General features: G+C 66.7%; 90 protein-coding genes, 1 pseudogene and 1 riboswitch (2 of these 92 cut by a window edge). Of the genes and pseudogenes, 42 read left to right on the forward strand and 49 right to left on the reverse strand.

Translation table 11 applies throughout. The features are described from left to right. The 7 genes in view from hisF to hisD are tightly spaced (at most 4 nt apart) and all read right to left on the reverse strand, a layout consistent with a single transcriptional unit that may run on beyond the window. Window positions 1-71: the beginning of an imidazole glycerol phosphate synthase subunit HisF gene (gene hisF / locus G6N55_RS04850; RefSeq protein WP_085225573.1), read on the reverse strand. It extends 715 nt beyond the left edge of the window; the window shows 71 of its 786 coding nt (coding positions 1-71); it begins with the start codon at window positions 69-71; its stop codon lies off the left edge, out of view. Window position 72: 1 nt separating this feature from the next. Further along, window positions 73-873: an inositol monophosphatase family protein gene (locus G6N55_RS04855; RefSeq protein WP_085225575.1), complete on the reverse strand. Its 801-nt coding sequence runs from the start codon at window positions 871-873 to the stop codon at window positions 73-75. A 4-nt stretch (window positions 874-877) separates the two neighbouring features. Further along, window positions 878-1,612 carry a bifunctional 1-(5-phosphoribosyl)-5-((5-phosphoribosylamino)methylideneamino)imidazole-4-carboxamide isomerase/phosphoribosylanthranilate isomerase PriA gene (gene priA / locus G6N55_RS04860; protein ID WP_085225577.1) on the reverse strand — a complete coding sequence of 245 codons (735 nt, stop codon included), beginning with the start codon at window positions 1,610-1,612 and terminating at the stop codon, window positions 878-880. Continuing rightward, the gene (gene hisH / locus G6N55_RS04865; protein WP_085225579.1) at window positions 1,613-2,233 is read right to left on the reverse strand and encodes an imidazole glycerol phosphate synthase subunit HisH; all 621 of its coding nucleotides are present in this window, start codon (window positions 2,231-2,233) and stop codon (window positions 1,613-1,615) included. Beyond that, window positions 2,230-2,850 (reverse strand): imidazoleglycerol-phosphate dehydratase HisB, encoded by a 621-nt coding sequence (gene hisB, locus G6N55_RS04870; RefSeq protein ID WP_085225581.1) that lies wholly within the window; start codon window positions 2,848-2,850, stop codon window positions 2,230-2,232. The genes hisH and hisB overlap by 4 nt, the downstream gene beginning before the upstream one ends. Next, window positions 2,847-3,992: a histidinol-phosphate transaminase gene (locus tag G6N55_RS04875; protein ID WP_085225583.1), complete on the reverse strand. Its 1,146-nt coding sequence runs from the start codon at window positions 3,990-3,992 to the stop codon at window positions 2,847-2,849. Before G6N55_RS04875 ends, hisB begins: the two co-directional genes overlap by 4 nt. Then, window positions 3,989-5,305 (reverse strand): histidinol dehydrogenase, encoded by a 1,317-nt coding sequence (gene hisD, locus G6N55_RS04880; protein WP_139827038.1) that lies wholly within the window; start codon window positions 5,303-5,305, stop codon window positions 3,989-3,991. Before hisD ends, G6N55_RS04875 begins: the two co-directional genes overlap by 4 nt. Before the next feature lie 111 nt (window positions 5,306-5,416). Between hisD and G6N55_RS04885 the strand changes: the two genes are divergently transcribed. Next, a complete protein-coding gene (locus G6N55_RS04885; RefSeq protein WP_085225586.1) occupies window positions 5,417-5,827 on the forward strand; it encodes a nitroreductase family deazaflavin-dependent oxidoreductase in 411 nt (136 codons plus the stop codon). Window positions 5,828-5,993: 166 nt separating this feature from the next. Here G6N55_RS04885 and G6N55_RS04890 read toward each other — a convergent pair whose 3' ends face one another. Genes G6N55_RS04890 through nadA form a run of 4 tightly spaced genes read right to left on the reverse strand, consistent with a single transcriptional unit; the run spans window position 5,994 to window position 10,493 of the window. Next, a complete protein-coding gene (locus G6N55_RS04890) occupies window positions 5,994-7,022 on the reverse strand; it encodes an alcohol dehydrogenase catalytic domain-containing protein (protein WP_085225588.1) in 1,029 nt (342 codons plus the stop codon). Window positions 7,023-7,033: 11 nt separating this feature from the next. Next, window positions 7,034-7,888, reverse strand: a complete 855-nt coding sequence (gene nadC / locus G6N55_RS04895) for a carboxylating nicotinate-nucleotide diphosphorylase (RefSeq protein ID WP_085225590.1) — start codon at window positions 7,886-7,888, stop codon at window positions 7,034-7,036. Beyond that, entirely contained in the window at window positions 7,888-9,453 is a 1,566-nt protein-coding gene (locus tag G6N55_RS04900; protein ID WP_139827035.1) for an L-aspartate oxidase, read from the reverse strand. Before G6N55_RS04900 ends, nadC begins: the two co-directional genes overlap by 1 nt. After that, window positions 9,453-10,493, reverse strand: a complete 1,041-nt coding sequence (gene nadA, locus G6N55_RS04905) for a quinolinate synthase NadA (RefSeq protein WP_276073185.1) — start codon at window positions 10,491-10,493, stop codon at window positions 9,453-9,455. Before nadA ends, G6N55_RS04900 begins: the two co-directional genes overlap by 1 nt. A 55-nt stretch (window positions 10,494-10,548) precedes the next feature. Between nadA and G6N55_RS04910 the strand changes: the two genes are divergently transcribed. Together G6N55_RS04910 and G6N55_RS04915 are read left to right on the forward strand one after the other, a co-directional pair. Beyond that, window positions 10,549-11,271, forward strand: coding sequence for an NUDIX hydrolase (locus G6N55_RS04910; RefSeq protein ID WP_085225596.1), 723 nt, complete (start codon window positions 10,549-10,551; stop codon window positions 11,269-11,271). A gap of 113 nt (window positions 11,272-11,384) precedes the next feature. After that, window positions 11,385-12,725: a lipase family protein gene (locus G6N55_RS04915; protein WP_085225698.1), complete on the forward strand. Its 1,341-nt coding sequence runs from the start codon at window positions 11,385-11,387 to the stop codon at window positions 12,723-12,725. Here the strand turns inward: G6N55_RS04915 and G6N55_RS04920 are convergent. From G6N55_RS04920 to bioB, 3 genes are read right to left on the reverse strand one after another with little or no spacing between them, the layout of a single operon-like run. Continuing rightward, complete coding sequence (locus G6N55_RS04920) at window positions 12,720-13,370, reverse strand: DUF2567 domain-containing protein (protein ID WP_085225700.1); 651 nt, start codon at window positions 13,368-13,370, stop codon at window positions 12,720-12,722. The two genes, G6N55_RS04915 and G6N55_RS04920, sit on opposite strands and share 6 nt — an antisense overlap. 11 nt (window positions 13,371-13,381) lie before the next feature. After that, window positions 13,382-13,609 carry a biotin synthase auxiliary protein BsaP gene (gene bsaP, locus G6N55_RS04925; protein ID WP_085225598.1) on the reverse strand — a complete coding sequence of 76 codons (228 nt, stop codon included), beginning with the start codon at window positions 13,607-13,609 and terminating at the stop codon, window positions 13,382-13,384. A 17-nt stretch (window positions 13,610-13,626) separates the two neighbouring features. Then, a complete protein-coding gene (bioB, locus tag G6N55_RS04930) occupies window positions 13,627-14,664 on the reverse strand; it encodes a biotin synthase BioB (protein WP_085225702.1) in 1,038 nt (345 codons plus the stop codon). Window positions 14,665-14,801: 137 nt separating this feature from the next. On the opposite strand from bioB, the gene G6N55_RS04935 reads away from it, so the two are divergent. From G6N55_RS04935 to G6N55_RS04950, 4 genes are all read left to right on the forward strand, one after another. Continuing rightward, complete coding sequence (locus G6N55_RS04935; RefSeq protein ID WP_085225600.1) at window positions 14,802-14,981, forward strand: hypothetical protein; 180 nt, start codon at window positions 14,802-14,804, stop codon at window positions 14,979-14,981. Window positions 14,982-15,083: 102 nt separating this feature from the next. Then, window positions 15,084-16,916, forward strand: coding sequence for a hypothetical protein (locus tag G6N55_RS04940; RefSeq protein WP_085225704.1), 1,833 nt, complete (start codon window positions 15,084-15,086; stop codon window positions 16,914-16,916). A gap of 4 nt (window positions 16,917-16,920) precedes the next feature. Continuing rightward, window positions 16,921-17,283, forward strand: a complete 363-nt coding sequence (locus tag G6N55_RS04945; protein WP_085225602.1) for a hypothetical protein — start codon at window positions 16,921-16,923, stop codon at window positions 17,281-17,283. Beyond that, window positions 17,280-18,626: a hypothetical protein gene (locus tag G6N55_RS04950; protein ID WP_085225604.1), complete on the forward strand. Its 1,347-nt coding sequence runs from the start codon at window positions 17,280-17,282 to the stop codon at window positions 18,624-18,626. Before G6N55_RS04945 ends, G6N55_RS04950 begins: the two co-directional genes overlap by 4 nt. Here the strand turns inward: G6N55_RS04950 and G6N55_RS04955 are convergent. The 5 genes from G6N55_RS04955 to G6N55_RS04975 all read right to left on the reverse strand — a co-directional run bounded on the left by G6N55_RS04955 (window position 18,623) and on the right by G6N55_RS04975 (window position 22,805). Then, complete coding sequence (locus G6N55_RS04955) at window positions 18,623-19,129, reverse strand: 2'-5' RNA ligase family protein (protein ID WP_085225606.1); 507 nt, start codon at window positions 19,127-19,129, stop codon at window positions 18,623-18,625. The genes G6N55_RS04950 and G6N55_RS04955 overlap by 4 nt on opposite strands. Then, window positions 19,129-19,809 carry a dethiobiotin synthase gene (gene bioD / locus G6N55_RS04960; RefSeq protein ID WP_085225608.1) on the reverse strand — a complete coding sequence of 227 codons (681 nt, stop codon included), beginning with the start codon at window positions 19,807-19,809 and terminating at the stop codon, window positions 19,129-19,131. Before bioD ends, G6N55_RS04955 begins: the two co-directional genes overlap by 1 nt. Next, complete coding sequence (locus G6N55_RS04965) at window positions 19,806-20,954, reverse strand: 8-amino-7-oxononanoate synthase (protein ID WP_085225610.1); 1,149 nt, start codon at window positions 20,952-20,954, stop codon at window positions 19,806-19,808. Before G6N55_RS04965 ends, bioD begins: the two co-directional genes overlap by 4 nt. A 120-nt stretch (window positions 20,955-21,074) precedes the next feature. Continuing rightward, window positions 21,075-21,380 carry a hypothetical protein gene (locus tag G6N55_RS04970; protein ID WP_085225612.1) on the reverse strand — a complete coding sequence of 102 codons (306 nt, stop codon included), beginning with the start codon at window positions 21,378-21,380 and terminating at the stop codon, window positions 21,075-21,077. 120 nt (window positions 21,381-21,500) lie between these two features. Next, window positions 21,501-22,805, reverse strand: a complete 1,305-nt coding sequence (locus G6N55_RS04975) for an adenosylmethionine--8-amino-7-oxononanoate transaminase (RefSeq protein WP_085225614.1) — start codon at window positions 22,803-22,805, stop codon at window positions 21,501-21,503. A 62-nt stretch (window positions 22,806-22,867) separates the two neighbouring features. Here G6N55_RS04975 and G6N55_RS04980 point away from each other — a divergent pair, with 62 nt between their 5' ends. The 8 genes and pseudogenes from G6N55_RS04980 to G6N55_RS05015 all read left to right on the forward strand — a co-directional run bounded on the left by G6N55_RS04980 (window position 22,868) and on the right by G6N55_RS05015 (window position 35,073). Then, complete coding sequence (locus G6N55_RS04980; RefSeq protein ID WP_372517627.1) at window positions 22,868-23,362, forward strand: hypothetical protein; 495 nt, start codon at window positions 22,868-22,870, stop codon at window positions 23,360-23,362. A 346-nt stretch (window positions 23,363-23,708) separates the two neighbouring features. Next, window positions 23,709-24,368 (forward strand): annotated as a pseudogene (gene ripD, locus G6N55_RS04985) (NlpC/P60 family peptidoglycan-binding protein RipD); the annotation flags it as partial. A gap of 338 nt (window positions 24,369-24,706) precedes the next feature. After that, complete coding sequence (locus tag G6N55_RS04990; RefSeq protein ID WP_085225617.1) at window positions 24,707-26,875, forward strand: acyltransferase family protein; 2,169 nt, start codon at window positions 24,707-24,709, stop codon at window positions 26,873-26,875. Window positions 26,876-26,960: 85 nt separating this feature from the next. Continuing rightward, window positions 26,961-29,126 (forward strand): glycogen debranching protein GlgX, encoded by a 2,166-nt coding sequence (gene glgX / locus G6N55_RS04995; RefSeq protein WP_197747387.1) that lies wholly within the window; start codon window positions 26,961-26,963, stop codon window positions 29,124-29,126. Between the two features lie 3 nt (window positions 29,127-29,129). Beyond that, window positions 29,130-31,430, forward strand: coding sequence for a malto-oligosyltrehalose synthase (gene treY / locus G6N55_RS05000; protein WP_085225619.1), 2,301 nt, complete (start codon window positions 29,130-29,132; stop codon window positions 31,428-31,430). Further along, complete coding sequence (gene treZ / locus G6N55_RS05005) at window positions 31,423-33,144, forward strand: malto-oligosyltrehalose trehalohydrolase (RefSeq protein WP_085225621.1); 1,722 nt, start codon at window positions 31,423-31,425, stop codon at window positions 33,142-33,144. The genes treY and treZ overlap by 8 nt, the downstream gene beginning before the upstream one ends. Window positions 33,145-33,153: 9 nt before the next feature. Beyond that, window positions 33,154-33,804 (forward strand): class I SAM-dependent methyltransferase, encoded by a 651-nt coding sequence (locus tag G6N55_RS05010; RefSeq protein WP_085225623.1) that lies wholly within the window; start codon window positions 33,154-33,156, stop codon window positions 33,802-33,804. 39 nt (window positions 33,805-33,843) lie between these two features. Continuing rightward, entirely contained in the window at window positions 33,844-35,073 is a 1,230-nt protein-coding gene (locus tag G6N55_RS05015; protein WP_085225625.1) for a serine hydrolase domain-containing protein, read from the forward strand. Window position 35,074: 1 nt separating this feature from the next. Here G6N55_RS05015 and G6N55_RS05020 read toward each other — a convergent pair whose 3' ends face one another. Beyond that, the gene (locus G6N55_RS05020) at window positions 35,075-36,400 is read right to left on the reverse strand and encodes an aminotransferase class I/II-fold pyridoxal phosphate-dependent enzyme (RefSeq protein ID WP_085225627.1); all 1,326 of its coding nucleotides are present in this window, start codon (window positions 36,398-36,400) and stop codon (window positions 35,075-35,077) included. A 10-nt stretch (window positions 36,401-36,410) separates the two neighbouring features. On the opposite strand from G6N55_RS05020, the gene G6N55_RS05025 reads away from it, so the two are divergent. Further along, window positions 36,411-37,079: a pyridoxamine 5'-phosphate oxidase family protein gene (locus G6N55_RS05025; RefSeq protein WP_085225629.1), complete on the forward strand. Its 669-nt coding sequence runs from the start codon at window positions 36,411-36,413 to the stop codon at window positions 37,077-37,079. An 85-nt stretch (window positions 37,080-37,164) separates the two neighbouring features. On the opposite strand, the gene ilvA is transcribed toward G6N55_RS05025, so the two are convergent. The 3 genes from ilvA to G6N55_RS05040 all read right to left on the reverse strand — a co-directional run bounded on the left by ilvA (window position 37,165) and on the right by G6N55_RS05040 (window position 40,888). Continuing rightward, the gene (ilvA, locus tag G6N55_RS05030) at window positions 37,165-38,463 is read right to left on the reverse strand and encodes a threonine ammonia-lyase (protein WP_085225631.1); all 1,299 of its coding nucleotides are present in this window, start codon (window positions 38,461-38,463) and stop codon (window positions 37,165-37,167) included. A gap of 43 nt (window positions 38,464-38,506) precedes the next feature. After that, window positions 38,507-38,944 (reverse strand): nitroreductase family deazaflavin-dependent oxidoreductase, encoded by a 438-nt coding sequence (locus G6N55_RS05035; protein ID WP_085225710.1) that lies wholly within the window; start codon window positions 38,942-38,944, stop codon window positions 38,507-38,509. Window positions 38,945-39,013: 69 nt separating this feature from the next. Further along, complete coding sequence (locus G6N55_RS05040; protein ID WP_139827040.1) at window positions 39,014-40,888, reverse strand: lysophospholipid acyltransferase; 1,875 nt, start codon at window positions 40,886-40,888, stop codon at window positions 39,014-39,016. A 206-nt stretch (window positions 40,889-41,094) separates the two neighbouring features. Between G6N55_RS05040 and G6N55_RS05045 the strand changes: the two genes are divergently transcribed. Then, on the forward strand, window positions 41,095-41,940 hold the full coding sequence (locus G6N55_RS05045; protein ID WP_085225712.1) for a class I SAM-dependent methyltransferase: 846 nt from the start codon (window positions 41,095-41,097) through the stop codon (window positions 41,938-41,940). On the opposite strand, the gene G6N55_RS05050 is transcribed toward G6N55_RS05045, so the two are convergent. Continuing rightward, window positions 41,937-42,338 carry a MerR family transcriptional regulator gene (locus tag G6N55_RS05050; RefSeq protein ID WP_085225635.1) on the reverse strand — a complete coding sequence of 134 codons (402 nt, stop codon included), beginning with the start codon at window positions 42,336-42,338 and terminating at the stop codon, window positions 41,937-41,939. The two genes, G6N55_RS05045 and G6N55_RS05050, sit on opposite strands and share 4 nt — an antisense overlap. A 60-nt stretch (window positions 42,339-42,398) precedes the next feature. Here G6N55_RS05050 and G6N55_RS05055 point away from each other — a divergent pair, with 60 nt between their 5' ends. Beyond that, window positions 42,399-42,833: a PPOX class F420-dependent oxidoreductase gene (locus G6N55_RS05055; RefSeq protein WP_085225636.1), complete on the forward strand. Its 435-nt coding sequence runs from the start codon at window positions 42,399-42,401 to the stop codon at window positions 42,831-42,833. 120 nt (window positions 42,834-42,953) lie between these two features. Here the strand turns inward: G6N55_RS05055 and dnaE are convergent, their stop codons facing one another. Together dnaE and G6N55_RS05065 are read right to left on the reverse strand one after the other, a co-directional pair. Then, window positions 42,954-46,487 (reverse strand): DNA polymerase III subunit alpha, encoded by a 3,534-nt coding sequence (gene dnaE, locus G6N55_RS05060; protein WP_085225638.1) that lies wholly within the window; start codon window positions 46,485-46,487, stop codon window positions 42,954-42,956. A 59-nt stretch (window positions 46,488-46,546) separates the two neighbouring features. After that, window positions 46,547-47,164 carry a TetR/AcrR family transcriptional regulator gene (locus tag G6N55_RS05065; RefSeq protein WP_085225640.1) on the reverse strand — a complete coding sequence of 206 codons (618 nt, stop codon included), beginning with the start codon at window positions 47,162-47,164 and terminating at the stop codon, window positions 46,547-46,549. A gap of 170 nt (window positions 47,165-47,334) precedes the next feature. Between G6N55_RS05065 and G6N55_RS05070 the strand changes: the two genes are divergently transcribed. Then, window positions 47,335-47,646, forward strand: a complete 312-nt coding sequence (locus G6N55_RS05070; RefSeq protein WP_197747388.1) for an EthD domain-containing protein — start codon at window positions 47,335-47,337, stop codon at window positions 47,644-47,646. Window positions 47,647-47,656: 10 nt separating this feature from the next. On the opposite strand, the gene G6N55_RS05075 is transcribed toward G6N55_RS05070, so the two are convergent. The 3 genes from G6N55_RS05075 to G6N55_RS05085 form a co-directional block, all read right to left on the reverse strand. Continuing rightward, entirely contained in the window at window positions 47,657-48,088 is a 432-nt protein-coding gene (locus G6N55_RS05075) for a type II toxin-antitoxin system Rv0910 family toxin (RefSeq protein ID WP_085225644.1), read from the reverse strand. Between the two features lie 126 nt (window positions 48,089-48,214). Further along, window positions 48,215-49,018, reverse strand: coding sequence for an SDR family NAD(P)-dependent oxidoreductase (locus G6N55_RS05080; protein WP_085225646.1), 804 nt, complete (start codon window positions 49,016-49,018; stop codon window positions 48,215-48,217). A gap of 4 nt (window positions 49,019-49,022) precedes the next feature. Further along, the gene (locus G6N55_RS05085) at window positions 49,023-50,042 is read right to left on the reverse strand and encodes an SDR family NAD(P)-dependent oxidoreductase (RefSeq protein WP_085225648.1); all 1,020 of its coding nucleotides are present in this window, start codon (window positions 50,040-50,042) and stop codon (window positions 49,023-49,025) included. 223 nt (window positions 50,043-50,265) lie between these two features. On the opposite strand from G6N55_RS05085, the gene G6N55_RS05090 reads away from it, so the two are divergent. The 3 genes from G6N55_RS05090 to G6N55_RS05100 all read left to right on the forward strand — a co-directional run bounded on the left by G6N55_RS05090 (window position 50,266) and on the right by G6N55_RS05100 (window position 52,206). Then, complete coding sequence (locus G6N55_RS05090; protein WP_085225650.1) at window positions 50,266-50,676, forward strand: group I truncated hemoglobin; 411 nt, start codon at window positions 50,266-50,268, stop codon at window positions 50,674-50,676. Window positions 50,677-50,750: 74 nt separating this feature from the next. Continuing rightward, window positions 50,751-51,398 (forward strand): lysozyme inhibitor LprI family protein, encoded by a 648-nt coding sequence (locus G6N55_RS05095; protein WP_085225652.1) that lies wholly within the window; start codon window positions 50,751-50,753, stop codon window positions 51,396-51,398. 49 nt (window positions 51,399-51,447) lie between these two features. Beyond that, entirely contained in the window at window positions 51,448-52,206 is a 759-nt protein-coding gene (locus G6N55_RS05100) for a class I SAM-dependent methyltransferase (protein WP_085225654.1), read from the forward strand. On the opposite strand, the gene G6N55_RS05105 is transcribed toward G6N55_RS05100, so the two are convergent. Further along, window positions 52,207-53,133, reverse strand: coding sequence for an RluA family pseudouridine synthase (locus G6N55_RS05105; RefSeq protein ID WP_085225656.1), 927 nt, complete (start codon window positions 53,131-53,133; stop codon window positions 52,207-52,209). After that, window positions 53,130-53,786, reverse strand: coding sequence for a signal peptidase II (gene lspA, locus G6N55_RS05110; protein WP_232078924.1), 657 nt, complete (start codon window positions 53,784-53,786; stop codon window positions 53,130-53,132). Before lspA ends, G6N55_RS05105 begins: the two co-directional genes overlap by 4 nt. Window positions 53,787-53,861: 75 nt before the next feature. On the opposite strand from lspA, the gene G6N55_RS05115 reads away from it, so the two are divergent. Next, window positions 53,862-54,788: an asparaginase gene (locus G6N55_RS05115; RefSeq protein WP_085225658.1), complete on the forward strand. Its 927-nt coding sequence runs from the start codon at window positions 53,862-53,864 to the stop codon at window positions 54,786-54,788. Here the strand turns inward: G6N55_RS05115 and G6N55_RS05120 are convergent. Continuing rightward, a complete protein-coding gene (locus G6N55_RS05120) occupies window positions 54,753-56,180 on the reverse strand; it encodes a DNA polymerase IV (RefSeq protein ID WP_085225660.1) in 1,428 nt (475 codons plus the stop codon). The two genes, G6N55_RS05115 and G6N55_RS05120, sit on opposite strands and share 36 nt — an antisense overlap. A gap of 39 nt (window positions 56,181-56,219) precedes the next feature. On the opposite strand from G6N55_RS05120, the gene G6N55_RS05125 reads away from it, so the two are divergent. After that, window positions 56,220-56,792 carry a class I SAM-dependent methyltransferase gene (locus tag G6N55_RS05125; RefSeq protein ID WP_085225662.1) on the forward strand — a complete coding sequence of 191 codons (573 nt, stop codon included), beginning with the start codon at window positions 56,220-56,222 and terminating at the stop codon, window positions 56,790-56,792. 99 nt (window positions 56,793-56,891) lie between these two features. Continuing rightward, window positions 56,892-57,704 carry a class I SAM-dependent methyltransferase gene (locus G6N55_RS05130; RefSeq protein ID WP_085225664.1) on the forward strand — a complete coding sequence of 271 codons (813 nt, stop codon included), beginning with the start codon at window positions 56,892-56,894 and terminating at the stop codon, window positions 57,702-57,704. 54 nt (window positions 57,705-57,758) lie between these two features. Here the strand turns inward: G6N55_RS05130 and ileS are convergent, their stop codons facing one another. From ileS to G6N55_RS05150, 4 genes are all read right to left on the reverse strand, one after another. Beyond that, window positions 57,759-60,890, reverse strand: coding sequence for an isoleucine--tRNA ligase (gene ileS / locus G6N55_RS05135; RefSeq protein WP_085225716.1), 3,132 nt, complete (start codon window positions 60,888-60,890; stop codon window positions 57,759-57,761). 260 nt (window positions 60,891-61,150) lie between these two features. After that, window positions 61,151-61,387, reverse strand: a complete 237-nt coding sequence (locus tag G6N55_RS05140; protein ID WP_085225666.1) for an Rv1535 family protein — start codon at window positions 61,385-61,387, stop codon at window positions 61,151-61,153. A 277-nt stretch (window positions 61,388-61,664) separates the two neighbouring features. After that, a riboswitch (M-box (ykoK) riboswitch) is annotated at window positions 61,665-61,834 on the reverse strand. Window positions 61,835-61,994: 160 nt separating this feature from the next. Further along, window positions 61,995-63,119: an NAD(P)H-dependent flavin oxidoreductase gene (locus G6N55_RS05145; protein ID WP_085225668.1), complete on the reverse strand. Its 1,125-nt coding sequence runs from the start codon at window positions 63,117-63,119 to the stop codon at window positions 61,995-61,997. 35 nt (window positions 63,120-63,154) lie between these two features. Beyond that, window positions 63,155-63,724 carry a carboxymuconolactone decarboxylase family protein gene (locus G6N55_RS05150; protein ID WP_085225670.1) on the reverse strand — a complete coding sequence of 190 codons (570 nt, stop codon included), beginning with the start codon at window positions 63,722-63,724 and terminating at the stop codon, window positions 63,155-63,157. Window positions 63,725-64,042: 318 nt separating this feature from the next. Here G6N55_RS05150 and G6N55_RS05155 point away from each other — a divergent pair, with 318 nt between their 5' ends. Next, window positions 64,043-64,930, forward strand: coding sequence for a glycosyltransferase (locus G6N55_RS05155; RefSeq protein ID WP_085225672.1), 888 nt, complete (start codon window positions 64,043-64,045; stop codon window positions 64,928-64,930). Window positions 64,931-64,946: 16 nt separating this feature from the next. Here G6N55_RS05155 and G6N55_RS05160 read toward each other — a convergent pair whose 3' ends face one another. The 3 genes from G6N55_RS05160 to G6N55_RS05170 are packed head-to-tail and all read right to left on the reverse strand — an operon-like array spanning window position 64,947 to window position 83,157. Then, window positions 64,947-72,611, reverse strand: coding sequence for a non-ribosomal peptide synthetase (locus tag G6N55_RS05160; protein ID WP_085225674.1), 7,665 nt, complete (start codon window positions 72,609-72,611; stop codon window positions 64,947-64,949). Continuing rightward, a complete protein-coding gene (locus G6N55_RS05165) occupies window positions 72,611-82,882 on the reverse strand; it encodes a non-ribosomal peptide synthetase (protein WP_163667170.1) in 10,272 nt (3,423 codons plus the stop codon). The genes G6N55_RS05160 and G6N55_RS05165 overlap by 1 nt, the downstream gene beginning before the upstream one ends. 44 nt (window positions 82,883-82,926) lie before the next feature. Continuing rightward, window positions 82,927-83,157, reverse strand: a complete 231-nt coding sequence (locus G6N55_RS05170) for an MbtH family protein (RefSeq protein WP_085221865.1) — start codon at window positions 83,155-83,157, stop codon at window positions 82,927-82,929. Between the two features lie 1,023 nt (window positions 83,158-84,180). On the opposite strand from G6N55_RS05170, the gene G6N55_RS05175 reads away from it, so the two are divergent. The 6 genes from G6N55_RS05175 (at window position 84,181) to G6N55_RS05200 (ending at window position 93,084) form a co-directional block, all read left to right on the forward strand. Then, window positions 84,181-84,600, forward strand: coding sequence for an MmpS family protein (locus G6N55_RS05175; RefSeq protein ID WP_085221884.1), 420 nt, complete (start codon window positions 84,181-84,183; stop codon window positions 84,598-84,600). Continuing rightward, a complete protein-coding gene (locus tag G6N55_RS05180; RefSeq protein WP_085221864.1) occupies window positions 84,597-87,491 on the forward strand; it encodes an MMPL/RND family transporter in 2,895 nt (964 codons plus the stop codon). Before G6N55_RS05175 ends, G6N55_RS05180 begins: the two co-directional genes overlap by 4 nt. A 7-nt stretch (window positions 87,492-87,498) precedes the next feature. Further along, entirely contained in the window at window positions 87,499-90,435 is a 2,937-nt protein-coding gene (locus G6N55_RS05185; RefSeq protein ID WP_085221863.1) for an MMPL/RND family transporter, read from the forward strand. Between the two features lie 170 nt (window positions 90,436-90,605). Then, entirely contained in the window at window positions 90,606-91,553 is a 948-nt protein-coding gene (locus G6N55_RS05190; protein WP_139826807.1) for an ATP-binding cassette domain-containing protein, read from the forward strand. After that, a complete protein-coding gene (locus G6N55_RS05195; RefSeq protein ID WP_085221862.1) occupies window positions 91,550-92,293 on the forward strand; it encodes an ABC transporter permease in 744 nt (247 codons plus the stop codon). The genes G6N55_RS05190 and G6N55_RS05195 overlap by 4 nt, the downstream gene beginning before the upstream one ends. Further along, window positions 92,290-93,084 (forward strand): ABC transporter permease, encoded by a 795-nt coding sequence (locus G6N55_RS05200; protein ID WP_232078925.1) that lies wholly within the window; start codon window positions 92,290-92,292, stop codon window positions 93,082-93,084. Before G6N55_RS05195 ends, G6N55_RS05200 begins: the two co-directional genes overlap by 4 nt. A gap of 8 nt (window positions 93,085-93,092) precedes the next feature. On the opposite strand, the gene G6N55_RS05205 is transcribed toward G6N55_RS05200, so the two are convergent. From G6N55_RS05205 to G6N55_RS05225, 5 genes are all read right to left on the reverse strand, one after another. After that, window positions 93,093-93,899, reverse strand: coding sequence for a glycosyltransferase family 2 protein (locus tag G6N55_RS05205; protein WP_085221861.1), 807 nt, complete (start codon window positions 93,897-93,899; stop codon window positions 93,093-93,095). Between the two features lie 45 nt (window positions 93,900-93,944). Continuing rightward, window positions 93,945-94,682, reverse strand: coding sequence for an FkbM family methyltransferase (locus G6N55_RS05210; RefSeq protein ID WP_085221860.1), 738 nt, complete (start codon window positions 94,680-94,682; stop codon window positions 93,945-93,947). Between the two features lie 84 nt (window positions 94,683-94,766). Beyond that, window positions 94,767-95,708: a GDP-L-fucose synthase family protein gene (locus G6N55_RS05215; RefSeq protein WP_085221859.1), complete on the reverse strand. Its 942-nt coding sequence runs from the start codon at window positions 95,706-95,708 to the stop codon at window positions 94,767-94,769. A gap of 7 nt (window positions 95,709-95,715) precedes the next feature. Then, a complete protein-coding gene (locus G6N55_RS05220) occupies window positions 95,716-96,705 on the reverse strand; it encodes an NAD-dependent epimerase/dehydratase family protein (RefSeq protein ID WP_085221858.1) in 990 nt (329 codons plus the stop codon). Continuing rightward, on the reverse strand, window positions 96,705-98,042 hold the full coding sequence (locus G6N55_RS05225; RefSeq protein WP_085221857.1) for a nucleotide sugar dehydrogenase: 1,338 nt from the start codon (window positions 98,040-98,042) through the stop codon (window positions 96,705-96,707). Before G6N55_RS05225 ends, G6N55_RS05220 begins: the two co-directional genes overlap by 1 nt. 221 nt (window positions 98,043-98,263) lie before the next feature. On the opposite strand from G6N55_RS05225, the gene G6N55_RS05230 reads away from it, so the two are divergent. Beyond that, the gene (locus G6N55_RS05230; protein WP_139826806.1) at window positions 98,264-99,745 is read left to right on the forward strand and encodes a hypothetical protein; all 1,482 of its coding nucleotides are present in this window, start codon (window positions 98,264-98,266) and stop codon (window positions 99,743-99,745) included. A 12-nt stretch (window positions 99,746-99,757) separates the two neighbouring features. On the opposite strand, the gene G6N55_RS05235 is transcribed toward G6N55_RS05230, so the two are convergent. The 3 genes from G6N55_RS05235 to rfbH are packed head-to-tail and all read right to left on the reverse strand — an operon-like array spanning window position 99,758 to window position 102,650. Next, on the reverse strand, window positions 99,758-100,267 hold the full coding sequence (locus tag G6N55_RS05235; RefSeq protein ID WP_085221856.1) for a GtrA family protein: 510 nt from the start codon (window positions 100,265-100,267) through the stop codon (window positions 99,758-99,760). Next, entirely contained in the window at window positions 100,264-101,280 is a 1,017-nt protein-coding gene (rfbG, locus tag G6N55_RS05240; RefSeq protein WP_085221855.1) for a CDP-glucose 4,6-dehydratase, read from the reverse strand. Before rfbG ends, G6N55_RS05235 begins: the two co-directional genes overlap by 4 nt. A 2-nt stretch (window positions 101,281-101,282) precedes the next feature. Then, complete coding sequence (gene rfbH, locus G6N55_RS05245; protein WP_085221880.1) at window positions 101,283-102,650, reverse strand: lipopolysaccharide biosynthesis protein RfbH; 1,368 nt, start codon at window positions 102,648-102,650, stop codon at window positions 101,283-101,285. 152 nt (window positions 102,651-102,802) lie between these two features. On the opposite strand from rfbH, the gene rfbF reads away from it, so the two are divergent. The 8 genes from rfbF to G6N55_RS05285 all read left to right on the forward strand — a co-directional run bounded on the left by rfbF (window position 102,803) and on the right by G6N55_RS05285 (window position 111,477). Continuing rightward, the gene (gene rfbF / locus G6N55_RS05250) at window positions 102,803-103,579 is read left to right on the forward strand and encodes a glucose-1-phosphate cytidylyltransferase (RefSeq protein ID WP_085221854.1); all 777 of its coding nucleotides are present in this window, start codon (window positions 102,803-102,805) and stop codon (window positions 103,577-103,579) included. After that, complete coding sequence (locus G6N55_RS05255; protein WP_139826805.1) at window positions 103,576-104,508, forward strand: glycosyltransferase family 2 protein; 933 nt, start codon at window positions 103,576-103,578, stop codon at window positions 104,506-104,508. The genes rfbF and G6N55_RS05255 overlap by 4 nt, the downstream gene beginning before the upstream one ends. After that, window positions 104,505-106,328, forward strand: a complete 1,824-nt coding sequence (locus G6N55_RS05260) for a thiamine pyrophosphate-binding protein (RefSeq protein WP_085221852.1) — start codon at window positions 104,505-104,507, stop codon at window positions 106,326-106,328. The genes G6N55_RS05255 and G6N55_RS05260 overlap by 4 nt, the downstream gene beginning before the upstream one ends. A 95-nt stretch (window positions 106,329-106,423) precedes the next feature. Continuing rightward, complete coding sequence (locus G6N55_RS05265) at window positions 106,424-107,224, forward strand: aldolase/citrate lyase family protein (protein ID WP_085221851.1); 801 nt, start codon at window positions 106,424-106,426, stop codon at window positions 107,222-107,224. A gap of 98 nt (window positions 107,225-107,322) precedes the next feature. After that, on the forward strand, window positions 107,323-107,988 hold the full coding sequence (locus G6N55_RS05270; protein WP_085221850.1) for an SDR family NAD(P)-dependent oxidoreductase: 666 nt from the start codon (window positions 107,323-107,325) through the stop codon (window positions 107,986-107,988). Continuing rightward, the gene (locus G6N55_RS05275) at window positions 107,979-109,067 is read left to right on the forward strand and encodes a 3-dehydroquinate synthase (RefSeq protein WP_232078926.1); all 1,089 of its coding nucleotides are present in this window, start codon (window positions 107,979-107,981) and stop codon (window positions 109,065-109,067) included. The genes G6N55_RS05270 and G6N55_RS05275 overlap by 10 nt, the downstream gene beginning before the upstream one ends. Beyond that, window positions 109,039-110,313 (forward strand): FGGY family carbohydrate kinase, encoded by a 1,275-nt coding sequence (locus G6N55_RS05280; protein WP_085221848.1) that lies wholly within the window; start codon window positions 109,039-109,041, stop codon window positions 110,311-110,313. The genes G6N55_RS05275 and G6N55_RS05280 overlap by 29 nt, the downstream gene beginning before the upstream one ends. Before the next feature lie 426 nt (window positions 110,314-110,739). Further along, window positions 110,740-111,477: a methyltransferase domain-containing protein gene (locus tag G6N55_RS05285; RefSeq protein WP_163667175.1), complete on the forward strand. Its 738-nt coding sequence runs from the start codon at window positions 110,740-110,742 to the stop codon at window positions 111,475-111,477. Between the two features lie 24 nt (window positions 111,478-111,501). On the opposite strand, the gene G6N55_RS05290 is transcribed toward G6N55_RS05285, so the two are convergent. Further along, window positions 111,502-112,434 carry an NAD-dependent epimerase/dehydratase family protein gene (locus G6N55_RS05290; protein ID WP_085221846.1) on the reverse strand — a complete coding sequence of 311 codons (933 nt, stop codon included), beginning with the start codon at window positions 112,432-112,434 and terminating at the stop codon, window positions 111,502-111,504. A 9-nt stretch (window positions 112,435-112,443) separates the two neighbouring features. Next, the gene (locus tag G6N55_RS05295) at window positions 112,444-114,516 is read right to left on the reverse strand and encodes an acyltransferase family protein (protein ID WP_232078927.1); all 2,073 of its coding nucleotides are present in this window, start codon (window positions 114,514-114,516) and stop codon (window positions 112,444-112,446) included. 350 nt (window positions 114,517-114,866) lie between these two features. Here G6N55_RS05295 and G6N55_RS05300 point away from each other — a divergent pair, with 350 nt between their 5' ends. After that, a protein-coding gene (locus tag G6N55_RS05300) for a glycosyltransferase (RefSeq protein ID WP_085221844.1) crosses the window boundary here: on the forward strand, window positions 114,867-115,343 show its beginning. 798 nt of this gene lie beyond the right edge of the window; only the first 477 of its 1,275 coding nucleotides appear in the window; its start codon is at window positions 114,867-114,869; its stop codon lies off the right edge, out of view.

Here is a 115,343-nt window from a genome sequence, read left to right on the forward strand (position 1 = left end):
TTGACGACGCGACCGTCGTCGACGTCCAGGCACGGAATCACCCGCACGGCAAGATCGGTTCCCGACTGCATCTCAGTAGTCCTCCGGTCGGCCGGCGCTGCGCACGATCTCGAGCAGCTGCCCGTAGGCGCCGGGGGCCGCGGCCAGCACCGACCGCGACTCGGGTGTCCAGGGTTGGCCGGCGAGGTCGGTGACGGTGCCCCCCGCCGCGCGTACCAGCGCGACTCCCGCTGCGTGATCCCACACGTGGCCACCGAAATGTACTGCGCCGGCTAATATCCCGTCGGCTACATAGGCGAGGTCGATGCCGGTAGACCCATGCATGCGCAGTCGTGAGCACACCGAGCTGAGTCTCTCCAGCACCGCGATCCGATAACGGCCCGGGAACCGGCCCCGGGACTCGGCATCAAACGTGCCGACCCCCATCAGGCAGTCGGCCGGCGCGGTGTCGGCCAACGGCGGCTGCGCGACACCGTCTTTCACGAACGGTCCGTCGGCGATCGCCGTGTAGCGAGTGTCGGTGAACGGTATCCACGTCAGCCCGGCCACCGGCTCGCCGTCGTGCAACAGGCCGAGCAGGATCGCCGCCATCGGCGATCCGGCGGCGTAGTTGAGGGTGCCGTCGATGGGGTCCAGCACCCATACCCACGGCGAATCGACCGGTGTGCCACCGAATTCCTCGCCGTGAACGCCGATTCCGGTCGCCGCTTCCAGCGCGGCGACGACCTGCCGTTCGATCGCGAGGTCTACCTGAGTGGCGAAGTCGTTGCCCTTCTTGCGAACCGCCGAGTCCGCGCGATGGCCGGCCACGAATGGCTCCACCGCCGCGTCGAGGATTGTCGACGCCTCGGCCAGCAGCGCGTTCAGATCCATCGGTCTACTGCCGTACCGCGTCCAGTGCCTGCGGCAGGGTGAACCGCCCGGCGTAGAGCGCCTTGCCCACGATGGCGCCCTCGACGCCGCGGTCGGTGAGAGTCGCGATGGCGCGCAGGTCGTCCAGGCTCGACACGCCGCCCGAGGCGATCACCGGGGCGTCGGTGCGTTCGGCGACGCGGGCCAGCAGGTCGAGATTGGGACCGCCCAGCGTGCCGTCCTTGGTGACATCAGTGACGACGAACCGCGAACACCCTTCGCCGTCAAGGCGTTCCAGCACATCCCACAGGTCGCCACCATCGGTTTCCCAGCCGCGCCCCCGCAGTCGGTGCTCGCCGTCGACGATCTGCACGTCCAGGCCGACGGCGACCTTGTCGCCGTGCTCGGCGATCGCCCGCGCGCACCACTGCGGATTCTCCAGCGCCGCGGTGCCCAGGTTGACCCGGGCGCAGCCGGTGGCCAGCGCGGCGGCCAGCGAATCGTCGTCGCGGATCCCGCCGGAGAGCTCGACGTTCACGTCGAGCTTGCCCACCACCTCGGCGAGCAGCTCGCGGTTGGAGCCGCGGCCGAACGCGGCGTCCAGGTCCACCAGATGGATCCAGTCGGCCCCGTCGCGTTGCCAGTTCAGCGCGGCGTCCAGCGCCGAGCCGTACTCGGTTTCGCTGCCGGCCTTGCCCTGCACCAAACGCACGGCACGACCCTCGACGACGTCGACGGCGGGTAACAAAATCAGTGGCATCTACAGTCCCTCAACCCAGTTGCTCAACACGGCCGCACCGGCGTCCCCACTCTTCTCCGGGTGGAATTGAGTGGCGGCCAGCGGCCCGTCCTCGACCGCCGCCAAAAACGGCACCTGATGGGTGGCCCACGTCAGCACGGCCTCCGGCGACCCCTCCCACCGCTGCGCGGCGTAAGAATGCACGAAGTAAAACCGGGCAGCCGCATCCAGCCCCTTGAAAAGTCCACTGCCCGAACCGGATTGGACGATATTCCAGCCCATGTGCGGGATCACCGGCGCGTCCAGCCGGGTCACGGCTCCGGGCCACTGCCCGCAGCCCACGGTCTCGACCCCGAATTCCACGCCGCGTGCGAACAGGATCTGCATGCCGACGCAGACCCCCAGCACCGGGCGCCCGGCGGCGACCCGCTCGGCGATGATCCGCTCCCCCGCGATCTTGCGCAGGCCGGTCATGCACGCCTCGAAAGCGCCGACACCGGGGACCACCAGCCCGTCGGCCGCTGCCGCCGCACGCGCGTCGGCGGTGACTTCCACCGTCGCGCCGACCCGCTGCAGCGCACGCTGAGCAGACCGTAGATTGCCTGAGCCGTAGTCCAGCACCACGACCGATCGTGTTGTCACAAAACACCTTTGGTAGACGGCACACCCGATACGCGGGGGTCGGGCTCGACGGCCTGGCGTAACGCGCGCGCCACGGCCTTGTACTGCGCCTCGGTGATGTGGTGCGGGTCGCGCCCGTACAGCACCCGCACGTGCAGTGCGATGCGGGCGTTCATCGCCAGCGACTCGAAGACGTGCCGGTTGATCACGGTGTGATAGGGCACGGAGTTTCCGGCAATCGTGGTGTGTTGCAGGTGATCCGGCTCGCCGCTGTGCACACAGTACGGCCGGCCGGATACGTCGACGGCGGCGTGGGCCAGCGTCTCGTCCATCGGGATGAAGGCGTCCCCGAACCGGCGGATGCCCTTCTTGTCACCGAGGGCCTGCCCGAGCGCCTGCCCCAGGGCGATCGCGGTGTCTTCGATGGTGTGGTGCGCTTCGATCTCGACGTCGCCCTTGGTCCGCACGGTCAGGTCGAAGCTGGCGTGACTGCCCAGCGCGTGCAGCATGTGGTCGTAGAACGGCACGCCGGTGTCGACGTCGACCTGTCCGGTGCCGTCGAGGTCGAGCTCGATGACGATGTCGGATTCTTTGGTGCGGCGCTCAATTCGTGCGCGACGAGTCGCAATAGTGGTCACGGGGCTCCTACTGGGCTGGAATTGGCTGGCGCCAGCTCGGTGGCGGCGATCGGGGCGCTCGCCGCGAGGAACGCATCGTTCTCGTCGGCAAGTCCGATGGTGGTGCGCAGGTAGCCGGGAATGCCGACGTCGCGGATCAGCACCCCGGCCTCGAGGTAGCGCTGCCAGGCCGCGGGCGCGTCGGCGAGTTCTCCGAACAGCACGAAGTTCGCGTCGCTGGGGATGACCCGAAAGCCCAAGCGCGTCAAGGCCGTCATGACCCGTTCGCGTTCGGCGATCAGCGTGGCCACACTGCCCAGAGTGTCGTCGGCGTGGCGCAGCGCGGCCCGGGCGGCGGCCTGGGTGACCGACGACAGGTGATAGGGCAACCGGACCAACAGCATCGCGTCGATCAGCGCCGGCGTGGCGACCAGATAGCCGAGCCGGCCGCCGGCGAACGCGAACGCCTTGCTCATCGTGCGGCTGACCACGAGCCGGGTCGGATACTCCTCGATCAGCTCGACCGCGCTGGGCTGCGACGAGAACTCGCCGTACGCCTCGTCCACGATCAGGATGCCCGGCGCCACCTCGAGCAACCGGCGCAGATCCGGCAGCGGAATGCTTTGTCCGGACGGGTTATTCGGGCTGGTGACGAACACCACGTCGGGTTTGTGTTCGACGATCGCGGCGACGGCCGCGTCGACGTCGAGGCTGAAGTCGTCGGCACGCGCGGCCGTCAGCCATTCGGTGCGGGTGCTGTCGGAGATCAGTGGGTGCATCGAGTAGGACGGGACAAACCCGATCGCGCTGCGGCCCGGCCCGCCGAACGCCTGCAGCAGCTGCTGCAGGATCTCGTTGGAACCATTGGCGGCCCAGAGGTTTTCAACGCCGAGCCGGGTGCCGGTTTGCGCTGTGAGGTAACTCGCCAGGTCGGTGCGCAACGCCACCGCGTCGCGGTCGGGGTAGCGGTGCAGGTCCGCCGCGGCTTCCCGCACAGACCGGACGACATCGTCGACCAGCGCCGCACTCGGCGGGTGCGGGTTCTCGTTGGTGTTAAGCCGCACCGGGACCGCCAATTGCGGTGCCCCGTACGGCGATTTGCCACGCAGGTCGTCACGCAGCGGCAGGTCGTCGAGGGTGACCTGCTGCTCGGATGCCGTCATCGTTCGAACCTCCGCCGTACCGCCTCGCCATGTGCGGGCAGGTCTTCGGCTTTCGCGAGTGTGACCACGTGTCCGGAGACGTCTTTGAGGGCCGCCTCGGTGTAGTCCACGACATGGATGCCGCGCAGGAAGGTCTGTACCGACAGGCCGCTGGAGTGCCGGGCGCTGCCCGCGGTCGGCAACACGTGATTGGATCCGGCGCAGTAGTCGCCAAGGCTGACCGGCGACCAGGGGCCGACGAAAATTGCTCCGGCCGAACGTATTCGGCCGGCCACCTGCGGCGCGTCGGCGGTCTGGATCTCGAGGTGTTCGGCGGCGTAGGCGTTGACGACCTTGACGCCGGCGTCCAGGTCGTCGACCAGAATGATCGCGGATTGCGGGCCACTGAGCGCGGTGGTCACCCGTTCGCGGTGGACCGTGGTCTGCAGCTGGGCCGCGACTTCGGTCTCGGTGGCCGCGGCCAGGTCCTCGCTCGCGGTCACCAGCACGCTGCCGGCCATCTCGTCGTGTTCGGCCTGGCTGATCAGGTCGGCGGCCACGTGCGCCGGGTCGGCGGTGTGGTCGGCGAGGATCGCGATCTCGGTCGGCCCGGCCTCGGCGTCGATGCCCACCAGCGAGCGACACAGCCGCTTGGCGGCGGTGACGTAGACATTGCCGGGTCCGGTGATCAGGTCGACCGGCGCGAGCTCTGAGCCGTCGGTGTCGACGCCGCCGTAGGCCAGCAATGCCACCGCCTGCGCGCCGCCGACGGCCCAGACCTCGTCGACGCCGAGCAGCGCGGCCGCGGCCAGGATCGTCGGATGCGGCAGGCCGTCGAAGCGGGCCTGCGGCGGGCTGGTCACCACCAGCGACTCCACCCCCGCAGCCTGCGCGGGCACGACGTTCATCACGACGCTGGACGGATACACCGCGTTGCCGCCGGGTACATACAGGCCGACGCGCTCGACGGGTACCCACCGCTCGGTGACCGTCGCACCCGGCCCGAGCACCGTGGTGGTGTCGGTGCGGCGCTGATCGGCGTGCACCGCGCGGGTCCGCTCGATCATCACCTGCAACGCGTTGCGGACGTCGGCGTCCAGACCGTCCAGCGCGGCCCGCAACGCGGCCTCGGATACGCGGACCGCCGCGGGACGTACGCCGTCGAACGATGCTCCGTACTCCAGCGCCGCCTCGGCCCCGCGCTCGGCGACGGCCTGGACGATCGGGCGCACGTTTGACAACACCGTCTCCACATCGGCCCCGCCGCGCGGCAACGACGCCCGCAGCCGAGCAGCCGTCAGCTCGGCGCCCCGCAGGTCGATGCGGGCCAGCACGGATGGGGATGTGGCAGTCACAGCGTCCATTGTCCCAGAGGAACTCAAATCAATATCCGACCGGTACAGTGCGCGTAATCAGGCAACAGACGTTCCGCAAAGGGAGCCGGCATGTCCACAAAGGATCACCCGAACAACGCCCCGGGCATCCCGATGGTGTATCCGACGTGGTTCGAGAACTTCCAGGTCAAATACCTCAACCGGGCGCTGAAGCCGGTCGCGCGGTTCCTGCCCGGAACCGGCACTATCGAGCACCGCGGCCGCACGTCGGGTAAGCCGTACAAAACCATCGTGACCGCCTACCGCAACGGCAACGTGCTGGCGATCGCGCTGGGCCACGGCAAGACCGACTGGGTGAAGAACGTGCTGGCCGCTGGGCAGGCTGACCTGCACTTTGCGCGCAAGGTCGTGCACATCACCAACCCCCGGATTCTGCCCGCCGGGTCCGACGGCACCGGCCTGCCCGCTCTGGTCCGCCTGCAGTTGCGCCGCATGGCGGTGTTGGTCAGCGATATCGCCTGACGCCCTGCCGCGTTGAGTGTGCACTCAGGGCGGTGAGTGCGCGCTGACGGCTTTCGGTGTGCGCCAGCGGCGGGATGCCCCGGCGTGTCGCGCCCCTGGACGCGCACTCAAAGTCCAACACGCACACTCAAGAGCGAAGACGCGAAGACGAAGACGCGAATCCGGGCTAGGCCCTGGTGAAAACCGTCTTGCCGGTCATCGTCGGCCACACCGACGGCGCTTCCGACCAGGGCACCACCCGGTCGACGGCCGGTGACAGGTCGCATCCGCCGGCCAGCAGTTCGAGCACCGCAGGGATGGCCGACCGGGCGTTGACCCGGCCGGTGACAAACCTCACCCCCCGGGTGTACATCGGCAGCAGCGGCATCTCGACGATCGGCTGGTAGTAGATCCCGGTGTCGGTGCACACCCCGTCCGGCCAGGTCGCCCGCAGCGTGGCGGCCAGCAGCGACGGGTCGGCGGAGGTGTGCACGGTGACCGGATACGGCTCCCAGGACTTATCCGGCTTGACCCGATCGTGCACCACCGCGCCGAGCTTTTCGGCGGCCGCCAGCCGGCGCACGTCGTGGTCGACGTAGTCGACGCGAGCTCCCAGCGCGGCCGCGAAGGCCGCGGCATACAGCCCGATCGACAGCTTGCCGATCACCAGCACGCGGCGGTCGGCCGGATCGAGCGCGGCCAGCTCGGACGCATACGGCCCGACCGCCCGCCAGCCGTCGGGAATGTTGTCCGACAGCGAGGCAATGGCATTGGGCTGCACGCCATCCGGGACGGGGACCAGCATCGCGTCGGCGTAGGGCACCAACACCTCGTCGGACATGAATCCCCCGCCGTTCAGACCGGCGAGCGGGCCCAGACCGTACATCGCCATCAACGGCACCGAGCCGCACGAGCCGGTCACGCCGCGACGGCAGTGCGAGCAGTTACCGCAGCTGATCTGGAACGGCACCACCACCCAGTCGCCCGGCCGGACGCCGACGACGGCGTCGCCGACGGCCACGACCTCGGCCAGCCCCTCATGCCCGACGGCGTATCCGGGCGGCAGCGGGGCCTGACCCGCCGCGACCGCGATGTCGAGATCGCAGCAGGCCACCACCAGGGGCCTGACCACCGCTTGTTCCGGTGCGGTGATTTCCGGCTCGGGCACGTCACGCCACCCGTACCGCCCGGCTTCCTCGAAGGTCAGCTGCCGCATCTGGGCCGGACCTACATGTCCAGGCCGATATCGAGTACGCGCACCGAGTGGGTCAGCGCGCCGACGGCCAGGTAGTCCACGCCGGTACCGGCATATTCCGCCGCGGTCTGAAGGCTGAGCCCGCCCGACGACTCCAGCAGCACGGCCGGTGCCCGGGAGTCACGACGCTGCACGGCGATCTGCGTCTGCCACACCGGGAAATTGTCCAACAGGATCAGCTCCGGCTTCTCCGGCAGTACCTCGTCGAGTTGCTCGAGCGAGTCGACTTCGACCTCGCACGGCAGATCGGGTGCGGCCTCTCGCACCGCCCGTAGCGCTTCGACGACCGATCCCGCGGCCGCGACATGGTTGTCCTTGATCAAAGCGGCGTCGCCCAGGCCGAGGCGGTGGTTGACGCCGCCGCCGATCCGCACCGCATACTTCTGCAGGGCCCGCAGCCCGGGCAGCGTCTTGCGGGTGTCGCGGACCTGGGCCTTGGTGCCGCTCACCGCGTCCACCCAGGCCGCCGTCGCGGTGGCGATCCCCGACAGATGGCAGATCAGGTTCAGCATCGTCCGCTCGGCGGTCAACAGCCCGCGGTTCTCCGCGCGCACCGTCAGGACCGGCTGGCCGGGCTCCACGCGGGCACCATCCTCGACGCGGTCGAGCACCTGATAACCATCGGCACCGAGCACCTCGTCGAGCACCAGCAGCCCGACGTCCAATCCGGCGATCACGCCCGCCTCCCGGGGCACCATCGCGGCCGTCGCCTCGCCGGCGGGCACCGTCGCGAGCGTGGTGATGTCGGGCCCGTAGCGCAGGTCCTCGTCCAGACCACGGCGAACGATGTCTTGGGCGGCGGCGAGTTCGGCGTCGGACAACGTCATCAGGACACCGCCGCCAAGTCTTCGGCGTACACCGTGTCGGCGGACCGGACCATGATGCTGCGCGCCTTCTCCGGTGCGGCTGCCGGGTAATCCGCCCGGTGGTGACAGCCGCGGCTTTCGTCGCGGGCCAACGCCGCGGCGGCCACCGCGCGGGCGGTCAGTGTCAACGCGACGTCCTCGAAATCGCGACGCCCCTCGACGGTGCGAATCCGCGCCCGCGACAGCGTCTCGGCGAGACGCTGCAGCCCCGCGGCATCGCGTACCACCGACGCGTCGCGGGTCATCGCGGTCTGCAGTTCGCGGCGCTTCGACGCGGTGTGGGCGATCGGCTCGGGCGTGGTCGCGAGCACCCTGCCCACCGCCAGCGCATGCGTCGCCGCGGCCTTGCCGGCGCGGCCACCCACCACCAGGCCTTCCAGCAAGCTGTTGGACGCCAAGCGATTCGCGCCGTGCATCCCGGTGCGGGCCACCTCGCCCGCGGCGAACAGCCCGGGCAGCTCGGTCTGACCGTGCACGTCGGTCACCACGCCGCCGCAGCTGTAGTGCGCGCCCGGAACAACCGGAATGGGTTGCCGCACCGGGTCGACGCCGGCGGCCCGGCATGAGGCGGTGACGTTGGGGAAGCGGGCCTCGAAGCCCTCGATGCCGCGCGCGTCCAGGAAGACGCATTCGTCACCGGTAGCCCTCAGCCGCGCGTCGATGGCTCCCGCCACGACATCGCGGGGCGCCAGGTCGCCCATCGGGTGAACGCCCGCGGTGACCGAATTGCCTTGCCGGTCAATCAATACCGCGCCCTCGCCACGGATGGCCTCGGTGATCAGCGGCCGCCGGCCGCCGGCTTGGCCGCCGAACAGCATGGTGGGGTGGAACTGGATGAACTCGAGATCGCTGACCGGGACACCGGCCCACAGCGCCAAAGCGATTCCGTCGCCGGTGGATCCGTCCGGGTTGGTGGTCGCGCTGTAGAGATGTCCGACGCCGCCGGAGGCCAGGATCACCGAAGGCGCACTGACGATGCCGACGCCGTCGGGATTGCCCACGGCCACCCCGGTCACCGCCGCACCGTCGTGCAGCACGCGCAGCGCCACGTGGCTGCTGCGAATGTCCAGCGTCCGGGCGGCGTGGTCGAGCGCGCGCTGCACCTCGGCACCGGTGGCGTCACCGCCGGCGTGCACGATGCGCCGCCGCGAATGCCCGCCCTCGCGGGTCAACGCCCACTCGCCCGGCACCGATTCGTCGAATCGCGCGCCGTCGGAAACTAATTCGCTGACCGCGCGATAGCCGTCGGCGACGATCGAGTACACCGCACCGGGGTCGCACATGCCGGCGCCCGCGGCCAGGGTGTCGTTGACGTGAGCCTCGACGGAGTCGTCGTTGTCCGGCAGCACCACCGCGATTCCGCCCTGCGCATAGTGCGTTGCGGTGACCGCGTGGGTTTCCTCGGCCTTGCTCAGCACGACGACGTTGCGTCCGGCACGATGGGCCGCCAGCGCGGCGGCCAATCCCCCGACGCCCGTGCCGATAACGACGACGTCGGCGCTATCGGTCCAAGCGGGACGGGTCATCATTCGCCGCCGCCCGGCTGGCCGATCTCGATCATGCGTTGCACGCTGCGCCGGCCTGCCGCCGCGACTTCCGGATCGACGTGAACCTCGTCCGCGCCCTCCACCACGCAGCGCAGCAGCGCCGCGGGGGTGATCATCTTCATGTATTTGCAGGACGCGCGGTCGTTCACCGCTTGGAAGTCGACTTCCGGTGCGGCCCTGCGCAATTGGTGCAGCATGCCGACCTCGGTGGCGACCAGGACCTTGCGTGCGCGCGTCTCGTGTGCCGCGTCGAGCATGCCGCCGGTGGAAAGGATCTTCACCCGCTCGGCCGGGAAGGCCCCCTCGCCGGCGAGATACAACGCCGAAGTGGCGCAACCGCATTCGGGATGCACATACAGCTCGGCATCGGGATTGGCGCGGGCCTGCTCGGTGAGCTCGTCGCCGTTGATCCCGGCGTGCACGTGGCATTCACCGGCCCACACGTGGATGTTTTTGCGGCCCGTCACCCGGCGGACGTGGGCGCCGAGGAATTGGTCCGGGCAGAACAGCACCTCGCGGTCGGGGTCGATCGACTCGACCACGTCGACCGCATTGGACGAGGTGCAGCAGATGTCGGTGAGCGCCTTCACGGCGGCCGTGGTGTTGACGTAGGAGACGACGACGGCGCCGGGGTGCTCGTCCTTCCAGGCGCGCAGCTCGTCGGGAGTGATCGAATCGGCCAGCGAGCAACCGGCCCGCTGATCCGGGATCAGCACGGTCTTCTCGGGGCTCAGAATCTTGGCGGTCTCGGCCATGAAGTGCACGCCGCAGAACACGATGGTGTCCTCCGGCGCCTCGGCGGCGATCCGCGACAGCGCCAGCGAGTCTCCGACGTGGTCGGCGACGTCCTGGATGGCGGGCAGCTGGTAGTTGTGTGCGAGCACAGTGGCGCCGCGCAACTTCGCCAGACGGCGAATCTCGTTGGCCCACTGCTCATCACCGTCGACGCCGCCGTAACCGGTCGGGGAATTGGTGATGCTGGCGATCATGTCTTCGGCGAGCGTGTCCGTGCGATTCATGACCGTCACGGCGTCTCCTTTCGACTTAGGAGGTTTTCGACTTATAATCGAAAACATGCCCAATGGTAGCACCGCCCACGAAGTGCTTGCGGTCGTGTTCCAGGTTCGGCAGGACACCGAGCAGGTTAAGGGAGCTGCCCGAAAGGGAAAACCACAGCTTAACGTGCTGTTATGGGAGCGTGCGCGCGATCCGCAACGCGGCTCGTGGTCACTGCCGGGCGGTCGGCTGCGCAACGACGAGGACATGACCACGTCCGTGCGTCGCCAGCTGGCCGAGAAGGTGGATTTGCAGGAGCTGGCCCACCTCGAGCAGCTCGCCGTGTTCTCCGATCCGGGCCGGGTTCCGGGCGCGCGGGTGATCGCGTCGACCTTCCTGGGTCTGGTGCCCTCCCCCGCTACCCCGGAGCTGCCGCCGGACACCCGGTGGCACCCGGTCAGCGATCTGCCGCCGATGGCGTTCGACCACGGCCCGATGGTCACGCACGCGCACACCCGGCTGATCGCCAAGATGTCCTATACCAATATCGGATTTGCCTTGGCACCAAGGGAATTCGCACTTTCCATGCTGCGCGACATCTATAGCGCGACGCTGGGCCATCCAGTGGACGCGACAAATCTGCAACGGGTGCTGGCCCGGCGCGGCGTGATCACGCAGACCGGCACCATCGCGCAGTCGGGTCGCAGCGGCGGGCGACCGGCCGCGTTGTACCACTTCACCGACGCCGCGCTGCGGGTCACCGACGAGTTCGCCGCGCTTCGGCCGCCCGGCCAGCCTTGATCTGTGTCACTACCCGCAGGTGAGCGAGAAATAGCTCACAGCCTGGCCATTACATTTTGGTTACCGGTTGTTCATGCGCGAAAATGCCCGATGGCCCAGAAGGGATTGGCGAATTGGTTGAACTCGGCAATTTGGCAGGCACCGACGGTGCGGAATGGATCGGTCGACCGCTACACGAGGAATTGCGGCCCAAGACGCGGCCGCTACTGCCCTCGGACGACCCGTTCTACCAGCCGCCTTCCGGCTTCCAACACGCCGAGCCCGGCACGGTGTTGCGCTCCCGCGACGTCGAACTGGCGTTCCTCGGGCTGATTCCGCAATCGGTTTCGGCCATCCAGCTGCTCTACCGGACGACGGACATGAACGGCGCCCCGGAGGCGTGCGTCACCACGGTGCTCGTCCCCGGCGAACGTGTCGTCGGGCAGAACTGCCCGCTGCTGTCGTACCAATGCGCGATCGACGCCATGTCATCGCGCTGCTTTCCGTCGTACGCGCTGCGCAGAAGGGCCAAGGCACTCGGCTCGATAGCCCAGTTGGAGCTCTTCATGGTCGCCGCCGCCCTCGCCGAGGGGTGGGCGGTCTCGGTGCCCGATCACGAAGGCCTGCAAGGTATCTGGGGCGCGCCCTACGAACCCGGTTATCGCGTCCTGGACGGCATCCGGGCCGCCCTGAACTCGGACCGGGTCGCGCTGTCGCCGACGGCACCGATCGGGCTGTGGGGTTATTCCGGCGGTGGGCTGGCCAGCGCGTGGGCCGCCGAAATGTGTGCCGACTACGCGCCCGAGCTCAACATCGTGGGCGCGGTGCTGGGATCACCCGTCGGCGACCTGGGCCACACCTTCCGCCGCCTCAACGGCGGTTTCTTCGCGGGCCTGCCCGCGCTGGTGGTGGCCGCGCTCGCGCACATCTACCCCGACCTGGACCGGGTGATCAAGGAGCACACCAACCCCGAGGGCCGCGCCCTGCTGGGCCGGCTGGAAAGCATGACCACGGTCGGCGCGATCCTGCGGATGGCGGGCAAGAACATGGGCACCTACCTCGACGAGCCGCTCGAGGACATCCTGTCGTCGCCCGAGGTGTCGTATGTCTTCGACAGCATCAAGCTGGGCGTCGCGACGCCGGCACCGCCGGTCTTGATCGTGCAGGCCGTGTACGACTACCTGATCGACGTCCACGACATCGACGCGCTGGCGGACGCCTATTCGGCCGGTGGCGCCGACGTCAGCTACCACCGCGACGCGTTCAACGAGCACGCGCTGCTGCACCCGTTGTCCGCGCCGATGACACTGCGCTGGCTCACCGACCGCTTCGCCGGCCGGCCGTTGAAGGACCACCTGATCAGGACCACCTGGCCGACGGCCTTCAACCCGATCACCTACACGGGCATGCTTCGACTCGGCCTGATCGCGGCCAAGGTCATCACCGGACGAAAGATTCGCCGCCGTCCGCTATGAGACGGAGGCCTCCGGCTCCATCGGCAGCGCGTGCGAAGCCTGATCGGTGGGCCCCGAGCTGCCCAGGTCGTCGTGGGCGCTTCCGGCCGCCAGCAGGGCATAGACCAGCGCGGCGATCGCGGCGGGCCACAACAGCGTGATGGCGATCTGCAGCGGCCCGGGACCGAAGAACACCGGCGGCGCCTGCACGACGTAGGACACCGCGGGGCTGCCCAGCACCGGCACCTTGTCGACGTCCAGCGCGCCATAGCGCAGCAGAGCCAGCACCGCGCCCACCGCCGAGGCCACCCCGGCGGCGCCCACCATGCCGATCGTCAGCCCGATGACCATGCCCGGGCCGCGCAGCCGGCGCCACTGCCACACGAGCACCGGCGCGACGACCGCCAGCACGGTCAACAGACCCAGCATCAGGGACGGCACGTCGAAGAAGTGCTGGGACTCGGTACCCAGGTATTCGTGCACCCGCTCGCCGGAGCGCGTCATCGCCACCACCAGATGAATCGGCGGGGCCATCCACGCCCATAGGCCGCCGACCAACACTCCGGTCGCCGAAAGCCCAAGTGCGGCAAGGCCAATCGCACGCATCCGCGATGGGGTGGCGCGACCGGCGGGCTCAGGCGCCGCGGGCTGGGGAGCCGCCGGCATCCAGGGTTCGGTCACCGCTGAGTCTCCAGATCCGCCGAGTCAACCTCGCCGTGCCGCGAGCAGCGCGCCCGCCAGCCGTCGGGGCGGACCTGGACGATCATCCGGCGCCCGCATTCGGCGCAAAAGCGCGGCGGTTCAAGACCGAGCTGGGCCGCGGTGGGCACTGTCGTACCCCCCAATTCCCCGGTGTAGACGTTGTAGATGCCGGCGCTGACCGGAGCACCCAGATCTCCAACCACAGATTCCAACCTAGCCACTACAAGGTGGCATTGAGCGCCTTGATCGGCATCTGCAGGTCCTCGAGCAGTTCCAGATCGGATTCGGCGGGACGGCCGAGCGTGGTCAGGTAGTTCCCGACGATCACGGCGTTGATGCCGCCCAGGATGCCCTGCTTGGCGCCGAGGTCGCCCAGGGTGATCTCCCGCCCACCGGCGAAGCGCAGCATCGTGCGCGGCAACGCCAGCCGGAACGCGGCCACCGACTTCAGCGCCTCGCTGACCGGCATCACCTCGAGGTCGCCGAACGGAGTACCGGGCCGCGGGTTGAGGAAGTTCAGCGGCACCTCATCGGGGTTGAGCTCGGCGAGGTCGGCGGCGAATTCCGCACGCTGCTCCAGCGTCTCTCCCATGCCGAGGATACCGCCGCAGCACACCTCCATGCCCGCGTCGCGCACCATCGTCAGCGTCTGCCAGCGCTCCTCCCAGGTGTGCGTGGTGACGACGTTGGTGAAAAACGAGCGGGCGGTCTCCAGGTTGTGGTTGTAGCGGTGCACGCCCATCGCGGCGAGCTCGTCGACCTGCTCGGCGCTCAGCATGCCCAGCGAGCAGGCGACGTTGATCTCGACCTCGTTGCGGATCGCCTCGATACCGGCCGCGACCTGGGACATCAGCCGCTTGTCCGGACCACGGACCGCGGCCACGATGCAGAACTCGGTGGCACCGGACTTCGCGGTTTGCTTGGCGGCCTCGACAAGGCTCGGAATGTCGAGCCAGGCGCTGCGCACCGGCGAGGCGAACAGCCCGGACTGGGAACAGAAGTGGCAGTCCTCGGGGCAGCCGCCGGTCTTGAGGCTGATGATGCCCTCGACCTCGACCTCGGGGCCACACCAGCGCATCCGCACCTCGTGGGCCAGCGCCAGCAGCTCCTCGAGCCGCTCGTCGGGGAGCTGCAGCACCGAAAGGACCTGGTCCCGGCTCAATCCCTCGCCGCCCTCGAGCACCTGCTCGCGGGCGATCGCCAGGATGTCTGCGTCATCGCCGGCTTGGGTCGTGGGTCGAGTTGCCGCTTGAGTCACCAAGTACTCCCCTGCATCTTTATCGCGTCCGCGTCTGCGGTCACATCCGCCACAACCTCGTGGCAGCCTGAACGAAACGGTGTTCAAAGTAGGGTAACGGCCCTAGTACACCGAAACCGCCGGGGTATACGACCACCATGACGACCGTGCATGTCGAGTACGTGGCACACCACTGGATTGTGCTGGCGGTACCGGCGTTCCTACCGGCCGTGATCGTCGTCGCCGTGATCCTCTACGTCGCGCTGCGCGACCGGCGCGCCGGCCGGACCGATGATGCCCAGCAGCAAAGCGACACAACGGATAAATCACATGATTGACAGCCCCACAATCCGGGCATTACACCTTGGATCGCGTGAACTTACCTGCCAGTAGGAAATGATCTCCCGGGACGTCCCGGCGCTTGTAGGGAGGACATGACAATGGTGTCAACGGAGCTACCGCTGCTCGCCGAACCGTCGGCCCGCGGTGCCGGACTCAACCAGGTGATCGGGCTCTCGGTCGCCGCGATGGTCATCACGCTGGTCATGTTGGGGGTGGGCTACGCGCACCGCACTCATCGCATCACGTGGTTGACCCGGCTCGCCGACAAACTCGGCGAGAAATTCCATCGCCCCAACTGGGTGGCGCTGCCGATCCTGGTCTTCACGACGTCGATCATCTGCGCCCTGTTCGGCTTCATCTGGGACGTCAGCTGGCATATCGGCAACGGCCGCGATCCCGGGCCGTTGGCCAACCCGGCGCACTACTTCATCATCATCGGCCTGTTCGGGGTGTTCCTGGCCGGAATGACCGCGATCGTCATCCCGCACGAGAAGCCCGGGCCGGCGGCGGTGCGCATCACCCGCAGCTGGTACGCGCCGGTCGGCGGCGTGCTGATGGCCGGCTGCGGGCTGTACGCGATGATCGGCTTCCCACTCGACGACATCTGGCACCGAATCTTCGGGCAAGACGTCACGCTTTGGGGCCCAACACATTTGATGATGATCGGCGGTGCCTGCTTTTCGCTGTTCGCGGTGCTGATGCTGGAGCGCGAAGGCGAGGCCCAGCAGGCGGCCGAGGCCGCGCACGGCGCGTTCATCACCTTCCTGCGCTACCTGTCCTTCGGCGGAATGTTCATCGGCCTGTCGGTCTATCAGATCGAATACGACTTCGGCGTCGAACAATTCCGCCTGGTGTTGCAGCCGATGATGATCGCCTTCGCCTCCGCACTGGCGGCCGTCGCCGCCCGCGTCACGATGGGCCGCGGCGCGGCGATCATCGCATCGTTGTTCGCGATCTTGCTGCGCGGTGGCGTCGCGGTGCTGGTGGGTCCCATCCTGGGCGCGCCGATCAACTGGTTCCCGCTGTACCTGGGCCCCGCCCTGGTGGTCGAACTGATTGCGCTGACTCCATTGTTCAAGCGCCCCATCGCTTTTGGCGCGGTCTCCGGCCTGGGCGTCGCGACGGTCGGGCTGTGGCTGGAGTCGCTGTGGATCGGGACGGTCTACCACTACCCCTGGCCGGTCAGCATGTGGGGCGAGGCCCTGGCCATGGCGGTACCGGTCGGGGTGCTCGCCGGAATGTGCGGGGCATTGTTCGGCATGGTGCTGACCGGGCAGCGGTTGCCGCACCGCAGGATCGGCATCTCGGTGGTCGTGGCGACCGTCGTGGTGATCGGCGGCGCGGTGGCCAACGGCCTGCACATCGTGGTGCCGCAACAAGGCAAGGCCGCGATCACGCTGACCGAGCTGCCCAGCGCACCCGGCCAGCGCATGGTGTCCGCCGATGTGCAGCTGACACCCGCCGATGCGGTTGGCGCGCAGCCGGATTGGCTGACGATTCTGTCCTGGCAGGGCCGGATGGAAAACCACCGCGGCCTGGTGATCGACCGTCTGGACAAGGTTGGCCCCGGCCACTACCGGTCCACCCAGCCGGTCCCGGTCTGGGGATCGTGGAAGACGCTGCTGCGGATTCAGGACGGCTACACGATGACCGGCGTGCCGATCTACGAACCGGCCGACGACGCCATTCCCGCGGCCGAGGTGCCCGCCCTGTCCCCGATGGACCGGCCGTTCGTGCACGAGATCACCATCCTGCAGCGCGAACGTGACCAGAACGCTCCCGGCTGGCTCTACAACGCCGGTTCGCTCGTCGTGCTGATCCTGACGCTGATGGTCATCGCCGGCCTGGCGTGGGGCGCGGGCCGCATCAACAATGCGCTGTCCGAGCCCGAGCCGGTTACCGAAAAACAACCACTGCCGCGGGCAGCGTGAGGGGATGACGTTACGCGGCACGCTTATCGCGGCGTGGGTGACGGTGCTGACGTGCGGCTTGATCGGCTGCGCGGGTTCGCCGCACCAGGCTCCCCCGGAGCCGCTCAACATCGAGGTCACCATCGCCCACGGTCGCGTCACCCCGACGAACGCGATGCTGCAGGCGAAGGTCAAGCAGCAGATCGTCCTGCATGTCACCAGCGATGCGACCGATGAGCTGCATGTGCACTCGGTGCCCGATCACAAGTTCGAGGTCAAGGCCGGACCCAACCAGATCTTTCAGTTCAGCGTCGAGGTGCCCGGCAACGTCGACGTGGAGCTCCACCATCTGGACCGCACGATAGCCACCATCTCCGTCGTGCCGTGACGGCGCTGCTGGCGCACGGCCTGGGCGGGTCGAGCGATCTTCCGGTGCCCTACGCGTTTGCGATGGTCGGTGCCGCGTGGGCATTGACGTTCACATTCGCGTTGGTCGCCTTCGCCTGGCGCAGACCGCGATTCGATCCGGATGCGCCCGGCCACCCGCTGCCGGAGTGGGTGACGACGCTGGTCGACGCCCGCGCCACGCGCTGGACGGCCGCCGGGGCGGCCCTGGCATTGGCGACGTGGGCGGTGCTGGCCGGGCTCTTCGGTCCGCAGACGCAAGCCAACGGCCTGCTCGGGGCGTTCTACGTGCTGCTGTGGGTCGGGCTGGTCGCGGTGTCGCTGGCGTTTGGGCCGGTGTGGCGGGTGATCTCGCCGATGCGCACGGTGTACCTGCTGTCGCGGCGCGCGCTGCCGCTGAGCGGGCCGCGGCTGCGCTACCCGGAAAGCTGGGGCTACCGCCCGGCCGCGGTGGGACTGTTCGCGTTCGTGTGGCTGGAGCTGGCCAGCCCGAACTCGGCATCGCTGCCCTGGGTGCGAGGCTGGCTGCTGGCCTACGCGGCGGTGTTGCTGGCCGGGGCGTGGCTGTGCGGGCAGCGCTGGCTGGCCAGGGCGGACCCGTTCGGCGTGTACAGCATGGCGGTGTCGCGGCTGTCCCCGTTTTGGCGCTCGACGGCGACCGGGCGGATCGTGATCGGCAACCCGTTCGACCATCTGCCGTCGCTGCCGGTGCGGCCCGGGGTGGTCGCGATGCTGGCGGTGTTGCTCGGGTCGACGGCGTTCGACAGCTACTCGTCGTCGCCGACCTGGCGCGATTTCGCCGACCGGCTGTCCCGCCTGGGGCAGGATGTGCCGCCGACGGTGATGTCGTCGGTGCTGCGAACCGTCGGGCTGCTGGTCTTCATTTCGGTTGTCGCACTGACCTTTTCGATCGGCGCCCGGGCGACCGGCGGGGTGGACCGCGAGCAGCGGCGCGCCCTGCCCGGTCAACTGGCGCACTCGCTGATCCCGATCGTGGTGGGCTACATCTTCGCGCACTACCTCTCCTACCTGGTGGAGCGCGGACAGCAGGCCGTGATCGCCCTCGCCGATCCGCTCGGCCGGGGCTGGAATCCGTTGGGGCCGGCGCACTTACACGTGGACTACGTGTTGTCCCAGCATCCGCCGGTGTTGGCCGGAATCAAGGTGGCCTGCGTGGTCACCGGGCACATCGTCGCGGTGATCGCGGCGCACGACCGCGCGCTGCGGCTGTTGCCGGCCGGCCATCAGCTCACCGGGCAGCTCACCATGATGCTGGTGATGGTCGGCTACACGTTCACCGGCTTGTACCTGCTCTTCGGCGGCTAGAGCAGGTGCTCGACCCGCTTGTTGCCGTCCCAGCGGCGCAGGCCCGCGAAGCCGCCCTCGATCTGCGCCGGCCGGCCCGCGATGCGCAGCGCCCGGCCCAGCTGCGCACCACCGACCCGGCGCGCCAGCGTGACGTGTGCGGTCCACTGCCCGGGCAGGCTGTTGGGCATCGGCGCGGGTGCCAGATGGGGACCGCACACCCGGTGCACCTCGGCGTGCAGGTCCAGCAGCTCGATGCTGGGCACCAACAGCCGGGCGAACACGGCGCTGGTACGGCCGAACAGCACGGGCGCGCCGATCAGGGCACTGCGCGGAAGCCGCGCGCTCACCGGCCGCAGCAGGTCGTCGACGTCGGCCGAAATACTTTCCGCGACAGCCAATGTGACGTGCGGGCGGCTGGCCGGGGCCTGGCTGGGTATCCCGGCGCCGGCCAGCTCTTCCCAGATCCGCCGGACCGTGGCCTCGGTGTCGCGGTCGAAGACCAGCTCGATCGAATGCACCATCAGCGCACCAGTGCGCTCACCCAGTCACGGTCGAACGCCGCGGCGCTCATCGTCGCGAAGTCGCCGACGGTCAGCGCGCCGGCCCCGGCGGGCAGCGCGGCCCGCACCGGCGCCAGCCGGTCCAGGGCCGACCGGTTCGAGGTCTGCGCCGGTGCGGGCTGCGCCGGCCAGCTGCCGATCACCAGGCCGGAGCACGAAAGCCCTTGTCCAGCAAGTGATTCCAGGGTAAGTGCGGTGTGGTTGAGCGTACCCAGTTCGGCGGTGACGGTGACCAGGACCGCCGCACCCAGATCGACGGCGAGGTCACGCAGGGTGACGCCGCCGACGGCCAGTTCGACCAGCAGCCCGCCGGCGCCCTCGACCAGGGTGAGCCGATCCGGCCGGTCCAGGTCGCGGATGAGCTGCAGCATCTGCTCGCGGGTGGGCAGCGGCATCCCGGCCTGCTCGGCCGCCGCGACGGGCGCCAATGGCTGCGAATAGCGCGCCAGCCCGGCGGTCTCGGTCACCCCGGACAACCGGGTGACCTCGGCGAGGTCGTCGTCGCCGGAGTCGGTACCGGTTTGCGCGGGCTTGCACACCGCGACATCGATCCCGGCCTGCCGGGCGTGACAGGCCAGCGCCGCGACGGCGACCGTCTTACCAACCCCCGTGCCGGTACCCGTAACGGCCACGACGGTCAATGGCGCGCCACCGCAAGAACATCGGTGAGCACCCGGCGCGCGACCTCCAGCTCGGCGGCATCCAGCGACGCGCGTGCGGTCAACCGCAGTCGCGACGTCCCGGCGGGCACGGTCGGCGGGCGGAAGCACCCCACCCGCACTCCGGCGTCCAGGCAGGCGGTCGCGGCGGCCACCGCCGCCTCCGGGTCGCCCAGGATCACCGACACGACCGCCGACTGCGGCTCTTCGGGCACGCCGCAGATGTCGGCCAGTTCACGGGCGTGCCGCAGCACCGCCTCGGGCCGCCAGGCCTCGGTGCGCAGGACCTGCAGTGCGGCCAGCGCGGCACCGACGGCGGCCGGAGCCAGGCCGGTGTCGAAGATGAACGGCCGGGCCGCGTCGATCAGGTGGGCACGCACCTCGGGGGGCCCCAGCACCATGCCGCCCTGGCTGCCGAGCGCCTTGGACAGCGTGGTGGTCATCACGACGTCGGGTGCACCGGCGAGGCCGAGCTCGTGCAGCAGTCCGCGCCCGCTACCGCGCACCCCCAGCCCGTGGGCCTCGTCGACGATCAGCAGCGCCCGGTGGCGGCGGCAGACCTCGTGCAGCTCGCGCAGTGGGGACAGCACGCCGTCGGCGCTGAAGACCGATTCGGTGATGACGACGGCCCGCTCCTCGTCGCGGGCGCTCAGGGCGGCGTCGACCGCATCGACGTCCAGGTGCGGCGTCACCACCACCCGCGCGCGCGACAGCCGGCACGCGTCCACCAGCGACGCGTGCGAACGGGCCTCCGAAACCAGCAGCGAACCCGGGCCGGACAGTCCGACCACGGCTCCGAGGTTGGCGGTGTATCCCGAGGAGAACAGCAACCCGGTGGCGGCGCCGACGTAGTCGGCGAGCTCGGTCTCGAACTGTTCGTGCAGTTCGGTGTTGCCGGTGACCAGGCGCGAACCGGTGGCACCCGCACCCCAGACCCGCAGCGCCGCGACGCCGCCTTCGATCACGTCGGGATGCTGCGACAGACCGAGGTAGTCGTTGGACGCCAGGTCCAGCTCGGTGGCCACGGCCGGGCGCGGCCGCAGCGAGCGACGCAGCCCGGCCGCGCGGCGCTGCTGTTCGACCGCCTCCAGCCAGGCCAGTGGGGAAACCTCGATCGGTGCCTTCATCGGCGTTCAGCCTACGAGCCTTGCCACCTCGACCATCGCCGAGGTGATCTGCGCGATCTCGTCGGGCCCGCAGTTCGGGCGGTCAAAACGGCTTTACCAGCCAACAGCCGGTTCTCGTCGTTAACCCTTGCACTGGGGCAAGAAGCCGGGGCCATAACCGCAGTCCATCGGTCCCTGTTCCACCTGGCCGTGTGGTGCCTGCGGGTTGTCATGCCAGGAGTAGTGCCAGTCGTGGCAGGCGTTCATGTCCCAATCTCCTGCTACCTGACCGGGCAGCGGTTGGCCCGGGCACCAACACGCATAGCTCGTGCAACCAGGAGGGAAGGCGTGGGCGATACCTACGCCCGACGCGATTCCGGCCACCGCGCCGATGCCCGACACGGCCGCCGCGGCGATGGTCCGCATCAGGAGGTAATGCGTGCTCACCGGAGTTCCTCTCGATCGTCAATTCCAGATGGAGGAACGCGCCGTTAGTGTGACGCGGACCACATTGAGAATTCTTGCGGTGACCGCGACGCCGCACAACTCGCCATTGTGAACCGGCGTTCAGCCCACGAGGCTTGCCACCTCGACCATCGCCGAGGTGATCCGCGCGATCTCGTCGGGCCCGCAGATGTAGGGCGGCATCGCGTAGACGAGGTTGCGGAACGGGCGTAGCCAGATGCCATGGTCCAGCGCCGCCGGGGTGGCCACGGCCAGGTCGACCGGCCCGGCGCATTCGATCACGCCGATGCCGCCGCACACCCGGACGTCGGCCACGCCGGGCAGGGCCCGGGCGGGCTCGAGTCCCGCCGCCAGCCCGGCCGCGATCTCGGCGATTCGCGACCGCCAATCCTGGCCCAGCAGCACCTCGACGCTGGCCACCGATACCGCACAGGCCAGCGGGTTGGCCATGAACGTGGGGCCGTGCATCAGCGCGCCGGCCTCGCCGGAGCTGATGGTGTGCGCGATGTCGGTGGTGCACAAGGTCGCGGCCAGGCTGAGGTATCCGCCGGTCAGCGCCTTGCCGACGCACATGATGTCCGGGCTCACGCCGGCGTGGTCGGCGGCGAACAACTCGCCGGTGCGACCGAACCCGGTGGCGATCTCGTCGAAGATCAGCAGCACGTCGTGGCGGCGGCAGATGTCACGAAGATCGCGCAGGTACGCGGGGTCGTGGAAGCGCATGCCGCCGGCGCCCTGGACGACGGGTTCGACGACGACGGCCGCCAGCTCGCCGGCGTGCTGTGCGAGTTGCTCCTCGAACGCGGCGCTGTAGGCGGCGTGGTAGTCGCGGGGCACCTGCGGGGCGAATACCTGACGGACCAGGATGTCGGTCCACAGCGAATGCATGCCGCCGTCGGGATCGCAGACGCTCATCGGCGTGAAGGTGTCGCCGTGATAGCCGCCGCGCCACGTCATCAGCCGGTGCTTGGCGGGGCGGCCGCGGCTGCGCCAATATTGCAGCGCCATCTTGACCGCGACCTCGACCGATACCGACCCGGAATCGCTGAAGAACACCGTTTCCAGGCCGGCCGGGGTGATCTCCACCAGCAGCTGGGCCAGCCGGGCCGCCGGCTCGTGGGTCAGTCCGCCGAACATCACATGGTTCATCGAGCTGAGCTGGGCTGCCAGGGCCTCGTCCAGCACCGGGTGGCCGTGACCGTGGATCGCGGTCCACCAGGAACTCATCGCGTCCAGCACTTCGACGGTCTTGCCGTCTCTGACCAGCGTCAACCAGGCGCCGTGGGCCCCGACGGCCACCACTGGCGGGACGGCTTCGCTGCCGATCGTGCTGTAGGGATGCCACAGATGCGCGGCGTCGATCGCGCTGATTTGCTCGGGCGTCAACCCGGATCTCGCCGCAGGCATAGAGACCGAGCGTAAAGCAGCCGGTTCGCGCAAAAGCCGACCATCGGGGAGCATCTATCGGCATGGCGTTGCCGTACCCGTTCGAGGACCCGCACCGCGGCGATCGTGCCGGCTCCCCTCCGCCGCCGCAGGAGCCCGCCGAGTCGGCCGATTTCCGGCCAATGACGTACGGCGACAACGACTCTGACGGACAGAAGTCACACGTCATCCGGCTTCGGGTGGCCCCCTGGGACCTGGTCGCCACACTTACGCTGGTGACCCTGCTCGTCATCCTGGCCACGGCGACAACGTGGCCGACCAAGCTCTACGGCTTCCTCGGTGAGGTGTGCTCGGACGAGTCGTGTGGCCTGGTCCCCTTGCAGATCGACGCGTACATCTACCCGGTCGTGTGGGGCGGGATCGGTGCGGCGATCGCCGCCGCGGGGATCGGGCCGTTCGTTTCGTTGTTGAAGGGCTGGTACATGTCCTTCTGGCCGGTGCTGTCCCTGGCGATCATTATGGTGAGCTCCGTGATCGGCAACGCGCTCACCGTGTTCAGCACGCGTTATTGGCACTGATTTCCGACGGCCCCGTCCGCGCGGCAAAACGTTGCGGCCGGGCACCGGTGTGAGACCGAAATCACAACTGCCGATAAAGATTTGGGATCGGCAGTCACCGTCCGGTCACGGTCCTACACCAAATCCTTCGTGGGCCTCACCAGCTGTTTTCCGGGTGCAATTTCTGATGTAAAAGTTTCTGTAGTGACTGGTGTGACTCAACGGGCGATCCGACTGATTCACGTCCCCGCAAGGAGGCGGCGTTCGACCCCGAACTCGGGGGTCGTCGCGAGTCATCGAACGGCGGCCGCAGCGCCCACCGCGCTGAGGCCTTAACCCGACAGAGTTCAGGAAGGCTGGAACTCCAATGAAGCGCATCTATTCGTTTGCTATCGGTCTCGCCATCTTGGCGGCGCCGATGGCCGCCGCGCCGGAGATCGCGGCCGCCGACCCCGGCGTGCGGTCGACGGACTACCAGCAGGCCACCGACGTCGTGGTCATGCGCGGCCTTTCGCAGCGCGGCGTGCCGTTCTCGTGGGCCGGCGGCGGCATCAACGGCCCCTCCCGGGGCACCGGCACCGGCATCAACACCGTCGGCTTCGACGCCTCGGGCCTGATGCAGTACGCCTACGCCGGCGCCGGCATCAGGCTGCCGCGCTCGTCCGGCGCGATCTACCGGGCCGGCCAGAAGGTGCTGCCGCAGCAGGCCCAGAAGGGCGACATGCTGTTCTACGGTCCCGAAGGCACCCAAAGCGTCGCGATGTACCTCGGGAACAACCAGATGCTCGAGGTCGGCGACGTCGTGCAGGTCTCGCCGGTGCGCACCAACGGCATGACGCCGTACCTGGTCCGGGTCATCGGTGCCCAGACGCCGCTGCAGCAGGCGCCGGTCCAGCAGATGCCGGGCCAGCAGGCACCGCTGCAGCAGCCGCCGACGCAGCAAGCGCCGGTCCAACAGATGCCGGGCCAGCAGCAGGCGCCGCTACAGCAGCCGCCGACGCAGCAAGCACCGGTCCAGCAGATGCCGGGCCAGCAGCAGGCGCCGCTACAGCAGGTGCCGGGCCAGCAGGCGCCGCTGCAACAGCAGGCACCGCTGCAGCAGGCCCCGTTGCAGCAGCTCCAGGGGCAGGCACCGGTGCAGCAGGCACCGCTGCAGCAGCTCCCGGCGCAGCAGGCACCCGTGCAGCAACCGGCGCCGGCGCTGCCGCAGCTGCCGAACCTGCAAACGCTGTTGCAGCAGGCTCAACCGGGCGCCACCCGGTAGGTTTCGCGGCTGTTACAAAACGCCACTTGCTCCACTGAGCGGCATCGCCGGGAGGCGAGCGCAGAGGAGCGAGTGGCGTTTTTGGGTAAATTAACGTGGTCATGCAGATCACGTCAGCGCCTCCGCCGCCGGCCGTCACGGCGAATCCGGCCAGGTCGGGGGTGCGCGAAAACGGATCTGCGGGGTTCTATCGCTACGACCTCGACGGCTTGCGCGGGGTCGCGATCGCGCTGGTCGCCGTCTTCCACATCTGGTTTGGCCGCGTCTCCGGCGGTGTCGACGTCTTCCTGGCCCTGTCCGGGTTCTTCTTCGGCGGCAAGATCCTGCGCGCCGCGCTCAACCCGGCCGTCACACTGTCGCCGGTCGCGGAAGTGGTCCGGCTGATCCGCCGTCTGGTGCCCGCCCTGGTCGTGGTCCTGGCCGCGAGTGCAGTGCTCACAATTCTGGTGCAGCCGCAGACCCGCTGGGAGACCTTCGCCGATCAGAGCCTGGCCAGTCTCGGCTACTACCAGAACTGGGAGCTGGCAAATACGGCGTCGGACTACCTGCGGGCGGGCGAAGCCGTCAGCCCGTTGCAGCACATCTGGTCCATGTCGGTGCAGGGGCAGTTCTACGTGGCCTTCCTGCTGCTGGTCGCCGGCTGCACCTTCCTGTTCCGGCGCCCGCTCAAGGCGCACCTGCGCACGCTGTTCGTGGTGCTGATCAGTGCCCTGACAGTGGCCTCCTTCGTCTACGCGATCTTCGCGCACTCCGATGACCAGTCGATCGCCTACTACAACAGCTTCGCGCGCGGGTGGGAGTTGCTGCTGGGCGCCCTCGTCGGTGCGGTGGTGACCAACGTCCGGTGGCCGACATGGCTGCGCACCGCCGCCGCATCCGTCGCCCTGGCCGCAGTGGTGTCCTGCGGGGCCCTGATCGACGGCGTCGACGAGTTTCCAGGGCCGTGGGCCCTGGTACCGGTCGGGGCCACCATGCTGATGATCCTCGCCGGGGCCAACCTGCAGGGCGGCCCGGGCACCGACGGCCGGCTGCCGCTGCCGAATCGGCTGCTGGCCACCCGGCCCCTGGTGGAGCTGGGCGCCATCGCGTACTCGCTATACCTGTGGCACTGGCCGCTGCTCATCTTCTGGCTGTCCTACAGCGGCCACAAGCACGCGAACTTCGTCGAGGGCGTGGCGATACTGCTGATGTCCGGGGGGCTCGCGTACCTGACCACCCAGCTCGTCGAGGATCCGCTGCGTTACCGGGCGCCGCAGGGAACCGTCGCGGCCCCGGTGCTGCCGTGGTGGTCGCGGTGGCGCCGGCCGACGATGGCGCTCGGCGCGGTTGTCGTGCTGCTGGGCGTCACGCTGACCGCCACCTCGTTCACCTGGCGTCAGCACGTGACGGTGCTGCGGGCCGCGGGCAAGGAACTGTCCGTGCTCAACCCGCAGGATTATCCCGGCGCCCGGGCCCTGACCGAGCACGTGCGGGTGCCGACGCTCCCGATGCGGCCCAGCGTTTTGGAGGTCAAGGACGATCTGCCGGCCTCGACGGCCGACGGCTGCATCAGTGACTTCGTCAACCCGGCGGTGGTCAACTGCGTCTACGGCGACTTCGCCGCGACCCGAACCATCGCATTGGCCGGCGGGTCGCACGCCGAGCACTGGCTGCCGGCACTGGATGTGCTCGGACACGCCCATCACTTCAAAGTTGTGACATATCTCAAAATGGGCTGCCCGTTGTCCACCGAACAGGTCCCGTTGATCATGGGCAACAACGCCCCGTACCCGCAGTGCCGCGAGTGGGTGCAGCGCACGATGGACAAGCTGATCTCCGACCGCCCCGATTACGTGTTCACCACCACGACCCGGCCCTGGAACATCAAGTCCGGTGACGTGATGCCGGCGACCTACATCGGGATCTGGCAGACGTTGTCCGACAACAACATTCCGATCCTCGGCATGCGTGACACGCCGTGGCTGGTCAAGAACGGCCAGCCGTTCGATCCCGCGGACTGCCTGGCCAAGAAGGGCGGAAACGCGACGTCGTGCGCGATCAAACGCTCCGACGTGCTGTCCGATCGCAACCAAACCCTGGATTTCGTAGAGCAATTCCCGCAGCTCAAGGTGCTCGACATGTCAGATGCCATCTGCCGCACCGATGTTTGCCGTCCGGTCGAAGGAAACGTGCTGATCTACCACGGTGCGCATCACCTGACCCCCACCTACATGCGGACCATGGCCCACGAGCTCGGCGTCCAGATCGAGGCCGCCACCGGCTGGTGGTAGCCCGGACAGGACAGTCCGCCGCGGATAAGGTCAAGTGGTGCCGTCAACCAACCCGGCTTCCGGACCGGCCCCAGCATCGGGTGCTGTGACACCGGACGAGGCCACTCCCACCTTGCCCACCGTTTGGCCAGGGGACGCTTATCCCCTCGGAGCCACCTATGACGGGGCGGGCACTAACTTTTCGCTGTTCTCCGAGATCGCCGAACAGGTCGACTTGTGCCTGATCGACGAGCGCGGCAACGAATCGCGGATCCCGCTTGACGAGGTCGACGGCTATGTGTGGCACGCCTATCTGCCGAACATCACTCCCGGTCAGCGTTACGGATTCCGGGTACATGGCCCGTTCGATCCGGCCGCCGGCCACCGGTGCGATCCGAGCAAGCTGTTGCTCGACCCGTACGGGAAGTCGTTCGACGGCGATTTCACCTGGGGTCAGGCGTTGTTCTCCTACGACCTGAACGCGATCGACCCCAACGGCGACACCACGATTACCGGCACTCCCCCGATGATCGATTCACTGGGCCACACGATGACCAGTGTGGTGATCAATCCGTTCTTCGACTGGGCCTTCGATCGCGCGCCACTGACCCCGTACCACGAGACGGTGATCTACGAAGCCCACGTCAAGGGGCTGACCAAGACCCACCCCGGCATACCCGAGGGACTGCGCGGCACCTATGCCGCGCTGGCTCATCCGGTGATCATCGATCACCTCAAGTCGCTCAACGTCACAGCGCTGGAGCTGATGCCGGTGCACCAGTTCATGCACGACGAACGGCTGCTCGACCTCGGCTTGCGAAACTACTGGGGCTACAACACATTCGGGTTCTTCGCCCCGCACTACCAGTACGCATCGAATCGGCAGGCCGGCAGCGCGGTCGCCGAATTCAAAATGATGGTGCGCAGCCTGCACGAGGCCGGCATCGAGGTCATCCTCGACGTCGTCTACAACCACACCGCCGAAGGCAACCACCTGGGGCCGACGATCAACTTCCGCGGCATCGACAACAGCGCCTACTACCGGCTGCTCGACGAGGACCTGCGGTTGTACAAGGACTACACCGGCACCGGCAACAGCCTCAACGCCCGCCACCCGCACGTCCTGCAGCTGATCATGGACTCGCTGCGCTACTGGGTGACCGAGATGCACGTCGACGGGTTCCGCTTTGACCTGGCCGCCACACTGGCCCGCGAGCTGCACGACGTAGACCGCCTGAGCGCGTTCTTCGATCTGGTGCAACAGGATCCGATCGTCAGCCAGGTGAAATTGATCGCCGAGCCGTGGGATGTCGGCGAGGGCGGTTATCAAGTCGGCAACTTCCCGGGTTTGTGGACCGAGTGGAACGGGAAGTACCGCGATACTGTGCGTGACTATTGGCGGGGCGAGCCCGCAACCCTGGGCGAGTTCGCTTCCCGGCTGACCGGGTCTTCGGACCTGTACGAGGCGAGCAGTCGGCGGCCCAGCGCCAGCATCAACTTCGTCACCGCGCACGACGGGTTCACCCTCAACGACCTGGTCTCCTACAACGAGAAACACAACGAGGCCAACGGCGAGGACAACCGGGACGGAGAAAGCCACAACCGGTCGTGGAACTGTGGTGTCGAGGGTCCGACCGACGACCCGGAGATCGTCGAGCTGCGCAGCCGCCAGATCCGCAACTTCTGGGCCACCCTGATGGTCAGCCAGGGCACGCCGATGATCGCGCACGGCGACGAACTCGGGCGCACCCAGCAGGGCAACAACAACGCCTACTGCCAGGACTCCGAATTGGCTTGGATCGACTGGTCTTTGGTGGACAAGAACGCCGATCTACTGACCTTCGCCCGCAAGGTGACCAAACTGCGCAAGAGGCATCCGGTATTTCGCCGGCGCCGATTCTTCGACGGTGAGCCGATCCGCAGCGGTGACGAAGTCCGCGATATCGCCTGGCTGACGGCGACCGGCCGGGAAATGACGCACGACGATTGGAACCAGGGCCTGGACAAGTGCGTCGCGGTGTTCCTCAACGGGGAGGCGATCACCGCACCCAATGCCCGGGGCGAACGCGTGGTCGACGATTCATTCCTGTTGTGCTTCAACGCCCACAAGCGGGCCGTGGAGTTCGTCACACCGCACGACGACTACGCGCGGGAGTGGACCGTGGAGATCGACACCAACCATCCCGCCGGGACGGCGGACCTGGTGATAGCCGCCGAGGAAAAGGTCACCATTCCGGGCTGCTCGGTGCTGATCATGCGAAAGACCGCCTGACATATGGGTTTTCCCGTGCGCTCCACCTACCGGTTACAGCTGCGCGGACCCGCCAGTGGCAGCGCCTTCACTTTCGCCGACGCCGAAAATCTGCTGGACTACCTCGATGAGCTCGGGGTGTCGCATCTGTACCTGTCCCCGATCCTGACCGCGGTCAGCGGGTCGAGTCACGGATACGACGTCACCGATCCGACAACCGTGTCACCGGAGCTCGGCGGCGCCGAGGGTCTGGCGCGGCTGTCTGCGGCGGCCCGAGCGCGCGGCATGGGGCTGATCGTCGACATCGTGCCCAACCATGTCGGAGTCGATGCGCCCCAGCAGAACCCGTGGTGGTGGGATGTGCTGCGGCATGGCCGATCATCGGACTACGCAACGTTTTTCGACATCGACTGGGATCTCGACGAGCGGGGCCGCATCGTGTTGCCGGTGCTGGGTTCCGACGACGACGTCGCCGACCTGACCGTCGACGGCGACCTGCTGCGGTTAGGCGATCTGGCACTGCCGATCGCACCCGGCACCGGCGAGGGCACCGGCCCCCAGGTCCACGAGCGCCAGCACTACCGGTTGGTGGGCTGGCGCAGCGGCATCGTCGGCTATCGGCGCTTCTTCTCCATCACCTCGCTGGCCGGGTTGCGTCAGGAGGATCGCGCCGTGTTCGACGCCAACCACGCGGAGATCGCGCGCTGGTTCCGCGACGGACTGGTCGACGGGGTGCGCATCGACCACCCTGACGGATTGACGGACCCCAGTGGGTATTTGGCGTGGCTGCGCGAGCTGCTCGGCGCGGATGCGTGGATCGTCATCGAGAAGATCCTGGCCATCGACGAGGCGCTGGAGCCGACGTTGCCGATCCAGGGCACCACCGGCTACGACGTATTGCGGCAACTGGGCGGAGTTTTCGTCGACCCCACCGGGGCGCCCGCGCTCACCGCGCTGGTCGAATCCGCCGGTGTGGACTACCACGGCATCCCGCGGCTGCTGGCGGATCTCAAGGTTACGGTGGCCACCGAGGCCCTCGCCAGCGAGCTGGCCAGGCTACGGCGGGCGATCGTGGCGGCCGCCGGCTCCGATCACCCACTGCTGCCCGACGCGGTGGCCGCACTGCTCAGCCACATCGACGTCTACCGCACCGACTACCTCGGGCTGGCAGCCATCTTGCCCAGCGCACTCGCCGAAACCCAAGCCGCACAACCAGAACTGGGGCCGGCACTGCAGGTGCTCACCGCCGCGCTGGCCCACGGTGGCGAGCCCGCCGCGCGCCTGCAACAACTGTGCGGCGCGGTGACCGCCAAGGCCGTCGAGGACTGCTTGTTCTACCGCGACGCCCGGCTGATTTCGCTCAACGAGGTGGGCGGCGAACCGCACCGGTTCGGCGTCGGCGCGGCGGAGTTTCACCACAGTGCCGCCACCCGTGCCCGGCTGTGGCCGCAGGCGATGACCACGCTGTCCACCCACGACACCAAGCGCGGCGAGGACGTGCGCGCCCGCATCGGGGTGCTGTCCCAGGTGCCCTCGCTGTGGACGGAGTTCATCGCCCGCTGGGAGATCGAGACACCCTCCCCCGACCCGGCGACCGGACAGTTCTTGTGGCAGAACATCTTCGGGGTGTGGCCGCTGGACGGCCAGGTGACCGACGCACTGCGGGACCGGCTGCATGCCTACGCCGAGAAAGCGATCCGGGAAGCCGCACTGCACACCTCGTGGAACGACCCGGACACCGCGTTCGAGGATTCTGTGCACGAGTGGCTGGACGGCGTGCTGGACGGGCCGGTCGCCGCTCAGCTGACCGAGCTTGTCGCCCAACTCAATCCGCATGCCGCCAGCGATGCGCTGGGCCAGAAGATACTCGCGCTGACCGTGCCCGGCATTCCCGACGTCTACCAGGGCACCGAGCTCTGGGACGACAGCCTGGTCGACCCGGACAACCGCCGGCCCGTTGACTATACCGCGCGCAGAACCGCTCTCGAAGAATTACAACACCCGAAGCTGCGCGTCGTCACCACGGCACTGCGGCTGCGGCGCTCGCGCCCGGACAGCTTCCTGCGCGGCAATTACGTGCCGGTGCCGGCCAGCGGCGAGGCCGGTGATCATGTCGTGGCGTTCCGGCGCGGCGACGACATTCTGGTCGCGGTTACCCGCTGGACGGTGCGGCTGGCCGAAACGGGTTGGGGTAAGACCGTATTGCCGCTGCCCGAGGGCTCATGGACCGACACGCTCACCGGCGCGACGGCGAGCGGTCCGACATCGGCCGCCGACTTGTTCGCGCACCTCCCCGTCGTGCTATTGGAGCGAAACAATGGCTGAGTTCCGGGTCTGGGCTCCCAAACCCGCGCTAGTTCGCCTCGACGTCGACGGCGCGGTGCACGCGATGACGCGCGCCCAAGACGGCTGGTGGCATGCGGATGTCGACGCTCCCGCAGACGCCCGCTACGGGTACCTGCTCGACGACGACCCCAAGGTGCTGCCCGACCCGCGATCGCCGCGGCAACCCGACGGGGTGCACGCCCGCTCCCAATTGTGGGACCCCAGCGACACCTGGACGGACGGTGACTGGGCCGGCCGGTCGGTCGGGGGCGCGGTGATCTACGAGCTGCACGTCGGCACCTTCACCGCCGCGGGGACGTTCGACGCGGCGATCGAAAAGTTGGACTACCTTGTCGATCTCGGAATCGACTTCGTCGAGCTGATGCCGGTCAACTCCTTCGCCGGAACCCACGGCTGGGGATACGACGGCGTGCTGTGGTACAGCGTGCACGAACCCTACGGCGGGCCGGACGGCCTGGTCCGCTTCGTCGATGCCTGCCACGCAAAGGGTTTGGGCGTCTTGATCGACGCGGTGTTCAACCACTTCGGCCCGTCGGGAAATTACCTGCCGCGGTTCGGCCCTTACCTGTCGTCGGGGAGCAATCCGTGGGGCGAGGGCGTCAACATCGCCGACGCCGACTCCGACGAGGTGCGCCGCTACATCATCGGGTGCGCGCTGCGCTGGATGCGCGACTTTCACGCCGACGGGCTGCGGCTGGACGCGGTCCACGCGCTGGTAGACACCACAGCCGTCCACATTCTCGAAGAGATGGCGACCGAAACCGATTGGCTGTCACGACAAGTGGGCCGGCCGCTATCTCTGGTCGCCGAGAGCGACCGCAACGACCCGCGGCTGATCACCCCGCGCGACCACTACGGCTACGGCATCACCGCGCAGTGGGACGACGACATCCATCACGCCATCCACACCGCGGTGTGTGGCGAGCGCCAGGGCTATTACGCGGACTTCGGTTCGCTGGCCACGCTGGCGGACACCTTGCGCCGCGGCTTCTTTCACGCCGGCACCTATTCGTCGTTCCGCCGGCGCCGGCACGGCCGGCCACTGGACACCAAGGCCATCCCGGCCGGCCGGTTGTTGGCCTACACCTGCACGCACGACCAGGTCGGCAACCGTGCGCTCGGGGACCGGCCGTCGCAGCACCTGAGCGGTGGGCAGCTGGCGATCAAGGCCGCCCTGGTCCTCGGGTCGCCTTACACCGCAATGCTTTTCATGGGTGAGGAATGGGGAGCATCGACGCCGTTTCAGTTCTTCAGCTCCCACCCCGAACCGGAACTGGCCCGGGCCACCGCCGAGGGACGCAAGGCCGAGTTCGCCGAACACGGCTGGGACGCGAACGACATTCCCGATCCGCAGGACCCGCAGACGTTCCAGCGTTCCAAGCTGAACTGGGACGAGGTCGGCGACGGGGACCATGCGCGGCTGCTGGGTTTCTATCGGGACCTGATCGCCTTGCGGCGCAAGGACCCCGACCTGGCCGACCCGTGGCTCGAGCACCTGACCGTGGACTACGACGAGGAAATGCGCTGGATTGCCCTGTCGCGCGGACAATTACGTATTGCCTGCAATCTCGGTGCCGAACCGGTGACGGTACCGGTCGGCGGCGAGGTCGTGCTCGCGTGGGGCGAGCCGACCGGCAGCGGTGGCGGCACTGTGCTGGAAGGGCATTCGGTCGCGATCCTGCGCCACGGATAAACTCGGCACATGGCCGAGCAACCCACCAAGGACTTCGTGCCGGCGGCTCCGCAGTTGTGGACCTATGACGCGCTGAGCTTTCTGCTGACGAATGCTCGGCGCTGGCGACCGGCACTGCTCGCGCAGCTGTCCCCCGCCCCCCGCGACGTGATCGCCGACGTCGGTTGCGGTACCGGCACTCAGCTGCGGCTGGTCGCCCGCGCCTGCCCGTCGGCGAGGCTGATCGGGATCGACCCGGATGCCGCGATCCGTGAGCGGGCCCGCGCCAAGCTGGCCGGCCAATCGGTCGAGTTGCTGGCCGGCTATGCGCGCGACGCCGCGCGCCTGCTGGGCGGGCGCGGCGTCACGAAGGTGTTGTCCTCACTGGTTTTTCATCAGGTGCCGCTCGAGGAGAAGCGCGCCGGCCTGACCGCGATCCGCGAGGCGCTGCCACCCGGCGGCAGCCTGCACGTCGCCGACTACGGCCTGCAGCGCACCGCGAAGATGCGCAAGCGGTTTCGGCTTGTGCAAAAGGGCGACGGGTTCGAGAACACCGAACCCAACGCCCGGGGCGTACTGCTGGAGCTGATGGCCGAGGTGGGTTTCGACCACGTCGAAGAAACGCACGTTTTCGAGACGGTCAGCGGATCGATGTCGGTCTACCGCGCCCAGGTTCGCTAGCGCTACCATCACGGCACCGACGACTGCAATGGAGCAGAGATGGCGCAAAAGGTGCAGATTCCACCCGATCTGATCGGCGGCGACGTCGACGAGGGCTACGGCAAGGTCGCAGACGCCTTTCGTCGCAACCTGAACAGCGGCCAGGAGGTCGGCGCCGCGATCGCGGTCTACCGGGACGGGCACAAGGTCGTCGATCTGTGGGGTGGCTACCGCAACGGGAACACCCGGGCGCCGTGGCAACACGACACCCTGGTCAATGTCTTCTCGACCACCAAAGGCATTGCGTCGGTTGCCGTTGCGCTGGCCGCCTCCCGCGGTTACCTGTCGTATGACGCCGTGGTCGCCGACTACTGGCCCGAGTTCGCACAGGCCGGCAAGGACGCGGTCACGGTGCGGCAGCTGCTGGCGCACCAGGCCGGGCTGCCCGTCATCAAGCCGCCGCTGACGCTGCAGGAGCTGGCCGATCCGCCGAAGATGTCGGCCAAGCTCGCGGCGCAGGCGCCCGCGTGGGCACCGGGGACGCGGCACGGCTATCACGGCATCACCCTCGGCTGGTATGAAGGCGAACTGATCCGCCGGACCGACCCCGCCGGGCGGTCACTGGGCCGGTTCTTCGCCGAGGAGATCGCCGGTCCGCTGGGGCTGGACCTCTACATCGGGCTGCCCGACTCGGTGGACCGCGATCGGGTGGCGTACTTGGACGCCTGGTCCTTGCCCCAGCTGCTCTTTCACCTGAACACCATGCCGCGCCGCCTGGCGTTGGCACTGTTCAACCCGTTCGACCTGGCGGCGCCCTCCCTCACCGTCGCCAAAGGCATCAACGACCTGGGCGACTTCAACCGCGACGAGCTGCGCGTGGTCGAGATGCCCGCGGTCAACGGCACGGCCACCGCGCGCTCGATCGCCAAGCTGTACGGCAGCGCCGCTACCGGAAGTCCCGAGCTCGGCCTGAGCGCCGGCACCCTCGATGCCCTGAAAAGCCCCGCCCAGCCACCGACAAAAGGGTTGCGCGACAAGGTGCTACACGTCGACACCAATTTCACGCTGGGCTTCAACAAGCCCAGTCCCCTCTCCATCTTCGGTTCGTCGGCCAATGCCTTCGGAACGCCCGGAGCGGGCGGTTCGTTCGGATTCGCCGATCCGGACACCGGCATCGGCTACGGCTACGTGATGAACAAGTTGGGCTTCCACTTGCTGAGCGACCCCCGCGAACTGGCCCTGCGCACCGCGTTATTCCACGAGGCGCTGGGAACCAGGCCACAAACCTGACCTACACGCTGGAACGGCCGGCGGTGCGCATCGCCTCGGCGATCGAATCGGCAAGCGGAACGATCTCGGCGTCGGTCAAATCGGCGATGGTGACCCGGATTCCGGCCGCTGTGCCGATCCGGAACCGTGAACCGGGCGCCGCGGCCCAACCCGAGTTGATGAGCCGGGTGATCGCGACCGTCTCGTCGGGCACCGGGATCCACACATTGAGGCCGGAGCGGCCGTGCGCGGCGATCCCGCGGTCGGCCAGCGCCGAGCGCAGTCGTGTTCTGTTGTCGGTGTAGTGCTGCTCGGCTTGTCCGACGAGACGCGACGCCGCGTCATCCGACCACAAGCGCACCGCGAGGTCCTGCAGCAGATGGCTCACCCACCCCGGCCCCAACCGCAGTCGTCCGTGCACGCGCTCGATGGTGCGCTCATCCCCGGCGAGCACGGCCACCCGCAGGTCGGGGCCGTAGGCCTTCGATGCCGACCGCACGAACGCCCAGTGGCCGCTCGATCCGGCCAGCGAATGCAACGGCACACCGGAAATGCCGGCGCAATGGTCGTCCTCGAGGACGAGCACTTCCCGGCCCGTCAGCAAGGCGCGCAGTTCGGCCCCGCGCGGCGCGGACAGCGCCGCCCCGGTCGGGTTCTGCGCTCGGGTGGTGACGACCAGCGCGCGCACCCCGCGGCCCAGCGCCCGCGCCACGTCGGCGACCAGCGGGCCGTCGTCGTCCACGCACACCGGCTCGACCGAAAGGCCCAGCGCGGCAAGCAGATCCAGTAGGTTGGCCCAGCCCGGATCCTCGACGGCCACCCGGTCGCCCGGGCGAAGGTGCGCGGTGAGCGCCCGTTCGATGCCGTCGAGCGCTCCGCTGGTTACCGCGAGATGGTCGGCGGGAACACCGTCGGCCCTCAGCGCCGCACCGGCGCACTCGGCCAGCTCCGCCGACATGGCCGGCTCCCCGTAGAGCACCGGGCGCCGAGGTGCATGCGAATCATGTTGTGGCACAGCAGCAATGGGCAACAGGGTGGGATCCGGGTTGCCGGTCGACAAATCGCGGACGCCCGCGGGGATGTCCAGGCCGAGCAGCGAGCGCGGCGTGGTCGCGGGGCGGTGCCGCACCCGGGTGCCGCGCCGTCCCGAGGTTTCGACGGCCCCGCGATCGCGCAGCAGACGGTAGGCCGCGGCGGCCGTGTTGGCATTCACGCCGAGTTGTGCGGCGAGTTCGCGCACCGGGGGCAGCGTGTCGCCGGGCGTCAGGGCGCCGCTGGAGATTCCTTCTTCGATGTTGGCGGCTATGGACTCCGCGCCGCTCCCCGCTATGCTGTATTGCACTGGCACATTCAATATTATGTACTATTACAATATCGAAGGCAATCCGACGGACTACCGCCCCACGTCTCACACGACGCCCACCCGGTACCGGGATCGCGCTCGCTACGACCGCGACACGGTCCACCGCATCCTCGATGAGGCCCTGATCTGTCACCTGGGCTATCTGGGCGACGGCCGGCCGGTGGTCTTGCCGACCACACACGCCCGCCTCGGCGAGACGCTGTACGTCCACGGCTCGACCGGCAGCGGTCCGATGCTGGCCGCCAAGCCGGCCGGCCTGCCGGTCTGCGTCACCACCACCCTGGTCGACGGGCTGGTGCTGGCCCGATCGGCGATGCACCACTCGCTGAACTACCGCTCGGTCGTCGTGATGGGCACCGCGCGCCTCGTCGACGACCCGGCTGAAAAGCGGCGGGCATTTGACGCGCTGCTCGACCACGTCCGGCCGGGGCGCGCCGCCGACTGCCGGCCCCCGAACGCCCGCGAACTCGCCGCAACGGCGGTGTTCGCCCTCGACCTCGTCGAAGTCTCCGCCAAGGTGCGCGACGGCGGTGTGGCCGACGATCCCGAGGACACCGCACTGCCGCACTGGGCCGGGGTGGTGCCGCTGCGCCTGGCGGCCGAACCGCCGGTGCCGGCGCCCGATCTCGACCCCGCTACCCCGCTGCCGTCTTACCTGACCTGACTACGCGCGGTGACGACGCCGAACGTCGACTTGTTGGTGCGATGGGCGCGACTTTCGCCCGACAACTCGACGTTCGGCGCTCAAGTCACAGCAGCAGGTAGCGGTAGGCCGGCGAGCCCGGCTGCAGCTTCTCGAAGTGAATCTCGGTCTCGCGCATCCGGTCCAGCAGGTCGTCCAGCTCGGCCGACGAGCCCAGCTGGATGCCGACCAGCGCCTCACCCGTCTCGCGGTTGTTGCGCTTGACGTACTCGAACAGGGTGATGTCGTCGTTGGGTCCGAGCACGTCGTCGAGGAACCGGCGCAACGCACCGGGCTCCTGCGGGAAGTCCACCAGGAAGTAGTGCTTGAGGCCGAGGTGGACGAGGGAGCGCTCGAGCACTTCGCCGTAGCGTGACACGTCGTTGTTGCCGCCCGAGATGAGGCAGACGACCGTGGACCCCGGCTCGACGTCGGCTTCCAGCAGGCCGGTGACGGACAGCGCGCCCGCGGGCTCGGCGATGATGCCCTCGTTCTGATAGAGGTCCAGCATCGCGGTGCAGACCGCGCCCTCGTCGACGGTCGTGATCGACACCATGTCGCCCGCGGCGGCCAGTGCGGCATGCGTCAGGGTTCCCGCCCGCTTCACCGCGGCGCCGTCGACGAACTGGTCGACGTGGTCCAGCGTCACCGGCTCCCCGGCGGCCAGCGCGGCCATCATCGCCGCGGCCCCGGCCGGTTCGACCCCCAGCACCGACGTGTTCGCCGTCCGCTCGGACAGATAGGTCGTGATGCCCGCGATGCAGCCACCGCCGCCCACCGGCACCACCACCAGGTCCGGCTCCCCAATACCAAGCTGGCCCAGCTGGTCCAGCAGCTCGACGGCGATCGTGCCCTGACCGGCCATCGTGCGCAGGTCGTCGTACGGGGGCACCAGCGTCGCGCCGGTGCGCTTGACGTCCTCGAGCGCCGCCTCGGCGGCGAGATCGTAGGTCGATCCGCCCACGATCAGCTCGATGAAGCTCTCCCCGTGGTAGCGGATCCGGTCGCGCTTCTGCTTGGGCGTTTTGGCCGGCACGTAGACGCGGCCGTGCACGCCCAGGCTCCGGCAGGCGTAGGCGAACCCCTGCGCATGATTGCCGGCCGAGGAGCACACCACGCCGGCGCCGATCTCCTCGTCGGACAGCTGTACCAGCAGGTTGTAGGCGCCGCGCAGCTTGTAGGAACGCACAATCTGCAAGTCCTCGCGTTTGAGGTAAACCTGCGCACCCGTGATCGCCGACAGCCGATCGCTGTACTGCAGCGGGGTGGGTGTGACTACCGCGGCAATCCGCTGCGCAGCGCTGTCAATGTCGGCCGCGGACAGCGGCGGTGACATGCTCGGGCTCTGGCTCGGTTCAGCGGACACCGAATAATGGTGCCACGCACCCCCGGCTACCTGCCTAATCGGCTCAGTTCACCGGGGTCAGCACGAACACCGGAATCTGGCGTTCAGTCTTCGCCTGGTACTCGGCGTAGTTCGGAAACGCCGCGACGGCGCGCTCCCACCACACGGCCTTTTCGTCGCCGAACACCTCGCGGGCGTCGTAGTCGCCGGTCACCGAGCCATCCTGCAGCTCGACTCGGGGGTTCTTCGCAACGTTGTAGTACCACACGGGGTGCTTGGGGGCACCACCGAGCGAGGCCACGATCGCATACTGCCCGTCGTGTTCGACCCGCATCAGCGGCGTCTTGCGCAGCTTGCCGGACTTCGCTCCGACGGTGGTCAGCAGGATCACGGGCATCCCCTGCAGGTCCGTGCCGTCGGTTCCGCCGGATTCCATGTACTTCTCGGCCTGTTCACGGGCCCAATCCGAGGTCGACGGTTCGTACTCTCCGGTGAGTGGCATGTTCACCACTGTAGGCCCGCGCGTGGCGATTTCGCCCCGGGCCGAATGCCGGCTAAGGCGCGATGCGAATCATTGCGCCCGGGCGAGTTCGGCGATCGCGTTGACGCGTCGCGTCGCCGTCGCGATCTCGTCGGCGAACTCCTGGCGGCGCTTGGCGAGTTGCTCACGATCCGCACCGTCGACCAGCTCCCGGTGGCGCGCCAGCCGCAGTGCGGTCTTGAACAGCTCCATCGACCTCGACTCGGCGCTGGCGATTCTGCGCTGCAGCTCCCACTGCTTGCCCAGCTCCAGACATTCGTTGAGGAACCCATTTTCGTCGAGGGACTCGTCCTCGAGGGCGGCCAGCCGGTCGGCGACGATGTGGTACGCGTCGAGGAAGGGCCGCAACACCAAATGCGCCAACAACAGGTCGGCCGATTTGAGCAGCCCCCGCACATCGGCGGCCGCGGCGGCCTTGCTGGTGTCCTCCACCGGGCCGATCAGGCGCACTTCGTCGGCCAGCTCCTTTTCGAACTGGGTGCGGCCGGAGAACAGGAACTCGAACTTCAGCAACTCCCGCAGGCTCAGCGCCTCGTCGCGCACGGTCACCGGTGACACCATGCCGTCCGCGGAATTCTCGGCATTCTCGACGGCGGCGAGCAGCGCCGTTTCGGCGATCGCACGATCGACCAGGATGTGGATCGCGGTGTTGCGGTAGAACGCCGCGACCAGGTGCTGGTCCTCGCCGATCCCCCACACCGCCTCGGTGCCGGCTTCGTACACGCTGACTACTCCGGACGCGACGAGCTGGTGCAAGGTCCACCGGATCGTGGAGCGGTTGGTCAGGTCCGCGGCGCCGGCGACGGCCCAATTGCGCGCCGTGATGTAGCTGGCCAGCGGGCGGACGGTGGCCAGCACCTCGCTGATCGACAGCGACCGGTCCGCACCCAGCAACGCCAGATTCACCACCGCGGTGGGAGTGACCGGTGTCGCGCGGTTGATCCGGTGCTCGACGTCCAGCGCGATGCGTTCGATTTCGGTCCCGGTGCCCGTGTCGTCGCCGCGCATCTCCTCGAGGCGTTTGCGCAGCGGCAGCGGTTCACCGAAGTCGAGGTAAGCGCGACCCAGCCGCTTGCCCTGCTGCCGTGCCAGGCCGACCAGGAAGCGAAGGTCCTCGGGACGTTTCGCCGCCCCGTAGGCTTCGGTGGTCATCGCCTCCACCTCGTGCAGCTGGTCATACACGATCGACGTCGGCACCAAAAACACTTCGGGACCGTCGATTTCGTCGACGGCGTCGGTGAGGTAGCGCAAAATGCCGAATACCGGAGGCCGCAGCTTGCCGGTCCGGGTGCGCCCACCTTCGATCGACCAGGTGAGGTTGGTGTGGTCTTGCACCAGCTGCGCGGTGTAGGCGCGCAGCACGAATCGGTAGACGGGAATGTCTTTGGTCTGACGCCGGATGAAGATCGTTCCGGTGCGCTTGGCGAAGCCGCCCATCGGGAAGAAATTCAGGTTGGCCCCGCCGAAGGTAAAGGCCGCCGAGAGCCGATTGGCGACGATCATTTCCGGCAGCAGCATGCCGTCCAGGTACGACCGGTGCGAAAAGGCAAACGCCAGCGTCGCTTTGCGATCCAGTTTGCGCAGCTGCGAGATCTGGTCCTCGTCGACCAGCACGTCGTAGGCCCGCATCAGCCAGCGGCTGAACCCGCGCCAGCCCTGCACCGCCCGCTCGTCGAGCGAGGCCGCCATCTCCCGCAGATAGCCCGCCGCCTCCGCGCGTACATCGCCGGGATCGCGGCCGAGCTCGTCGGCCAGCTTGGCCAATTTCTCGTCGTACCACGACGCGCCGAGCAATTGGGCCACGGCAGGCGGGTCGGTCGATAGCGGCGTTACCGGTTCGTCGATTATTCCGCTGCGCTGCAATACCTTTCGAGCTCCGACGCGACCGATTTCACGCGCTGTCACGAGCCGCCCGCCGGTCATGCCGCTCGCACCGTTCTCGTCATTCCCGTTCTCCTTCAGGTGTCGTCGGGTGGCGGGACCGGCCGGCCGCGCGTTGTCGACATCCCCTCGGTGAGCGTACGTCCGCCGTCGGGGGCCATGGAACACAATTCGCGATTTGACGGGCACACCGACCTGCCCGGCCGACCGGCGCCGAGTACGTTCGGGTGATGCGGCCCCAACCCGACACTGGCGCGAGCGACCTCACGCCACTGGAGGAAACCGCGTTGCTGACCCAGTACGCCAGAGCGCTGGACAGCCGATGGCCGCGGCCCATTCTCGGGGATTCGCTGGCCGCCGACATCGTCGACAAGATCGACTACGACTTCGCGGGGCTCGGCATCCCCGCGAGCGTGGTCTGCCAGACCGCGCTGCGCGCCAAGATGCTCGACGAACGGGTGCGCGCATTCACCGCCGCGCATCCGAACGCGGTCGTCGTCGATCTGGGCGCCGGGCTGGACTCGGGCCCGTTTCGGGTGCGCCCGCCGGCAGGCGTCGACTGGTACAGCGTCGACCTGCCCGGAGTCAGCGCGCTGCGGCGCCAGGTGCTTCCGACCAGCGGGCGAGCCCACGTGCTGACCGCCTCGGTGGCCGATCAGAGCTGGCCCAACACCATCCCGTCCGACCGGCCCGTCATCGTGATCGCCGACGGACTGTTCGCATTCTTATCCGAGCCGGTGCTGATCGCCCTCTTCCGGCGCATCACCACCTATTTCACCTCCGGGGAGTTGGCCTTCAACGACTACGGCCGCATCGGCTGGTTCAGTCGGCTGGCGGTGAAACTGGCCCCGCAGCGGATGTTCAGCAGCGTCGGCGCGCAATGGGGCTATCCGGGGTTCGAAGACGCGCACGTCCCCGAAAAGTGGAACCCGTTGTTGAAGCTCGTCGAAGAGGCCAGCCTGGCACACGCTCCCGAGGTCGAGCTGTTTCCGGGCTGGATTCGGTTCGCTACCAAGCTTTCCGGGATGTTCGAGGTGTCCGCCCGCAAGGCCCGGATCCTGCGCTACCAGTTCTAGGCCGGATGGATGCCGCAGGTACAGGCGTCGATGGACGGACAGGTGCAGCTCATCCCCCACTCGATGACGGCGCGCGCCCGCGCCAGCGAGGCCATCTGATCGTCGATCTCGGCGAGTTTGGCCTCGGCCAGGGCGCGGCTGGCGGGGCGCCCCGGCGCGTCGTCGGCGAACAGCAGCTGGATTTCGTCCAGCGCGAAGCCGGCGGATTTGCACAGCCGGATGACCTCGAGACGGGCCAGGATCGACTCGTCGTAGCGGCGCCGGCCGGCCAGCCGCGCCGGTGACGGCAGCAGCCCGATCTGCTCGTAGTAGCGCAGCGTGGTCGCGGCCACCCCGGCTTCGCGCGCGACGTCGCCGATCGTGAGCGTCGCCCGCTCGCGGGTGGTTGCAGCGGCCATCGAACCTCCCGGAATCACCGCGCTTGACTTAGAGCCAACTCTAAGTCGTTGACTGGGACCATGCACAACAGCGCACTCGGCGATGCCCGCTACGCCCTGCTCCGATCGTTCCGGCGCGACGGCACACCCCGCGATACCCCGATCTGGTTCGCGATGGACGGGGACGCGTTGGTATTCCGGACCAAGGTCGGCCCCAAGACCAAGCGCCTGGCCGCCCACCCCGACATCGAACTGCGGGCATGCGACCACCGCGGCCGGGTTCGCGACGGCGCGGCGACGGTGGCCGGGCGGGCCACGCTGCTGTCGGGCGCCGAGGCCGAACGGGCCAACCGGATCCTGCACCGCCGCTACGGCTGGCAGTGGAATATCGTCCCGCTGATCAAGGTGCCCGGGGTGACCAACGTGCACCAGGATCTGGGCGTCCGGGAGAAGCTGCGCCGGGCACGCGATCGCGGGGTCTGGTCCGACAGCGTGATCGTCCGGGTGGAGCTGTAAGCGCCGCCTTTGAGTGCGCGCTCACGGTTTTGGGTGTGCGCTGACGGCGGCGACACGCCGGACGGTGCCGCCCTGAACGCACACTCGGTGGCAGCGGCGTTCTAACGCCGCGATCGGCGCCTAGCTGCCCAGGCAGCCCGGGCCGAGGAGTTCCTTCAAGTCGCCCATCAGCGCCGGCGACGGTGTCACACGCAGCGACTGATCGAGCTCCAGCGTGGTGATCCGGTCGCCGCTGATCAGCCGCAGATGCACCTGCGAGGTGCCCGGATGCCGCGCCAGCACCTGCTTGAGCGCACTCACCTTGTCGATGGTGCACTGCCGGGTGGGCAAGCTGACCGCAATCGGCCGGTTCGGCTGGGCATTGGAAAAGTCCGGCACCACAAGCTCATTGGCGATCAGCGTGATCCGGTCGTCGCGGATCGCGACCTTGGCGTTGACCAGCACCACCGCGTCGTCGACGATGTCGGCGCCGTAGGCGGAGTACGCGTGCGGGAAGAACATCACCTCGATGCCACCGGTGAGGTCTTCCAATTGAGCTGACGCCCAGGGCATTCCGTTCTTGTTGACGCGCCGGTTCACCGAGGCGAGGATGCCGCCGACCCGCACCTGTGTCTCGTTGTTGACGTCGCCGTCGAGAATCGCCGGAATCTGGGTGTCGACCTGTGCGGACAGCAGGTGCGCCACCCCGTTGAGCGGATGCCCGGAGACGTAGAGCCCCAGCATTTCCCGCTCCAGGGCGAGCTTGTGTTTGTCTTCCCACTCGTCCTCGGGCACCCGGATGGTGAACACCGTGTCCCCGCCGGCATCGCCGCCACCGAACAGGTCGTACTGGCCCATCGCCTCGGCCTTCTTGGTGCCCAGCACCGAGTCGACGGCGTCGGTGTGCACCAGGAACAGCCCCTTGCGGGCATGCCCCAGCGAATCGAACGCGCCGGCCTTGATCAGCGATTCAGTGACCTTCTTGTTGCACGCGGAGATGTCGATCTTGTTCAGGTAGTCCGAAAAATCGGTGAATTTGCTTTTCTCGCTTCGGGTTTTGATCAGCGAGCCCACCACGTTGGCGCCGACGTTGCGCACCGCGCCCAGGCCGAAGCGGATGTCCTTTCCGACCGACGCGAAGTTGACCAGGGACTCGTTGACGTCCGGCGGCAGCACCGTGATGCCGAGCTTGCGGCAGTCGGCCAGGTAGACCGCGGCCTTGTCCTTGTCGTCGCCTACCGATGTCAACAGGCCGGCCATGTACTCGGCCGGGTAGTTGGCCTTCAAATAGGCGGTCCAGTACGAGACCAGGCCGTAGCCCGCCGCGTGCGACTTGTTGAACGCGTATCCGGCGAACGGAAGAATGGTGTCCCACAAGGCTTTCACCGCTTTTTCGGAGAAGCCGTTGGCCGTCATCCCCTCTTTGAAGCCCTGGTACTCGGCCTCGAGCACCTCGAGCTTCTTCTTACCCATCGCCTTGCGCAGCGCGTCGGCCTTACCCATCGTGTAGGAGGCGACCTTCTGGGCGATGAACATGATTTGCTCTTGGTAGACGATCAAACCGTATGTCTCGGAAAGGATCTCGCGCAGCGGTTCCTCGAGCTCCGGATGGATCGGCTTGATCGCCTGCCGGGCGTTCTTGCGGTCGGCGTAGTCGTTGTGGGCGTTCATGCCCATCGGCCCCGGACGGTACAGCGCCAGCACGGCGACGATATCGTTGAACTCGGTGGGCTGCATCCGGCGCAGCAGGTCGCGCATCGGCCCGCCGTCGAGCTGGAACACGCCCAGGGTGTCGCCGCGGCCCAGCAGCTCATAGGTGGGCTTGTCGTCGAGTGGCACCGACTCCAGGTCGAGGTCAATTCCCCTGTTGGCCTTGATGTTTTCCAGCGCGTCGCCGATGATCGTCAGGTTGCGCAGGCCCAGGAAGTCCATTTTCAGCAGGCCGATGGCCTCACACGACGGGTAGTCCCAGCCGGTGATGATGGCCCCGTCTTGCGGGCGCTTCCACAGCGGGATGGCCTCGGTCAGCGGCTCGCTGCTCATGATCACCGCACACGCGTGCACGCCGGCGTTGCGGATCAGGCCCTCCAGGCCGCGCGCGGTCTGGTAGATGGTGCGCACGTCCGGGTCGGTCTCGATCAGGCCGCGCACCTCGGCGGCTTCTTTGTACCGCTCGTGGGCCGGGTCGGTGATGCCGACCAGCGGGATGTCCTTGGCCATGATCGCCGGCGGCAGCGCCTTGGTGATCCGGTCGGCGATGGCAAACCCGGGCTGACCGTAGTGGATCCGCGCTGAATCCTTCAGTGCCGCTTTGGTTTTAATCGTGCCGAAGGTGATCACCTGCGCGACGCGGTCCGACCCCCACTTGTCGGCGGCGTAGCGCACCATCTCGCCGCGGCGACGGTCGTCGAAGTCGATATCGATATCGGGTGCCGACGGACGTTCCGGGTTGAGGAACCGCTCGAATAGCAGGCCGTGCGGAATCGGGTCGATGTTGGTGATGCCCAGCGCCCAGGCCACCAGCGAGCCCGCCGCCGACCCACGCCCCGGCCCGACCCGGATGTCGATGGACTTCGCGTGGTTGATCAGGTCGGCGACGATCAGGAAGTAGGCCGGGAAGCCCTTGTCGCAGATGACCTTGATCTCGTACTCGGCCCGCTCGATGTACTCCTGGCCCACACCGGACGGAAAGCGCCGCTGCAGCCCCGCCATCACCTCGTGGTGCAGCCAGGTCGCCTGGTCGTGGCCCTCGGGCACCGGGAAGACCGGCATCCGGTCGCGTGGCGCCCACACCTCGGCGTAGGACTGCACCCGCTCGGCGATCAGCAGGGTCGAGTCGCAGGCCCCCGGCACCTGGTCGTCCCAGAGCTTGCGCATCTCGGCGGCCGACTTGAGGTAGTAGCCGTCACCGTCGAACTTGAACCGATTCGGGTCCGACAGCGTCTTGCCGGTCTGCACACACAACAGCGCCTCGTGGTTGTGCGCGGCGTCGCGGGTGACGTAGTGGCAGTCGTTGGTGGCCAGCGGCGGGATCCCGAGCTTGCGGCCGATCTCGAGCAGGCCGTCGCGGACCCGCGTCTCGATGGACAGCCCGTGGTCCATCAGCTCCAGGAAGAAGTTGTCGGCACCGAAGATCTCGCGCCACTTGGCGGCCGCTTCCAGCGCCTCGCGGTCGTGCCCCAGCCGAAGACGGGTCTGCACCTCCCCCGACGGGCACCCGGTGGTGGCGATGATGCCCTCGGCGTGTTCGGCGATCAGCTCGGCGTCCATGCGCGACCACTTGCCCAGCTGGCCCTCGAACGAGGCCAGCGACGACAGCTTGAACAGGTTGCGCAACCCGGTGGCGCTTTCGGCCACCATCGTCATGTGCGTGTAGGAGCCGCTACCCGAGACGTCGTCGGACTTCTGGCCGGGGTCGCCCCAAAGAATCCGCTTGGTGTCGAAGCGCGAGCCCGGCGCGATGTAGGCCTCGACGCCGATGATCGGCTTGATCCCGACCTTGGTCGCCGCGTTGTAGAACTCGCTGGCGCCGAACATGTTTCCGTGGTCGGTCATGCCGACCGCGGGCATCTGAAGCCGCTCTACCTCGGCGAGCATCGGCGTGATCTTCGCGGCACCATCGAGCATCGAATACTCGGTGTGGTTATGCAGGTGCACGAAGGAGGACTGGTTCATAGGCACGCCAGTCTATGACCGACTACCGACGTATTCTCGGCGTGTCGCGCAAGTGTGTCTCAGGTCTTTTTTTGGGACCCGGCGATGCCGGTAAGGACTATCGCCAACATCCGGTCCGCCTCGCCCTCGCCGGTGGTTTCGGCGGCCATCGCTATGGCGTTGACGAGGGTGATGACGTCGCCCAGGGTGACATCGGTCCGCACGACGCCGTCGACCTGGGCACGATGCAGCAATGACGCGCCGATCGCATGAACCGCCGACTGGCACGCCTCGACGAATTCCGAGTCGTCGCGACGACCCGTTGCGAAGGCGGCAGCCAGGCCATTCTTGGCGCCGACATGCGTGATGTAGGCGCGCAACCAGCGGGTGAACGCCTGGCCGCTATCGGGTTCGGCGGCAAGCTTTTCGCCCAGCACGCACAGGGCCTGCACTTCGCTCACGCACACCGCGACCAATAGATCGCGACGATCGGGAAAGTGGCGGTACAGGGTGGCATTGCCCACCCCGGCCCTCCTGGCGATCTCGTCCAACGCGACCTGCGGCCCGTTCGCGGCAAACAACTCGTCGGCGGCCGCCAACAAGGCGTCGTAGTTGCGCCTCGCGTCAGCACGCATCGGCGGATCGACAAGGCGGTCCAACCGGGCGCGGGCGGCGCCGATCGGTGGCTGTTGCGACATGGCGGGCGATCCTCGGCGGTGGGCTTGCTAATCGGGGGATTCCCCAGTTACCTTAACCGAGAGCGTAAGTGGGGAATCCCCCAGATGGACGGAGAGTCCGTCCGTCACCACCCCGATGTGGAGGAAATGCCGTGCTGAGGATTCTGAGTTATCTCGCCAAGCGCGACGGTATGGACACCGACGAGTTCATCGACTACTACGAAAATCAGCATGTACCAATGATTTTGAGCCTGGCGGCCCCGCCTTTGGTCTACAAACGTCATTACCTGCAACGCGGCGACGCGCTGAACATCGGGGAGGCCGGCATTGACTTCGACGTGGTGACCGAGCAGGTGTTCACCGACCGGGAGGAATTTCTCTCCTGGATCGCCGCGGTGACCGGCGGCGGCAACGGCGATCGCGTTGCGGCCGACGAGGCTCGATTTCTGGACCGCTCCCGCACGCGAAGCTGCCTCGTGTCCGACTACGTCACCACGGGCTAGCGTCGGCCGTTCATCCGTACAACTCGACGAAGTTCTTCAACGACTTCTCGACGTCGCCCTTGACCGCGCGTGCCGCCGCCGATCCGACCGGCCCGAACAACGCCCGACCGCCCAGCTCGAGCCGCAGGCCCAGGGTCGCTCCATCGCCGCTGGGCCGCACGGTCAGGGTGACGCCGTACTTCGCTCCACCCTTGCCCGAGCCGGACATCGCGACCTCATGCGGCGGGTCCCACTTGGTCACCGTCCAGGTGACGCGGTTGCGCATGCCCTTCGCGCGTGCCACGCCGACGACCTGGGTCCCTTCGCCGATCTCGTCGGGCAGCTCGCTGCGCCACCCCTCGTGCATGGTCAGCCAGTCGCCCAGGTCGGACAGATCGGAGACGTGCTCCCACATGTCCTGCGGGCTCATCGGGACGTCGGCGGTCAGCTCCACAGCGGCCATCAAGCAAACCTAGCCCGACGCCGGCCCGGCGTTGAGTGTGCATTCAGGTCGCCCTGGACGCACACTCGCCACCCTGGACGCACACTCGCCACCGTGGGCGCGCACTCGCGAAGAGCCCAACCACGCTCAGCGGCTGGGGCCGCCGCGGAATCGGTTGCCGATGCGGATCGCCGGCAGCAGCAGGCTGCGTGGCGTGTACCTGCCGCCGTTGCTGACGACCTTGGGCACGACGCCGGGGACGACCGTGCGCTTGCCGGACACCATCCCCTCGATGGCGGCCTCGGCAACGTCGGCCGGCGAGACCTGTGCCAGGGGCACGCTGAATCGCGTGGCGTTGGCGATCTCGGCCCACTCGGTGGGCACCGGGCCCGGGCACAACGCCGTCACCGACACCCCCGTGCCGTGCAGCTCTTCGTGGACGGCTTCGGAAAACGTCTGCACGAAGGCCTTGGTCGCCGAGTACACCGCCATGTAGGGCAGCGGCTGAAACGCCGCGATCGACGCGATGTTCATCACCGCTCCGGCGCCGCGCTCGACCATGCCGGGCAGCGCCGCATGCGTGAGCTCCATCAACACCAGCGCATTGAGCGTGACCTCTTCACTCTCGCGTTCGACCGGCAACTCGTGAAAGACCCCGCTGGTGCCGAAGCCGGCACTGTTGCACAGCCCCGCGATCGGTTCGGCGCGCAGCCGGTCGGCCAATTTCGCGCGCCCCTTGATGTCGCTGAGGTCCAGCGGCATGACCTCGACCGCGACCGAGTGTTCGGACCCCACTTCGTCGGCGATCTCATCGAGACGCTCACGCCGCCGCGCGACGAGCAACAGCGGGAAGCCGCGGCGGGCCAGGCCGCGAGCCAGTTCGGCGCCGATCCCCGAGGAGGCGCCGGTGATGACAACGGTCGTCTGATTGCCGGATTTCGGAAGGCTCATCGCGTCACCAATGAATCCCGCGAGTCGCTTGCACGAACGTCTCGCTTCGTCTATCCAATTCCGATGTGCCGGTTGCGGATTCGCTGCCTTTGGCGGCGTGGGAGTCGTCGAACATGCCGAACGCCCGGTTGCGCACCCGATCCATCACCGCCGGGTTGACCGCGTCGGCGACCGCGGCGAATTGCCCGAACGGCGAGCTGGCCCGCCGCGGCCGGTGCACGAGCGCGTCGGTGATCACCCCGGCCGCCTGATCCGGCGTCAGCGCCGGGAACTTGTCGTACATCTTGGTCGGGCTGATCATCGGCGTCCGCACCAGCGCCATGTGCACCGTGGTGAATCGCACGTCGTCGCTCATCACCTCGGCCTGCAGTGCGTCGCAGAGGCTGTCGAGGGCGGCCTTGCTGGCGATGTAGGCACCGAAACGCGGCGCGCGGGTCTGCACGCCGACCGAGGAGACATTGACGATGTGCCCGAAACCACGCTCGCGCATGCCGGGGATGAACTTGAGGATGAGCTGGACCGCGCCCAGGTAGTTCAGCTGCATCGTGCGCTGGTAGTCGTGAATCCGGTCGTAGGAAAGCGCCAACGAGCGACGGATGGACCGGCCCGCATTGTTGATCAGAATGTCAACGCCACCAAGCTCGTTGAGCACCTTGTCGGCCATCGCGGCGATGGCGTCCATGTCCGAGAGGTCGCACGGGTAGACGTGGGCGACACCGCCGCGGATCGCTCGGATTTCAGAGGCAACCTTCTCGAGGTTCTCCGGCGTGCGGGCCACCAGCACCACCTGGCCGCCGGCTTCGGCGATCTTCTTCGCCGCCGCCTCCCCGATGCCCGACGATCCGCCGGTGATCAGGACGGTCTTGCCGTCGACGGCCTCGCCGAGGCTGTGGCCTTGCACGGCGTCCAGCAGATTCCGCAGATAGAACGGTCGATATCGCCCGGCCGAGTTGGGGGTATTGATGATGTTGGAGACCACCGCGAATGGCTTTTCCACCAAGTTCGTCAAGTCACCAAGGTTCATCGGTTGTCGCTCCTTACGGCGGATGGTGTGACGTGGGTCATACAGTCAACCTAGGGCATTACGCGACGGCGACGAACCAATGGCCGTCACCTGAACGAGGCGAACCCTCTCACCGGATAACCGGAGATGCCGCTACCCGCCGGCAATCGGCTTGTTACGTCGGGCAATCCGAGCGTGATCGCGGACTAACTGAGGGGCAACGCCGAAGTGGTCCGCTGGTTACATGAAACTCTCGGCAACGTTCCGCAAGTTGGAGCCGAAAACCATCTACCACCGGATCGGCGGGCACGAGGCGCTCGAAGTCGTCGTCGAGGACTTCTACGTGCGGGTGCTCGCCGACCCCCAACTGTCCGGCTTCTTCACCGGAACGAATATGAACCGCCTCAAGGGCAAGCAGGTGGAGTTCTTCGCGGCCGCGCTCGGCGGCCCAGAGCCCTACCTGGGCGCCCCGATGAAACAAGTGCATCAGGGTCGCGGCATCACGATGCACCACTTCAGCCTGGTGGCCGGCCATTTGGCCGACGCCCTGGCCGCGGCGGGTGTACCGCCGAAAACGGTGACGGACATCCTGACCGCCGTCGCACCCCTGGCACCCGAGATCACGTCCGGGGAGGTCGGCACCGCCACGGTCTGAGCCGCGGCTATGAATTTGCCGGCGCGCGGGCGTGTCGCGCCCGGTGATCCCCGCGCAGCCGGTAGTCAGCACGTATGAGGCCGATCGCAGTCATCGCCGTGGCACTGATGGTGGGCGCGTGCAGCTCCCCGACCAACCAGCCGGCGTCCAGCTCCCCGACCAATCACCCGCCGTCCGCGTCGCCCACCAACGCCGGCCCCGCCCCGATCCCGGCGGCGGTCGACTGCACCAAACCGGCGAACGCCGCGCAACAGCTGGTCTGCACCGACTCGCATCTCTTCGACCTCGAGCGCCAGTTGGGGGCCGCTTATCGCCAGGCGCTGGCCCGCCCCGGCACCGACCAATCCGCCCTGACGGCCGCGCAGACCAGCTGGGCTGCGGGCCGCGATGACTGTGCCCGCAATGCCGACGTCCACACCTGCGTGCTGGAGGCCTATCAGACCCGGCTGGTGCAGCTGGCCGTCGCCGACCCCGCCACGGTGGCTCCGCCGGTCATCACCTACCACTGCCCCGCCGAATCCGGCCCACTGACCGCTCAGTTCTACAACCAGTTCGACCCGCAAACGGCGGTGCTGAATTGGAAAGGCACCCAGCTGATCCTGTTCATCCTGCCGTCGGCCAGCGGTGCCAGATACGGCCGGCAGGGCTCCGAATACTGGGAGCACCAGGGCGAAGTCAAACTCGACCTCAACGGGACCAAATTCGTTTGCTCCACGTCGTGATCTCGTCGAGTACGAGCGGGCCGGCCTGTCGATGTCCACAATGCAAGGCATGGGCCGCACATTCGAAGATCTGGTCGCAGAAGCCGATTCGGTATCCGTCGACGGCTGGGATTTCTCCTGGCTGGACGGGCGGGCCACCGAGGAGCGACCGTCGTGGGGCTACCAACGGCTGATCAGCCAGAGCTATGCGACGGTGTCAGCCGCGGTGGATCTGCAGACCGGCGGCGGCGAAGTACTCGCCGGTGCGGGGCCCTTCCCGCCGACCATGGCGGCCGTCGAGTCGTGGCCGCCGAACGTCGCTCTGGCCACCGAGCGACTGCATCCGCGCGGTGTCGTGGTGGTGGCGACGCCGGACGGGTCGCTGCTGCCGTTCGGCGACGACGCCTTCGACCTGGTCACCAGCCGCCATCCGCACACGCTGTTCTGGCCCGAGATCGCCCGGGTGCTACGCCCCGGCGGCACCTACCTGGCTCAACACATCGGACCCGGGACGGTGTCCGAGCTGATCGAGTTCTTCCTCGGGCCACAGCCCGAAACGCCGGATCTGCGACACCCGGACAACGAAAGCGCGGCGGCGCGGGCGGCCGGGCTCGAGATCGTCGACATGCGTCCGGAACGCCTGCGCCAGGAGTACTTCGATATCGGCGCGGTGGTCTACGTCCTGCGCAAGGTGATCTGGTGGGTGCCGGACTTCACGGTCGAGCGCTATCTCGATCGGCTGCGGGAGCTGCATGAGCGCATCGCAGCCGACGGGCCCTTCGTCGCGCACGCCACGCGGGTTCTGGTGCGGGCCCGCAAGCCCGGCTGATCAGCCCTCGTCGCGCAGCACGTCCAGCGCATGCCGCAGGTCGGCCGGATATGGGCTGACGAATTCCACCCAGCGCCCGTCGGCCGGATGAGCGAAGGCCAGCGACCGCGCGTGCAGCCATTGACGTTCCAGCCCAAGTCTTTTCGCGAGCTTCGGGTCGGCTCCGTAGACGAGGTCGCCGCAGCACGGATGATGCAAGGCGGCGAAATGCACCCGAATCTGGTGGGTACGACCGGTTTCCAGGTGCACGTCGAGCAGGCTGGCGGCGACGTGCGCCTCCACGGTGTCGTAGTGGGTGATGCTGTGCCGCCCGTTCTGGGTGACCGCGAACTTCCACTCCCCGCCGCGGTGTCGTCCGATCGGCGCGTCGATGGTTCCGCTGGACGGGTCCGGATGTCCTTGCACCAGAGCGTGATAGCGCTTGTCGACGGTGCGCTGTTTGAACGCCCGCTTGAGCAGGGTGTACGCCCGCTCGGAGAGCGCGACCACCATCACGCCGGAGGTGCCCACGTCGAGCCGATGCACGATGCCCTGCCGCTCGTGCACGCCCGACGTGGTGATCCGATAGCCCGCGGCGGCCAGGCCGCCGAGCACGGTGGGCCCGCTCCAGCCCACCGAGGCGTGCGCCGCCACCGCCGCCGGCTTGTCGACCACGACGATATCGTCGTCGGAGTACAGGATCGTCATGCCCTCGATCTCGACCGGGGTGTTCTCCAGCGGCGCCGGCGCCTCGGGCAACCGCACCTCCAGCCAGGCGCCGGGCGTCAGGCGGTCGGACTTGCCCGCCTGCACACCGTCGAGTTCGACGCCGCCGTCCTCGGCGATGGCGGCCACGGCGCTGCGAGACAGCCCGAGCAGGCGTGACAGCCCCGCGTCGACACGCATGCCCGCCAATCCCTCCGGAACGGGCATCGATCGGTCGGTCATCGGGTTTGGTCGGCCTGATCCGGGCTCTCGCCGCCGGCTCCGCCGGCATCACGAGTGGCCCCGCCGGGCTTGCGCCGTCCCACGGTGTCGAAATCGAAGCCGAACACCGAGAGTACGACGAGCAGGATCGCGCCGCCGACCACCGCCGGGTCGGCGACGTTGAACACCGGCCACCAGCCGACCGACAAAAAGTCCACGACGTGGCCGCGAAGCGGCCCCGGGGCGCGGAAGAAACGATCGACCAGGTTGCCCGTCGCGCCGCCGAGGATCATGCCGAGGCCCACCGCCCACCAGGGCGATACCAGCCGCCGGCCCATCCAGAAGATGCCGATCACCACACCGGTGGCGATCAGCGTCAACACCCAGGTGTATCCGGTCGCCATCGAGAACGCGGCCCCCGAATTGCGCACCAAAGTCCAGGTCACCGTGTCACCGATGATCGACACCGGCTGCCCGGGCGGCAGCAGCCTGACGGCGAGCACCTTGGTCACGATGTCGAGCGCCAGCACGACGGCCGCCACCGACAGCAGCAGCCGCACCCGCCGTGGAGCGGACTGCGGCGCAGGGGCCTCGGGTGTTGCCACTTCCCCGGACGTTTCAGCGTCCCCTGCTGACGTCACCGGCTCGGCCGATCCCGTTGGTTCTTCGGACACGACCCCATCATCCCCTAGCAGCCGGCTTGGTCGGGTGCGGCCTCGCCGCCCCGGCGAGTGCGGAATGATTCGGCTATGGGTCGTCTCACCGTCATCGCCACCGGCGGCACGATTTCAACCAGCACCGGTGCCGACGGCGTGCGCCGTCCCAGCCGCAGCGGATCCGACCTCACCGCCGGTCTCGATGTCGACGTCGTCGACCTGATGGCCGTCGACAGCTCGGAACTGACGACGTCGGACTGGGACCGGATCGGCGACGCCGTGCGGGCCGCGGTCGCCGGCGGCGCCGAGGGTGTGGTCGTCGCGCACGGCACCGACACCATGGAGGAGAGCCTGCTCTGGCTCGAGCTCACCCATACCGGTGACGTCCCGGTGGTGCTGACCGGCGCGATGCGCAGCGCCGATGCCCCCGATGCCGACGGCCCGGCCAATCTGCGCGATGCGCTGGCCGTGGCGGCCAGCCCGGCCGCGCGCGGCCTCGGCGTGTTGCTGTCCTTCGCGGGCCGGGTGTGGCAGCCGCTGGGCCTAAACAAGGTGGCCACCCAGGATTTGAGCGGCTTCGCGGGCGAGCTGCTGGGCACCAGCTCGGGCGGCGTGACGCTGAAAGGTGCCAAAACCCGCCCCTACCTCGGTGAACTGCGGGCCGCCGACGCGCCGCGGGTCGACATCGTCGCGGTCTACCTGGGCAGCGACTCCGTGGCGCTGGACGCGTTCGTCGCCGCGGGAGCGCGCGCCGTCGTGCTGGAAGCGCTGGGCTCGGGCAATGCCGGGGCCGCGGTGGTCGACGGCGTGCGCCGGCACTGCGCCGACGGGATCGTCGTCGCGGTATCCACCCGGGTACCCGGCGGCGGGGTCAGCGCGGGCTACGGCCCCGGCCACGACCTGGTCGAGGCCGGCGCCGTGATGGTGCCCCGGTTGCGGCCGCCGCAGGCCCGGGTGCTGCTGATGGCCACGCTGGCCGCGAAGCTACCGGTCGCCGACGTCATCGCCCGCTGGGGCTGACGCATCGGCGGCGGGCTCCTCGGTGCGCAGTGCGCCTGCGTAGTCCGGCCAGTCCAGGGAATCGATCGGGTTGGCGCCGGCGAGATCGGCGGTCCCGGCGGGGAACGTCCGGGCCACGCCCGGCCCGGAACTGCGGGTTTCGAACCGCACGGTGACCACGCCATGGCCGGCGCCCTGCACCCAGCCGTGCCCGAGTTCGCGGTGATCGACATCGTCGCCCACCCGCCACGGCGAGGCCTCCGGCGCCGGCGCGAACATCGCGCCGGTCCCGATTTCGGTTGCCGTTTGGAAGGAGTGCTGTGCTTCCGACTCCGGAGCCGCGAGGTCCAGGTCGGGAAACAGCGACTCCTGGCGCACGTCGCTCAAGCCCGAAAACCCAACGCCGAGTAGACGAATCGGCCCGATCTCGCGCGGATCGAGCAGCAGTCGCCGGGCCAGCGCGACCAGCGCGCCGGCCTCGGTCGTCGCGTACGGCAAGGTCGCCGAGCGGGTCAGCGTGCTCATGTCGGACTTCTTCAGCTTCACCGTGACGGTGCGCGCGCCGCGGCCGTCGCGAAGCAGGCGCCGATGCGCATGCTCGGCGATCGGCTCGATCGCGTCGTGCAGCTGCTCCAGGCTGGTCAGGTCGACGGCGAAGGTGGATTCGGCGCTGATCTGCTTGGCCTCGGCGCGTTCGGCGACCGGGCGATCGTCGATCCCGCGGGCCAGCCGGTGTAGCGCCGGCCCGACCGTCGCGCCCAGGATGTTGGCGACCTCGGCGTCGGTCAACGCGGCCAGCTGCCCGATCGTCTCGATGCCGAGCCGATTCAGCTTCTCCTCGGCGACCGGGCCGATCCCCCACAGCCGCCGCACCGGCAACCCGTCCAGCAGCAACCGTTCCTCGGCACGCCCGACCACCCGAATGCCGTCGGGTTTGGCCAGGCCGGAGGCGATCTTGGCGATCTGCTTGCCCGAGCCCGCGCCCACCGAGGCGATCAACCCGGTCTCGTCGCGCACCCGTCGCCGCAGCGCCTCGCAGAACTCCTCGACGTCCTCGGCCGCCGCCCCGGCGAGCTGCGGTGGCTCCCCGAACGCCTCGTCGAAGGACAGCTGCTCGACGACCGGCACCACGGCGCGCACGGTGTCGAACACCCGCCGGCTGGCGAGCCCGTACACCACCCCGCGCGGCGGCAGCACCACCGCGGTCACCCCGATCATGCGGCGCGCCTGATGCATCGGCATGGCCGAACGCGCCCCGAACACCCGCGCCTCGTAGCTCGCGCCGGCCACCACTCCCCGGCCACCCAACCCGCCGACCAGCACCGGCCGACCGCGCAGGGTCGGGCGGGTGAGCTGCTCGACGGAGGCGAAGAACGCGTCCATGTCCAGGTGCAGGACCCAGCGCGACTCCATCCGATAAATGCTATTGCGCTACTGGGCTAACGTTTTCCCATGGCCATGAACCTCGCGCACCGACGGATCTGCAGCTCGGACCGCTGGGCTAAAGCAGTCGAAGACGATCTGCTGCCCTGGGCGCTGGCCGACGTAGACCTCGGCGACAACACCCTCGAGATCGGGCCCGGCTACGGCGCGATCCTGCGGGTGCTGGTCGACAAGACGCCGACGTACACCGCGGTCGAGATCGACACCCCGATGGCGGAGCGACTGCAGCGGCTCTACGGCGACCGGGCGCGAATCATCAACGGCGATGCCACCAAAACCGGGCTGCCGGCCGAAGAGTTCAGCTCGGTGGTGTCGTTCACGATGCTGCACCACGTCCCGACCGTCGAGCTGCAGGATGCGTTGTTCGCCGAGGCGTTTCGCGTGCTGCGCCCCCGCGGCGTGTTTGCCGGCAGCGACAGCGTGACGTCGCTGCGCTTCCGGATTCTGCATTTCCGCGATATCTGCAACACGGTGTCGCCGGATACCCTGCCGGATCGCTTGCGCGCAGCGGGATTTGGCTACGTCGAGGTCGAGGTCCGCGGCGGCAGGCTGCGCTGGCGCGCGGTCAAACTCGCGGCCTAGCTCGCCTCAGCTAGCGGGCGCTACCCGAATCGCTTGCTGACGGCCGGCTTTCGCAGTAGCGAGTTCGACGGCACAGCGGCGACGGGTACAACGGAAGACATGCCCACCGTGTCGACCGAACCCTCGCCCTCAGACCGCCAGCCACACCTGCTCCGTGACGTCGCGGAATCCTTCGGAGTGGACGCGGACCGCTACGACCGGGCCCGGCCCCGCTATCCCGACGCACTGATACACCGCGTCATCGCCGCAAGCCCCGGCGTGGAATTCCTGGACGTCGGCTGCGGCACCGGTATCGGCGCGCGGCAGTACCGGGAGGCCGGCGTCACCGTGCTCGGTGTCGACCCGGACGCGCGGATGGCCGAGGTGGCCAGGCGCAGCGGTATCGAGGTCGAGATCGGCAACTTCGAGACCTGGGACCCGGCCGGCCGGACTTTCGACGCGGTCGTCGCCGGGCAGGCCTGGCACTGGGTGGATCCCGTGCTGGGCGCCGCCAAGGCGGCACGGGTACTGCGGCCCCACGGGCTGCTGGCCACTTATTGGCATGTCTTCGACCCTCCGAGCGAAATCGCCCAAGCCTTCGACGACGTGCTGGGGCGCGTCGCGCCAGACGCACCGCTGCAGATACCCGGCCTCCGACTGCAAGAGGAAAATCTCACCAGGGCGCTGGAAGGCATAAGAACTGCCGGCGGCTTCACCGAACCCGGGCAGTGGCGGTTCGAATGGCACCGGCGCTACACACGCGACGAATGGCTGGACCATCTGGCCACCACCGGCCAGCTCACGCTGCTCGGGCCGGGCGAGGTCGCGACCGTGCGAGATGCCGTGGGCGCCACCATCGACGCGCTCGGCGGCAGCTTCACGATGCAATACGTCACCCTGGCGGCCGCGGCCTCACTCTCGGCGGGGCCGTAACCGACCTGCGCGCGCCCGCGCAGTCCGGTTGGCTCGCGGCGTCCACATTCGCGATCAGGCGTCAGCCTTGGCGATCTCGACCCGCACGCCGTCGCCGATGTCGGCGCCGTCCTCCGCGTCGCCGAATTCGAAGCTGGTGGCCAGGATTTCACCCGCGATCAGGGCGCGGTGCGTCTGCGCCCAGTCGGCCCGTTCGGCAGGCACCGACATCACCACGCGAATGCGGTCGGAGACGTCCAGCCCGGTCGACTTGCGCAACTCCTGCAGCTCGCGAATCCGGTCCTTGGCCCAGCCTTCGGCCTCCAGCTCCGGGGTCACCGTGCCGTCCAACACGACCAGACCGGCTCCGCCGGGCAGCGCCGCGGTGAACTCGGGATCGGCGGCCACCAGCCGCGAGCTGTACTCCTCGGGCTGCAGCACCGCGGGGCCCGCGGTCAGGGTGCCGTCGGGGTTGACGACGCCCTCGCCGGCCTTGACCGCCTTGATGGCGGCTTGCACGTCCTTGCCCAACCGCGGTCCGGCCACCCGCGCGTTGACGGTGAGCTCGAAGCGGCCGTAGGTGTCGATCGCGTCGGTCAGTTCCACGCTCTTGACGTTGAGCTCGTCGGCGATCAGGTCGGTGAACGGCACCAGCTGCTGCGGATCCTCGACTGCCACAGTCAGTTTCGGCAAAGGCAGCCGCACCCGCAATTTCTTGGCTTTGCGCAGCGACGACGCGGCCGAGCACACCTCGCGAACCTGGTCCATCGCGGCGACCAGGGCATGGTCGGCGGGAAGCTCGCCGGCCTGCGGCCAGTCGGTCAGGTGCACCGACCGCTCGTCGGTCAGACCGCGCCAGATGATCTCGGTGACCAACGGAAGTAGCGGGGCGGCCAGTCGCGCAGCCACCTCCAGCACGGTGTGCAGCGTATCGATCGCGTCGGCGTCCTCTTCCCAGAACCGCGAACGTGACCGTCGCACATACCAATTCGTCAGCGCCTCGGTGAACTGACGCAGTTGTTCGCAGGCCCCGGAGATGTCGCAGACCTCCAGCGAGCCGGTCAGCTCGTCGCGCAACACCGCCAGCTTGGCCAGGATGTAGCGGTCCAGCACATTTGCCGAATCCGTGCGCCAGGTACCGACTTTCGGGGCGTAGAGGGCCAGGAAGCTGTAGGCGTTCCACAGCGGCAACAGCACCTGGCGCACGCCTTCGCGGATGCCCTGCTCGGTGACGATCAGGTTGCCGCCGCGCAGGATCGGCGAGGCCATCAGGAACCACCGCATCGCGTCCGAGCCGTCGCGGTCGAAGACCTCGGACACGTCGGGATAGTTGCGCAGCGACTTGCTCATCTTCTGGCCGTCGGAGCCCAGCACGATCCCATGTGCCACACAGGTTTTGAACGCGGGGCGGTCAAACAGCGCGGTGGCCAGCACGTGCAGTGTGTAGAACCAGCCGCGGGTCTGCCCGATGTATTCGACGATGAAGTCGCCCGGGTAGTGGGTGTCGAACCAGTCGGAGTTCTCGAACGGGTAGTGCACCTGGGCGTACGGCATGGAGCCCGAGTCGAACCACACGTCGAGCACGTCGGGGATGCGGCGCATCGTGCTGGCACCGGTGGGGTCGTCGGGGTTGGGCCGGGTGAGCTCGTCGATGTAGGGCCGGTGCAGATTGGTCGGCCGCACCCCGAAGTCGCGCTCCAGCTCGTCGAGGCTGCCGTAGGCGTCGATGCGCGGATAGGCCGGGTCGTCGGATTTCCACACCGGAATAGGCGTGCCCCAGTAGCGATTTCGTGAGATCGACCAGTCGCGGGCGCCCCGCAGCCATTTGCCGAACTGCCCGTCCTTGACGTGTTCGGGATACCAGGTGATCTGCTGGTTGAGTTCGACCATGCGGTCGCGGAATTCAGTCACCGCGACGAACCACGACGACACCGCCCGGTAGATCAGCGGATTGCGGCATCGCCAGCAGTGCGGGTAGGGGTGCTCGTAGGTCTCGTGCCGGATCAGCACCGGCTGGTTGACCGCGGCCGGGCCGCTGCCGTTCTTCAGGTCGCGGATGATCTGCGGGTTGGCGTCAAAGACGTGCTGCCCCTGGTAATCCGGGACGGTGGCGTCGAAGCGGCCCTTGGCATCGACCGGGGTGACCGGCACGATGCCCACCCTGTCGGTGGTCGCCATGTCGTCCTCACCGTAGGCCGGTGCCATATGCACGATCCCGGTGCCGTCCTCGGTGGTGACGAACTCGCCCGGCAGCACCTGAAACGCCTCGGCAGTGTCCATGAAATACGGGAACGCGGGCAGATAGCGGGTCCCCAACAGATCGGCGCCCGAGTAGGTGCCCAGCACATCGGGTTCTTCGCCCAGCTCTTTGGCGTAGGCGCCGAGCCGCGCCTCGGCCAGCACAAAACGCCGATCCCCCACCTTGACCTGGGCGTAGGTCACCTCCGGGTTGACGGCAACGGCCAGGTTCGACGGCAGGGTCCACGGCGTGGTCGTCCACACCAGCAGGTAGGCGCCGTCGAGCTCGCCGGCCGTCACCCTGAAACCCACCGTGACGGCCGGGTCCTGGCGGCTCTGATAGACGTCGTCGTCCATCCGCAATTCGTGGTTGGACAACGGGGTTTCGTCGCGCCAGCAGTACGGCAATACCCGGTAGCCCTCGTAGGCGAGGCCCTTGTCCCACAGCCGTTTGAAGGCCCAGATCACCGACTCCATATAGGGCAGATCGAGCGTCTTGTAGTCGTTGTCGAAGTCGACCCAGCGCGCCTGGCGGGTGACGTAGGCCTGCCATTCGCCGGTGTAGCGCAACACCGATTCCCGGCAGGCCTCGTTGAACGCGGCGATGCCCATGTCGTCGATCTGCGACTTGTCGGTGATGCCCAGCTGGCGTTCGACTTCGAGTTCGGCGGGCAGCCCGTGGGTGTCCCAGCCGAATCGGCGGTCCACCTTGTAGCCGCGCATCGTGCGATACCGCGGGACAATGTCTTTCACGTAGCCGGTGAGCAGGTGCCCGTAGTGTGGCAGCCCGTTGGCGAAGGGTGGCCCGTCGTAGAACACGTACTCTTCGGCGCCATCGCGGTGGGCGATGCTGGCCCGGAAGGTTGCGTCGCGAGTCCAGTAGTCGAGGACCTCGAGTTCCAGCGCCGGGAAGTCGGGGGCTCCCCCGGCCAGCTTGGGATAAGCCCTGGCGTCAGCGTTTTCGGTCACGGTGCGCGTCGTCTCCTGCGTGCCTACGGTCAGGCCGGGGACGAGGCCGCGCAACCTGCGCGAGCACCGCGGTACCACCCCGCTTGCCGCGCTCACGCGCGGCCGCTCGATTCAGGCTGTGACGGGCCTACCCGTTCGGGTCTACTGGGCCGTGCGGGCTGTTCTTCCGAAGGCTCCCCGGTGATAGCCGGATCGACGCCGTGAACAAGATTCTACGGACCCGCGCAAATCAATCGCTGCCGGCTCCGACACATCCATCGTCAACGGACCTCGATCAAACCGACACGCCACAGGGCCGCGTAGACGTGGCGAACGGGGACGCTCAGCAGGCGAGCGGCACCGGCTACCAGCGGGTCGCCGGCGCCGAAGTATCCGGCGTCGGCGGGCCGGGCGGCCTTCTTGGGGGCGGGGGCGTGCACCGGCGTGGTGTCGGGCACGAGGCGCAGGTTGCGGACGGGTGCTACGGCAACTACTTCGTCGAAGAGTACTGCGGTCATGATCGTCTCCTAACGGAATTGCAAACGGGTACTGACTGGACTTGCGGTGTCCCGACCCGTAAGGGTTCCGATCCGAGAACGCTTGAGCGGTAAGTCGATTCGCTAGCTCAGGCGTCGGGCCGGAGGTCGGATTGGGACGGAGCGTGTCCCGGATATCCATCCGGACTGCCACTGGAACTCATGCGCCCCTCACCTCCTCTACGGCCACGACGCGTGCGGTTACCCGCGCCTATTTGCGCGCACCAGAAGGAGTTCAGAATCCGGCGACCGCCGGAAATCCGCACCCCTCTCGTCAGAGCTTTGGCACCACACGACGTGTCCGGAACTCCGGAAGCCACTTGGACTCAACCCTTAAGCCGGGAGGAGCTGTCCTGACCCGGGGCGTCTTTCGACGTTCGGGGTCAGTGGCCTGTGTTCGTGTAGCCGCCTCACCTAACGAGGTGCTGCCGTAAATACTCCACGAGGTGCCCGACCCGGTCAATGTGATCTGGCGCGTGCCGGGCAACTTATCGGCGTCTTCACAGCTTTCGATCAGCTTTGACCGCATTGACCTGCACAAATGCCCCGCTGTGGCATGGTTCACAGCCGCCGGAACGCGTCGCGACGGTCAGTCGTCAGCTAAGTTTTCCAGCCGCCCGATGGTCTCGGCGAACTCCTCGATCATGTCGAGCATGACCGAGCGGGTCGGCCGGACGCGGTCGAGCGAACCGACCACCTGGCCGACGAAATAGGTTGCCAGCTCACGCGCCTTGGCGCCGGGATGGCCGGCCGCCTGGTTGATGCGCAGCTGCGCTTCGGTGACCAACGTGGTCTGCAACGGCATGCCGAGCGGGGCCGGGTTTTCGGGCCGCTCCCATTCCTCGGTCCACGCCGTGCGCAGCATCCGCGCCGGCTTGCCCGTCATCGACCGCGATCGCACGGTGTCCGACGAACTGGCGGCCAGGAATTTCTCCTTGACCACCGGGTCGGTCTCGGCTTCCTCGGTGGTCAGCCAGACCGAGCCGCACCACACGCCCTCGGCGCCCAGGGCCAGTGCCGCCGCGATCTGGCGCCCGCGGGCGATCCCGCCCGCCGCCAGGACGGGGACCGGCGCGACCGCGTCGACGACCTCGGGGACCAGCACCATCGTCGCCACCTCGCCGGTGTGACCCCCCGCTTCGGTACCCTGCGCGACGATCAGGTCGACGCCGGCCGCGGCGTGCCGACGCGCGTGCGCGGTGGTGCCGGCCAGCGCGGCCACCAACACGTCGTGTCCGTGCGCACGTTCGACGAGGTCGGCCGGCGGCGGCCCGAGCGCGCTGGCAATCAACCGAATGTTGTGCGCGAAGGCCACTTCCAGCAGCGGCTCGTAGCCCTTGGGCGAGATGTTGAGGCCGCCGGCGGATGCTCGCGGCGGTTCGGCCGGTGCCGTGATGCCATAACGGGCGAGCAAGTCCTCGACGAACGCGCGATGCTCCTCGGGGAGCAGCCCCCTGACTTGCCTGGCGTCGATGCCGCCTTGGTCGGCGCCGACGTACTTGGGCGGCAACAGCAGGTCGACCCCGTAGGGCTTGCCCCCGGTCTGCTCCTCGATCCAGGTGAGCTCGTTCTGCAGCCGCTGCGGGCTATGCGCGACGGCACCCAGGACGCCGAATCCCCCCGCATTGGTGACCGCGGCGACGACGTCGCGACAGTGGCTGAAGGCGCATATCGGGAACTCCACACCGAGCATCTCGGCGACTCTGGTCCGCATTACTCGACGCTAGGAGTTATCGCGGGACATGGCAATCAACCCGCGGGTGCACACCCGTCAGGTGGCCAGCCCGCCACACCGTCCTCCAGCGGGACCTCGAGGCTCTGCAGAATCGACGACACCATCCGCCACGCGCTGATGGCGGTGACGAGTTCAACGAGAACCGTTTTGTCGCTTCGTAATTCGCGTTCGCAGTCGGCCCAGCTCTGCGGGCTGACCACACCGTCGCGCACCACATCGTCGGTGGCCGCCAGCACGGCGCGTTCGGTGGGCCCGAATCCGTCGTGCCGTTGCCAATCCCGCACCCCGAGCAGGTCGTCGGTCGTCACGCCCAACCGGGTGGCGACGCGCCAGTGCTGCGTCCATTCGTATTCGCACGCGGTGAGCCAGCCGATCCGCATGATCACCAGCTCCCGTAACCGGGCGTCGAGCGAACCGTGCCACAGCATGGTCGCGAGCAGGTCGTTGACCGCGCGCGCCAGCTGCGGATGGTTCAGCAACACCTGGAAGATGCTGAGCTCGGCCATGTAGTCGGGTACGGCCGCCTCGTCGGCGGCGGCCTTGGCCTCGCCGAGCGGCAGTCCGGGGACGCGGGCTGTTGTCATCGTGTGAGCACTCCGATCAACTGGCGGAACGTGTTCGCGTTCACCGGTAATCGTAGCCAGCACGACCCGGGCGCCTTCGCGGAGCGGCGGGCAAACATCGAACCCCGGGCCCGGGCGCAGATAGACATGTGTTGAACGACGGGCACTTGCCGGTGAACGTTCCACGAAAATGCGGCTGTTCGCCCCGATGCCCGGCCGGCGAAACAACTACGGTTTCAGAAAAGGACGCAATGAATTATTCACCCCCACAGCTGAATTCGGGGCCGGCCGGCTATGGCGCTGGCTGTCCCCGGACGTCCGCAGATTGGTGTGTAAGCCATGGCGCAACAGCCCTCGGTCTCAATCGTCATTCCCGCCTATAACGAAGAACGGCTCATCGGCAAATGCCTGGAGTCGTGCATCAACCAGACCTCGGCGCCGGACGAAATAATTGTCGTCAACAACAAGTCGACCGACGACACCGCGTCGATTGTGCGCAGATATCAGGCACGGGCGCCGCACTTGGACATCCAGCTGCTCGACCAGGACACCCACCAGGGCATCGCGCCGACCCGCGACCACGGGTTCGATCAGGCGCGGGGCGACGTCTTCGGCCGCATCGACGCCGATACGGTCATTCCGCCGGACTGGGTCGACGCGGTTCGCCGTTGCTTCTCCGACCCCGACATCGACGCCGCGAGCGGTCCGATCGCCATTTACGATCTGCCTTTCCGGGGCTTCCTCTTCTGGGTCGATTCCACGCTTCGGCACTTCTTGCACAAACACGTCCGCAATGAGCGGTTTCTGCTCGGGTGCAACATGGCAATTCGCGCGACGGCGTGGAAGGGTGTCCGGCTTCAGACGCAACTGGACCCGGAAGTGCGCCTGCACGAAGATATCGACCTGGCGCTGACGCTGTTCAAAAATGATTTCGAGATTTCCTACGAACCGTCCATGGTCGCCGATATCTCGGGCCGGCGAGTGGAATCCTCACCGAGCGAGTTCTACCGCTACGCCACGCGTTATACGCGGACAACCCAACTGCACGGCATCAAGAGCCCGACGGCACACACGACGATTGCCACCCTGCTGTTGCTCTATTACCCGTTCCGGACGATGCGCTTCTTTTACGACGCGGACGAACAGAAATTCACCCTGGCAAAGCTGCGGGACCGCCTGCGCGCTCTGGCCCAACCCGTCGACGCTGAGTCGCCAACTAGCTTGTAGCAGTAAATAATCGGGACTAGAGCAGTCCCACCAGCTGCAAGTCGGTGACGTACTTGATGATCACCGGTGCCGAAATGTGCGGGATGTCGTTGTCCGCACCGATTTTCGCTTCCTGCACCGCGGCACGGAACCGGTCGGTCGGCGCGAACGACTCGCGGGTCGGCTCGAGCGGTTGTATCTGCTCGGGGTTGTGCAGCATCAACTGCAGCATCTGCAGCACGGAGTGCTGGCGCTGCCGATCCGGCAGGGCCCGCAGGCCGGTCTCGAACTGCCGCACCCATTCCGCGAAGTCGTCGATGCGCTGGATCGGATAGCCGGCCTCGATCAGCCAGTCGACGTAGGTGTCGATTCCGATGCCGTCGTCGTGCGGGTTCATCACGTGGTAGGTCTCGAACCCGTCGACCACCTGGGCCCCGAGGGTGGCGATCGACTCGGCGACGAATTCGACCGGCAGCGCGTCGTAGTGCGCCCGCTGCCGATTACCGTTTTCGTCGCGCTGATAGAACGAACCGGGCGCGACTCCGGTGGCCACCAGGCTCAGGATCATCCGGGTGACGACGTCGGTCATGTTGAACTGACCCGCGTAGCTGACGTCGGACAGGATCATGTCACTGCGGAACACCGAAACCGGAAGCCCGAACGCGTCATTGGCCTCGCGCAGCAGCACCTCACCTGCCCACTTGCTGTTGCCGTAGCCGTTGGCGTAGCTGCCGTCGAGGACGCGGGTGGGACTGATCGCCCGGATGTCGGCATCCTCGGTGAACAACGCCGGCTCGATCTGGCGACCGAGGTCCGAGGTCGACACAAAGGCATACGGCTTCATCCGCGAGGTCAGAGCAAACTTGATCAGTTCGGCGGTGCCAACGACGTTGGGCCCGAACAGCTCTCGGTAGGGCAGCACGCCGTTGACCACGGCGGCCGAGTCGACGATCAGATCGACGGTGTCGGCCAGCCGTTGGTAGGTCTCGTCGTTGAGACCCAGATTGGCTTCGCCCTTGTCGCCGGCGACAACCTCGAGATGGTCGGCGGCCAACTGGTGGAAGTGGTCCACCAGCTGCGGGTCGCCGCTGTCGAACGTCTTCTCCAGGCGGCGCCACGCCTCCTGATCGGAGCCGGCTCGCACCAGGCAGATCAGCTTGCCGTCAACACGTTTCAGTTGCTTGAGCCACTCCAGGGCCAGGTAACGGCCCAGGAAGCCGGTCGCCCCGGTCAACAGCACCGTACGCGCTTCGGCGCTCGGGGCCGGCAGCGTCGGAGCGCCGAGCAGCGTCGTCTCGTCGATGAACTTGTCGAGGGTGAGGTCGCTGGCACGCAGCCCCTCGGTGTCGCGGCCGTGCACGGCAACGTAACTCGGGCCGTGGGCATCGGTCTCGTCGGAGTCGTCGTCACTGTCGAGACGCTGGCTCATGGTACGCACCGACGGCGCCTCGAACAGCGTGCGCACCGAGAGGTTGGAATCGAACGCCGTGTTGATCGCGGCGACCACCCGCATCGCCGACAGCGAATCGCCGCCCAGGTCGAAGAAGGAGTTCTCGACGCCGACCCGCTCGATACCGAGCACCTGGCCGTAGATCCCGGCCACGATCTCCTCGGTGGGTGTCGCGGGCGGGGTGTAGCGGAGCGCGCTCTGGTATTCGGGTGCGGGCAGCGCTCGTTTGTCGAGCTTGCCGTTGACGGTGCGCGGCAACGTGTCGAGCACGACCACCGCCGTCGGCACCATGTAGGCCGGCAGCCGCTCGCCCAGCGCACTGCGCATCGCGGCGGTATCGACGTCGCCGGTGACGGTGACATACCCGACCAGCCGCTTGTCACCCGGACGATCCTCGCGGGCGATCACCGCCGCGGCCTGCACGCCTTCGAGGGCGGCCAGCGCCGCCTGAACCTCGCCGAGTTCGATCCGGAAGCCGCGGATCTTGACCTGCTCGTCGGCCCGCCCCAGGTACTGCAACTGCCCGTCGGCGCCCCAGCGCACCAGGTCGCCGGTGCGATACATCCGCGCCCCGGATCCGCCGAACGGGCACGCGACGAACCGCGACGCGGTCAGACCGGCCCGGCGCAGATAGCCGACGGCCACACCCCGGCCGGCGATGTACAGCTCACCGACCACACCCTCAGGCGCCGGTCGCAACCATTTGTCCAGTACGAACAGTGCCGCGCCCGGCACCGGCACGCCGATCGGGGCGCCCTCGCCGGCCTTCATCGGCGCGCTGATCGCGGCGTAGATGGTGGCTTCGGTCGGGCCGTAGGCGTTGATCATCACGCGGCCCGGCGCCCACTTATCCACTATTTCGTTCGGCGATGCCTCCCCCGCCATCACCAACGTCGCGGACTCGAGCCCCTCGCCCGGCATCATCGCCAGCGCCGACGGAGTCTGACCCACCACGGTCACCTGCTCGGCGACCAGCAGGTCGCGCAGCTCGTGTGCGGACGCCGCCGCCGAATCGGGCACCACCACCAGCCGCGAACCGTGCAGCAGGGCATTGAAGATCTCCCACACCGAGACGTCGAAGCTGTAGGAGTGCCACTGCGACCACACCTGTCCCGGGCCGGTCGGAGCGCCGGGGTCGGGTGCTTCCAGTAGCGACGTCGCGTTGTGGTGGGTGATCGCCACGCCCTTGGGCACCCCGGTCGTCCCCGAGGTGTAGATCGTGTACGCCAGATCCTCCGGCGCCGCCACCGGGAAGGTGATGTCCGAGGGGATGGCCAGGTCGGGATCGTCGACGTCGATGACCGCCAGATCGGCCCCGTCGAAGCGCGACCGCATGGTCGCATTGGTCACCGCGGCGACCGGTGTCGCGTCACCGAGCATGAACTCCAGCCGCGCGTCGGGCATGACGGGGTCGATCGGGAGGTAGGCCGCCCCGGACTTGAGCACCGCCACCATCGCGATGATCGCCTCGGCCGACCGGTTGAACAGCAGCGCCACGCATTCACCCGGGCGCGCGCCCTTGCTGACCAGCACCCTAGCCAACCGCTCGGCCGCCTCGTCGAACTCGCGGTAGGTCCACGACCGCTCGCCGTCCACCAGCGCCACCCCGTCCGGGGTGCGTGCCACCTGCGCGTCGAACATCTTCGGGATCGTGGTGCCCTGCACCGGCTGGGTCAGCACGGCGCGGTTGCCCCACTCGTCCAGGCGGGCATGCTCGCCGGCGTCCAGCACGTCCATCGCCGACAGCCGCTGGGTCGGGTCGGCGGTCATGGCCATCAGCACCCGCTGGAACCGCTCCACCAGAGTCTCGATGCTGGCCGGGTCGAACACGTCGGTGTCGTACTCGACGCGGATGCCCAGTTCGTGGCCCGGCAAGGCCATCACGGAAAGCGGGTAGTGGTTGTATTCGCGGTTGGTGACGTCGGTGATGGCCAGCTCGTGCACGCCCACCGGCACGTTGGTGTCGATCGGGTAGTTCTCGTAGAGGAACAGCGTGTCGAACAACTGGTCGTGGCCGGTGGCGCGGTGAATGTCGGACAGGCCCAGGTGCTCGTGCTCGAGCCTGTTGTTGTGCGCGGTTTGCAGCTGGTCGAGCAGGTCGCCGATGGTGGTGGACACGGTGGTGTTCGCCCGTACCGCAACGGTGTTGATCAGCAGGCCCACAATGGATTCCGAGCCGATCACCTCGGGGGGACGGCCGGAGACCGCGGTGCCGAACGCGACGTCGCGCTGGCCGGTCAGCCACATCAGCAGCTGTGCCCACCCGGCCTGCAGCACCGTGTTCACGGTGGTGTGGCAGGAGCGGGCCAGCGCGCTCAGCGCGCGGGTCGTCTCGGCGGACACCCGGTACGAATCGACGCGTCGCCGCCCGAGCGCAATCCGGGTGGCGGGCCCGACCAGGGTCGGGTTGTCGAAGCCTTCGAACATCTCGCGCCACGCCGCCTGGGCCGCGGCGCGGTCCTGTTCGGCGAGCCAGGTGAGAATGCTGCGGTACGACGGGGGCGCCGGCAGCCGCTCGCCGTAGTAGCTGGCGAAGATTTCGCGCAGCAGGATCGGCAGCGACCACCCGTCCATCACGATGTGGTGGTTGGTGAGCACGAACCGGTGCTTGTTCTCGGCGGTCCGGATCAACGCCGCGCGGAAGGCGGGCCGGCCGAGCAGGTCGCTGACCGCGTCGCGCTCGTCGGCGCACAGCGCCTCGATCTGCTCGTCGTGGCCGGCTTCGTCGCTGTCGAGCTGGATGTAGCGCCAGGCCATGACGGGCTCAGCCGGAATGACCTGCACCGGCTCGTCGAACTGAGCGCAGAACCGGGCGGCCAGGTTGGGGTGCCGGTTGACCACCGTCTGCACCGCCTCGCGCAGCCGCTGCGGGTCGATGGCTCCGGCGATCGTGATGCCCAGCTGCACCGCATAGACGTCGTCGCCGTTGTCGCCGCCCTGGGCGACGCTGGCGTGAAACAGCAGACCCTGCTGCACGGGCGTCAGCGGCAATACGTCGGCGAGGTGGTATTGCTGCTCGAGTTCGTTGAGCTGCTGCTGGGTCAGCCGGGCGGGCGCCAGGTCGGACGGCGTCAGGCCGCCCCCGCCATTGCGCACGTGCGCGCAGATGCCGGACAGCGCCTCGAACCACAGCTTGCTCAGCCGGGCGATCTGCTCGCCGTCCAGCGCCGAGGGCGCCCAGGTCCAGCTGGCGTGCAAGTGCGGGCCCGCCTCGGTATCCATGGTGCCCGCGTTGAGGTCGACCGTGTGCATGAGTGGCAGCGGCACCGCGGTGGCCGCGCCGGCGACCGACAGACCTTCTTCGGAGATCCGCCACAAATCGCCGGACAACTCCGCCGCCGTGCCGGCGCCCAGCCGGCCCAGGTAGTTGAAGCCGATCGCCGGGTCGCTGCCGTGCAGGTCGACGTCGTTGTTCGCGTAGCGCAGCAGTCCGTAGGTCAGCGGGTCGGGCAGGCCGCGCAACTGCTCCTTGGCATCCTTGATCACCGGCCCCAGCGCGGCGTCACCGGCGACCACCTGCGCCCAGTCCAGACCGCCGAGGGCCAGCGAGACCGGGTACTTGGTGGTGAACCAGCCGACCGTGCGCGACAGGTCCACGTTGGGTGCCAATTCCTCGTGGCGCCCGTGGCCCTCGACGCCGATGCCGATCGGCGAGGCGCCGGTGCCCAGGAATTCCGCCCACGCCAACCCGAACGCGATCAGCAGAATGTCTTGCACCCCAGCGTGAAACGCCGCCGGCACCTCGCCCAACAGCGCCCGCGTCGTCTCGACGTCCAGCTCGGCCGATAGCTGTTCGGCGCTGACGTAGGTGTCCACCTCCGGGCGCACGGCCGGCAACGCGGCGGGCACCGAGGCCACTCGCCGCCACGCCTCGGCCTGCTCGGTGACCGCGGGGCGCTGCGCGTACTCCTCGAGCAGCGACGACCAGCGGGCGAACGACGTCCCGCCCGGGGGCAACGCCAGCGGCTGTCCGCTGTGATGTTGAGCCCAGGCAATGTTCAAGTCTTCCAACAGGATTCGCCACGACACGCCGTCGACGGCCAGGTGGTGAATGATCAGCACCAACTGCGACGTGGAACCAACCCACAACGCGCTCAACATGATTCCGGCGGCCGGGTTCAATCGCGACCGTGCCTCGACGAGCGCCTCGTCGGACAAGACCTCGACCGACTGCAGCAGGCCCGCGGCATCCACGGTCCCGACTTCGGGCACCTGCAGCGACCATTCGCCCGCGTCGTCGTCCTCGACCCGCAACCGCAGGGTGGCGTGCCGGTCGATCAACGCCTGCAGCACGGGCGCCACGTCGGCCTCGGTCACCCCGGACGGAGCCTGCACCACCATCGTCTGGTTGAACTGCTCGACGGGGCCCACCACGCCTTGCAGCCAGCGGATGATCGGGGTGGCGACCACTTCGCCGATGCCCTCGTCGACGACGCCGTCGGCGCCATCGGTCATCGTGGCCACCCGCGCCAACCGGGCCACGGTCTGCTCGACGAAAATGTCTCGGGGACGGCACAATACGCCGGCCGCGCGGGCACGCGCCGATACCTGCATCGACAGGATGCTGTCGCCGCCGAGGTCGAAGAAGGAGTCGTCGACGCCGACCCGCTCGACGCCCAGCACCTGGGCGTAGATCCCGGCCAAGATCTCCTCGACCGCATCGGACGGCGCGCGATATTCGCCGCCGCCGGCGTATTCGGGCGCCGGCAGGGCGCGCCTGTCGAGCTTGCCGCTCACATTCAGCGGCAGCGTGTCGAGCACGACAATCGCCGAAGGGACCATGTAGGCCGGCAACCGCTCGGCCAGCGCGGTGCGCATCTGCGCGGGGTCCACATCCGCGGTGACGGTGACGTAACCGACCAGTCGCTTGTCGCCCGGGCGATCCTCGCGGGCGATCACCGCCGCGGCCTGCACCCCGTCCAGGCCGGCCAAAGCCGCTTGTACTTCGCCCAATTCGATGCGGTAGCCGCGGATCTTGACCTGCTCGTCGGCCCGCCCCAGGTACTGCAACTGCCCGTCGGCGCCCCAGCGCACCAGGTCTCCGGTGCGATACATCCGGGCCCCCGGCTCGCCGAAAGGGCACGCCACAAAGCGCGACGCCGTCAACGGAGACCGGCGCAGGTACCCGGTGGCCACCCCGCGGCCGGCGATGTACAGCTCACCGGTCACGCCCTCGAGGGCGGGTCGCAGGAACTTGTCCAACACGAACAACGCCGCACCCGGCACGGGCACACCGATCGGCGCCGGCGCACCCGGCGTCAACGGCGAGCTCATCGCCGCATAGATCGTGCCCTCGGTCGGACCGTAGGCGTTGATCAACACCCGTCCCGGCGCCCACCGATCCACCACCTCGGACGGGAGCGCCTCGCCGGCCACGAACACCGCCGTGGACTCCAAGCCTTCGGACGACAACATCGCTGCGGCAGAAGGGGTTTGGCATAGGACGCTGACCTTTTCGGCGATCAGCAGCGCGTGCAGGTCGTCGGGTGAACTCGCCACAGTTTCGGGAACGATCACCAGCCGCCCGCCGTGCAGCAGGGCGCCGAAGATCTCCCACACCGAGACGTCGAAACTGTAGGAGTGCCACTGCGACCACACCTGCCCGGGTCCGGCCGGCACGCCCGAGTGCAGTTTCTCGAGGAGCGACGTCGCATTCTGGTGGGTGATCACCACGCCCTTGGGCACCCCGGTGGTACCCGAGGTGTAGATCATGTAGGCCAGGTCTGTCGGCGCCGGCGCCGACAACTCGGTGCCGGGGTCGGCGCCCGGGTCGTCGAAGTCGACGACGACCAGATCGGCCCCGTCGAATCGCGACCGCAGGGCCGCGGTCGTGACCGCTGCGACCGGCGTGGCGTCGCCGAGCATGAACTCCACGCGCGCATCGGGCAGTGCGGGGTCGATCGGCAGATAGGCCGCTCCGGCCTTGAGCACCGCCATCATCGACACGATCGCTTCGGTCGATCGCGAAAACAGCAGTGCCACAGTCTGACCCGGGCCCGCACCATGTCCGGCGAGAACCCGCGCCAATCGCTCCGCGGCGTCGTCGAGTTCGCGGTAGGTCCAGGACCGGTCCCCGCACGCCAGCGCCACGGCCTCCGGAGCATTCGCGACCTGCGCCGCAAACAATTCCGTGATCGTCACGCCCACCACGGAGCGGGTCAGGACAGCACGGTTGCCCCACTCGTCCAACCGTGCGACTTCACCGCCGTCGAGGAGATCAATCGATAAGAGCCGCCGTTTTCCGTCGGCCATTACTCATCCCCTGCATCGTCGGTCATGGCTACCAGCACTCGCCGTAACCGCTCGACCAACGTTTCGATACTGGCCTTGTCGAAGACATCGGTGTCATATTCGATGCGAAGACCCAGTTCGTGGCCCGGCACGGCTTGCACTGACAGCGGGTAGTGGTTGTACTCGCGGTTCGTGAACTTGGTGATCGTTAGATCCTGAACGCCCGACAACGCTGCGGTGTCGATCGGGTAGTTCTCGTAGACGAACATAGTGTCAAACAGCTGGTCGTGCCCGGTAATTCGATGGATTTCGTTCAACCCTAAGTACTGGTGTTCAAGTGTTTCGGTGTAAGAGCCTTGCAGTTGGTCGAGCAGATCGCCAATCGTGGTGGCCGAGTTGATGTTGGCCCGAATCGGCACCGTGTTGATCATCAGGCCCACAATGGATTCCGCGCCGGGCAGGTCGGTCGGCCGCCCCGAGACCGCGGTGCCGAAGGCCACGTCCGGCTGACCGGTCATCCGCATCAGCAACTGAGCCCAGGCCGCCTGCAGCACGGTGCTGACAGTGGTGCGGCAGGACCGGGCCAGCTCGCTCAGCGCTTGGGTGGTCTCGGCGGACACCTGGAACTCTTCGACGGCCCGCGCCCCGAGACCCATCCGTTGCGGCGGCCCGACCAGGGTCGGTGTGTCGAACCCGTCGAACACCTCGCGCCACGCCGCCCGGGCCGCACTGCGATCCTGATCGGCCAGCCAGGTGACAAACCGGCGGTAAGCCACGGCCGCGGGAAGCTTGGCGCCGTAGTAGCTGGCGAAAATCTCTTGCAGCAGAAGCGGTTTCGACCAGCCATCCAGCACGATGTGGTGGTTGGTCAACACGAACCGGTACTGGTCTGCCGCGGTGCGCAGCAAGGCCGCCCGGAAAGCCGGCTTGCCGACGAGATCGCAGACGGCGCCACGTTCGGCCGCGGATAGCCGCTCAATCTGGTCGTCGACGTCGCCCTCGTCCAATTCGAGGTACTGCCAAGTCAATTCGGGCTCGGCGGGCAGAATCTGCAGTGGCTCGTCGAAATCACCGCTGAAGCGGGCCACCAGGTGCGGGTGCCGGGTGATGACGGTGTGCACCGCATTGCGCAACCGGTCCGGGTCGACCGCACCGGTGATGCTGATGTCGAGCTGCACCGCGTACAGGTCGTCGCCGCTGACGCCGAGGTCCTCGGCGGTGCTGGCGTGGAAGAACAGGCCCTGCTGCAGCGGGGTCAGCGGCAACACATCGGCGATCTGGTCGGTCTGCTGCAGTTCGTCGATCTGCTGCTGGCTCATCCGCGCCGGCGCCAGATCCGACGGCGTCAGGCCACCGCCGCCGGCGCGCACGTGTGCGCAGATGCCCGACAGCGCGTCAAACCACAACTGGCTCAACCGATCGATCTGAGTCTGGTCCAGCGCCGAGGACGCCCAGGTCCAGTTGGCCTGCAGCTGCGGGCCACCCTCGGTGTCCATGGTGCCGGCGTTGAGCTCGACGGTGTGTGCCAGCGGCATGGCGACGGCCGTCGCCGCCGCCACCGCCGGCAGGTCGTCTTGGGAGACCTGCCACAGGTCACCGGAGAGGTCGGTGGCGCCCGCGCCGAGACGGCCCAGGTAGTTGAAGCCGATCGCCGGGTCGGATCCGTCCAGGTCGACATCGGGGTTCAGGTAGCGCAGCAGTCCGTAGGTCAGCGGGTCGGGCAGGCCGCGCAGCTGCTCCTTGGCGTCCTTGATGACCGGCCCCAGCGCGGTGTCACCGGCGACCACCTGTGTCCAGCCCAGCTCGCCGACGGTCAGCGAGACCGGGTACTTGGTGGTGAACCAGCCGACCGTGCGCGACAGGTCCACGTCGGCGGCCAATTCCTCGTGGCGGCCGTGGCCCTCGACGTCGATGCCGATCGGGGCGCCGCCGTTACCCAGGAACTCCGCCCAGGCCAGGCCGAACGCGATCAACAGAATGTCTTGCACCCCAGCGTGAAACGCCGCCGGCACCTCACCCAACAGCGCCCGCGTCGTCTCGACGTCCAGCCCGACCGACAACTGTCCGGCCGTGGCGAAGGTGTCCACCTCGGGGCGCACGGCCGGCAACGCGGCGGGCACCGAGGCCACCTGCCGCCATGCCTCGGCCTGGGCGACGACTGCGGGGACACGCGCGTGCTGGTCCAGCAGCGACGACCACCGGGCGAACGAGGTGCCCGGCACCGGCAGCGCCACCTCTTGCCCGCTGTGGTGCTGGGCCCAGCCAATGTTGAGGTCTTCCAACAGGATTCGCCACGACACCCCGTCGACGGCCAGGTGGTGAACGATCAGCACCAACTGCGACGTGGAACCAACCCACAACGCGCTCAGCATCACCCCGGCGGCCGGATTCAACCGTGACCGCGCCTCGACGAGCGCCTCGTCGGACAACGCGTCGACCGACCGCAGCAGGGCGGCGGCATCCACCGAGCCGACCTCGGGCACCCACAGCGACCAGCCACCGGCGCCGTCGTCGTCGACCCGCAGCCGCAGCATCGCGTGCCGATCCACCAGCGCCTGCAGCACGACCGCCGCGTCGGCTTCGGTCACGCCGTCGGGGGCCTGCACCACCATCGTCTGATTGAACTGTTCGACCGGACCGTCGGTGTCGTGCAGCCACCGAACGATCGGGGTGGAAATGACCTCACCAAGACCCTCGTCGGCCGCGCCATCGCCGTCGCCGCCCATTCGGGCCACCCGGGCCAGCCGGGCCACGGTCTGCTCGACGAAAATGTCACGCGGACGGCACACCAGACCCGCCGCCCGGGCCCGGGCCACCACCTGCATCGACAGAATGCTGTCGCCGCCGAGGTCGAAGAAGGAGTCGTCGATGCCGACGCGTTCGACGCCGAGTACTTGGGCGTAGATCCCGGCCAAGATTTCCTCGACCGCGTCGCTGGGGGCGCGGTAGTGGTCGACGTCGGAGTATTCCGGGGAGGGCAGCGCGCGAGTGTCGAGCTTGCCGTTGACCGTCAACGGCAGCGCATCCATCACGACGACCGCGACCGGCACCATATACGACGGCAGCCGCTGGGCCAGCTGGGCGCGGATCTCGGCCGGGTCCGCGGCCCCGGTCACATACCCGACCAGACGCTTATCACCCGGACGGTCCTCACGGGCGATCACCACCGCCTGATCCACGTGATCCAAACCGCTTAGCGCTGCCTGGATCTCACCAAGTTCGATGCGATACCCGCGGATCTTGACCTGCTCGTCGGCCCGCCCCACATACCGCAGCTGCCCATCGGCACCCCAGGACACCAAATCCCCGGTCCGATACATCCGCGCCCCGGGCCCACCGAACGGACACGCCACAAACCGCGACGCCGTCAAATCCGGGCGCCCGACATAGCCGCCGGCCACCCCGGCACCGGCCACATACAACTCCCCGACCACCCCGGGTGCGACGGGGCGCAACCAGCCGTCCAGCACGAAGAACGCCAAATGCGCCAACGGCACCCCGATCGGGCTGGTGTTGCTGTCGATGTCGGCGTCGACGATCTCGCGGAACGACGCATGCACCGTCGTCTCGGTGATGCCATACATGTTGATCATCCGCGGCAATCCCGGATGATTGTGCAACCACGTCTGCAGCCGTTGCGGCTCAAGCGCTTCGCCACCGAAGACCACGGTTTGCAGTTTGAGCTGCTGTCCCAGCTCGGGCTGCAGCGCGTCGGCGGCCTGCAGCGCGTAGAACGCCGAAGGCGTCTGGCTCAGCACGCTGACCTGTTCGCTGACCAGCAACGCATGCAGGTCTTCCGGCGAGCGGACCACGGCGTCGGGCACCACGACCACCCGGCCGCCGTGCAGCAGCGCACCCCAGATCTCCCACACCGAATAGTCAAACGCCAACGAATGACACTGCGTCCACACCTGCCCCAGTTCCATCTCGGCGTCCAACGACTCCAACAACTGGGTCACATTGCGGTGCGTGACCGCCACACCCTTGGGCTTACCCGTGGTGCCCGAGGTGTAGATGATGTAGGCAACGTGATCGGCCGCGGGTATCGGCAATGCGGTGTTCGGTGCGGCGCCGATCGCCGGGTCCTCGACATCGAGGACCGCCACATCAGCGCCCTCCAGCCGCGCGCGCAGGTCCGCGGTGGTCAGGGCGGCGATGGGCGCGGAGTCCGACAGCATGAACTCCATCCGCGCCCTCGGGTGTGCGGGATCCATCGGCAAATACGCCGCCCCCGTCTTCAGCACCGCCAGCAACGAGACGATCGCCTCGGCAGACCGGTTGAGCAGCACCGCCACCCGCTCACCCGGACCCGCCCCGCACCCGGATAGCACGTGCGCCAACCGATTCGCCGCCTCGTCGAGCTCGCGGTAGGTCCACGACCCATCACCACAATTGACCGCCACCGCCTCCGGGGCGCGCGCGACCTGCGCGGCGAACAACTCCGGAATCGACACCGGCACGCTCGCGGGCTGCGTCAACACCTCCCGGTTGCCCCACTCCTGCAACCGCGCATGCTCATCACCATCAAGCAAATCAATCGACGACAACCGACGCGACGCATCAGTCGTCATCAACACCAACACCCGACGCAACCGCTCCACCAACGAGTCCACGGTCGCGACATCGAACACGTGGCTGTCGAATTCGACGCGCAGGCTCAGTTCGTGGCCCGGCGTCACGACCACCGATAGCGGGTAGTGGTTGAATTCGCGGCTGCTGAAATCGGTGATGGCCAACTCGTGGACGCCCAGCAGCGCCCCCGCGTCGACCGGGTAGTTCTCGTAGAGGAAAAGCGTGTCGAACAGCTGGTCGTGACCCGTCACGCGGTGGATATCCCGCAGCGCCAGGTGGTCGTACTCGATCGTGTCGTTGTGGGACCGCTGCAACTGGGCCATCAGGTCGGCGATGGTGGTCGTCGCGGTGGCGCTGGCCCGCACCGGCACGGTGTTGATCAGCAGACCCACCAGCGCTTCGGCGCCGGGCAGCTCGGTCGGCCGGCCGGAGACGGCGGTGCCGAAGGCGACATCGTGGTGGCCGGTCAGCCACATCAGAACCTGCGCCCACGCCGCCTGCAGCACGTTGCTGACGGTGGTGTGGTTCGAGCGCGCCAGCTCGGTGAGGGCCTGGGTCGTGTCGGCAGGCACCCGATACGATTCCACGCCGCGCTCGGCCGCCTGTCCGGGCGGACTCACCAGGGTGGGCGTGTCAAAGCCGGCCAGCACCTCGGCCCACGCGGCTTGCGCGGCATCGCGATCCTGCTCGGCCAGCCAGGTGACGAAGCTGCGATACGACGGCGGCGCGGGCAACCGTTGCCCGTAATAGAGAGTGAAGATCTCCTGCAGCAGGATCGGCAACGACCAGCCGTCGATCACGATGTGGTGGATGGTCAGCACCAACCGGTGCCGGTTGTCCCCGGTGCGGATCAAGGCCACCCGGAAGGCGGGCTGGTCGGCGATGTCGCACACCAAGGCGCGTTCGTCGGCGCACAGCTTTTGGACCCGCTCGTCGACTTCGGCTTCGCCGCCGGTTATTTCGGCGTACTGCCACGCCATGACCGGCTCGGCCGGGATGATCTGGATCGGCTCGTCGAATTGCTGGCAGAACCGCGCCGCCAGGTTGGGGTGCCGGTTGACCACCGTCTGCACCGCCTCGCGCAGCCGCTTCGCATCCAGCGGGCCGGTCACCGTGATGCCCAATTGCACGGCGTACAGATCGTCGCCAGAGCCCTCCGCGAGCGCGGTGTGGAACAACAGCCCCTGCTGCACGGGGGTCAGCGGAAGCACGTCGGCGATGCGCAGCTGCCGGGACAGGTCGTCGATTTGCTCTTGGCTCAGGCGCGCCGGCGCCACATCCGACGGTGTCAGCCCGCCACCACCGCGACGCACGTGTGCGCAAATGCCGGCCAGGGCCTCGAACCACAGTTGGCTGAGCCTGTTGATCTGGGTGTCGTCCAGTGCCGACGGCGCCCAGGTCCAGTTGGCGTGCAGATGCGGACCAGCTTCGCCGTCGACCGTACCGGCGTTGAGTTCCACGGTGTGCGCCAACGGCATTGGGATCGACGCGGCCGCACCGGCCAGTTCGAGGCTATCCTGGCTGACTCGCCACAGGTCCTCGGAGAGCTCGGCGGCCGAGGCGCCCATGCGGCCCAGATAGTTGAAGCCGATCGCCGGGTCGGTTCCGGCCAGATCCACCCCGGGGTTCAAGTACCGCAACAGACCGTAGCTCAATCCGTCGGGCAGGGCCCGCAGCTGTTCCTTGACCTCTTTGATGACCGCGCCGAGTGCCGGGTCGCCGGCGACCACCCGCGACCAGTCCAGACCACCGATGGTCAACGACACCGGGTACTTGGTGGTGAACCACCCGACCGTGCGCGACAGGTCCAGGTATGGAGCCAGTTCTTCCTGTCGCCCGTGACCCTCGACGTCTATGCCGAGCGGCTTGCCCGGGGAGCCCAGGAATTCCGCCCAGGCCAACCCGAACGCGATCAACAGAATGTCTTGCACCCCAGCGTGAAACGCGGCCGGCACCTCGCCCAGGATCTGACGGGTCGTGTCGACGTCCAGGTCCACCGACAACCGTCCGGCATTGGCGTGCGTATCCACCGCGGGCTGTACGGCCGGCAACACCGCCGGGGTGGACGCCACCTGCCGCCAGGCGTCCGCCTGTGCCACGACGGCCTCGCCAAGGGCGTGCTCTTCGAGCAGTGACGACCACCGGGCGAACGACGTCCCGGGCGCCGGCAACTTCACCTCTTGCCCGCTGTGATGCTGGGCCCACGCGATGTTGAGGTCCTCCAACAGGATTCGCCACGAGACACCGTCGACTGCCAGGTGGTGAATGATCAACGCCAATTGGGACGTCGAGGTGACCCACAGCGCGCTCAGCATCGACCCGGTGGCCGGGTTCAGCCGCGACCGTGCCTCGGTGAGCGCCTTGTCGGTCAGCTCATCGACCGATTGCAGATGAGCGGCGGCGTCGACGGTCCCGACGTCGGGCACCCACAGCGACCAGCCGCCGGCGCCGTCGTCGTCGGCACGCAGCCGCAGGGTCGCATGCCGATCCACCAGCGCCTGCAGCACCACCGCCACATCCGCCTCGGTCACGCCGGTCGGGGCTTGTATCACCATCGCCTGGTTGAACTGCTCGACCGGGCCGTCGATGTCCTGCAGCCAGCGGATGATCGGGGTCGACACCACCTCGCCGAGGCCCTCGTCGGCCACGCCGATCTCGCCGGTGGCCACATTGGCCACCTGGGCCAGCCGGGCCACCGACTGCTCGACGAAGATGTCGCGCGGCCGCAGCAGCACACCGGCCGCCCGGGCCCGCGCCACCACCTGCATCGACAGGATGCTGTCGCCGCCCAGGTCGAAGAACGAATCATCGATCCCGACCCGCTCGAGGCCCAGGATCTCGGAGTAGATACCGGCCAGCACCTCTTCGACCGCGGTGGTCGGGGCACGGTAAGCGCCGCCGACACTGTGGTATTCGGGCGCCGGCAGGGCGCGGGTGTCGAGTTTGCCGTTGGGCGTCAGCGGCAGCGTCTGCAGGACGACGACCGCGGCGGGAACCATGTAGCCCGGCAGTCGCTCGGCCAGCCTGGCGCGGGCCGCAGCGGGGTCGACGGTGCCGGTGACGTAGCCGACCAGGCGCTTGTCGCCGGGGCGGTCCTCGCGGGCGATGACCGCGGCCTGCTTGACGTCGTCCAGCGCGGCCAGCGCGGCTTGGACCTCACCCAGCTCGATGCGATACCCGCGGATCTTGACCTGCTCGTCAGCGCGGCCGAGGTAAAGCAGTTGTCCGTCGTCGCCCCACGAGACCAGGTCTCCGGTGCGGTACATCCGCTCCCCCGGCTGCCCGAACGGGCATGCCACAAATCGCGACGAGGTCAGACCGGCCCGCCGCACATATCCGCACGCCACACCGGCGCCGGCGACGTACAACTCACCGACCACGCCGGGCGGCACCGGCTTCAACCATCTGTCCAGCACGAACAACGCCGCACCCGGGACCGGCGAACCGATCGGCACCACACCGGATCCCGGTACCAGCGGGGCGCTGATCGCCACACACACCGTGGTTTCGGTGGGGCCGTAGCCGTTGATCATCACTCGCCCGGGTGCCCACTGATCCACGACCTCAGGCGGGCAGGCCTCGCCCGCGACCACTAAGGCGGCGGTCTCCAACCCCTCGGGCGACAGCATTCCGACCGCCGAAGGCGTCTGGGTGAGCACGCTGACGTGTTCACGAACGAGTAAGGCGTGGAAGTCTTCTGGCGAGCGGGTCACCGACTCCGGCACCACCACCAGCCGCCGGCCGCCGAGCAGGGCGGCCCAGATCTCCCACACCGAGAAGTCGAATGCCAGCGAGTGGCACTGCGACCACACCCCGGTTCGCGGGAGGCCGGCATCGAAGCAGGCGAACAGTTGCGTGACGTTGTGGTGCGTAACCGCAACACCTTTGGGGGTCCCGGTGGTACCGGAGGTGTAGATGACGTGGGCGATGTTGTCCGGGTCCGGCGCCGGCAGTGCGGTACTGGGCTGGGCCGCGATGCGGGGATCGGCGACGTCGATGACCACCAGATCCTGTCCGTCCAGCCGCGACCGCAGGTCCGCGGTGGTCACCGCCGCGGTGGGCGCGGCGTCGGCAAGCATGAACTCGGTGCGCGCCGACGGCAGAGCCGGGTCAATGGGCAGGTATGCGGCACCGGTCTTCAAAACGGCCAGGATCGCGATGATCGCGTCGGCCGAACGGGAAAACTGAAGCGCCACAACGTGGCCCGGGCCGACGCCCTCGCCAACCAGTACGTGCGCCAGCCGGTTGGCGGCCTCGTCGAGTTCCCGGTAGGTCATGGATCGACCCTCGAAGGTCACCGCGACCGCCTCGGGGGTGCGCTCCACGTGTTTGGCGAAGGTAGCCGGAATCGACACCTTCGCCGGTGCGAGCTCCGTCAGTACGGCCCGGTTGCCGATCTCGTCAAGGCGGACCGTGTCGTCGGCGTCGAGCGCCGCGATCGACGACAGCGTCGCGGTCGGGTCCTCGACCATCGCCAGCAGCACCTGCTGCAACTTCGCCGCCAGGTCGGCGACGTCAAAGTTCGCGAACGGCTGCCCGGGTCCGGCCGTGCTCAGGAACAGCTGGTCGCCGGCGCCGAGGAAGAAGAAGCCGAAGTGGCCCACCGGGCCGTGGTTCGTGTATCCCGCATGTGCCGGGGCACCGGCAAGGTTCAGGGTCAGGCGCGACGGGATGAAGTTGACGCCCACGCGATTAGCGCCCTGCCGGGCGCCGCCCTCGCCTTCGAGCGCATGCACCGGGAAACGCTGATGTTGCAGCAGTTCCCGAATTCGAATGTCGACATGGGCGACAAAGTCGGCGACCGTCGAATCCGGTGCCGTCGACAACACCAGCGGAACGACGCCGGCAAGCATCGCGGGCAGCTTCTTCGACGCTTCGGACACTCGGCGGCTGACCGGGAAGTCCAGCGTCACTTCGGAAGCGTTGCCAGACCACCCGCGCACCAACAGTGCACACGCGGCGGTAATGGCCGAATAGCGGCGGACCCGCAACTGTTTCGTCAACTGTTGCATTCGGCCCACAACCGCCGGGTCCAACTGCACCGAGGCTGATGTCAGATACGGGTCACGCTCGGCGGTGACCTGAGGCAAGCGGTAATGGAATCCGCTTTCGGTCGGCAGGTGTTCCTGCCAATAGGCCTGGTCATCCTGGTAGTCGGCGGAAGCCTCGTAACCGGACTCGCAGTCGATCAGGTCCTGCAAGGAACCGAAGTACGCGTCCGGTACCGGATCGCCGGCGACCAGGGCCGTATAGACGGTAGCTACCCGGCGGCTCACCAGCGCCATCCCCATACCGTCTACGGCGATGTGGTGACAGCAAGCGAACAAATAGAATTCGTTGTCTTGTGTTTGAAATAGCGTGAATATGAAAAGCGGACCCGAGAATGGCATTGGCGTGCGCTGAATTGAGGACGCCATTTCACGTACTTTTCGCACGGGATCATCCGAGCCGCGGAAATCATAGAAGCCCAGCTCGGCATCCGGATAATCGACCGCCTTTTGTAAAACGTGGCCGTCGGCCTCGAAGAACGCGACCCGGCCCGACTCGGCCTCTCCGACCACTTGCCGGATCGCCTGCTGCAGCAAATCGTGATGGACGAGACCTTCGATCAACACCAAAAGACCAAGCTGCCACTCGGTACCCGCGAAACCGGTTTCCTGCGAGAGCCAAATATCAAGCTGCCCCCGCGTCAGCGGATGTGCCCGCTCACCACGTTCCATGTGAGTCCCCCGAAGCTCCACCCGAGTCCCCATACCCAGGCGGTTTACTTATCAAAACTCCGACCCGCTGCCAGCCGCTCGCGCAGACTCTTCGGCCGGATATCGGGCCAGTTCTGCTCGATGTAGTCGAGACACGCCGCACGGTCCGCCTCGCCGTATACCACCCGCCATCCAGCGGGGACATCGGCGAAGGTCGGCCATAGGCTGTGTTGCTCCTCGTCATTGACCAACACGAAAAAACTGCCATTATCGTCGTCGAACGGATTGGTGCTCACAGTTCTCCAGGCGTTCTCTCTTATAACTGGGGTCGTTCCAAACCATACTGGAGGCCTACAGGCTCGGTCGGAGGTTTCGACAAAGTTCCTGATGTGATCTGTTAAGCACTCGTGACACCTCTTGGCAATTCGTTGCGAGGCGCAACGCTGGGGCGTTGGCGCCCCGGAGTGCAGTGACCTGCAGCGACGGTATCGGCTGTCTGCCGCCCGCCAAGAGTACGGTACCTACGGCCAGAAAACGACCGAGTTACGCTCTCGTTGCTCGTTAGTTGCCGCGCTGGAATAGCGCCGAAGCGGCCGGGACGTGGACCCGCAGATCAGGCCGGAAACGCCGGCGGGACGGCCACAGCAAATACGCGCACGGCACGGTAGCTACCGGGGTTCGAGGGCCGATGTGATCGCGCGACTGCGCCGTTCCCCATTGCCGCCGGGCCGGATCACGGGACGTTGATGGCGACGACAAATCGCACGTTCAGCCACCTCAGCGAACCACTCGGACTTCGTTAGCTGACCGCGGCCGGATGACGCCTTCTGCACGCGATCGCATCGGAATGTTATGTGTATCACCATTGCTCGGGACAATGACGCATACAACACCCGCTCGGGCGGTGGAATCTTCCGATTGCTAGCGTGCCCTTGCACTCGCGATACGAGTAACGATCCCGCACCGGCTTGCGAAAGATCTGATGTCGGAGCCAACGGCATGGTTTACTCATCAAGATCTGGTCGCACACGCCGAACGCCGCTCGTTTGAGCTGACCGCCGCAGGTCTGGTGTGGCGCGATCGAGGTGTGGGTACTGTCCGAGCGTTGACATGAGCGAGTCTGTGAACGGGTTGAAGGGGGTGCGGTGGTCGAACACGACGTTCGAGCCCGGTCCGACGTCGCCGCTGAAGGGAGCCAGGGCGTGAGCGAGCCCGCTGGCCGCTTCCGGCGGCTCGGTCGCCAGTCCGCACCTGGGCCCCAAGAACCCAATGGAACTCGAAAGGGCCGGCGGAATCCGGGAGCCGGCGTGATCAAGCTCCTGGGACGGCTTTGGATCCCGCTGCTGATCATCGCCGTCCTCACCGCCGGCGGATTCACGGTGTCGCGGTTGCACGGAATATTCGGCTCCGAGAAGCGCCAGTCGTATGCGGACTCCAGAGTCAAAGACAGCAAGCCGTTTAACCCCAAGCATCTGAAGTACGAGGTCTTCGGGGCACCGGGGACCGTGGCCGACATCAGCTACTTCGACGTCAACGCCGACCCACAGCACATCAACGGCGTCACCCTGCCGTGGTCGATGGATCTTTCGACCACACTGCCGTCAATCGTGGGAAACGTGGTGGCACAAGGCGATAGCGAGACCATCGGCTGCCGCATCATCGTTGATGGCACCGTCAAGTCCGAGAAGGTATCCCACGAGGTGAACGCCTTCACGTACTGCGTGCTGACGGCGGCATGAGCGACGAAAACATTGGCACGGAGCAGCCCGCGCGAGGCTTCATCGCGCGGTCAATCCACCGGTTTTCGATTCTCATCATCCTGGCGTGGCTGGGTATGGCCGTCTACGTCACCGTGGGCGTCCCCCCGCTCGAGGTTGTCGAGCAATCGCACTCGGTATCACTGAATCCGACCGACGCGCCGTCCTTTAAGGCGATGATGCGTCTCGGCCAGGATTTCAAGGAATCCAATTCCGGCGCCCTGGCGATGATCGTGCTCGAGGGGGACCAACCCCTCGGCCACGATGCTCATCAGTACTACGACGAGCTGGTGCGTCGGCTCGACGCCGATACCAAGCATGTCCAGCACGTCCAGAACTTCTGGGGAGACCCGGTCACGGCGGCCGCCGCGCAAAGTATCGACGGCAAGGCCGCCTATGTGCAGTTGAACCTTGGCGGTCTCCAAGGCGCATCCGCCGGCGACGAATCGGTAGCGGCCATCCGAGCCATCGTGGCAGGCCTGCCCGCGCCGCCCGGGCTCAAGGTTTATGTCACCGGGCCCGCCGCAACCGTCGCGGACATGAACAAAGCGGGTCAGGAAACGGTCACGACGGTCACCTTGGCGAGCCTTTCGGTGATCTTCATTATGCTGCTGCTCGTCTATCGTTCCCTCTTCACCGTCATTCTGTTGCTGCTGACGGTCGGGCTGCAATTGACGGTATCCCGTGGAATGGTGGCACTCCTCGCCTATCACGGAGTCATCGGTCTTACTACCTTCGCCGTCAACCTGTTGGTGGCGGCGGTCATCGCGACCGGGACCGACTATGGAATTTTCTTCGTCGGGCGATATCAGGAAGCACGGCAGGCCGGCGAAGACAAGGAAACCGCTTTCTATACCACTTTCAGCAGTGTCGCCAAGGTTGTCCTGGCTTCCGGCCTGACAATCGCCGGTGCCGTTCTGTGCTTGAGCTTTACCCGGCTCCCCTATTTCCAGCCGCTGGGCCTTCCCAATGCGGTCGGTATCGCCGTGGCCGTCCTGGTGGCCCTCACGCTCACGCCGGCGCTTCTGGCTGTTGGAGCCCGTTTCGGTCTGTTCGAGCCCAGACGGAAAATCCGGGTCCGCGGGTGGCGGCGAATAGGCACGGCGATCGTTCGCTGGCCCGCGCCCATCTTCATCTCCACATTGGCGGTCGCCCTGATCGGGCTGCTGACCCTACCCGGATACAACCCGAGTTACGACGACCAAAAATTCATTCCCGAAGACATCCCGGCCAGCGTAGGAAATGCCGCCGCTGGGCGACATTTTCCCGAGTCGCGAATGATGATGCCGGAAATCCTCCTGGTCGAAGCCGATCACGACCTCCGCAATCCCACGGACATGCTGGTATTGAATCAATTGGCCAAGGGGATTCTCGCGGTGCCGGGCGTTTCCACGGTGCAAAGCGTGACCCGGCCCGAGGGAACGCCGCTGGCGCACACCAGCATTCCGTACATCATGAGCATGTCGCAGTCGTCTCAGCTGACGAATATGGCGTTCCAAAAGGATCGCATGAACGACATGATGAAGCAGGCCGAAGAAATGGCCAAGATGATTGCGCTGATGCAGCACATGTTAGGCCTGATGAAAGAGCTCACGGCCACGACTCATGACATGGTCGGCCGGACGCATGAAATTCAGAAAGCCACCGCGGAGTTGCGGGACCGTGTTTCGGATTTCGAGGATTTCTTCAGACCGTTCCGTAGCTACTTCTACTGGGAAAAGCATTGCTATGACGTTCCCGTCTGCTTCGCGATCAGGTCGGTTTTCGACGCAATCGATGGTGTCGACGAGGTCAATGACAAGTTCTCCGAACTGGTGGCAGACCTCGATAAACTAGATGTGCTCCTGCCGCAGATACTTATACAGATCCCGCAAATGATCGAAACGATGCAAAGTATGCGGACCATGATGCTGACAATGCACAGCACCATGGAAGGAACCATCGGTCAGATGGAGGTCAATGGCGGTCAAAACCCGAACGCCATGGGCCAAGCATTCGACACCTCCAAAAATGACGATAGTTTCTACATCCCACCGAGCATTATCGACGGCTCGGATACCTTCAAGCGGGTCATGAAGATCTTCCTGTCGCCGGACGGGAAGAACGCCCGCATGCTCATCGCGCAGAAGGGTGACCCGGCGACACCCGAGGGGCTTTCGCGCGTCGAACCGATCAGGACGGCCGCCGAGGAGTCACTCAAGGGCACTCCCCTGGAAGACGCCAAGGTTTATCTCACCGGAACCGCTGCCGTGGTAAAGGATTTGGTCGAAGGCGCTAAATTCGACCTCTTGATCGCGGGAGTCGCCGCCCTCTGCCTGATTTTCATCATCATGCTGATCATGACGCGAAGTTTTCTCGCCGCACTGGTCATCGTGGGTACGGTATTGCTGTCACTGGGTGCTTCCTTCGGGATGTCCATCCTGGTCTGGCAGTACTTGCTTGGGCTGCAAATTCACTGGACCGTCCTCTCGATGTCGGTGATCGTGCTGCTGGCCGTGGGTTCTGACTACAACTTGCTGCTGGTTTCCCGGATGAAAGAAGAATTGGCCGCCGGCATCCACACCGGCATCATCCGCGCCATGGCGGGCACCGGAAAAGTCGTCACGAACGCGGGCTTGGTATTCGCATTCACCATGGCCTCCATGGCGGTCAGCGACCTGCGCAGCATCGCCCAGCTGGGCACCACGATCGGGATGGGCCTGATGTTCGACACCTTGGTGGTGCGCGCCTTCATGACACCGGCCGTTGCCGCGCTGCTCGGCCGCTGGTTCTGGTGGCCGCAACAAGTGCGCACCCGCCCGGCAAGCCAGATGCTGCGGCCATTGGGACCCCGCCCACTGGTGCGCTCGTTGCTGCTGAGAGAAACGAGGTGAGGCGCGCGTGACTACCGAACCGATAGCCACCCAGCACGCCGCGCCCCCCGTTCAGAAGCCGTTCGTGGCACGGACACTCCGCAATCTTTCGGTGGTCTTCCTGCTGGGATGGGTGGCGCTGACCCTGCTCGTCACCTTCGCGGTCCCGTCGCTGGAGCGGGTCGGCCGGGAGCACTCCGTGCCATTGGCGCCGCAGGACGCGCCTGCGGTCCAGGCCATGATGCGCATGGGCAAGGTCTTCAAAGAGTCCGACTCGGACAGCTTCGTGATGCTCGTGATCGAGGGGCAACAAGAGCTCGGGGACAGCGCACACAAGTACTACGACAAATTGATGCGGCTGTTAAAGGCCGACACGAAACATGTTGAACACGTACAGGATTTGTGGGGCGACCGACTCACCGCGGCGGGTGCGCAAAGTGCGGACAGCAAGGCCGTCTACGTCCAGATGAACCTGGCGGGTAACCAGGGCACGACGCAGGGTCAAGATTCTATTGCTTCCGTCCGCAGCATCATCGCGAATAATCCGCCACCGCAGGGCATCAAGGCTTATGTCACCGGTCCGTCAGCGCTGTTCTCGGACATGCAGGAGGCGGGTGACAGATCGATTCTGAAGATGACCGCGGTCGGCGCGGCGATCATTTTCGTAGTCCTGCTTTTCGTCTATCGGTCCATCTTCACGGTGATTCTCTTGTTGATCACCGTCGGCATCGAGGTACTCGCGGCCCGCGGAATCGTCGCCTTTCTCGGCGATCACAGCGTTGTCCAACTGTCGACGTTCGCCGTCAACCTGCTGGTGGCCCTGGCGATGGCGGCCGGCACCGACTACGGGATCTTCTTCTTCGGCCGATACCAAGAGTCGCGTCAGGCCGGCGAAGATCGAGAAACCGCCTACTACAACACCTTCCGTGGGGTCGTCCCCGTCGTCTTGGGTTCCGGTTTGACGATCGCCGGCGCCATGTTGTGTCTGAGCTTTACCCGGATGCCCATCTTCCAGACGATGGGCGTGCCGTGCGCCATCGGCTTGGTCATCTCCGTCGTGATCGCGCTGACGTTGGTTCCCGCGGTGCTGACCATCGGAGGCCGCTTCGGGCTACTCGATCCCACCCGCGCGATCCGCTTCGGTCGCTGGCGCCGGATCGGGACGGCAATCGTCCGCTGGCCGGTGCCCATCCTCGTCGCGACCATCGCCGTCGCGCTGGTCGGTTTGGTCACGCTGCCGGGTTATCAGACGAGCTACAACAACCGGCTCTACATGCCTGACGATATTCCGGCGAACATCGGCTATGCGGCCGCCGACCGGCACTTCTCCCAAGCACGGATGCTGCCCGAGATCCTGATGATCGAGTCCGATCACGACATGCGCAATCCCGCCGATTTCATCGTCCTGCACAGGCTGGCCAGAGCCATCTTCAAAGTCCCTGGAATTGCCCGGGTTCAGGGCATCACCCGGCCCGAGGGAACCCCGATCGAGCACACCTCGATCCCCTTCATGCTGGCCATGCAGAACTCGGCGCAGGCGCAGAACATCAAATACATGAAGGCTCGCATGGACGACATGCTCGAGCAGGTCCACATGATGGACATCCAGATCGCCTCGATGACAAGGCTTTACGAATTCCAGAAGGAACTCACGTCCCTTACGCACGAGTCGATCACCAAGACCTACGAGATGACTCAGCTCTTGTACGAGTTGAGAAATCACTTCGCGGATTTTGAAGACTTCCTCAGACCGATCAAGAGCTACTTCTACTGGGAGAAGCACTGCTTCGACATCCCCATCTGCTGGTCGATACGGTCGATCTTCGACACGCTCGACGGGGTCGACGAGCTGAGCGACAAACTCGGCGACCTGCTGATCGATCTCCACAAGATGGATCTGCTGCTGCCGCAACTGCTCGAGCAGTACCCGCAGTTGCTCGCGTCCATGCGGTTCTTCAAGACGACGACGCTGACGATGCACAGCACGATGGCCGGGATCATCGGCCAGGTGGACGTCGACAACAAGGACGCCACCACCATGGGTCAGGCGTTCGACAACTCCAGGAACGACGATTCCTTCTATCTGCCTCCGGAGATTTTCAAGAACGCCGACTTCCAGAAGGCGATGAATCAATTCTTGTCGCCCGACGGGAAAGCGGCGCGGTTCATCATTTCCCACAAGGGTGACCCCGCGACACCCGAAAGCGTGGCCCGGGTGGACAAGATCAAGACCGCGGCCGAAGAGGCACTCAAGACGACGCCGCTGGAAGACGCCAAGATCTATCTCGCCGGTACAGCGTCCACTTTCAAGGACTTCAAAGACGGCTCGAAATTCGACCTGTTGATCGCGGGAATCGGCGCGCTCTGCCTGATTTTCACGATCATGCTCATCATCACGCGAAGCTTTGTGGCCGCGCTGGTCATCGTGGGTACGGTGGCCCTTTCGCTGGGCTCATCGTTCGGGCTTTCGGTGCTGATCTGGCAGTACATTCTTGGCATCAAGCTGTACTGGATGGTGCTGCCGATGTCGGTGATCGTCCTGCTGGCGGTGGGGTCCGACTACAACCTGCTGCTGGTATCCCGGATGAAAGAGGAAATAGGCGCGGGTATCAATACCGGCATCATTCGCGCAATGGGCGGTACCGGAAAGGTCGTGACCAACGCGGGTCTGGTGTTCGCATTCACGATGGCGTCGATGGCATCCAGCGATTTGCGGATCATCGGTCAGGTCGGTACCACCATCGGCCTGGGCCTGCTGTTCGACACGTTGATCGTGCGCTCCTTCATGACGCCCACCATTGCCACCTTGCTCGGACGCTGGTTCTGGTGGCCGCAGGTGGTTCGTCCGCGCCCGGCCAGTCAGATGCTTCGCCCCGAAGGCCCCCGTCCGCTGGTCCGCGCTTTACTGGGCCAGGAGCACCCCGACGACGCGCCGACCGCCGAGATCCCCAGGCAATCGGTTTAGTTCGCCTGGCCGAATATGCGGACAGCAAACGCCGAGCGCTTTGTTGACAATTTGTCGGTGGTTGCGCGCCGCGCCATTTGGAGTGGCGATTGAATAGGCATCGCCGAGGCAAACACCATCTACCGTCAATACGCCCAAGTGGCCGGGACCAACATGAGATACTCCCTACTGTGGTTCCACTGGCAATCGAGGTCGCAGATCTCACAAAGACTTTCGGGGGAAACACGTCTGCGCTGTCCGGCGTAAGTTTCTCGGTTCCGGCCGGGACGGTCTGCGGCCTGCTCGGCCACAATGGCGCCGGTAAGACAACCACGATCAACATCCTGTCGACACTGCTGCGCCCGACTTCCGGCAGCGCCACCGTCGCCGGTTACGACATCGTCCGCCAGCCCGCCAAGGTGCGTTCCAGCATCGCGATGACCGGACAATTCGTCGCGCTGGATTCGCTGCTCACCGCCCGGGAGAACCTGGTGCTGTTCGGCCGGATGCGGGGGCTGAATCGCCGGGAGGCCAAGGCCCGCGCCGACGAGCTGATCGAACGGTTCGACCTTGTCGCGGCCGCCGACCGCCATGTGTCCACCTACTCCGGCGGCATGCAGCGACGCGTCGACCTCGCCGGGGCCCTGATGGTGCTGCCGAAGGTGCTGTTCCTCGACGAGCCGACCGCCGGCCTCGATCCGCGCAGCCGCCGCGACGTCTGGGCGCTGGTGAGTTCGTTGGCACAGCAAGGGATCACCGTGCTGCTGACCACGCAGTACCTGGACGAGGCCGATATCCTGAGCGACTCGATCGTCGTCATCGACCAGGGAAAGGTGATCGCCAGCGGCACCGCCGAGGACCTCAAGCGCCGCGCCGGTACCGGCTATTGCCAAGTGAGCCCGGCGAATCCGGCCGACCTGCCCCATGTCGCAACGGCACTGAGCGGACTCAACGGGATCGACGTCGACGGCGATACCAACTCGGTGTCGGTGCTTGCCCCCGATGGGGTGGCCACGCTGGCCGAGGTCTTTCGCCGGGTCGATGCGCTCGGCGTCGAGCTCGCCGACATCTCGTTGCGCAAACCCTCCTTGGACGAGGCATTCCTGCACATCACCGAGAAGACCGCCGCCCGATCATGAGCGCGTTGGCCGCTCTGACCGAACGGTCGTTGGTTGCAGCGACGCGTGACGGCGAGATGATCTTCGAGGTACTGTCACCGATCGCCTACCTGGCCGGTTTCAGCGTGGCCCTGCACGGCCTGATCGACACCGGCCCGGTGACCTATTCGCAGTATCTGGTGCCCGCCGTGGTCGTCCAGTCGATGGTCTTCGTCGGCCTGCTCACCGCGGACCGCGCGATCCGCGACCACCTGAGCGGGCTGGGTGTGCGCTTGCGGACGCAGCCGATCTCCGCCGCAACCCCCGTGACCGCGCGCATGGCCGCTACCCAAATCCGGGCGGTACTAGCCCTTTTGGTGGCGCTGGCCGCCGGCTACGCCTTCGGATTCCGGATGACCGGCGGGCCGGGCAACGCGATCGCTTTCGTGCTCATCGCGTTGCTGCTGTGTCTTGCCGTCGGACTGGGCGCCGACGCACTGGGATCGAGTTCCAACAGCCTGCAGGGGGCCAGTTACATGCTGTTCGTCCCCCAGTTGCTGCTGTTCCTGCTGTCCACCGGAATCGCCCCCGAGAAAACGTTCCCCGCTTGGCTGCGCCCATGGGTACGCAACCAGCCGGTCTCGCAGGTAGCCGAGACCCTGCGCGGCCTCGGCAGCGGACACGTGGTGGTCAACAACTTGGTGATCAGCCTCGCCTGGTGTTTCGGTATGGTGCTGGTCTTCGGCGCGATCACGATGCGGATGCAGAGGCGCAGCTTGTGACATCGCAGGCCGCAGACCAAGGCTCCTTGCTGAACCAGAGCTGGTTGCAAGCCATTCGGCTCCTGATCCGGTGGCGACGCGACCGAGCGGTGCTGATGGGTTCGCTGCTGTTACCGGTCTTCCTGCTGCTGCTCTACCAAGTGGTGTTGGGCGAGCAGGTGCGCAAGGTCACCGGGGTCGACAGCCTTTACGGGCTGGTCCCGTTCTGCGCGGTGCTGTCCGCACTGTTCGGCGCCTTGGGCAACGCGGTCGGCATCACGATGGACCGCCAGTCGGGGTTGCTCAGCCGCATGTGGGTGCTTCCGGTACACCGGGCGAGCGCGCTCACCGGGCGGCTCACCGCGGAGGCCGCGCGCGCGCTCGTCGGGACGGTCCTGATCACCGCGCTCGGGGTGATGATGGGACTTCGCTTCAAGCACGGCGTGGCCGGTGCGCTGCTGTACATCCTGATTCCGTCGATCATGGTGCTCGGGTTCACGGCGCTGGTGATCGCGCTGGTCCTTCGCACCACCAGCCCCGCCGTGCTGACCTGGATCATGGGCGGGACCGTCACGTTGGCATTCGTCAATCCGGGAACCACACCGATCGGGATGTTCCCGGACTGGCTTCGGCCGTTCGTACGCGTCCAACCGATCTCGCCGCCCATCGAGGCGATGCGGTCGCTGGCCTACGACGGTCCCATCGTGTGGCCGCTGGCGATGACCGTCGCCTGGACGGTCGTGATGCTCGCGCTATTCGTCCCGGTGGGGTTGCGCGGTTACCGGATCTGCGCCGAGACCAGCAACCTGTAACGAGCGGACTACGCTCCCGCGTTGTCTGCTCGCGCCTTCGACGCGGCCTTGAACCGGGTGCGCCAGGCACGCACCGCTAGCTGGCGGTTCTCTTTTTCCTTGAAGAACGCCAGCATTCTGTTGCCGGTCTCCATGGCCCCGACCCAGAAGTACATCGGCAGCCGCTTCCTGAACTCCTTGTCCGTGCCCGTTCGCATGCTCAAGCCGGTCATGTCGTTGTAGTCGGCGACGACGATGTCCATGTAGCGGATGGCGAGCGCCGGGTTGGAGAAACAGCGGATGTTGAAGTCCCAGTCGGCCCAGATCGGATAACGCAGGTTGTACGGGCCAATGCCGGCGAAAAGCTCGCGCCGGTAGAAGATCGACTGATGGCAGATGTTGGTCTCGAACTGCAGCCGGTCCAGGTCGAATTCCCCGGCGTGCCGGGCACCGGTCGAGCCCATGATCACGTCGCCGTACACCAGGTCGCAGGGCGCATTGTCGTCGATGAACGCCGCCACCTGGGCCAGGGTATCCGCGTCGTGCAGCCTGTCGTCGGACCCGAGAAAGAGCAGCCACTGCCCCGACGCAAGGCCCACACCGCGGTTCATCGCGTCGTAGATACCTTGATCGCGCTCGCAATGGACGATCAGGCGTGAGCCGAAATCCGGGGCAAAACCGTTGACGATATCGAGCGTGTTGTCCGGCGAAGCGCCGTCCACCACGACCAGCTCGAAGTCGCTGAAGGTCTGCCGGAGCAGACTCTCGGCACAGCCACCCACGTGCGCCGCCGCCTTCCAGGTGGGGACGATGATCGAGAACTTCGGCCCGCTCATGCGCGACTCACGAACTTCGACATATGGGCTCCTGGTGCAGCGTCGCTACGCATTCTGGTCCTCGCGGAAGAAGATACCGTCTGCCTGCAGCATTCGACCGTTACGAATGTCGGTGAAACAGGGCAGCATCCCAGTCAGTGTGAAGCCCAGCGAGTAGGCCAAGTCCAGCGCCTCACGGATCAGCATCCCGCCTTCATACAACGGCAGGAAGGAGAGTTCGAGTTGCAAGCCGACGCAGCGATCGGTCAGCGTCGCTTTGCTCCCGGCGAGCACCTGTTTCTCGAACCCTTGGACATCGATCTTGAGAAATATCCGATCCGTCGGGCTCAGAATCTCGGACACCACGGTATCGAGCCGGTGAATCGGAACCTCTTCGGTGCCAACATAATTTGCCGCCGGAAAGACATCCTGATGGCTTTTCAGCATCGGTAAGACGGAGCTGCTTTCGCCGGAATTCCCCGCGACATTGATCGAGATCGTGCCATCGACATCGCCGAGTGCATGCCGCCGGCACTCCCACAGCGGATCTTTCGACGCATTGCTCTGCAAATCAGAAAATGGGCCAGCCAAAGGTTCGAATGAGATGAGACGCCCCTTGTAGCCCCGCTTGCGCAAGCCCATGGCGTACTGGCCGGAGTTGGCGCCCACGTCCAGAACGGCATCGACCCGGCGCGATTTGAGCTGGTTGACGAACTGGCGCTTCCAGGCCCGCTCAGAAAAGTAGCGTGGCACCTCGAGGGAGACGCCACGCGCGATCAAGCGGGCATTGTCCAACAAAGGCACTGCGTCACACTAACACGCCGATACCCGTGAGCGGCCCGGAATTACCGAAATGCGATATCCGACCGGCGATTGCCGCCTCGCTAATCAGTTCAGGCGCAACGCATCTGATTCGAGGAACCAGGCGTACATCTTTTTCAGGCCGGCTTCGATACTCACCGACGGTCGCCATCCGATTGCCGTGATGTTCGTGTTGTCCATGATCTTGCGCGGCGTGCCGTCCGGGCGGGTGTGGTCGAACTCGACGTGCCCTTCGAACTCAACGATCGATTTGATCAACAGAGCCAGGTCTCGGATTGAAATCTCTTCGCCTGAGCCAACATTGATCATCCCGCCGTCGTCGTAAGAGCGCAGCAGCAGGACGCACGCATCGGCGAGGTCGTCGGCGTCGATGAGCTCACGCAACGGCGAACCACTCCCCCACACGACGACTTCGTCGGCCCCGGCCAATTTCGCCTCGTGGAACCGGCGCATCATGCCCGCCACGACGTGGGAATGCTCGGGATGAAAATTATCGCCGACACCGTAGACGTTCGACGGCATCACCGTAAATGCGTTGAAGCCGTACTGCTTTCGATACGCGTCGCACATCGTCTTGCCGGCGATTTTTGCTATCGCATACGGCAGGTTCGTTTCCTCCAACGGACCCGTCAGCAGCGCATCCTCACGAATCGGTTGCTCGGCATCTCGCGGGTAGATGCAGCTCGATCCGAGGAAGAGCAGCTTTTGTGCGCCATGCCGGTACGCGGCATCTATGACATTCGTCTGGATCTTCAGGTTTTCCCGGATGAAGTCGGCGCCGTAGGTCGCATTCGCAACGATTCCACCGACCTTCGCGGCCGCGAGGACGACGTACTGCGGACGCTGCGCGGCAAAGAAATCCTCCACCGCCGCGTGGTCGTCGAGTGGCAATTCGTCGTGCGTGCGGGTCACGACGTCGGTGAAGCCTTCGCTGGCCAGCCGCCGCGTGATCGCGGAGCCCACCATGCCGCGGTGACCGGCGACGTAAATCCGTGAACCTAGTTCCATTGGCACCTCACAACAGTTCGTTGGTCACGGCGTCGCTACCGTGCCGAAGGTACCAAGCGGCGGTGCGCTTCAGCCCCTCGTCCAGGCCGACGGCCGGCTGGTAGCCGAGTCCACGCATCTTCGAAATGTCGGGGCACCGGCGCGGGGTACCGCCCTCGGCCTCCTCGGTGGGACAAATCTCCACCTCGATCCCGACCGCCTTCGCCACCCGGCCGGCCAGGTCCCGGATGGACACCTCTTCGTCATTGCCGATGTGGAAGATCTCGCGGTGGCCACCGTTGTCGTACATGGTGAGCACGCCGTCGACGATGTCGTCGACGTAGCAGAACGCACGCGTCTGCGTGCCGTCGCCCTGGATTTCAAACCGCGCCGGCCCATCCGGCGTCGCGTCCCTCGCCGCCCTGGCCCTGGCGATGAATTGCGGTATCACGTGTTTGTAGCCCATGTCGGGCCCGTACACGTTGTGCGGGCGAAACACCTGAACCTTGCGGTAATGATCTTGCGCGTAGTCGAACGCGATCAACTCGCTGACGATCTTGGACCCGCCGTACGAATACCTCGGATTCAGGCTGTCCGGCAGCATGAGTGGAATCGTCTCCGGCGTGGGCACCACCGAGGGCGTCTGATACACCTCCGCGCTGGAGGCCACCACCAGATCCGGCACGCCGGCGTTGCGCCCGGCGTTGACGACCGCCAACGCACCGCGTAATCCCACGTCCAGCACCAACTCTGGTCGCTTGTAGAAGTTTTCGGTCCCATTGATCGCCGCGAGATGCATGACTACCTCGGCGCCGGCGAACGCCCCCTCGAGCGCGTCTTGGTCGCGGACGTCGCACGTGAAAAGCTCGATATCGTCGGCTACTTCGGCCAGGCGCCCGGCCTCGCCGCGCACCATGGTGTCGATCACGGCGACGTCCCAGCCGTCGCGCACCAGCCGTCTGACCAAATAGGCGCCGATGAATCCGCCGCCACCCGTCACTACGACGCGAGTGCTCATCACACCACCAGCCTGCTGTTGCCGACCGCGAAGTACGAGTTGCCCAGCTCCGATGTTGGCAAGTGGCTGAAGTGATTCCAGTAATCGAACACGAAGCCGTCGGGAGCGATGAACTCGCTGATCGTGCGCGGCGAGATTCTGCCGAGCTCGGGATGATTGTTGGCAATGATCACCACCGACGCGCCGCCCACGGCATCGCCGAGCCGATCGTATGCATGCTCATCGGGGAAGGTTGCCCCCAAATGCTCGGGCGTGATCACCGGGTCGAACAACCGGATTTCGGCGTCCGGGTGAGCCTTCTTGACTTCGTCCAGCACCTTGACCGACATCGATCCCCGGAGGTCGTCGGTAGCGGGGATGCCCTTAAAGGCCATGCCCAGCAAGGCTATTCGCAACGGTGAGGGAAGATTGCGCCTGGCGACCTCGTCGCTGATGAATCTGACGGTTTCGGCCGGCTGCCGCTCGTTGACGAGCCGGCCCGCGACGGTGATCTCCAGTTCGATTCCGCGGGTACGAGCGCTCTGCAGCAGGATGTGCGGGTCCTTCTCCAGACACGGACCACCCACCAGGCCCGGCAGCGGCACGCTCGTCCGCTTGTAACCCAGCTTCCCCGACGAGATCACCTCGTGTGCGTTGACGGCGAACGCATCGCACAATCGCGCTACTTCGTTGGCGAAGGCGAAATGCACGTCGCGATAGGTGTTGTCGACGAGCTTGATGATTTCGGCGGCCTCGGGGCTGGACACCTGGACGATGGAGTTGGTCAGCCGCCGGAAAACCGCGGCGGCGCGGTCGCTGACTGCGGGATCGTCCGCGCCGACAATTTGCGGCAGTTCGCGCAGTTCTTGCAGCGCTTGACCTTCCAGTGTTCGCTCCGGGCACATGGCGATGTCGAAGCTCTTGCCGGACTCCGCCAGGATGGGCGAGACCACATCACGTGTGGTCCCGACCTTGACCGTGGACCGCAGGATCACCAGCGCGCCATCGCTCATGTTCGCGGTGACCTCGCGGCTGGCCGCCTCGATCATGTCGGTACGGACCAGTCCCTCGCTGGACAGCGGCGTGCCGACCGTGATGATGTACGTGTCGCACACCGCATCTGGACCGAGTTGCCCGACGGCCACCAGGCTTCCCGAGCCGACCACCCGCGACAAGGCTTCCTGTAGTCCGGTCTCGGAAAAGTGCGGGATACCGGCGTTGGTTTGGTCGACCACCTCGGGCCGTTTCTCGACGCCGATCACTTTGTTGCCAGCCTCGGCCAGCACAGTCGCGAGCGTCAGCCCAACGTAGCCAAGGCCGATGACGCCCACGTCATAGTGCGAAACAGGCTGACCCATGGTCCCTCCCGACAGTCGATGTGCCAATCATTGCCGACCCGGCCGGATCTGCGGCGCGAAATGCTCTGCAAGCACGGCTTCGACATGCAGTAAACATCTCCTTCGTCCTTGCCCTGCAACGCGCCGCACCCGGTAGTGTGCCACCCAATGGGTCTGGGCTGCCCGGCGGCAGTTGAAGTCCCTGCTTTGCTTCGTTTCGCGCAGAACCGAGGAGATTGCCGATGAATCGACCCGCCAAGTCGCGACGAGGTCCGGTCACCGCGGTTCGGGAGGGGTACGCAACCGTCACCGGGCAATCGCCGCGGACCATCGTGCTCGGCACGATTCTGCTGGCGACGGCGCTTTCGGTGTTGACGGGTTTCGTTCTGACGCAATACTTCGCGATCGATGTCATTTCTTCGTTGCTTGCTTTCCCGTACGCCGATTGCTACCTCGATTGGGGCACCAACATCGGCCGGCACTGCTTCAGTGACTACGCATTCGAAGTGATGTACGGGATGCGGGCCAATCCGTGGGAGCCATTCGACATATTCGTACAGCCGGACTATCACCAGCTGGCCGTCAACAACTACCCGGCGGCCGGCATGCTTCCGCAGGTGGCTTTTGGGCTGATCGGCAAATTGCTGGGCGCACCGGTTCTGGGCCTGTTGGGCTACCTGCTCGCCCTGACGGTCGCGGTGCTTTCGCCCGCGGTATGGGCGGCCCGGGGCGCTCGGGGCCTCGAGCGGGTCGTGGTTTTCGTGGCCTGCGGCGCCGCGGCCATCCCGGTGTGGTCGGTGATCGACCGGGCAAACTCGGTCGGCTTCTTGGCCCCGATCGGCCTGGTGTTTCTGATCGCGCTGGTGCGGCAACGGTGGGGGCTCGTCGCGGTGACGGTGATCCTGGCCGCGCTGCTGAAACCCCAATTCGTGGTGCTGGCCATCGTGCTGCTGGCTGCCCGGCAGTGGCGGTGGGGCGGCATCGCCCTCGGCGGCGCAGTGATGTTCAACGTCGCCGCGTATTTGTTTTGGCCACAACACTTTCCACACAACATCCTGCAATCGGCAGCCGGCGTTCTCGGCTACGGCGCCGGCAGCGTCAGCGCCGTCGCGACCTCCAACGTGTCGTTCAGCCGATCGCTGCTGTTGGCGCCGGACATTCTGATGTTCCTGCAAACCGGCGGCAAAATGCCCGACGGCTACCTGGCCGGTCCGCGCTCGACGATCGGATACGTCATCCTCGTCCTGGTCGTCGTCGCCGTGCTGGCGCTGGGACGACGCATCCCGCCCGTCCTGACCGGCATCGTGCTGCTGGTCACCGCCGCCCTGTTCCCGATGGTGAGCATCAGCTACTACTTCGTGTTCGCCCTGCCGATCGCGGCGCTGCTGGTGCGGGATCCGGATGGGCCGCCGGGCACCGGGATCCTCGACCGGCTCGCGACGGTCGCCGGACACCATCGCACCGTCGGCATCTGGCTGAGCCTGTCCACGGCACTCACCCTTGCGACGATCGCGCTCCCGAGCCCGCCGATGCAGGTGTTGCTGTACCGCAAGGACGGCCCGCCGATCCAGGAGCTGACGGTGCTCACCACGGCAACGCTGGTACCGATGCTGTGGCTGGTGACGCTGGTGATCATCCTCGTCACGTACGCCCGCAAGCCGGACTCCGCAACGGAGGCCGACACTGCGGCGGAGTCACCGGAACCCGCCGCCACCACGACCTGAGCCGCACCGGCACTACGTGCTCCGCGACGTCTCGTCCCGCGCGTCCGCGCTGTCGGTGTCGCCGCCAGTGCGCCGGAACGAGAAGTAGCGGTGGCCGAAGTAGCTCAGCAGCGTGGTTGACGCCAAGATGATCGCCTGCGCCGGAATGCGATTCAGACCGAGCTCGACCAGGACGGGCAAGGCGATGACGTTGATGCCCAGCGCGGTCAGGTAGACACTCCAGAAGCGCACCAGGTCGCGCAGCACGTGGCCGCGGACCCGGAACACGAACCGCCGATGCATCACGAACGCGAACAGCACGCTCAGCACGTGCGAGATGCCGAGGGTGACCAGCGACCCGGCCACCTTGCCGAACCGGACGTCGACCAGATGGCCGACGGTCTCGGAGCAGGCGATGAAGATGCCGAAGCCGACGACCGTGTTGATGCCGCCGACCAGGACGAACGCCACGCGTTGATCGCGCACCAGCCGGATCAGCGGTCCCGGGGGCGCCGATTCGGGCGGCAGGTCGAATTCGCTCACTCGAGGCTTTCGAAGTCGGCGATCTGCTCCCGGGTCGCCACGATCACGTCGGCACCCTCGTGCACCCGACGCTCCCAGTCGACCGTCCAGGCCAGGGCCTCCTGGAAGCTCAGCCGGTTGTGCCAGCCGAGTTCGTGGTGCGCCTTGGCGGCATCGAGGGCCAGCAGGTTCGCTTCGTGGGGGTGCTCGCCGTCCTCCAGGACCCAATGCGCGCCACCGCCCCACATCTCGGCCGCCAGCGTGGCCACCCGGCCGACCTCGACAAAGCTGTCGCGGCCCGGGCCGAAGTTCCACTGGCCCAGACCGGAGCCGGCCAGCAGCGCGTCGACGAGGGTGAGATAGCCGTTCAGGCAGTCGAGCACATGCTGCCAGGGCCGCACCGCCTGCGGGAAACGCAGCTGCGGCGCCTGGCCGGTGGCATACGCGGCGATCAAGTCCGGTAGCAGCCGATCCCGGCTGATGTCCCCGCCGCCGATGACGTTGCCCGCGCGCGCAATCGCGGTGGGGGTGCCGGGAAAGCTGCGAATCCAGGACTGGGCCAGCAGATCCGCCATGGCCTTGGACGCGCTGTAAGGGTCGTCGCCGCCCAGCGCGTCGGTTTCGACATACCCGGCCTGCTGGCCGACGTTGCGGTAGACCTTGTCGGTGGTCACGACGACGTGCGCACGCACCGATCCCGCGGCCGCGACGGCCTCTAGCACGTTGAGCGTGCCGATCGCGTTGGTCTCGTAGGTATATCTCGGGTCCCGATAGGACTCGCGGACCAGCGCCTGCGCCGCCATGTGCACCACGACGTCGGGAGCCGCCGCGCACACCGCCGCCTTCGTGGCTTCGGCGTCGCGGATGTCCACCCGGAAGTCGCAATCCAGCTGGTCGGCCAGCCCCAACCGCTTGAACAGGCTGCCCTCGACGGGGTCGAGGGCAAGACCCGACACGCGGTGCCCGCGGCCGAAAAGAAGCAGCGAGAGCCAGGCGCCCTTGAACCCGGTATGCCCGGTAACCAGATAGTGCACGGCTATCGGGCGGCCTCGGCCATGTACTCGCGGATCGAATCCGCGACGAAGTCGAGCATCGGAGTGGTCAACGCGGGATAGGTGCCGACCCAGAACGTCCGGTTCATCACGATGTCGGTGTTGGTCAGGTCCCCCACGATCCTGAAGTCGACATCGCGGTATGCGGGCTGTTTGACCAGGTTTCCGGCGAACAGCTGGCGAAATCCGATCTTGCGCTCGTCGAGGAACTGCATGAACTTCGTGCGGTCGACGGGGTGCTCGGGATCGAGGGTGATCGGGTAGCCGAACCAGGACGGGTCCGACTTGGGCGTGGCGACCGGCAGGATGAGCCCCTCGACACCGGTCAGCCGCTTGGTCAGATACTCGAAGTTGTCCTTGCGCGCCTGGACGAAACCGTCGAGCTTGGCCATCTGGGACAGGCCCACGGCGGCCTGCATGTCGGTGGCCTTCAGGTTGTAACCGATGTGGCTGTAGATGTACTTGTGGTCGTAGCCCCGGGGTAGGTCACCAAGCTGCCACTCGAACCGCTTCTCGCAGGTGTTGTCGTTGCCCGGCGCGCAGTAGCAGTCCCGGCCCCAGTCGCGGAACGACTCCGCCTGCTTGCGCACCAGCGCCGACTTGACGAACACCGCGCCGCCCTCGCCGGTCGTAATGTGGTGTGCGGGATAGAAACTCACCGTCGCGGTGTCGCCGAAGCTGCCCGTGCGCTTCCCGTCGTACGTCGACCCGAGGGCGTCGCAGGAATCCTCGACCAGCCACAGGCCGTGCTTGTCGCACAACTCCTGGACCGTGTCGAGGTCGAACGGGTTGCCCAGGGTGTGGGCCATCATGATGGCCCGCGTCTTGGGGCTGACCGCCTCGCGGAGCCGCTCCGGAATGGCGTCGTAAGTGCCCAGCTCGATGTCGACGACGACCGGACGCATTCCGTTCTGGATGATCGGGTTGACCGTCGTGGGGAATCCCGAGGCCACGGTCAGCACCTCGTCGCCGGGTTGCAGCGGGCGCTTGCCGAACCGCTTCTTGTACTGGCCCAGCTTCGGGCTGGTCAGGGCGCTGAGCGCGACCAGGTTCGCGCTCGACCCGCTGTTGACGAAGATGGCTCCCCGGGCACCGACGTAGCGGGCCAGGGCGCGCTCGAAGAGCGGGTGGAACCGGCCGGCGGTCAGCCAGCCGTCCAGCGACGCGTCGACCAGCGCGGCGAAGTCTTCCGAGTCGAGGACCTTGCCCGACACGGGGACCGGCGTGACGCCGGGGACGAACTCGGAAGTCGTGAGCTTGCGTTTCGCGTATTCGCGGACCGCGGCAAGGATATCCTCGCGATACTCCTCAAGCCCGCCCCCCGTAAGCCCATCGGTATCGAGTCTTGAAATGAGATCTCCTCGTGCGTGTGTGGTCTGTACGGCGCCCGGCGGGCCTGGGAAACCCCGCCACCGCTTCACGACATTGCTAGTGTGTCACCTGCGCGACGCCGCGTCAGCAAAACCGGTCGGGGAACGATTGCCTTGAGATTGGACAACTCCTCATGAAAGCCGTGCTTCTCGCTGGTGGTCTGGGTACCCGAATGCGGGAGGAAACCGAGTTCCGGCCCAAGCCCATGGTCGAGGTCGGGGGACGGCCGGTGCTATGGCACATCATGAAGATTCTTGGACATCATGGCATTTCGGAGTTCGTCGTGTGCACGGGCTACAAGAGCGAGTACATCAAGGGCTACTTCTCGAATTATGGGGTGTCCAATCTGGACTTCACCATCACCCTCGGCGATCAGTCGAGCATCAAGTATCACGGCTCGCACGACGAGTTCAACTGGCGGGTCACGGTCGCCGACACCGGCTTAGACACGATGACGGGCGGCCGGATCAAGCGCATCCAGAAGTACGTCGGCGACGAAGCCTTCCTCTGCACGTACGGCGACGGTATCGCCGATGTCGACATTCCCGCCCTGCTGGAGTTCCACAAGTCGCACGGCAAACTCGCCACCGTGACGGCCACCCAGCCGATGAGCCGGTTCGGCGTAATCGACCTGGAGCAGGACGGTGCGGTCGCCAAGTTCCGGGAGAAGCCCAAAACCGAAGACTGGATCAACATCGGCTACTTCGTCTTCGAGCCGGGGGTGTTCAACTATCTCGACGGCGACGAGACGGTGTTGGAGGACAAGCCGTTGCTTCGTCTGGCCGAAGACCGCCAGATCGCCGCGTTCCCGCACCGAGGGTTCTGGCAGCCGATGGATACCTTCCGGGAATCCCAGCTGCTGAACAACCTCTGGAACAGCGGGAACCCGCCTTGGAAGGTGTGGGAGTGAAGAAGAAGATCGCCGTAATCGCCCCTGCCTACAACGAAAGTGAATGCGTTGAGGAGCTGGCTCGCCAGCTGGCCGCGGTCTTCGACTCCGAGCCGGAGTACGACTTCGAGGCGATCATCGTCGAAAACGGTTCCAGCGACGACACCATGGACAAGCTGCTCGCCATCCACAAGAGGGACTCGCGATTCAAGATCGTGCAGCTGGCCCGCAACTTCCGGATGGATGGGGGTCTGACCGCCGGCCTCAATGTCGCCGACGCCGACGCCGTCGTGCTGATGACCGCGGACCTGCAGGACCCGCCCGAGTTCATCCCGGAAATGATCCGGGCCTGGGAGCAGGGCTACGAGAACGTCTACGGGGTGGTCACCGAGCGTGGCGGCACCGGCCCGATCCGCAAGATGAACTCCCAACTGTTCTACTGGCTGGCAGGCAAGCTCACCGACGATCGAATTACCAGCAATGCCAGCGACTTTCGCTTGGTCGACCGCAAGGTGTACGAGGCCGTTCGCTCGATGGAGGAGCGCAACCGGTTCGTCCGGGGACTGTTCTCCTGGGTAGGTTTCAAGTCGATCGGGCTGCCGATGAAGCGGGCGCCCCGCTTCGCGGGCGAATCCAAGGCCTACACCCTCAAGGTGATGGACCTGGCCGGCAAGGGGATTCTCGCCCACTCCTACGTGCCGCTGCGACTGATCACGATGACCGGGTTTTTCCTGAGTGCCGCGGCGGCTATCGCCGTCTTCGTGCTCGCCGCGCGGTTCATCTTCTACGGGGTGCCGTTCCCTGGATTCGGGTCGCTCATCTGCGTCATGCTGATCGGCTTCGGCGTAATCACCCTGCTGCTAGGGGTCGTCGGCGAGTACCTTGCGCTCATCTACGAAGAAGTCAAGCAGCGCCCGAACTTCGTTGTCAGCCAGAAAATTGGCTTATGACCTCTGCACCGTTTAAGTACTCGGATCAACTGATCGACTGGCTGGTCGACGCCGGGTACACGCACTGCTTCTTCGTCGCGGGTGGCAACAACATGCACCTGCTGAACTCGGTGCGGACCAGAATGGTGTGCGTGCCGTTCGTGCACGAGGTCGCCGCCGCGATCGCGGTCGAGTACTTCAACGCCGCTCGCGATGAGAACACCGGGCGTGCACTGGCTTTGGTGACGGCCGGTCCGGGAATTACCAACGCGATCACCGGAATTGCGGGCGCGTGGCAAGAAAGTCGCGAACTGCTGATTATCGGCGGGCAGGTCAAAAGCAGTGACCTGAGCCGCGGGGCGGTGCGCCAGCGCGGCATCCAGGAGATCGACGGTGTAGAGCTGGTACGCAGTGTCACCAAACGCGCGATCCGCATCGAACATCCGGTTGCCCGCGAGGTCATCCTCGACGCCGTTCTGGACGGCCGCACACCGCGTCAGGGACCCGTCTTCCTGGAAATCTGCCTCGACGCGCAGGGCGCACCGGGGCTGACCGGCCAGGACGGCGGCACAATTCCCGCGGCGGCCCCCCTTCCCACGGTGTCGGCAACGGATCTGGACCAAGTGGTGGACTGGGTGCGCAAGTCGGAGCGTCCCGTCGTGCTGATCGGCGGCGGTGCGAGCCGCGCGGCGGTGCGAGCCCTGGGGCAGCGGTCGGCGGCCGCGGGCATCCCGTTGATGACCACCTGGCACGGGGCCGACCGGGTTCCGACCGAACACCCCATGTATGCCGGCCGGCCGAACACCTGGGGACAGCGGTCGGCCAACCTGCTGATTCAGCAGGCCGATCTGGTGATCGCGATCGGCAGCCGACTGGGTCTGCAGCAGACGGGTTTCGCCTGGGAAGAGTTCGTTCCCGTCGGGCGGCTGGTCCAGGTCGACATCGACGCCGCCGAGCTCGAGAAGGGGCATCCACGCGTCGACCTTGCGCTGCGCGGCGACGCCGACGCATTCCTGGCGGCCCTGTACGACGCCGACCTCGGCGACGCCGGGCGGTGGCAGCCGTGGCGGGAGTTCGTCGCCGCCGTGCGGGCCGAGCTGCCGCTGAACGACCCGCAGAACGTCACTGCCGCGGGATACGTGGAGCCTTACGAGTTCGCGATGCGGTTGGCCGAGGTCGCCCGGCCCGACGCCATAGTGGTGCCGTGCAGCAGCGGCGGCGCCTTCACGGTCGCCATGCAGGCCATCCAACTGCGAGCCGACCAGAAAATCGTCTCGAACAAGGCGCTCGCGAGCATGGGCTACGGGCTGTCCGGGGCGATCGGCGCGGCCCTGGCCAACCCCCACCACCAGGTATTCCTCACCGAGGGGGACGGTGGATTCGCCCAAAACCTCCAGGAGCTCGGCACGCTGCGTGCGACATCGGCCAATGTCAAAGTCTTCGTTCTCAACAACAATGGGTATGCGTCGATTCGGATGACACAGCGCAACTACTTTGGAGGGGCGTGGATCGGTTGCGACGCGCAGACTGGCCTGGGTCTGCCGAGCTGGGAGGAGCTGGCCCGGGCATACCGGATTCCGTTCGCCCGCGTCGATGCCGAGTCTGGTTTGGACGAACCTTCCGTCATATCCCTGCTGGACGCGGACGGCCCCGCGCTCATCGAAGTGCCCATCGATCCGGATCAGACCTACTACCCGAAAATTACCTCGGCGGTGCAGGCCGACGGCTCCATGAAATCCAACCCGCTGCACCGGATGAGTCCCGATCTTCCTCCCGATGTCGAGAAACGGGTGTCCGTGCACCTCGGGGCCGTAATGTCCCAAGTGGCAAGCTCGAATTGAGCGCGTGAGGTGTTTTGCCCAAAATCGCCCGTCGTGTCGGATGACGCGGAATCATTCTCTGCAGACTGATTGGGGCCCAAACAGGGGAAGGCGAGATGAACAAGACCGAACGGCAGATGGCCGAGATCCTGCGTGTTGGCAAGGAAAAGCACGGCGTCGTAAGTGTCAAGGCCGAATTTGAGGCTGAAGGCACCCGAATCGACGAGCTGCTGCGCCTTGTCGACATCGCGCGCTCCGCGGGTTTGCCGCTCACGGTCAAGGTCGGCGGCTGCGAAGCGATGCGAGATCTTCTCGAGGCCAAGCAGATCGGCGTGCGATACATCGTCGCCCCGATGGTCGAGACCGCCTATGCGCTGTCGAAGTACATCGCCGCCAAGAACACCGTCTACGACGAGGACGAGGAACTCGACACGGATTTCCTGTTCAACCTGGAAACGATCACGGGTTTCAACAACCTCGATGAGATGCTCGAGCTGGCCCACAAAAACCGCGGCGTGCACGGCATCGTCTTCGGCCGGGTCGACTTCACCGGATCGCTCGGTCAGACCCGCGAGACCATCAACAGCCCGGAGATCACCCGCTATGTGACGACCGTCGCCGAAAAGGCGAAGCAGGCCGGTCTCGATCTCGTGCTGGGTGGCGCGATATCTAGCGACACTCTCGACACGATCCGCGAAGTCGCGAAGGTGCACCTGACCCGCTTCGAGACCCGCAAGGTCGTGTTCGACGGCTCGGCCGGCACCCTCGACTCGATTGAAGACGGTCTGCTCAACGCCGTGCACTTCGAGTTGCTCTGGCTGCTGAACAAGCGCGACTACTACGGCCACATCACCGACGAGGACGCCAAGCGCATCGAGATGCTCGATAAGCGGTGGAAGGTGCTCAACCACCACTGAGCTCAGTCGGCACCGCCCCAAATCGCCGCGCAAGAAGAAGGGACGAGCGTGACCGGGTCCGGCCAGCGACGCGTCCGCGATCGCGGGGTTGAACACACGTGAGTTCCACGGCTCTCGTCACCGGCGCCGCGCGCGGCATCGGCCGCAGTGTCGCCGACACATTGGAGTCGAAGGGAATTCGAGTGCTGCGGCCCGGCCGCCAGGAACTCGATCTCGCGCGGTCCGAATCCGTCTCCGCCTATCTGAGCGGGCTTGACGAGACCGTCGACATCCTGGTGCTCAACGCTGGCATCAACAATCCTGAACCCCTGCAGGATATTTCGGCGGAGAATTGGTCAGGCACGCAGCAAGTCAATGTCAGCGCCAATCTTCAACTCCTGCAAGGATTACTGCCGCGGATGGCGGCCGCCGGCTACGGCAGAGTGGTCGCGCTCTCCAGCGTCTACGCGCACCGGGCTCGTGCCGGACGGGTTGCCTATAGTTCGTCGAAGGCGGCGATCGAGGAAGTCGTGCGTTCGGTCGCTGTGGAGTACGGACCTTTTGGTGTGATCGCCAACTGTGTCGCCCCGGGGTTCGTCCTCACCGATCTGACATACCAGAACAACGACGCAAAGCAGCTCGACGCGCTGGCCGCGCGCATCCCGATCGGCCGGCTGGCCGAACCCGTGGAGATCGCGCGGTTTATCTCCTGGCTGGTATCTGCCGAGAATTCCTACATCACTGGACAGTCCATAGCGATCGACGGAGGTTTTCTGTGCCTGTGACCGAGGATCGAATGATCATCAAGTCCGAACAGGGTGACTACCCGGTGGATTTCGTCAGCGACGTCGCGCAGGTGGCAGCGCTGGTCGACGCCGGCCCGGAAACATTCGTCATCATCGATGAACTGCTGGTCGACATCTACGGTCCAGCGCTGGACGGGCTGTTGCAGTACCCGACCTATCGGGCGACGGCCGACGAAGAGACCAAAACCCTTGCCGGCGTTAGCAGTTTCATCGACTGGCTGCTGGAGAACAAGGCGACTCGCTCGGCACGCATCGTGGCGATCGGCGGCGGCGTCATCCAGGATGTCGCGACTTTTGCGGCACATGTCTACTACCGCGGCGTGAGCTGGATAAACGTTCCGACGACGCTGCTCAGTCAGGCGGACAGTTGCATCGGAGCGAAATCCAGCATCAACGTGTTGCCGTTGAAGAATCAGCTCGGCGTCTTCCACTCGCCCAGCCACGTGGTGATTTGCTCCGAGTTTCTGTCCAGCCTGCCCCAGGTCGAGCTGGACTCCGGCTACGGCGAGATCTACAAACTCGCGCTCACCAACGACGGAGCATTCTTCGACGACCTCGTCGACGCCTTACGCGATGGCGGCCACCGCAATCCGCGTCTGCTGGAGATGATCCGCAAAGCACTGGAGAGCAAGCGGCTCGTCATCGAGCAGGACGAACACGAGTCGGACTTGCGACGCGTGCTGAACTACGGCCATAGCTTCGGTCATGCGCTGGAAGCGCTGACCCACAACGAAGTTCCGCACGGGATCGCAGTGATGTGGGGCATGGACCTGATCAACTTTCTCGGGGTGAAGTGGGGCCTGACCAACTCGCAAACGGCCGCACGGGTGCGCACCGCGCTGACCGCCAACACCGACTACACGATAGCCAATATCCCGTCGGCCCAGGAGCTGGTGGATACGCTCAAGCGCGACAAGAAGGTTCGTAAGGGCGTCATGTACTTCTCGGTATTGCACGACGAGGGCGACCTGAGGATTGTGCCGAAGCCACTCGACGAGGCACTGGTAGCCGAGGTCTCGGAATACCTGGATGACGAGCCGCTCTTCGCTGCTCGTTGACGTCGGTGCGACCTACGTCAAGGTCGCGGTGCTGCGGGCGGACGAAAACATCGTCGCGGAAAGCAAATTCGACTTTCCCCCGTTCTTATCGCTCAACGGGCCGTATCGAACGGTCGACCCCGCCGTAGTGCTGGCCGTGGTCGAAGGGGCCATCGCGTCTGTCCTCCCCATGGCCGACAACCCGGAGCGGATCCTGCTCAGCGGCCAAATGCACGGCTGGACGCTGACCGACGAGCACAACGTTCCGCATCTCCCGCTGTCCACCTTCCAGGACAACCGCGCCCTATTGCCGCGTAACGGCAGTTCGCACCTTGATGAACTGCGCAACGCACAACCGCCGGAAATCTGGCATGCAGCCGGAAACGAGCTGCGCTCGGGACTACCCGTTGCGGGCATCTATGCGACCGATCTTGCGGCCTTCGACGGTCCGCTTCGCGTGCACAGCCTGCTGTCTTGGGTGGCCGCGGCACTGACCGGCACCCCGGCATTCGTCCAGCACCTCACCGACGCGGCCGCCTCCGGCATGTTCGACCTGAAAGCCGGATCCTGGTCCGAGCAGATCACCGCCCTGGTCGGCGGCCGCACCCGACTGCGACTCCCGCAGGTGTCGTCGACGCTGGAGGTGGTCGGCATCCATCGCGATTCGGGCGCCACCGTATTGACTCCGGTAGGTGATCAACAAGCGGCGCTACTCGGGGCCGGACTACGCCGGGGCGTCACCGCCTTCAACATCTCCACCGGGGGTCAGGTTGCCCGCCTCGCGAACGAGCCGGCCGGGCAGCGGTGCCAGACGCGGCCCTATTTCGACGGACTGCTGCTGCACACCAAAACGCACCTCCCCGCAGGACGGGCGCTCACCCGCGGTGTCGAGTTGCTGTCGCGCGGCCGAGCCGACGACGGCGCATGGGAGTGGGCGAATCGGGCTGCTGCCGCGCCGGCGGACCATCCGCTCCCCCGGTCGCGGCCGACGTTTCATCACGCCGACGGCGGTGGGTGGTCGGGCATCACGGATGCTCACACCGCCGAAGACCTCATGCGGGCACTCGTCATTGCGATCGCCGCGCCCTATGTCGACTCGGCTCCCGATGTCGGGTTCCACCCGATGGATGAGCTGCTGTTCTGCGGTGGCGTGGCCCAGCGTTTCGCCCCGCTGCGAACCGAGATCCGGTCCGCACTGGATCGTCCCGCCAACGTCGCACCCGATGGCGACATGGCGCTGCGCGGACTCGCCGGCCTGGCGCGCTAGACGCGGAGCAATCCGGATTTGCCGAGTCGTCCGCTCGGCAAACGTCCCGGTACCCGGGTGCCGAGCTGACGGCACAGTTGCCGACGTGAAGGCAACGACAGTTCGACCGTGCGCGAAATAGCCAGCGCGCTAATCGATTACGAATCGACCGCTGACCTGAAATAGAACCGCGAAGCGCGGTTTTTCTAAGGGCAGGAGGGACAACGAGTCCGCTTGCTTGACAGGGGGTTTCGAAACGCCATGCGCCAGGGATGTCCGATCTGCGGAGGGCCGGGAGCCATCGAGGCGTATGGCCGCATCGCGCCATTTATTCTCGAGCTCCGCAGTGGTCCGCGGGACGGACCGCGCGATACCGCCCTTCGCCGCTGCGACACCTGCGATTTGACCTACTTCGCCCATCGTTTCGATGCTGACACTCTTGACGCCATGTATTCGGGGTACCGAGACGACCGCTACCTTTCGATCCGGCGAAGCTGGGAGCCCTGGTACTCGCGGAAGACGAATTCGGCAACCAAGCCCGGCTCCGAAGCCGCCGCCGAGCGCACCGAGTTCATGACCGAAGTCGTTGGCGCTCATACCGACATCGACAACCTACGCAATATCGTCGACTACGGAGGCGACGAGGGTCAGTTTTTCCCCGCCGGCTACCGGGGCCGCAAGTATGTCATCGAAGTCTCGGGAAAGAACTTGGTCGAGGGCGTGCAGGCCGCCTCGACGCTCGATGAGCTGCCCGACCGGCCTCACCTGGTGATCGCGGCTCACCTTCTCGAACACCTCGTTGACCCTCTGGCTGTGGTCTTCGAGATTCGGGCCGCGGTCGCCGACGACGGGTTGTTCTACGTCGAGGTGCCGTTGGACCGGCCGAAGGTGCACCCATGGCATGCCGGACCGCATTACCGCCTTTTCCTGAAGTGGGTTTCGGCATTCCGTTTCAGCTGGGTTGTATTGGATTTCATCACCGGCGTAGCGCGGAACTTCGGCCGTGGTGTGCCACGGTTAGGCACCGTCAAGCAGAGCGAACATATCAACTACTTCTCGACGCGATCTCTGCGAACGTTGCTGACCCGTGGCGGTTTTCGGGTAGTAAGCACGGCCTCCGACGCGACGGCGAGTGTCGGGGGCTTGCGGATGGGCAGGCTGGGAGCACTGGCGGTTCCGGCGTGATTTCGCACGCCCGGGTACGGGCGGTCAAATCCCGCCGAGCACCCCTCGAGCGGTGATCTCGATTTGACGGTCAAGGGGAACGCTGCCGAATTGCCATTTCTGGCAACGACTTTCCCAGTCCTTACCGTCGCTATGGTACCGATCCGGATTGCCGGCATCGACCGTGTCACGGCTTATTGACGCATCCGGGCGCACTGCTTGAGCGACCCGACTTGCCAGCTCGCCCATCTCGACCAGCTCGCCCCCGCTTTCGATCGTGCACGACCCGACACCACCCTCAGCGATACCCAGCGCGAGTAGCTCCTCGGCGAGTACATAGCGGCGAAACACCGGACGGCGTGCGGTAATTCGTATCGCCCCGGAGTCGGCGGCCTGGATCATCGATGCCAACGCGTAGTTCCGCGGATTTTGCACGTGGGCACCCGAGATGCTCCACGCCCGCGCGACAACGGACACCACCCCGCGCTCGCCCGCCGCCCGCGCCAGACGTTGCTCGGCCTCGCGCTTGAGATAGCCGTAGGGGTTGTCCTCGAGCGATCCGTCGAGAGCGTCGTGGGGGTAGACCGCCGCCCCGCTGGAGAGAGTGAGTGCCAGCCGTACCCCCGCCAACTCCGTCGCGTACACCAGTTGGTCGGTCAGGCCGCGGTTGACGGCGACGTACTCGCCGAGCGGCATGCCCGCAACGCGGTCGCGGGTCAGAAAAGCGCAGTCCAGCACCACAGTTGGGGCGAACGCGGCAACCTCCGCGGGGTCCCACTCGCGGCACTCGATTTCACGATCAGCGACGCGGATGATTCGGGCCCGACTGGCGAGAGCCAACGTCGGCAGACCCAGCGGTGCCAGCAGGTCCAGAGCGGTCCGCCCCAGCCAACCCGACGCGCCGGTGATAAGGATCCGGTCGTTGCCGAGTGCCCCCGCCACGAATGCCCGCGCACTCGTGCTCACCAGGCCCGTCATGTGGCGGGTCTAGTTGTGTGCGAGGGTGCGGTCGGCCAGCAAGCCGATGACGGGCGCCAACTGCCGTGCGTATTCGTAACTCAGGTGCACCTCGTCGAGGTACACCAGGGTGTTGCCCACAATGACCGGGCAGCGCTCGGCGGTGCAGAACAGCGCGGTGAGGTCGGCGTACTGGCCCCCCGCGGCTTTGGTGGCGGTGGCCTCGGCCGCGATACCCGCGTCGTCGACCGCGGCCGAGCGCGGCCGAGCACACGCTGTCGCATCGTCGAGGTGACCGGAAAGGCAGACCGGCACCTTTGACTGCGGATCCGGGATCGGCCCGAGCACCAACACCTCGGCGCCGGTGCCGCGCAGGTCCTGAACCAGGCGGGTCAGACCGCCGATCCACGCCGGGTCGTACGCGGTGAAACCCTGGTCGCGGTAGGTGCGCGAGATGCTCAGCACGATCAGGTGTGGGTGTTCGGCCTGTAGTCGGCTGATGACCCGGCCGCGCCACTGTTCGCACTCGGTGTACTCGCGCCGCAGATGCGGGGTGGTGAGGCGCAGATCGAACAGCGGGCAGCCGACCTTATCCAGGCTCTCCAGCCGCCAGTGCCGCTGCACGGCCACTTCCTCGAATGCGGGGGTCCACATCGCGGCATTCGAGTCGCCGACCAGGGCGACCGTCGTCCGTGACGCGGTGTCCCCCGACGAGCATTCGGGCTGGTCGGCCTGGAAAAAGTCGCGCATGCAGGCCCTGCCGAACATGGCCGATTGTTCGGCCGTGGCGCCCGCGAGGGTCGGTTGCAGGTTCGACGGCACCGCCTTGATGTTTGCCGACGCCGCGACCGCGGCCTGTACTTGCGCGAACGCCTGCTGCACGGCATCGTCGTACAGCTCGACATTGCTTCCGGAGGGAGGCGCCACCGTCACCGCGAGGGTCTGCGCCGCGGGGCCCCGCCCGATCGGCAGGGGCACCAACACCAGCAGCACCACGCTGACGCACACCGCCACCGCGGTGGCAACGCCACCGACCCCGAGGCTGCGGCCGGCCGACCGGTTCACGGCAGGCGAGAACCGGAAGGGATTCTCGATGAAACGCAGGGTGAGCACGGCCAGGCCCGCGGAGACGACGACGGTGACCAGCCTGCCCGTCAGCCCCAGCGGGTGGCCGAGCAACGGCGCCGCGAGCAGCAGCACCGGCCAGTGCCACAGATACCACGAGTAAGAGATGCGGCCGATCGCTCGCATCGGCGCCAACGACAACAGCTGCCCGGCTCCCTGGGTGGGGGTGGCACATCCCGCACCGATGACCAGCGCCGTGCCGAGCACCGGAACAAGCGTGGCGATACCCGGGTACTGGGTGGTCGAGCTCAAGAAAACACAGGTCAGCACCACCGTGACCAGCCCTACCCAGCCGGCGGCCGCAGCGGCCAGCGGCGACAGGCGGCTCCACCGGCCGGCCGTGAGAGCCACCAGCCCACCGACGGCCAGCTCCCAGGCCCGGGTGGGCATCAAGAAGAATCCCGCGGGCGGCCACGCGCGAGTAACCAGCAACGCCGCGGCGAACGACGTCACCCCTATCAGTGCCAGGACAACGAGGTATGTCTTCGGTGAAATCGCATCGGCGCCGGCCCGCCGACGCCGGCGGATCACCCAGGCGACGCCGAGCATAATGGCCGGCCACACGAAATAGACCTGCTCCTCCACACCCAGCGACCAATAGTGCAGGAATGGCGACGCGTTGGCGCTATCGGAGAAGTAATCGGTGGCCTCGAGAAAGAACCAGCAGTTGCCCACGTAGAGCGCACTGGTAATACCGTCCAGCAGCACAGGCGGGACTAGTAGTGGGGGCAGTAACAGAAAGGAAGCGATCGCGGTAACGACGCCGACCGTCGCCGAGGCGGGAAGCAACCGGCGGGCGCGCGCGCCGTAGAAGCGGCGCAACCGGATGGTCCCCGCGCTGCTCACCTCGCGCCAAAGCAGCCCAGTGATAAGGAAACCCGAGATGACAAAGAAGACATCCACGCCGATGAACCCACCACCGACTCCGGGCACACCGGCATGAAAGAGGACGACGCCCAACACGGCGATGGCGCGCAAACCCTCGATATCGGGGCGAAACTTGCTCTGCCCCGGGCGCGGACCCGCACCGTCACCATTCGGGTGCGTTGATGCAGTGCTTTGGAATTGAGTGAAACCCGGACTCTGCTGGGATGAATTCGTGGCCGACGGCTCCGTCAAGGAGTTAATCCCTTCTTGCTCCCCCGCCTAACGTGTACTCACTAACAAGATTCCGGGCCGCCAATACAACGACGAACTGCAGAACATCAACACCTTACTCGACTTCAACCGGTGGGTAACGCATTACGAACGGAGCCTAAATCCGACCCGATGCCCGTCACCGACACCCGGACAGCGCCGACGCACGGCATCTGAAAAGCTAGCTCCTGATGAAATTTGTCCTGGCAAGCTACGGAACGCGCGGCGATATCGAGCCGTCCGCCGCCGTCGGCCGCGAACTGCAGCGCCGGGGGCACGAGGTGGTCCTGGCGGTCCCTCCCGGACTGCTGGACTTCACCGCGGCGGCCGGCCTTCAGGCCGTGGCTTATGGGCCACCGATCGAGGAATTCCTGGACGAGGATTTCCTGCGCAACATGTGGTCGGATTTCTTCCGCAGCGCCTGGACGATCACCGGCCCGATCAACGTGGTGCGCAAGGTCTGGGAACCCATCGTCGTGCACTGGGCCCGGGTGAATACGACGCTGATGTCGCTGGCGGACGGGGCCGACTTGCTGTCCACCGGCATCAATTTTGAACAGCCCGCCGCCAATGTGGCTGAGCACTACGACATTCCGCTGGCCACGCTGCATCACTTCCCGATGCGGGCCAACGGCCAACTGGTCCCGACGATGCCGGCACCGCTGGTC

The sequence above is a fragment of the Mycobacterium florentinum genome (assembly GCF_010730355.1).
In the GTDB taxonomy this organism is placed as follows: domain Bacteria; phylum Actinomycetota; class Actinomycetes; order Mycobacteriales; family Mycobacteriaceae; genus Mycobacterium; species Mycobacterium florentinum.

What these genes read in the sequence shown, in the direction of transcription:
- G6N55_RS04855 (WP_085225575.1), bottom strand. Translation starts at nt 873, where the DNA reads ATGGATCTGAACGCGCTGCTGGCCGAGGCGTCGACAATCCTCGACGCG.
- priA (WP_085225577.1), bottom strand. Translation starts at nt 1,612, where the DNA reads ATGCCACTGATTTTGTTACCCGCCGTCGACGTCGTCGAGGGTCGTGCC.
- G6N55_RS04875 (WP_085225583.1), bottom strand. Translation starts at nt 3,992, where the DNA reads ATGACGGCATCCGAGCAGCAGGTCACCCTCGACGACCTGCCGCTGCGT.
- G6N55_RS04885 (WP_085225586.1), top strand. Translation starts at nt 5,417, where the DNA reads ATGTCCACAAAGGATCACCCGAACAACGCCCCGGGCATCCCGATGGTG.
- G6N55_RS04890 (WP_085225588.1), bottom strand. Translation starts at nt 7,022, where the DNA reads ATGCGGCAGCTGACCTTCGAGGAAGCCGGGCGGTACGGGTGGCGTGAC.
- nadC (WP_085225590.1), bottom strand. Translation starts at nt 7,888, where the DNA reads ATGACGTTGTCCGACGCCGAACTCGCCGCCGCCCAAGACATCGTTCGC.
- G6N55_RS04900 (WP_139827035.1), bottom strand. Translation starts at nt 9,453, where the DNA reads ATGACCCGTCCCGCTTGGACCGATAGCGCCGACGTCGTCGTTATCGGC.
- nadA (WP_276073185.1), bottom strand. Translation starts at nt 10,493, where the DNA reads ATGAATCGCACGGACACGCTCGCCGAAGACATGATCGCCAGCATCACC.
- G6N55_RS04910 (WP_085225596.1), top strand. Translation starts at nt 10,549, where the DNA reads ATGCCCAATGGTAGCACCGCCCACGAAGTGCTTGCGGTCGTGTTCCAG.
- G6N55_RS04920 (WP_085225700.1), bottom strand. Translation starts at nt 13,370, where the DNA reads ATGCCGGCGGCTCCCCAGCCCGCGGCGCCTGAGCCCGCCGGTCGCGCC.
- G6N55_RS04935 (WP_085225600.1), top strand. Translation starts at nt 14,802, where the DNA reads ATGACGACCGTGCATGTCGAGTACGTGGCACACCACTGGATTGTGCTG.
- G6N55_RS04940 (WP_085225704.1), top strand. Translation starts at nt 15,084, where the DNA reads ATGGTGTCAACGGAGCTACCGCTGCTCGCCGAACCGTCGGCCCGCGGT.
- G6N55_RS04945 (WP_085225602.1), top strand. Translation starts at nt 16,921, where the DNA reads ATGACGTTACGCGGCACGCTTATCGCGGCGTGGGTGACGGTGCTGACG.
- G6N55_RS04955 (WP_085225606.1), bottom strand. Translation starts at nt 19,129, where the DNA reads ATGGTGCATTCGATCGAGCTGGTCTTCGACCGCGACACCGAGGCCACG.
- G6N55_RS04965 (WP_085225610.1), bottom strand. Translation starts at nt 20,954, where the DNA reads ATGAAGGCACCGATCGAGGTTTCCCCACTGGCCTGGCTGGAGGCGGTC.
- G6N55_RS04975 (WP_085225614.1), bottom strand. Translation starts at nt 22,805, where the DNA reads ATGCCTGCGGCGAGATCCGGGTTGACGCCCGAGCAAATCAGCGCGATC.
- G6N55_RS04980 (WP_372517627.1), top strand. Translation starts at nt 22,868, where the DNA reads ATGGCGTTGCCGTACCCGTTCGAGGACCCGCACCGCGGCGATCGTGCC.
- G6N55_RS04990 (WP_085225617.1), top strand. Translation starts at nt 24,707, where the DNA reads ATGCAGATCACGTCAGCGCCTCCGCCGCCGGCCGTCACGGCGAATCCG.
- treY (WP_085225619.1), top strand. Translation starts at nt 29,130, where the DNA reads ATGGGTTTTCCCGTGCGCTCCACCTACCGGTTACAGCTGCGCGGACCC.
- treZ (WP_085225621.1), top strand. Translation starts at nt 31,423, where the DNA reads ATGGCTGAGTTCCGGGTCTGGGCTCCCAAACCCGCGCTAGTTCGCCTC.
- G6N55_RS05010 (WP_085225623.1), top strand. Translation starts at nt 33,154, where the DNA reads ATGGCCGAGCAACCCACCAAGGACTTCGTGCCGGCGGCTCCGCAGTTG.
- G6N55_RS05015 (WP_085225625.1), top strand. Translation starts at nt 33,844, where the DNA reads ATGGCGCAAAAGGTGCAGATTCCACCCGATCTGATCGGCGGCGACGTC.
- G6N55_RS05025 (WP_085225629.1), top strand. Translation starts at nt 36,411, where the DNA reads ATGTACTATTACAATATCGAAGGCAATCCGACGGACTACCGCCCCACG.
- G6N55_RS05035 (WP_085225710.1), bottom strand. Translation starts at nt 38,944, where the DNA reads ATGCCACTCACCGGAGAGTACGAACCGTCGACCTCGGATTGGGCCCGT.
- G6N55_RS05045 (WP_085225712.1), top strand. Translation starts at nt 41,095, where the DNA reads ATGCGGCCCCAACCCGACACTGGCGCGAGCGACCTCACGCCACTGGAG.
- G6N55_RS05050 (WP_085225635.1), bottom strand. Translation starts at nt 42,338, where the DNA reads ATGGCCGCTGCAACCACCCGCGAGCGGGCGACGCTCACGATCGGCGAC.
- G6N55_RS05055 (WP_085225636.1), top strand. Translation starts at nt 42,399, where the DNA reads ATGCACAACAGCGCACTCGGCGATGCCCGCTACGCCCTGCTCCGATCG.
- dnaE (WP_085225638.1), bottom strand. Translation starts at nt 46,487, where the DNA reads ATGAACCAGTCCTCCTTCGTGCACCTGCATAACCACACCGAGTATTCG.
- G6N55_RS05065 (WP_085225640.1), bottom strand. Translation starts at nt 47,164, where the DNA reads ATGTCGCAACAGCCACCGATCGGCGCCGCCCGCGCCCGGTTGGACCGC.
- G6N55_RS05070 (WP_197747388.1), top strand. Translation starts at nt 47,335, where the DNA reads ATGGACACCGACGAGTTCATCGACTACTACGAAAATCAGCATGTACCA.
- G6N55_RS05075 (WP_085225644.1), bottom strand. Translation starts at nt 48,088, where the DNA reads ATGGCCGCTGTGGAGCTGACCGCCGACGTCCCGATGAGCCCGCAGGAC.
- G6N55_RS05080 (WP_085225646.1), bottom strand. Translation starts at nt 49,018, where the DNA reads ATGAGCCTTCCGAAATCCGGCAATCAGACGACCGTTGTCATCACCGGC.
- G6N55_RS05085 (WP_085225648.1), bottom strand. Translation starts at nt 50,042, where the DNA reads ATGAACCTTGGTGACTTGACGAACTTGGTGGAAAAGCCATTCGCGGTG.
- G6N55_RS05090 (WP_085225650.1), top strand. Translation starts at nt 50,266, where the DNA reads ATGAAACTCTCGGCAACGTTCCGCAAGTTGGAGCCGAAAACCATCTAC.
- G6N55_RS05095 (WP_085225652.1), top strand. Translation starts at nt 50,751, where the DNA reads ATGAGGCCGATCGCAGTCATCGCCGTGGCACTGATGGTGGGCGCGTGC.
- G6N55_RS05100 (WP_085225654.1), top strand. Translation starts at nt 51,448, where the DNA reads ATGGGCCGCACATTCGAAGATCTGGTCGCAGAAGCCGATTCGGTATCC.
- G6N55_RS05105 (WP_085225656.1), bottom strand. Translation starts at nt 53,133, where the DNA reads ATGACCGACCGATCGATGCCCGTTCCGGAGGGATTGGCGGGCATGCGT.
- G6N55_RS05115 (WP_085225658.1), top strand. Translation starts at nt 53,862, where the DNA reads ATGGGTCGTCTCACCGTCATCGCCACCGGCGGCACGATTTCAACCAGC.
- G6N55_RS05120 (WP_085225660.1), bottom strand. Translation starts at nt 56,180, where the DNA reads ATGGAGTCGCGCTGGGTCCTGCACCTGGACATGGACGCGTTCTTCGCC.
- G6N55_RS05125 (WP_085225662.1), top strand. Translation starts at nt 56,220, where the DNA reads ATGGCCATGAACCTCGCGCACCGACGGATCTGCAGCTCGGACCGCTGG.
- G6N55_RS05130 (WP_085225664.1), top strand. Translation starts at nt 56,892, where the DNA reads ATGCCCACCGTGTCGACCGAACCCTCGCCCTCAGACCGCCAGCCACAC.
- G6N55_RS05140 (WP_085225666.1), bottom strand. Translation starts at nt 61,387, where the DNA reads ATGACCGCAGTACTCTTCGACGAAGTAGTTGCCGTAGCACCCGTCCGC.
- G6N55_RS05145 (WP_085225668.1), bottom strand. Translation starts at nt 63,119, where the DNA reads ATGCGGACCAGAGTCGCCGAGATGCTCGGTGTGGAGTTCCCGATATGC.
- G6N55_RS05150 (WP_085225670.1), bottom strand. Translation starts at nt 63,724, where the DNA reads ATGACAACAGCCCGCGTCCCCGGACTGCCGCTCGGCGAGGCCAAGGCC.
- G6N55_RS05155 (WP_085225672.1), top strand. Translation starts at nt 64,043, where the DNA reads ATGGCGCAACAGCCCTCGGTCTCAATCGTCATTCCCGCCTATAACGAA.
- G6N55_RS05160 (WP_085225674.1), bottom strand. Translation starts at nt 72,611, where the DNA reads ATGGCCGACGGAAAACGGCGGCTCTTATCGATTGATCTCCTCGACGGC.
- G6N55_RS05165 (WP_163667170.1), bottom strand. Translation starts at nt 82,882, where the DNA reads ATGGAACGTGGTGAGCGGGCACATCCGCTGACGCGGGGGCAGCTTGAT.
- G6N55_RS05180 (WP_085221864.1), top strand. Translation starts at nt 84,597, where the DNA reads ATGAGCGACGAAAACATTGGCACGGAGCAGCCCGCGCGAGGCTTCATC.
- G6N55_RS05195 (WP_085221862.1), top strand. Translation starts at nt 91,550, where the DNA reads ATGAGCGCGTTGGCCGCTCTGACCGAACGGTCGTTGGTTGCAGCGACG.
- G6N55_RS05205 (WP_085221861.1), bottom strand. Translation starts at nt 93,899, where the DNA reads ATGAGCGGGCCGAAGTTCTCGATCATCGTCCCCACCTGGAAGGCGGCG.
- G6N55_RS05215 (WP_085221859.1), bottom strand. Translation starts at nt 95,708, where the DNA reads ATGGAACTAGGTTCACGGATTTACGTCGCCGGTCACCGCGGCATGGTG.
- G6N55_RS05220 (WP_085221858.1), bottom strand. Translation starts at nt 96,705, where the DNA reads ATGAGCACTCGCGTCGTAGTGACGGGTGGCGGCGGATTCATCGGCGCC.
- G6N55_RS05225 (WP_085221857.1), bottom strand. Translation starts at nt 98,042, where the DNA reads ATGGGTCAGCCTGTTTCGCACTATGACGTGGGCGTCATCGGCCTTGGC.
- G6N55_RS05230 (WP_139826806.1), top strand. Translation starts at nt 98,264, where the DNA reads ATGAATCGACCCGCCAAGTCGCGACGAGGTCCGGTCACCGCGGTTCGG.
- rfbF (WP_085221854.1), top strand. Translation starts at nt 102,803, where the DNA reads ATGAAAGCCGTGCTTCTCGCTGGTGGTCTGGGTACCCGAATGCGGGAG.
- G6N55_RS05260 (WP_085221852.1), top strand. Translation starts at nt 104,505, where the DNA reads ATGACCTCTGCACCGTTTAAGTACTCGGATCAACTGATCGACTGGCTG.
- G6N55_RS05265 (WP_085221851.1), top strand. Translation starts at nt 106,424, where the DNA reads ATGAACAAGACCGAACGGCAGATGGCCGAGATCCTGCGTGTTGGCAAG.
- G6N55_RS05280 (WP_085221848.1), top strand. Translation starts at nt 109,039, where the DNA reads ATGACGAGCCGCTCTTCGCTGCTCGTTGACGTCGGTGCGACCTACGTC.
- G6N55_RS05285 (WP_163667175.1), top strand. Translation starts at nt 110,740, where the DNA reads ATGTATTCGGGGTACCGAGACGACCGCTACCTTTCGATCCGGCGAAGC.
- G6N55_RS05290 (WP_085221846.1), bottom strand. Translation starts at nt 112,434, where the DNA reads ATGACGGGCCTGGTGAGCACGAGTGCGCGGGCATTCGTGGCGGGGGCA.